At 73.4% G+C, this 112230-nt stretch carries 93 protein-coding genes; 60 read left to right on the forward strand and 33 right to left on the reverse strand.

Translation table 11 applies throughout. The annotated features are described in order from the left end of the window. Positions 1-47: 47 nt before the first annotated feature. From Dsi01nite_RS03105 to Dsi01nite_RS03125, 5 genes are all read right to left on the reverse strand, one after another. Positions 48-932 (reverse strand): alpha/beta fold hydrolase, encoded by an 885-nt coding sequence (locus tag Dsi01nite_RS03105; protein WP_203844456.1) that lies wholly within the window; start codon positions 930-932, stop codon positions 48-50. Between the two features lie 66 nt (positions 933-998). After that, a complete protein-coding gene (locus tag Dsi01nite_RS03110; protein ID WP_203844457.1) occupies positions 999-1391 on the reverse strand; it encodes a nuclear transport factor 2 family protein in 393 nt (130 codons plus the stop codon). A 112-nt stretch (positions 1392-1503) separates the two neighbouring features. After that, positions 1504-2538 (reverse strand): sugar ABC transporter substrate-binding protein, encoded by a 1035-nt coding sequence (locus Dsi01nite_RS03115; RefSeq protein WP_203844458.1) that lies wholly within the window; start codon positions 2536-2538, stop codon positions 1504-1506. A 27-nt stretch (positions 2539-2565) separates the two neighbouring features. Then, positions 2566-3621, reverse strand: coding sequence for an ABC transporter permease (locus Dsi01nite_RS03120; protein ID WP_203844459.1), 1056 nt, complete (start codon positions 3619-3621; stop codon positions 2566-2568). 5 nt (positions 3622-3626) lie between these two features. Then, positions 3627-5150: a sugar ABC transporter ATP-binding protein gene (locus Dsi01nite_RS03125; RefSeq protein WP_203844460.1), complete on the reverse strand. Its 1524-nt coding sequence runs from the start codon at positions 5148-5150 to the stop codon at positions 3627-3629. 181 nt (positions 5151-5331) lie between these two features. On the opposite strand from Dsi01nite_RS03125, the gene Dsi01nite_RS03130 reads away from it, so the two are divergent. From Dsi01nite_RS03130 to Dsi01nite_RS03160, 7 genes are read left to right on the forward strand one after another with little or no spacing between them, the layout of a single operon-like run. Then, positions 5332-5865: a flavin reductase family protein gene (locus tag Dsi01nite_RS03130; RefSeq protein ID WP_239135647.1), complete on the forward strand. Its 534-nt coding sequence runs from the start codon at positions 5332-5334 to the stop codon at positions 5863-5865. A 46-nt stretch (positions 5866-5911) separates the two neighbouring features. Further along, positions 5912-6757, forward strand: coding sequence for an alpha/beta fold hydrolase (locus Dsi01nite_RS03135; RefSeq protein WP_203844461.1), 846 nt, complete (start codon positions 5912-5914; stop codon positions 6755-6757). Next, entirely contained in the window at positions 6754-8106 is a 1353-nt protein-coding gene (locus Dsi01nite_RS03140) for an LLM class flavin-dependent oxidoreductase (RefSeq protein ID WP_203844462.1), read from the forward strand. The genes Dsi01nite_RS03135 and Dsi01nite_RS03140 overlap by 4 nt, the downstream gene beginning before the upstream one ends. Positions 8107-8108: 2 nt before the next feature. Beyond that, positions 8109-9011 carry an NAD(P)-dependent oxidoreductase gene (locus tag Dsi01nite_RS03145; protein ID WP_203844463.1) on the forward strand — a complete coding sequence of 301 codons (903 nt, stop codon included), beginning with the start codon at positions 8109-8111 and terminating at the stop codon, positions 9009-9011. Between the two features lie 24 nt (positions 9012-9035). After that, entirely contained in the window at positions 9036-9998 is a 963-nt protein-coding gene (locus Dsi01nite_RS03150) for an LLM class flavin-dependent oxidoreductase (protein ID WP_203844464.1), read from the forward strand. Further along, on the forward strand, positions 9995-10801 hold the full coding sequence (locus Dsi01nite_RS03155; protein ID WP_203844465.1) for an alpha/beta fold hydrolase: 807 nt from the start codon (positions 9995-9997) through the stop codon (positions 10799-10801). Before Dsi01nite_RS03150 ends, Dsi01nite_RS03155 begins: the two co-directional genes overlap by 4 nt. Continuing rightward, on the forward strand, positions 10798-11721 hold the full coding sequence (locus Dsi01nite_RS03160; protein ID WP_203844466.1) for a quinone oxidoreductase family protein: 924 nt from the start codon (positions 10798-10800) through the stop codon (positions 11719-11721). The genes Dsi01nite_RS03155 and Dsi01nite_RS03160 overlap by 4 nt, the downstream gene beginning before the upstream one ends. On the opposite strand, the gene Dsi01nite_RS03165 is transcribed toward Dsi01nite_RS03160, so the two are convergent. Beyond that, positions 11718-11996 (reverse strand): NifU family protein, encoded by a 279-nt coding sequence (locus Dsi01nite_RS03165; protein WP_203844467.1) that lies wholly within the window; start codon positions 11994-11996, stop codon positions 11718-11720. The genes Dsi01nite_RS03160 and Dsi01nite_RS03165 overlap by 4 nt on opposite strands. Beyond that, a complete protein-coding gene (locus Dsi01nite_RS03170; protein ID WP_203844468.1) occupies positions 11989-12462 on the reverse strand; it encodes an amidohydrolase family protein in 474 nt (157 codons plus the stop codon). The genes Dsi01nite_RS03165 and Dsi01nite_RS03170 overlap by 8 nt, the downstream gene beginning before the upstream one ends. A 214-nt stretch (positions 12463-12676) precedes the next feature. Between Dsi01nite_RS03170 and Dsi01nite_RS03175 the strand changes: the two genes are divergently transcribed. The 6 genes from Dsi01nite_RS03175 (at position 12677) to Dsi01nite_RS03200 (ending at position 19252) form a co-directional block, all read left to right on the forward strand. Further along, positions 12677-13147 (forward strand): hypothetical protein, encoded by a 471-nt coding sequence (locus tag Dsi01nite_RS03175; protein WP_203844469.1) that lies wholly within the window; start codon positions 12677-12679, stop codon positions 13145-13147. A 125-nt stretch (positions 13148-13272) separates the two neighbouring features. Then, the gene (locus Dsi01nite_RS03180; RefSeq protein WP_203844470.1) at positions 13273-14271 is read left to right on the forward strand and encodes a LysR family transcriptional regulator; all 999 of its coding nucleotides are present in this window, start codon (positions 13273-13275) and stop codon (positions 14269-14271) included. Positions 14272-14354: 83 nt separating this feature from the next. Next, entirely contained in the window at positions 14355-15314 is a 960-nt protein-coding gene (locus Dsi01nite_RS03185; protein WP_203844471.1) for an MBL fold metallo-hydrolase, read from the forward strand. After that, entirely contained in the window at positions 15311-17047 is a 1737-nt protein-coding gene (locus Dsi01nite_RS03190) for an FAD-dependent monooxygenase (protein ID WP_203844472.1), read from the forward strand. The genes Dsi01nite_RS03185 and Dsi01nite_RS03190 overlap by 4 nt, the downstream gene beginning before the upstream one ends. Beyond that, positions 17007-18383, forward strand: coding sequence for an FAD-binding oxidoreductase (locus Dsi01nite_RS03195; protein WP_203844473.1), 1377 nt, complete (start codon positions 17007-17009; stop codon positions 18381-18383). The genes Dsi01nite_RS03190 and Dsi01nite_RS03195 overlap by 41 nt, the downstream gene beginning before the upstream one ends. Continuing rightward, the gene (locus Dsi01nite_RS03200) at positions 18371-19252 is read left to right on the forward strand and encodes an NmrA family NAD(P)-binding protein (RefSeq protein WP_203844474.1); all 882 of its coding nucleotides are present in this window, start codon (positions 18371-18373) and stop codon (positions 19250-19252) included. Before Dsi01nite_RS03195 ends, Dsi01nite_RS03200 begins: the two co-directional genes overlap by 13 nt. A gap of 47 nt (positions 19253-19299) precedes the next feature. Here the strand turns inward: Dsi01nite_RS03200 and Dsi01nite_RS03205 are convergent, their stop codons facing one another. The 3 genes from Dsi01nite_RS03205 to Dsi01nite_RS03215 form a co-directional block, all read right to left on the reverse strand. Continuing rightward, positions 19300-20118 (reverse strand): alpha/beta fold hydrolase, encoded by an 819-nt coding sequence (locus Dsi01nite_RS03205; protein WP_203844475.1) that lies wholly within the window; start codon positions 20116-20118, stop codon positions 19300-19302. Beyond that, positions 20115-21290, reverse strand: coding sequence for an acyl-CoA dehydrogenase family protein (locus Dsi01nite_RS03210; RefSeq protein WP_203844476.1), 1176 nt, complete (start codon positions 21288-21290; stop codon positions 20115-20117). Before Dsi01nite_RS03210 ends, Dsi01nite_RS03205 begins: the two co-directional genes overlap by 4 nt. An 82-nt stretch (positions 21291-21372) precedes the next feature. Further along, a complete protein-coding gene (locus tag Dsi01nite_RS03215) occupies positions 21373-21843 on the reverse strand; it encodes a hypothetical protein (RefSeq protein WP_203844477.1) in 471 nt (156 codons plus the stop codon). 185 nt (positions 21844-22028) lie between these two features. On the opposite strand from Dsi01nite_RS03215, the gene Dsi01nite_RS03220 reads away from it, so the two are divergent. Continuing rightward, positions 22029-22625: a hypothetical protein gene (locus Dsi01nite_RS03220; protein ID WP_203844478.1), complete on the forward strand. Its 597-nt coding sequence runs from the start codon at positions 22029-22031 to the stop codon at positions 22623-22625. Positions 22626-22652: 27 nt separating this feature from the next. Here Dsi01nite_RS03220 and Dsi01nite_RS03225 read toward each other — a convergent pair whose 3' ends face one another. The 6 genes from Dsi01nite_RS03225 to Dsi01nite_RS03250 form a co-directional block, all read right to left on the reverse strand. Beyond that, entirely contained in the window at positions 22653-23537 is an 885-nt protein-coding gene (locus Dsi01nite_RS03225; protein WP_203844479.1) for a PaaX family transcriptional regulator, read from the reverse strand. A 72-nt stretch (positions 23538-23609) separates the two neighbouring features. Beyond that, a complete protein-coding gene (locus Dsi01nite_RS03230; protein WP_203844480.1) occupies positions 23610-24350 on the reverse strand; it encodes an IclR family transcriptional regulator in 741 nt (246 codons plus the stop codon). A gap of 29 nt (positions 24351-24379) precedes the next feature. Continuing rightward, entirely contained in the window at positions 24380-25246 is an 867-nt protein-coding gene (locus Dsi01nite_RS03235) for an alpha/beta fold hydrolase (RefSeq protein ID WP_203844481.1), read from the reverse strand. Continuing rightward, a complete protein-coding gene (locus Dsi01nite_RS03240) occupies positions 25243-26184 on the reverse strand; it encodes a DODA-type extradiol aromatic ring-opening family dioxygenase (RefSeq protein WP_203844482.1) in 942 nt (313 codons plus the stop codon). Before Dsi01nite_RS03240 ends, Dsi01nite_RS03235 begins: the two co-directional genes overlap by 4 nt. After that, positions 26169-27413: a peptidase dimerization domain-containing protein gene (locus tag Dsi01nite_RS03245; protein WP_203844483.1), complete on the reverse strand. Its 1245-nt coding sequence runs from the start codon at positions 27411-27413 to the stop codon at positions 26169-26171. Before Dsi01nite_RS03245 ends, Dsi01nite_RS03240 begins: the two co-directional genes overlap by 16 nt. Beyond that, positions 27410-28645, reverse strand: coding sequence for a Rieske 2Fe-2S domain-containing protein (locus Dsi01nite_RS03250; protein WP_203844484.1), 1236 nt, complete (start codon positions 28643-28645; stop codon positions 27410-27412). Before Dsi01nite_RS03250 ends, Dsi01nite_RS03245 begins: the two co-directional genes overlap by 4 nt. 221 nt (positions 28646-28866) lie before the next feature. Between Dsi01nite_RS03250 and Dsi01nite_RS03255 the strand changes: the two genes are divergently transcribed. From Dsi01nite_RS03255 to Dsi01nite_RS03280, 6 genes are all read left to right on the forward strand, one after another. Beyond that, positions 28867-30084, forward strand: coding sequence for an MFS transporter (locus Dsi01nite_RS03255; protein WP_203844485.1), 1218 nt, complete (start codon positions 28867-28869; stop codon positions 30082-30084). A 2-nt stretch (positions 30085-30086) separates the two neighbouring features. Then, positions 30087-31064, forward strand: a complete 978-nt coding sequence (locus tag Dsi01nite_RS03260; protein WP_203844486.1) for an LLM class flavin-dependent oxidoreductase — start codon at positions 30087-30089, stop codon at positions 31062-31064. An 86-nt stretch (positions 31065-31150) separates the two neighbouring features. Beyond that, positions 31151-33784, forward strand: coding sequence for a glycine-rich protein (locus tag Dsi01nite_RS03265; protein WP_203844487.1), 2634 nt, complete (start codon positions 31151-31153; stop codon positions 33782-33784). A 59-nt stretch (positions 33785-33843) separates the two neighbouring features. Then, positions 33844-34221, forward strand: coding sequence for a DUF5655 domain-containing protein (locus tag Dsi01nite_RS03270; RefSeq protein WP_203844488.1), 378 nt, complete (start codon positions 33844-33846; stop codon positions 34219-34221). 82 nt (positions 34222-34303) lie between these two features. Continuing rightward, the gene (locus Dsi01nite_RS03275; RefSeq protein ID WP_203844489.1) at positions 34304-35170 is read left to right on the forward strand and encodes a hypothetical protein; all 867 of its coding nucleotides are present in this window, start codon (positions 34304-34306) and stop codon (positions 35168-35170) included. A gap of 113 nt (positions 35171-35283) precedes the next feature. After that, positions 35284-35568 carry a hypothetical protein gene (locus Dsi01nite_RS03280; RefSeq protein ID WP_203844547.1) on the forward strand — a complete coding sequence of 95 codons (285 nt, stop codon included), beginning with the start codon at positions 35284-35286 and terminating at the stop codon, positions 35566-35568. A gap of 43 nt (positions 35569-35611) precedes the next feature. Here Dsi01nite_RS03280 and Dsi01nite_RS03285 read toward each other — a convergent pair whose 3' ends face one another. Beyond that, a complete protein-coding gene (locus Dsi01nite_RS03285; RefSeq protein ID WP_203844490.1) occupies positions 35612-36295 on the reverse strand; it encodes a TetR/AcrR family transcriptional regulator in 684 nt (227 codons plus the stop codon). Between the two features lie 120 nt (positions 36296-36415). Between Dsi01nite_RS03285 and Dsi01nite_RS03290 the strand changes: the two genes are divergently transcribed. The 5 genes from Dsi01nite_RS03290 (at position 36416) to Dsi01nite_RS03310 (ending at position 43877) form a co-directional block, all read left to right on the forward strand. Beyond that, positions 36416-37855: an MFS transporter gene (locus Dsi01nite_RS03290; RefSeq protein WP_203844491.1), complete on the forward strand. Its 1440-nt coding sequence runs from the start codon at positions 36416-36418 to the stop codon at positions 37853-37855. 214 nt (positions 37856-38069) lie between these two features. Next, the gene (locus Dsi01nite_RS03295; protein ID WP_203844492.1) at positions 38070-40622 is read left to right on the forward strand and encodes a cytochrome P450; all 2553 of its coding nucleotides are present in this window, start codon (positions 38070-38072) and stop codon (positions 40620-40622) included. Positions 40623-40645: 23 nt separating this feature from the next. Beyond that, positions 40646-41695, forward strand: coding sequence for a polyprenyl synthetase family protein (locus tag Dsi01nite_RS03300; RefSeq protein WP_203844493.1), 1050 nt, complete (start codon positions 40646-40648; stop codon positions 41693-41695). 62 nt (positions 41696-41757) lie between these two features. After that, positions 41758-43116: a cytochrome P450 gene (locus Dsi01nite_RS03305; protein ID WP_203844494.1), complete on the forward strand. Its 1359-nt coding sequence runs from the start codon at positions 41758-41760 to the stop codon at positions 43114-43116. 11 nt (positions 43117-43127) lie between these two features. Beyond that, positions 43128-43877 carry an IclR family transcriptional regulator gene (locus Dsi01nite_RS03310; RefSeq protein ID WP_203844495.1) on the forward strand — a complete coding sequence of 250 codons (750 nt, stop codon included), beginning with the start codon at positions 43128-43130 and terminating at the stop codon, positions 43875-43877. Here the strand turns inward: Dsi01nite_RS03310 and ispG are convergent. Continuing rightward, complete coding sequence (ispG, locus tag Dsi01nite_RS03315) at positions 43864-45039, reverse strand: flavodoxin-dependent (E)-4-hydroxy-3-methylbut-2-enyl-diphosphate synthase (RefSeq protein WP_203844496.1); 1176 nt, start codon at positions 45037-45039, stop codon at positions 43864-43866. The two genes, Dsi01nite_RS03310 and ispG, sit on opposite strands and share 14 nt — an antisense overlap. Positions 45040-45043: 4 nt before the next feature. Continuing rightward, positions 45044-46825, reverse strand: a complete 1782-nt coding sequence (locus Dsi01nite_RS03320) for a 1-deoxy-D-xylulose-5-phosphate synthase (RefSeq protein ID WP_203844497.1) — start codon at positions 46823-46825, stop codon at positions 45044-45046. Positions 46826-47226: 401 nt separating this feature from the next. On the opposite strand from Dsi01nite_RS03320, the gene ispH reads away from it, so the two are divergent. After that, on the forward strand, positions 47227-48177 hold the full coding sequence (gene ispH, locus Dsi01nite_RS03325) for a 4-hydroxy-3-methylbut-2-enyl diphosphate reductase (protein WP_373318718.1): 951 nt from the start codon (positions 47227-47229) through the stop codon (positions 48175-48177). Here the strand turns inward: ispH and Dsi01nite_RS03330 are convergent. Then, on the reverse strand, positions 48172-49275 hold the full coding sequence (locus Dsi01nite_RS03330; RefSeq protein ID WP_203844499.1) for a Gfo/Idh/MocA family protein: 1104 nt from the start codon (positions 49273-49275) through the stop codon (positions 48172-48174). The two genes, ispH and Dsi01nite_RS03330, sit on opposite strands and share 6 nt — an antisense overlap. Positions 49276-49375: 100 nt before the next feature. On the opposite strand from Dsi01nite_RS03330, the gene Dsi01nite_RS03335 reads away from it, so the two are divergent. The 8 genes from Dsi01nite_RS03335 (at position 49376) to Dsi01nite_RS03370 (ending at position 58755) form a co-directional block, all read left to right on the forward strand. Further along, entirely contained in the window at positions 49376-50971 is a 1596-nt protein-coding gene (locus Dsi01nite_RS03335; protein ID WP_203844500.1) for an ABC transporter substrate-binding protein, read from the forward strand. Beyond that, positions 50971-52299 carry an NtaA/DmoA family FMN-dependent monooxygenase gene (locus Dsi01nite_RS03340; RefSeq protein ID WP_203844501.1) on the forward strand — a complete coding sequence of 443 codons (1329 nt, stop codon included), beginning with the start codon at positions 50971-50973 and terminating at the stop codon, positions 52297-52299. The genes Dsi01nite_RS03335 and Dsi01nite_RS03340 overlap by 1 nt, the downstream gene beginning before the upstream one ends. Next, entirely contained in the window at positions 52296-53267 is a 972-nt protein-coding gene (locus tag Dsi01nite_RS03345) for an ABC transporter permease (protein ID WP_203844502.1), read from the forward strand. Before Dsi01nite_RS03340 ends, Dsi01nite_RS03345 begins: the two co-directional genes overlap by 4 nt. Beyond that, entirely contained in the window at positions 53255-54079 is an 825-nt protein-coding gene (locus Dsi01nite_RS03350; RefSeq protein ID WP_203844503.1) for an ABC transporter permease, read from the forward strand. The genes Dsi01nite_RS03345 and Dsi01nite_RS03350 overlap by 13 nt, the downstream gene beginning before the upstream one ends. Beyond that, entirely contained in the window at positions 54072-55802 is a 1731-nt protein-coding gene (locus tag Dsi01nite_RS03355) for a dipeptide ABC transporter ATP-binding protein (RefSeq protein ID WP_239135648.1), read from the forward strand. The genes Dsi01nite_RS03350 and Dsi01nite_RS03355 overlap by 8 nt, the downstream gene beginning before the upstream one ends. Next, positions 55802-56167: a hypothetical protein gene (locus tag Dsi01nite_RS03360; protein WP_203844504.1), complete on the forward strand. Its 366-nt coding sequence runs from the start codon at positions 55802-55804 to the stop codon at positions 56165-56167. Before Dsi01nite_RS03355 ends, Dsi01nite_RS03360 begins: the two co-directional genes overlap by 1 nt. Before the next feature lie 76 nt (positions 56168-56243). Next, positions 56244-56585 (forward strand): CATRA system-associated protein, encoded by a 342-nt coding sequence (locus Dsi01nite_RS03365; protein ID WP_203844505.1) that lies wholly within the window; start codon positions 56244-56246, stop codon positions 56583-56585. After that, positions 56563-58755 carry a CATRA conflict system CASPASE/TPR repeat-associated protein gene (locus Dsi01nite_RS03370; RefSeq protein WP_203844506.1) on the forward strand — a complete coding sequence of 731 codons (2193 nt, stop codon included), beginning with the start codon at positions 56563-56565 and terminating at the stop codon, positions 58753-58755. The genes Dsi01nite_RS03365 and Dsi01nite_RS03370 overlap by 23 nt, the downstream gene beginning before the upstream one ends. 274 nt (positions 58756-59029) lie before the next feature. Here the strand turns inward: Dsi01nite_RS03370 and Dsi01nite_RS03375 are convergent, their stop codons facing one another. The 4 genes from Dsi01nite_RS03375 to Dsi01nite_RS03390 all read right to left on the reverse strand — a co-directional run bounded on the left by Dsi01nite_RS03375 (position 59030) and on the right by Dsi01nite_RS03390 (position 66419). Next, on the reverse strand, positions 59030-59647 hold the full coding sequence (locus Dsi01nite_RS03375; RefSeq protein WP_203844507.1) for a hypothetical protein: 618 nt from the start codon (positions 59645-59647) through the stop codon (positions 59030-59032). Between the two features lie 66 nt (positions 59648-59713). Beyond that, positions 59714-61312 carry an FAD-dependent monooxygenase gene (locus tag Dsi01nite_RS03380; RefSeq protein WP_203844508.1) on the reverse strand — a complete coding sequence of 533 codons (1599 nt, stop codon included), beginning with the start codon at positions 61310-61312 and terminating at the stop codon, positions 59714-59716. 113 nt (positions 61313-61425) lie between these two features. Continuing rightward, positions 61426-64203 (reverse strand): helix-turn-helix transcriptional regulator, encoded by a 2778-nt coding sequence (locus Dsi01nite_RS03385; RefSeq protein ID WP_239135649.1) that lies wholly within the window; start codon positions 64201-64203, stop codon positions 61426-61428. A gap of 245 nt (positions 64204-64448) precedes the next feature. Next, positions 64449-66419: an anthranilate synthase family protein gene (locus Dsi01nite_RS03390; protein WP_203844509.1), complete on the reverse strand. Its 1971-nt coding sequence runs from the start codon at positions 66417-66419 to the stop codon at positions 64449-64451. A gap of 210 nt (positions 66420-66629) precedes the next feature. Between Dsi01nite_RS03390 and Dsi01nite_RS03395 the strand changes: the two genes are divergently transcribed. The 7 genes from Dsi01nite_RS03395 (at position 66630) to Dsi01nite_RS03425 (ending at position 73384) form a co-directional block, all read left to right on the forward strand. After that, positions 66630-67436 carry a 2-amino-3,7-dideoxy-D-threo-hept-6-ulosonate synthase gene (locus Dsi01nite_RS03395; RefSeq protein ID WP_203844510.1) on the forward strand — a complete coding sequence of 269 codons (807 nt, stop codon included), beginning with the start codon at positions 66630-66632 and terminating at the stop codon, positions 67434-67436. Next, entirely contained in the window at positions 67433-68536 is a 1104-nt protein-coding gene (locus Dsi01nite_RS03400; RefSeq protein ID WP_203844511.1) for a 3-dehydroquinate synthase II family protein, read from the forward strand. Before Dsi01nite_RS03395 ends, Dsi01nite_RS03400 begins: the two co-directional genes overlap by 4 nt. Then, the gene (locus Dsi01nite_RS03405) at positions 68533-69303 is read left to right on the forward strand and encodes an amidohydrolase family protein (protein ID WP_203844512.1); all 771 of its coding nucleotides are present in this window, start codon (positions 68533-68535) and stop codon (positions 69301-69303) included. The genes Dsi01nite_RS03400 and Dsi01nite_RS03405 overlap by 4 nt, the downstream gene beginning before the upstream one ends. Beyond that, positions 69300-70592, forward strand: a complete 1293-nt coding sequence (locus Dsi01nite_RS03410; protein WP_203844513.1) for a phenylacetate--CoA ligase family protein — start codon at positions 69300-69302, stop codon at positions 70590-70592. The genes Dsi01nite_RS03405 and Dsi01nite_RS03410 overlap by 4 nt, the downstream gene beginning before the upstream one ends. Before the next feature lie 14 nt (positions 70593-70606). Continuing rightward, a complete protein-coding gene (locus tag Dsi01nite_RS58230; RefSeq protein ID WP_275423326.1) occupies positions 70607-71767 on the forward strand; it encodes an FAD-dependent monooxygenase in 1161 nt (386 codons plus the stop codon). Further along, positions 71764-72636, forward strand: a complete 873-nt coding sequence (locus Dsi01nite_RS03420) for a 2,3-dihydro-2,3-dihydroxybenzoate dehydrogenase (protein WP_239135650.1) — start codon at positions 71764-71766, stop codon at positions 72634-72636. The genes Dsi01nite_RS58230 and Dsi01nite_RS03420 overlap by 4 nt, the downstream gene beginning before the upstream one ends. A gap of 85 nt (positions 72637-72721) precedes the next feature. Continuing rightward, entirely contained in the window at positions 72722-73384 is a 663-nt protein-coding gene (locus Dsi01nite_RS03425) for an isochorismatase family protein (RefSeq protein ID WP_203844514.1), read from the forward strand. Here Dsi01nite_RS03425 and Dsi01nite_RS03430 read toward each other — a convergent pair. Next, entirely contained in the window at positions 73365-73853 is a 489-nt protein-coding gene (locus tag Dsi01nite_RS03430) for a response regulator transcription factor (RefSeq protein ID WP_203844515.1), read from the reverse strand. The two genes, Dsi01nite_RS03425 and Dsi01nite_RS03430, sit on opposite strands and share 20 nt — an antisense overlap. Before the next feature lie 63 nt (positions 73854-73916). Further along, positions 73917-74624 carry a Crp/Fnr family transcriptional regulator gene (locus tag Dsi01nite_RS03435; protein ID WP_203844516.1) on the reverse strand — a complete coding sequence of 236 codons (708 nt, stop codon included), beginning with the start codon at positions 74622-74624 and terminating at the stop codon, positions 73917-73919. Between the two features lie 226 nt (positions 74625-74850). On the opposite strand from Dsi01nite_RS03435, the gene Dsi01nite_RS03440 reads away from it, so the two are divergent. Beyond that, a complete protein-coding gene (locus tag Dsi01nite_RS03440; RefSeq protein ID WP_203844517.1) occupies positions 74851-76608 on the forward strand; it encodes a phage tail protein in 1758 nt (585 codons plus the stop codon). A gap of 52 nt (positions 76609-76660) precedes the next feature. Here Dsi01nite_RS03440 and Dsi01nite_RS03445 read toward each other — a convergent pair whose 3' ends face one another. Then, positions 76661-78088, reverse strand: a complete 1428-nt coding sequence (locus Dsi01nite_RS03445) for a glycosyl hydrolase (RefSeq protein ID WP_239135651.1) — start codon at positions 78086-78088, stop codon at positions 76661-76663. 270 nt (positions 78089-78358) lie between these two features. On the opposite strand from Dsi01nite_RS03445, the gene Dsi01nite_RS03450 reads away from it, so the two are divergent. Further along, positions 78359-79366, forward strand: a complete 1008-nt coding sequence (locus tag Dsi01nite_RS03450) for a LacI family DNA-binding transcriptional regulator (protein ID WP_239135654.1) — start codon at positions 78359-78361, stop codon at positions 79364-79366. 356 nt (positions 79367-79722) lie between these two features. On the opposite strand, the gene Dsi01nite_RS03455 is transcribed toward Dsi01nite_RS03450, so the two are convergent. Then, complete coding sequence (locus tag Dsi01nite_RS03455; protein WP_203844519.1) at positions 79723-80739, reverse strand: LacI family DNA-binding transcriptional regulator; 1017 nt, start codon at positions 80737-80739, stop codon at positions 79723-79725. 229 nt (positions 80740-80968) lie between these two features. On the opposite strand from Dsi01nite_RS03455, the gene Dsi01nite_RS03460 reads away from it, so the two are divergent. The 9 genes from Dsi01nite_RS03460 to fxsT all read left to right on the forward strand — a co-directional run bounded on the left by Dsi01nite_RS03460 (position 80969) and on the right by fxsT (position 95644). Continuing rightward, positions 80969-82273, forward strand: coding sequence for an ABC transporter substrate-binding protein (locus tag Dsi01nite_RS03460; protein ID WP_239135652.1), 1305 nt, complete (start codon positions 80969-80971; stop codon positions 82271-82273). A 105-nt stretch (positions 82274-82378) separates the two neighbouring features. Then, entirely contained in the window at positions 82379-83299 is a 921-nt protein-coding gene (locus Dsi01nite_RS03465; RefSeq protein WP_203844521.1) for a carbohydrate ABC transporter permease, read from the forward strand. After that, the gene (locus Dsi01nite_RS03470) at positions 83296-84117 is read left to right on the forward strand and encodes a carbohydrate ABC transporter permease (protein WP_203844522.1); all 822 of its coding nucleotides are present in this window, start codon (positions 83296-83298) and stop codon (positions 84115-84117) included. The genes Dsi01nite_RS03465 and Dsi01nite_RS03470 overlap by 4 nt, the downstream gene beginning before the upstream one ends. Positions 84118-84128: 11 nt before the next feature. Further along, positions 84129-86483, forward strand: a complete 2355-nt coding sequence (locus Dsi01nite_RS03475; RefSeq protein WP_203844523.1) for a glycoside hydrolase family 2 protein — start codon at positions 84129-84131, stop codon at positions 86481-86483. Next, a complete protein-coding gene (locus tag Dsi01nite_RS03480) occupies positions 86480-87352 on the forward strand; it encodes an ROK family protein (protein ID WP_239135653.1) in 873 nt (290 codons plus the stop codon). Before Dsi01nite_RS03475 ends, Dsi01nite_RS03480 begins: the two co-directional genes overlap by 4 nt. 177 nt (positions 87353-87529) lie before the next feature. Next, on the forward strand, positions 87530-87856 hold the full coding sequence (locus Dsi01nite_RS03485; RefSeq protein WP_203844524.1) for a CU044_2847 family protein: 327 nt from the start codon (positions 87530-87532) through the stop codon (positions 87854-87856). Continuing rightward, entirely contained in the window at positions 87853-90255 is a 2403-nt protein-coding gene (locus Dsi01nite_RS03490; protein WP_203844525.1) for a VMAP-C domain-containing protein, read from the forward strand. The genes Dsi01nite_RS03485 and Dsi01nite_RS03490 overlap by 4 nt, the downstream gene beginning before the upstream one ends. Beyond that, positions 90252-91274 carry an AAA family ATPase gene (locus Dsi01nite_RS03495; protein ID WP_203844526.1) on the forward strand — a complete coding sequence of 341 codons (1023 nt, stop codon included), beginning with the start codon at positions 90252-90254 and terminating at the stop codon, positions 91272-91274. The genes Dsi01nite_RS03490 and Dsi01nite_RS03495 overlap by 4 nt, the downstream gene beginning before the upstream one ends. Next, positions 91274-95644, forward strand: coding sequence for an FxSxx-COOH system tetratricopeptide repeat protein (gene fxsT / locus Dsi01nite_RS03500; protein ID WP_203844527.1), 4371 nt, complete (start codon positions 91274-91276; stop codon positions 95642-95644). Before Dsi01nite_RS03495 ends, fxsT begins: the two co-directional genes overlap by 1 nt. Before the next feature lie 52 nt (positions 95645-95696). On the opposite strand, the gene Dsi01nite_RS03505 is transcribed toward fxsT, so the two are convergent. The 3 genes from Dsi01nite_RS03505 to Dsi01nite_RS03515 are packed head-to-tail and all read right to left on the reverse strand — an operon-like array spanning position 95697 to position 98386. Next, on the reverse strand, positions 95697-97010 hold the full coding sequence (locus Dsi01nite_RS03505) for an aKG-HExxH-type peptide beta-hydroxylase (protein WP_203844528.1): 1314 nt from the start codon (positions 97008-97010) through the stop codon (positions 95697-95699). 3 nt (positions 97011-97013) lie between these two features. After that, positions 97014-98210, reverse strand: a complete 1197-nt coding sequence (locus Dsi01nite_RS03510; RefSeq protein WP_308442006.1) for an FxsB family cyclophane-forming radical SAM/SPASM peptide maturase — start codon at positions 98208-98210, stop codon at positions 97014-97016. Continuing rightward, positions 98207-98386, reverse strand: a complete 180-nt coding sequence (locus tag Dsi01nite_RS03515) for an FxSxx-COOH-like cyclophane-containing RiPP peptide (protein ID WP_203844530.1) — start codon at positions 98384-98386, stop codon at positions 98207-98209. The genes Dsi01nite_RS03510 and Dsi01nite_RS03515 overlap by 4 nt, the downstream gene beginning before the upstream one ends. A 367-nt stretch (positions 98387-98753) precedes the next feature. Here Dsi01nite_RS03515 and Dsi01nite_RS03520 point away from each other — a divergent pair, with 367 nt between their 5' ends. From Dsi01nite_RS03520 to Dsi01nite_RS03530, 3 genes are all read left to right on the forward strand, one after another. Further along, positions 98754-100214, forward strand: a complete 1461-nt coding sequence (locus Dsi01nite_RS03520) for a M1 family metallopeptidase (protein WP_203844531.1) — start codon at positions 98754-98756, stop codon at positions 100212-100214. 102 nt (positions 100215-100316) lie between these two features. Beyond that, positions 100317-102110: a substrate-binding domain-containing protein gene (locus Dsi01nite_RS03525; RefSeq protein ID WP_203844532.1), complete on the forward strand. Its 1794-nt coding sequence runs from the start codon at positions 100317-100319 to the stop codon at positions 102108-102110. Between the two features lie 56 nt (positions 102111-102166). After that, the gene (locus Dsi01nite_RS03530) at positions 102167-102685 is read left to right on the forward strand and encodes a PASTA domain-containing protein (RefSeq protein WP_203844533.1); all 519 of its coding nucleotides are present in this window, start codon (positions 102167-102169) and stop codon (positions 102683-102685) included. Between the two features lie 10 nt (positions 102686-102695). Here Dsi01nite_RS03530 and Dsi01nite_RS03535 read toward each other — a convergent pair whose 3' ends face one another. Then, a complete protein-coding gene (locus tag Dsi01nite_RS03535; protein WP_203844534.1) occupies positions 102696-103187 on the reverse strand; it encodes a YcxB family protein in 492 nt (163 codons plus the stop codon). 206 nt (positions 103188-103393) lie between these two features. Between Dsi01nite_RS03535 and Dsi01nite_RS03540 the strand changes: the two genes are divergently transcribed. The 4 genes from Dsi01nite_RS03540 (at position 103394) to Dsi01nite_RS03555 (ending at position 108400) form a co-directional block, all read left to right on the forward strand. Next, positions 103394-104476 carry a glycoside hydrolase family 26 protein gene (locus Dsi01nite_RS03540; RefSeq protein ID WP_203844535.1) on the forward strand — a complete coding sequence of 361 codons (1083 nt, stop codon included), beginning with the start codon at positions 103394-103396 and terminating at the stop codon, positions 104474-104476. Positions 104477-104556: 80 nt separating this feature from the next. Further along, entirely contained in the window at positions 104557-106029 is a 1473-nt protein-coding gene (locus tag Dsi01nite_RS03545; RefSeq protein ID WP_203844536.1) for a hypothetical protein, read from the forward strand. A gap of 40 nt (positions 106030-106069) precedes the next feature. Further along, positions 106070-107233: a PucR family transcriptional regulator gene (locus Dsi01nite_RS03550; RefSeq protein ID WP_203844537.1), complete on the forward strand. Its 1164-nt coding sequence runs from the start codon at positions 106070-106072 to the stop codon at positions 107231-107233. 123 nt (positions 107234-107356) lie between these two features. After that, on the forward strand, positions 107357-108400 hold the full coding sequence (locus Dsi01nite_RS03555; RefSeq protein WP_203844538.1) for a TerC family protein: 1044 nt from the start codon (positions 107357-107359) through the stop codon (positions 108398-108400). Here Dsi01nite_RS03555 and Dsi01nite_RS03560 read toward each other — a convergent pair. Beyond that, positions 108301-108894, reverse strand: coding sequence for a GNAT family N-acetyltransferase (locus Dsi01nite_RS03560; protein ID WP_203844539.1), 594 nt, complete (start codon positions 108892-108894; stop codon positions 108301-108303). The two genes, Dsi01nite_RS03555 and Dsi01nite_RS03560, sit on opposite strands and share 100 nt — an antisense overlap. A gap of 114 nt (positions 108895-109008) precedes the next feature. On the opposite strand from Dsi01nite_RS03560, the gene Dsi01nite_RS03565 reads away from it, so the two are divergent. Next, positions 109009-112230 (forward strand): DUF4132 domain-containing protein (locus Dsi01nite_RS03565; protein WP_203844540.1); only part of this gene is annotated, 3222 nt, incomplete at its 3' end.

Below are 112230 nucleotides of genomic sequence, written 5' to 3' on the forward strand. Positions count from 1 at the left end.
CCGATCCAGCCGGCGGACCCGCTTGGCCGGGTGCGCCGACTCCCCGGTCATCGCCGCCCCGCATCGTGGTCGAAGTCGTCGTGGTCGCAGTCGAGGAATCCCGACACGATCCGGTGGAACTGGGCCGGCCGCTCCTCCTGCAGGTGGTGGGCGGCGCGGTCCATCACGTGCACATTGCCGCGCGGGACCATCCTCGCCAGCATCAGCGGGTAGTCCGGCGTGAGGAACGCGTCGTGCATCCCCCAGCAGAACAGCACCGGAGCCTGGATCCGGCCGAGCTCCGCGGTCAGGTCCTGCCATTCGCCGCGCGGCTCGTCGCTGGCACCGGCCAGCTCGCGCTCCCGAGGGTCGAGGCTCTGCTCATACCGCATCGTGACGGTCCCGTCCGGCACCGCGTCGGGGTCGAACCATTCCAGGCTCGCGATGAGGTGCCGCATCTTGTCCCAGGTCGGTCCGCCCTCACCGTAGTAGGCGTTGCGGGCGTTGCGGCCGCGACGGCCACGCTCCGGCAGCGGCGCGGTCGGTCCGTAGAAGACCGGCATGGAGCCGGTGACGACGAGCGAGCGGACCCGCTCGGGATAGTTCGCCGCCAGGCACAGCGCGATCGTGCCGCCCCACGAGTTGCACACGAAGTCGGCGCGCGCGATATCCAGAGCGTCCAGAAGCGCGACCGTCTTCGTCGCGTGGTGGTCCCACATCGGCCCGGTGATCCGGCTCATGTCGGAGCGGCCGTACTGCAGCAGGTCCACCAGCAGGCAACGGCGCTGCGCGGCGAACAGCGGGGCGACGGGCCCGAAGTCGCTCCAGGCGGTGCAGCCAGGGCCGCCCCCGTGCAGGAACACCGTCGGCGTGCCGTCGCCCAGGTCGTGGTAGTGGAATCGGGTCCCGTCGGCGTCGACGAAGCGACCGGGTGGCGCGGGCTGACTGTCCATGCCGTCATGGTGGCGAGGTGGGCCGGGCCGGGACACGAACTCGGTCCGGTGGCCGGACCCCCCGGTTCACTCGAAGAAGGCGTCCCAGGCGGCCTCGTCGTAGGCCATGTGCTGGCAGCTGACGAGGCGGCCGCCGGCGACCTCGAAGACCACCGCCTGGGCCACGTCGAGCGTCCGGCCGTCCGGCCGGCTCGCCCGCGCGCGGGTGAGCGCGACGGCGTGCCGGTCGCTGCCCAGGAAGTCGACCGGGTGGGCCGCGTAGTCGCCGGCGGTCCAGGTCATGATCTGCTGGAAGTTGGCCAGCACCGCGTCGAGGCCCACGGTCTCGCCCGACGCCGGGCCGTGCCCGCCGACCCGCCAGACGATGTCGGCGGCGAACAGCGCCCGGATCGTGGCCAGGTCGCCGGACTCGAAGGCCGCGAAGGCCCGCCGGACGAGGTCCGCGTTCGGATGTTCCATCGGCGCAGCGTGCCGGGCACCGGCCGGACCGGCACGCCGGTCGGTCCGCCCAGCGGACCGCGGCGCGCGCCGGCCGGGGGCGGGCGCGCGCCGGGTGCCGGCCGGTCGGCGGCTACAGGGCGTCGGTCTTGAGGTAGGTCTTGCCGTCGCGGGTCTCGAACTTCACGTCGAGGGGCTGGGCGATCTGCTGGTCCCACGGCACCCACTTGTCGACGTTGGACTTGTCGATGCGCGGCATGGTGACGTGGATTTCCTTGGCGGGCGCCGGTTGGCCGTCGACGGCCTGCTGCGCGAGCTGGACCATCATCTTCGCGTAGGCGACCGGCACGACGCTCCAGGTCGCGAGGAGCTTGCCGCCCTTGACGAACTCGACCTCGACCGGGTTGGCGTTGAGGCTGACGACCTTCGGGTTGAAGCTGCCGCCGAGGGCGCTCACCGCCCCGACGGCGGCGAGGGTGTTCCAGGCGAAGAGCCCGTGGACCGAGCCGCCGTGGCGCTGCTTGAACTGCTCGGCGAAACCGCGGGCCTCCGCGTCGGTGTTCTGCGTCATGAACTTGGTGTCGAGCACCTGCATCCCGGCGGCCTTGGCGCCGTCGTCGAAGCCCTGCTTGCGGGTGATCAGGAGGTCGGCGATCTGCTCGCCCTGGATGGCGACCGCCGGGCCGCCGCCGTTCTCGGCGAGATACTTCGCCGCGGCCTGCGACGCCTCGAAGTTGTCGGTGACGAGGTTGACGAAGTACTCGCCGCTGTTGCTCTTGCCCTCCTGCACGATGATCGGGATCTTCTTGTCCCGGGCGCGCTGGAAGGCCGGCTGCAGGCCGTTGGTGTCGATCGGCGCGACCAGCAGGACGTTGACGCCGCGCTGGATGAGGCTGTCGATGTCGGAGAGCTGCTGGTTGGGGTTGAAGTTGGCGTCGGCGACGTAGACCTCGCCGCCGCGGTCCTTCACGTGCTTCTCGACGGTCTTGATCATCGCTTCGAAGGTGGGTTCGCGGGCGATGGCCACGGAGTATCCGACGATGAGCTTCTTCGCGCCGGCGCCGCTGGAGGCGGTGCCGGACGGACTGACGGGTTCCGCGGCGCAGCCGGCGGCACCGGCCGCGAGGGCCAGGCCGATGGCGAGCAGGGTTCGGCGACTGGTTCGCACGTGGGCTCCTCTGGGGGTGGTCCGGGATCAGGTGGTGGTGGTGCGGCTGCGGCGTTTGCGCAGCAGATCGGCGAGCACCGCGAGGACCAGCACGACGCCGGTGGCGACGCCCTCCCAGAACGGTGAGATGCCGGCGGAGCCGAGGCCGTTGTCGAGCACGCCGAGGAACAGCGTGCCGAGCAGCGTGCCGAGCATCGTGCCGACGCCGCCCATGAAGCTCGTGCCGCCGAGCAGCACGGCGGCGGCCACGGTCAGCTCGATGCCGACGGCCGCGCTCGGCGACGCCGCGCTGAGCCGGATCGACAGCATCACCCCGGCCACGGCCGACATCGCCGCCGTGATCGCGTAGACGGAGGCGCGGACCGCGCTCACGTTGATGCCCGCGAGCCGGGCCGCCTCCGGGTTGCCGCCGACGGCGTAGATCATGCGGCCGTATCCGGTGTACCGCAGCACCAGCGTCCCGACGAGGAAGACGCCCAGCGCGACGAGGACCTGCGCGGGCACGCCGAACACGGAGGCCTCGCCCATCCGCCGGATGGTCTCGTCGCCGTAGAGGCTGATCGTGTTGCCGCGGTCGGTGAGCAGCTTGCCGAGGTTGGTGAAGACGTAGGAGGTGCCGATCGTGACGACGAAGAAGTTGAGGCCCAGCCCCGCGATCAGCCCGCCGTTGACGAGCAGGCCGAGCGCCGTGCCGAGGACGACGACGACGGGCACCGCGAGCCACGGCGACAACCCGGCGTCGGTGACGAGCCGGCCGAACAGCATGGTCGTCAGCACGACGGTGCCGCCGACGGACAGGTCGACGCCGCCGGTCAGCAGCACGAAGGTCATGCCGACGGCGAGCACGAGCAGCACCGCGTTGGTCTCCAGGACGAGCAGCAGGTTGCTCATCGTGCCGAAGTACGGCTGGGTGACGCGCAGGACGACGACGAGCAGCAGCAGGACGGAGCCGACGCCGGCGTAGGAGGCGATCGCCTGCCGCAGCCGGGCCAGCTGTTTGCCGGTCGGCCGGGGCAGCCGGTTGTTCTCGCCCGGGTCGCTGGCCTGGTGGGACCGTGGTGCGTCGGTGTGGTGGACGGTCATCTGGGTCAGGTCACCTTTCCCCCGGCGGACAGCAACGCGATCCGCTCTTCGGTGGCGCGGGAGCGGGGCAGTTCACCGGCGACGGCACCGTCGTGCAGGACCAGCACCCGGTCGCACAGGCCGATCAGTTCGAGCAGGTCGGAGGAGGCGATGAGCACCCCGATCCCGCCGGTGACGAGCTCGCCGATGAAGGTGTAGATCTCGTGCTTGGCGCCGACGTCGACGCCGCGGGTCGGCTCGTCGAGCAGCAGGATCCGCGGGTGCCGGGCCACCGCCTTGGCCAGCAGCACCTTCTGCTGGTTGCCGCCGGAGAGGTGACTTACCGGCGCCTCGATGTCCCGGCAGCGGATCTTGAACCGGTTGACCGCCCGGTTGGCCCGCAGGTCGCGGAGGTGCCGGTCGGTGCGCCCGAACGTGGAGAGCCAGACGATCGCCAGGTTGTCGGCGATGCCGGCGTCCAGGTGCAGGCCCTGGGCACGCCGGTCCTCGGGCACGAACCCGATGCCGGCCCGCATCGCCGACCTCGGCGAGCCGGACTCGACCTCGGTGCCCGCGACCGTGACGAACCCCTGCTCCCGGGGCCGGACGCCGGCGATGGACTCCAGCAGCTCGGAGCGGCCGGCGCCGACCAGGCCGGCGAGGCCGACCACCTCACCGGCGTGCACGGTGAGGTCGACCGGCGCCGGGGTGCGGTCGTTGACCAGGCTCGACACGACCAGTGCCGGCCGGCCGACGCGGACCTTCGGTTTGGCGTAGAGGTCGCGCAGGGACCGGCCCACCATGGCCGAGCTGATCCGCTCGTCGTCCAGCTCGTCGCGGCCGAGCTCGGCCACCAGGCGGCCGTCGCGCAGGACGACGGCCCGGTGCGCGAGCCGGCGGATCTCCCGCAGCCGGTGGGTGATGAAGACGGTCGCCACGCCCTCGTCGGCGAGCGCGGTGACGATGGTGAACAGCCGCTCCGGGTTCGGCAGCCGGGTGGTCGCCTCGTCCAGGATCAGCACCCGCGGGCGGGTGGCGATCGCCTTGGCGACCTCGACGAGCTCCCGGTCGCCCTGGCGCAGCGCGCTGAACGGGGTCAGCGGGTCCAGGTCGAGGCCGACCCTGCGCAGGTGCGGGGTGGCCGCCGCGACCGCGTCGCGGCGCCGGGCGAGGGCGGCCGGCCGGGTGAAGCGCGGCAGCACGACGTTCTCCGCGACGCTCATCGCCGGCACGCAGGTGAGCTCCTGGGTGACCATGGCGATGCCGGCCCGCAGCGCGTCGCGGGGGCTGCCGAAGCGCGCCGGCCGGCCGCCGACGGTCAGCCGGCCGGTGTCGGGGCGCACGGCCCCGGCCAGGATCCGGGCGAGGGTCGACTTGCCCGAGCCGTTCTCGCCCGCGAGGGCGACGATCTCCCCGGGGACGACGGTGAGGTCGGCCCCGTCCAGGGCGCGTACCGCGCCGAACTGCTTGCCGATGCCGGCGGCCACGACGACCGGGGCCGGCGCCACCAGCGGCAGCAGCACGGTCTCCCCGTCGGAGCTCTGGTCCATATGCTGCCTTCCGAGCCGGTTGTGTCTTTGCGTGACGCTCGTCACGAGAACGTGCGTCGTTCGTACCATGCCACCGCCGCTGACTCAAGGACTCGTGACGGTCGTCAGAGAATCGTTGTGTACCGGGGGCGGGGCTGTTAGCGTCTCACTATGTCCTGACGGCCGTCACGAAAGCATCAAGATGACTGACTTGATCGGCGTAGTCCCCGACCGGGCCGCCCCGGATGCCGCCGCGGTGCTGCGCATCGAACAGTTCAAGCGCGTGATGGGCCGCTACCCGACCGGCGTCGTGGTCCTCGCGACCACCGTCGACGGCGAGCCGCACGGCATGGCGGTGAACTCGTTCACGTCGCTCTCGCTCGACCCGATGCTGGTGCTCTTCTGCGTCGACCGGGCCTCCACGACCTGGCCGCACGTGCGCCGGGCGGGCCGCTTCGCGGTCAGCGTCCTCGGTGCCGGGCAGCAGGAGGTGTGCCGCACCTTCGCCCGCCGGGGCGCCGACCGGTTCAACGGGGTCGGCTGGAGCGCCAACCACTCCGGCCAGCCGGTGCTGCACGAGGCCGTCGCCTGGCTCGACTGCGTCACCACCGCCATCCACCCCGGCGGCGACCACCTCATCGTGGTCGCCGAGGTGCTCCGGGCCGAGGACCGCGACGGCGGCGCGCCGCTCGTCTTCCACCGGGGCCGCCTCAGCGCCCTCACGGAAGCCGCCTGACATCGGTCCGCCGGGCCATCCGCTCAGCCACCCCGCAAGGAGAGCCATGTCCACCACGACCACCCCGGTGCCGCCCCGCTGGCACACCGAGCCCCGGACCGTCGACGTGCACGGTGTCCCGGTCGCCTACCGGCGGGCCGGGACCGGGCCGCCGACGCTGTTTCTGCACGGGCACTGGCTCACCCGGCGCTGGCTGCCGTTCCACGAGCAGCTCAGCGAGCGGGCCGACGTCATCGCGCCGGAGCTGCCGGGATTCGGCGCCACGCCGGCCGCCCCGTGGATCCGCGACCGCACCGACCTGGTGCTGTTCCTGCGCGACCTGCTCGACGCCCTCGGCACGGACAGGGTCCACGTCGCCGGCTACGGCCTCGGCGGCTGGATCGCCGCCGACCTCGCCTGCCACTTCCCGGAGCGGGTGGCCCGGCTGAGCCTGCTCGCCCCGTTCGGCCTGCGGGTGCCCGAGCAGCCGATCGCCGACATCTTCGCCATGAACCCGGCCGACTACGCCGATCGCTACTTCAACGCCGCGGCCGACGGCTTCGACGACTGTGTCCCCGGCGTCGGCACCGCCGACCTCGGCGGCGTCGAGGAGTTCGCGCACCGCTACGGCGAGCTCGGCGCGGCCGGGGCGCTGATCTGGACCCGCCGCTACGACCTGGCCCTCGAGTGGCGGCTGCCCTGGCTGCGGGAGCGGGGACTGCCGGCCCGGGTGGTGACCGGCGAGCTGGACCGGATCGTGCCGGCCGGCCATCCGCGGCGGTGGGCCGAACTGCTCGGCGCCGACCTCGTCACGGTCGCCGGCATCGGCCACGCGCTGCTCCTGCAGGCGCCGAAGGCCACCGCCGACGCCGTCATCCCCGCCCCTGCCCCCGTCGAGGAGCACCAGTCGTGAACCGTCTCGAGTTCTACATGTTCCACTTGATGCCCTACCCGTTCATCCCGCCCGGCGAGGACCTGGAGTCGACCTGGGTCACGCTGCCCAACACGCACTTCGACGCCCGCACCGCCCACAAGCTCTACCTGGAGTACATGGACCAGCTCGTCTCCTGCGAGCGGCTGGGCTACGACGGCATCATCGTCAACGAGCACCACCAGAACGCCTTCGGCACCATCGCGGCGCCGAACGTCTGGGCCGCCTATCTCGCCGCCCGGACCAGCCGCATCCGCATCGGCATCGTCGGCAACGCGCTCCCGCTCCACCTCAACCCGCTGCGGGTCGCGGAGGAGATCGCGATGGTCGACATCATCTCCGGCGGGCGGATCATCTCCGGGCACGTGCGCGGCATGGGTGCGGAGTACCACTCGTCCGGCCAGAACCCGACGGTGTCCAAGGCCCGGTTCTGGGAGGCGCACGACCTGATCCTCAAGGCGTGGACCAGCGACGGCCCGTTCACCTGGCAGGGCGAGCACTACGACATCGAGCACGCCAACATCTGGCCCAAGCCGCTGCAGCGGCCGCACCCGCCGATCTGGCTGCCGGGCACCGGGTCGGCCGACACGATCGACGAGGCCGCGAGGCGGCGCATCCCCTACATGCAGACGACGACGTCGAACCACGTGACGAAGAAGTCGTTCGAGACCTACCGGCGGGTGTGCGAGGAGAAGTACGGCTACGAGGCCGCGCCCACGCAGCTGGCCCGGGTCGTGCCGACCTACGTGGCGGAGACCGACGCCCAGGCCCGCCGCGAGTTCATGCCGCACGTCATGTGGTTCTTCCGGACCGGGCTGCGCATCCCCATGCACCACCTGATGCCCCCCGGCTACAACACCGCGGAGTCCTTCCTGCGCGGGATGAAGGGCCGGATGGCGGCCGGCGTGAAGGACTTCTGGAACCTCAGCTACGACGAGCTGATCGACCTCGGGTACATCATCGTCGGCTCACCGCAGACCGTCGCGGAGAAGTACGCGGAGCAGCAGGAACAGTACGGTCTGGGTGCGATGATCAGTGCCGGGGGCCACCTCGGTTCGATGCCGCACTGGATGGTCATGAAGAACATGCAGATCATGGCCGAGGAGGTCATGCCGCACTTCCGCGAGCAGGGCCGGCCGGTGTGGGCCGACACCCGGCCCGCCGGCGCGACGACGGTGTCCGAGCACGCCGCCACGGTCGGCCGGCCCCCGATCGAGCCGGTGCTGCGCCTGGACAACGGCAAGGACCTGCCGGCGCGCACCGGCCACATCCCGGAGGTCCTCGCCGAGACCCTCGGACAGGCCCTCGGACCATCCCTTGGACAGGACTGACCATGCTCGTATGGCTCCCGCCGGACCTCGCGCCGGCCGACCTCGGCCCGCTGCCGGAGACCGTCCGGCCGGCCGGCTTCGGCACCGGCGACCCGGCCGGGGTCGAGGTCGTCGTGCTGGCCCCGCCGCAGCGCGGCGACTTCGCCGCCCGGCTGCCCGAGCTGACCGGGCTGCGCCTGGTGCAGACCCTCAACGCCGGGATCGACTGGGTGCCGGCGCTGCCGGCGGGAGTCACGCTGTGCAACTCCGGCGACGTGCACAGCGGGCCCGTCGCCGAGTGGATCGTCGGGGTGATCCTCGCGATGCGCCGGCGGCTGGTCGACTTCGCCCGCCGCAGCGACTGGGACGGCGCCGCGAACACCGCCTTCTCCGCCGCCGCGGGCACCGACGACCTGGCGGACGCGACCGTCCTCGTGGTCGGCTACGGCTCGATCGGCCGCGCCCTGCACGCGCGGCTGACCCCCTTCGGCGCGCACGTCGTCGGGGTCCGGCGCGGCGGCCCGGACACCCTCGCCGACCTGCCCGCGCTGCTGCCGGCGGCGGACGTCGTCGTGCTGCTCGTCCCGCAGACGGCACAGACCACGGGCCTCGTCGACGCCGCCTTCCTCGCCCGGATGCGACCCGGGGCGCTGCTGGTCAACGCCGCCCGCGGTGGTCTCGTCGACACCGCGGCGCTGCTGGCCGCGGTCCGGGCCGGTCACGTCCGGGCCGCGCTCGACGTCACCGACCCCGAGCCGCTCCCGGCCGGTCATCCGCTCTGGGCCGAGCCCGGGGTGCTCGTCACCCCGCACACCGCCGGCTCGGTCAGCCGCTGGCGGCAGCGGGCGGCTCGGCTGGTCGGCGCGCAGCTGCGCCGCTACGCGGCCGGCGAACCGTTGGATCACCGGCGCGAGGCCGGCTACTAACGCTCTCGATCGAAGGACACGCACATGGAGATAGGCGTCTACGTCCCCAGCGGGGTGCCGGGAGTCACCGGCCGCACGGTGCTCGACTGGGCGAGGCAGGCCGACCGCGGCCCGTTCTCCTCCGTCGCGGTCGCCGACCGGTTGCGGTACGGCAACCTCGAACAGCTCACCACCCTCGCCGCGGTCGCCGCGGTGACCGAGCGGGTCCGGATCGTGGCCGGCATCGCCCTGGCGCCGCTGCGTCCGGGCGTGCTCTGGGCGAAGGAGGTCGCGACCGTCGCCGCCTACGCGCCGGGCCGGCTCACGCTCGGCGTCGGCATCGGCGGGCGGGCCCAGGACTACGAGTGCGCGGGCGTGCCGTGGTCGCGGCGCGGCACCATCCTCGACGAGCACCTGGAGACCCTCGACGGCCTGCGCGGGCACACCGACGAGCAGCAGCTCGGCCCGGCGCTCGGCGCCGTTGAGATCCTCGTCGGCGGGGCGTCGGCGCCGGCCCTGCGGCGGCTGACCCGGCACGGCGACGGCTACCTCGGCGGCGGGCTCACCCCAGAGATCTTCGGCGCCGAGGCGTTCGCGTGCACGCTCGCCTGGCGGGCGGCCGGCCGGCCCGGCCGCCCCCGGCTGGTCGCGTCGTGCTGGTATGCGTCGAGCACCGACGTCGAGGACGCCGCCAGCGACTTCCTGCGCTCCTACCTGTGGCAGGGTGGCCCGCCCGCGTTCGTCAACAGCGGCATCGCGCGCGGCGACGACGGGATCCGTGCGGCCGTCGAGCAGTACCGCGACCAGGGCGCCGACGAGCTGATCTTCTTCCCGTGCGGCAGCGACGTCGCCGAGCTGGACTGGCTGGCCGAGCGGGTGCCCGGCCTGCCCGACCCGCCCCGCGGCGAGCCGCGCCCGCCGGCCGTGCCGCCGGCCTTCGACCCGGCCGCGACCGTGCCCGGCACCAACGGCGTCGTCGTCGGCGCCGGCGCGCCGGCGCGCGCATGACGTCCTACGGGTACTGCCCGACCGTCCACGGGCAGCTGCACTACGCGGAGAGCGGCGCGGGCCCGGCGGTGCTGCTGCTGCACCAGACGCCCCGCTCCCACGACGAGTACCGCGACGTGCTGCCGATCCTCGCCGGCGCCGGGTTCCGCGCCATCGCCATGGACACCCGCGGCTTCGGCCGCTCGGCGGCACCGCCGGCGGCGGCGACGATCGAGGACTACGCCGACGGCGTCACGGCCCTGCTCGACGCCCTCGGCCTCGACCGCGTGCACCTGGTCGGTCACCACACCGGCGGCGTCGTCGCCGTCGAGGTGGCCGCCCGGTGGCCGGACCGGGTCGACCGGCTGGTGCTGTCCTCCACGCCCTACCTGGACGCGGAGGCCCGGGCCGCGCGGGCCGGCCGGCCCCCGATCGACGACGGGCCGCTGAGTCCCGACGGCGCCCACCTGGCGCAGCTGTGGCAGCGCCGGCAGGCGTTCTACCCCGCCGGGCGGCCCGACCTGCTGGCGAGGTTCGTGCGCGACGCGCTCGCGGCCTCCTCGCTCGAGGACGGCCACCGGGCCGTCTCCCGGTACCGCATGGAGGAGCGCCTCCCCGCGGTGCGCGCCCGGACGCTGCTCATCGGGGCCGACGCCGACCCGTACGCGTTCGTGGACCTGGAGCGGATGCGCGCCGCCCTGCCGGCCGCCGCGTGCGTCGTGCTCGCCGGCGGCGGCGTGCCGCTGCCCGACCAGATGCCGGCCGAGTTCGCCGCGGCGGTGCTCGGCTTCCTGCCCACCCCCAACGCTGAGGAGCTCGCATGAAGGCCGTCCGGCTGCACGCGTTCGGCGCCGACCCGGTGCTCGACGAGGTCGCCGACCCCGATCCCGCGGCGGGGGAGACGCTGGTGCGCATCACCGCCGCGGCCGCCGGGCACCTCGACCGCACCATCATCGCCGGTGACTTCCTCGACCCGCCGCCGCTGCCCTACGTGCCCGGCGTCGAGGGTGCCGGCGTGGTCGTGTCGTCGGGGCGGCACCCGGCCGGCACCGCGGTCTGGGTGCGTGGCGGCGGGCTCGGCGTGAGCCGCGCCGGGACCTGGGCCGAGCTCGTGGCCGTGCCCGACGACGCCGTGCACCCGATGCCGGACGGCTGCGACCCGAGGCTGGCCGCCTGCTTCTTCACCGCCGTCACCACCGCCCACGTGGCCCTGACCGACGTGGCCGGGCTGCGGGCCGGTGAGCGGGTCGCCGTCACCGGCGCCGCCGGCTCGGTCGGCGCCGTCGTCGTGCAGCTGGCCGCGGCCGCCGGTGCCGCCTCCATCACCGGGCTGGTGAGCGACGCCGGCCGCGCCGCTCAGGTGCCCCCGCCGGGCCGGGCGGTGATCGGCACCGACCCCGGCGACGTCGACCTGCTCATCGACACGATGGGCGGCCCGGACCTGCCGGCGATCCTGCGGCACGTGGTGCCCGGCGGCCGGGCGGTGCTCGTCGGCTACGTGTCCGGCACCCGGCTGGAGCTGGACCTGTCCCAGGACCTCATCCAGCGCGACGTCACGCTGCTGCCGGTGAACATGCTCCGGCGGCAGGTCAGCGCCCGCGCGGCGGCCCGGGGGCTGCTGGAGCGCCTCAGCCGCGGCGACCTGCGCCTGCCGGTCACCGAGTTCCCCCTCGCCGACGTTGCGCCGGCCATGCGGGCCCTCGCCGCGGGCGAGATCCACGGCCGCCTGGTCCTGCTGCCCTAGGCACCTTCCGGCCCGAGCAGCGCGGCCATCCGCCGGGCGGCGTGCGGGGAGACCCGCACGCCCTCGGCCCGCATCTCCCGCACGCCGGGCACGGCCGACAGCAGCGGCGCGACGAGCGCGCCGAAGGTGGTCGGCCGGAACGCGCACCCGGTGCACATCCCGGTGAACCGCACCGTCACCCCGTCCTCGCCGGCGGCGGTGACCTCGACCGCGCCCGCGTGCGCCGCGAGGCGCCGGTTCACCGCCGCCACCGCGCCGGCCAGTGCGTCAGTCACCGTAGAGCTCCCGCCGTTTCGCCGCGATGTCGATGCCCAGGTAGAACTTGAACGACCTGGCGCCGAGGTCCTCGGCCTGCTCGCGCATGCTGTCCAGCGCGAAGTCGACGCCGCGGTGCATCGGGTCGACACCGCCGCAGAACAGCACCCGGTCGGGATAGGCGGCGGCGAAGTCGTAGTTGCGCCGGACCGGCGCCCAGAAGTCGACGAACCAGTCGAACACCGGGACGGTCTGGGCCATCGCCATGTCGACCGGCGACCGGACGAACACCAGGTCGTACATCTCCTCGACGCCGGTGCGCCCGGCCCAGTCGGTGGTGACACCGTGCAGCGGCCGCAGCGCGTCGCCGACGCCGACGACCAGGTCGCGGGCGTGCCGGGCGTTGACCGGGCCGGGGGCCAGGTCGTCGTCGCTCATCGCGTGCAGGTGCACCACCGAGTCGAAGACGAAAAGGTCGTCGATCACCGCGGTCGTCCTCCGCCGCCGGTGAGCCCGGCGGCCAGGAGAAGTCGCCGGCGGCTCAACGCTTTCGGTGGCTGCTGCACGAGGTCCTCGCATTCATCGGGACATGGACATGGTTCACGGTATGGACCGAACGGCTCGGCCCGGGTGCGGGCCGCCGCGCACGATGACGGCACGCCCGGCGAGCCGCCGGGTCATCGCCATCGCAGGAGGTTCCATGCGCAAAGCGTTCGTCGCGGCAGCCGTCGCGGCACTCGGGTCCGCACTGCTGCCCGCGACCGCGGCACACGCCTCGACCCACGTCACCTACTACGAGACGGCGGGAAGCGTCATCTTCGTGCCGGCGTGCACGCCGACGCCGGCCGACCCGACCTGCGACCCGCGCGGCGCGGGCAGCTGGTTCAGCTCGACCGGACCGCTGAGCCTCACCCAGGGCGGCGCCGCGGTGGGTTCGGTGAGCACGTACTGCCTCACCACCCGCAAGGTCGGTGCCGACTACTACGGCACCTGCACCGACGTCCTGTACACCCCGGCCGGCACCTTCGAGGCGACCGGCGAGATCAACGAGAGCGCGCTGGAACGGTTCGTGCCGCAGCAGCTGCCGCTCACCAACGGCCACACCGGAACCCTTACCGTGCAACAGGTCACCTACCCCGACGTCTTCGTCCTGACCGTCGACGCGAACTGACGTCCACGCCGCGGCCGCCGGCATCCTCATCGTCGGCCGGGTCGCGGACAGCGGTCCAATACCTGCGACCGCGGGCGGTGATAGGCCACCGGTTATCACCGCCCGCGGCCGCGCCGGGAGACCCGATGGTTGAACCGAACATCCGGCTGCTGCGGTACTTCCTCGCGGTGGCCGAGGAGCTCAACGTCGGCCGCGCCGCGCGCCGGCTCTACGTGTCCCAGCCGGCGCTCAGCCAGCAGCTGCGCCGGCTGGAGCACGACCTCGGCGTGGAGCTGTTCCACCGCTCCAGCCGCGGGATGCGCCTGACGGAGTCGGGCGCCGTGCTGCTGCCGGTCGCCGAGGAGGTGGTGCGCGCCGCCGACCGCCTCATCGCCACCGCGGGCGCCCGGCCGGGCCGGCGGGGGCTCGTCGTCGGCTTCGTCGGCAACGGTCTCGGGCACCTCAACGCGGCCGTCCGCGACGACTACGCCCGCCGGATGCCGCGCGTGGACCTGCTGCTGCGTCAGGTCGAGGTGCAGGACCAGCTGGAGTCCCTGCGCTCCGGCCAGGTCGACGTCGCGCTGGCCCGGCTGCCGGTGCGGGAGACCGACCTCACCGTGGTGCCGTTCTTCGCCGAGCCGCGCCTGGTGTGCCTGCCCGCGGCCCACCGGCTCGCCGGGCGGTGCCACGTCGACGTGGACGCCCTGGCCGGCGAGGTCTTCCTGGCGGTGCCGGAGCGCTCGCCGCGGCACTGGCGGGAGTTCTGGCTGGCGCAGCCGCGCCCGGGCGGCGCCCCGGTGCGGCTGGGACCGTCGTTCGGCACCGCGGAGGAGGCCCTGCAGCTCGTCGCCGCGGGCCACGGCGTGCTGCTGGTGGCGGCCACGTTCCGGGACGGGTACTCGCGTGAGGAGCTGCGGTTCGTGCCGGTGCGTGGCCTGGCGCCGTCGCGGGTGGCCCTGGCCTGGCGAGGTGAGCAGCCGCCGCCCGGTGGACGGGAGCTGCTCACCACCTTGCGGTCGGTCGCCGCCCGCACGGAGCGCGGCGGCGCCGCGGCGTTCGCGGCACTCGGCTGCGAGCACGGCGACGGTGCGGCCGAGCACCGCGACGGCTCACCGGGTGCGGCGACCGGGGCCCGGTCCGCCTGATGGACCGGTGCGCTCAGCGGCACCGGGGCGGCGGCGCGATGCTGCCGGGGCCGCCACAGAGCCAAGCAGCAGAGGAGGTCGACATGAGCAGGCAGTTCGCGTCATCGGCGGATCTCACCGACAAGACCGAGACGCTCGAGGTCGTCGGCGAGGGTGTCTACGCCCTCACGGCCGAGGGGGATCCGAACGTCGGCGCGGTCGAGGGCGAGGACTTCGTCGTCTGCTTCGAGGCCCGGGCCACGCCGGTCGCCGCGGCGGCCTGGCTGGCGAAGCTGCGCACGTACACCGACAAGCCGGTGCGCTACCTGGTCCTGTCGCACTACCACGCCGTGCGGGTGCTCGGCGCGGCCGCGTTCGACGCGCGGGACATCGTCGCGCACGAGATGACCCGCACGCTCATCGACGAGCGCGGCCGGCAGGACTGGGAGTCGGAGCAGGGCCGCATGCCGCGGCTGTTCCGCGAGCCCGGGTCGATCCCCGGGCTGACCCATCCGACGGTCACGTTCTCGGACCGGTTCACGATCCCGCTCGGCGGGACCCGGGGCGATCTGATCCTGCAGTACTGCGGCCGTGGCCACACGGCCGGCGACATCGTCGCCTGGCTGCCGGGGCAACGGGTGCTGTTCGCGGGTGACCTGGTGGAGGCGCGGGCCGCCCTGTACACCGGTGACGCCTTCCACGCCGACTGGTCGACCGCGACGCTGGACCGGGTCGCCGCCCTCGGCGCCGAGACGCTCATCGGCGGCCGGGGCGCGGTGGCGGTCGGCCGGGACGCCGTGGCCGCCGCGATCGGGCAGACCCGGCACTTCCTCACGGTGATGCGCGAGACGGTCGGTGGCGTGCACGCCACCGGCGGAACGGTCCAGGAGGCGTTCGGCCGGGCGCATGCGGCGCTCGTGCCGCAGTACGGCGGCTGGCCCATCTTCGAGCACTGCCTGCCGTTCAACGTGCAGCGGCTCTGGGACGAGCTGTCCGGCATCGACTGGCCGGAGATCTGGACCGCCGAGCGGGACCGCGAGGTGTGGGCCGGGATGCAGCCATGAGCGGGCATGAGGCACCGGTGCTGGTCGTCGGCGCGGGTCCGGTCGGGATGGTCGCGGCGTTGCTCCTCGCTCGCCACGGCGTGCCGTCGGTGGTCGTGGAGGCCAGTGCGGAACGCGACCCGACCGGCTCGAAGTCCATCTGCGTCCAGCGTGACGTCCTGGACATCTACGACCGGGTCGGCGTCGCCGACGAGCTCGTCGCCGAGGGCGTCTACTGGCAGGTCGCCCGCACCTACTACGCCGAGCAGGAGCTGTTCGCCACGACGTTCCCGGCGGCCGGGCAGAGCGCCTACCCGCCCTGGATCAACCTCGGGCAGCAGCGCATCGAGGAGCTCCTCGCCGCCCGCGTCGCCGGCGAGCCGCTGGTCGACCTCCGCTTCGGTCACCACGTCGTGGCGCTGCGGCAGGACGCCGAAGGGGTCACGGTCCGCTGCACCACGCCGACCGGCCCGGTCGACCTCACCGGCACGCACCTCGTCGCCGCCGACGGCGCCGCCAGCACCGTGCGCAACATGCTCTGGCTCGACTTCCCCGGCCAGTCCTTCGGCGACCGCTTCCTCATCGCCGACATCCGGGCGGAGCTGCCGTTCCCGGCCGAGCGCCGGTTCCACTTCGACCCGCCCTGGAACCCCGGCCGGCAGGTGCTGCTGCACCCGCAGCCGGACTCCGTCTGGCGCATCGACTGGCAGGTCCCGGAGGACTACGACCTGGCCGCCGACACCGCCTCGGGGCGGCTCGACGAGCGGATCCGCCGGATCGTGGGCGGCGCGCCGTACGAGGTCCAGTGGCTGTCGGTGTACCGGTTCCATCAGCGGCTGGCCAGCCGGATGCTGGTCGGCCGGGTGCTGCTCGCCGGGGACGCCGCGCACCTCATGTCGCCGTTCGGCGCGCGCGGGCTCAACTCCGGTGTGCAGGACGCGGAGAACGCCGCCTGGAAGATCGCGTTCGACCGCCGCGGCGACGGCGGGCCGGCGCTGCTGCCGAGCTACGAGCACGAACGGCTGGCCGCCGCCCGGGAGAACCTGCGCGTCACCGGCGACACCATGCGGTTCCTGGTGCCGCAGGACGAGGCGGAGGCGCGGCGGCGGCGCGAGATCCTCCAGAGTGCCCTGCGCGACCCGGCGGCCCGCCGGCTGGTGAACTCCGGCAAGCTCGCCGAGCCCTACTGGTACGTCGACTCACCGCTGACGTCCGGCCCGCCACCGGCGGACTTCCCGGTGGCCCCCGGGGTGCCACGCCCACCGGTGGCCGGCGTGCTCTGCCCGGACGGGCCGCTCACCGGCGCCGGGGAGCCGTCGCGGGTGCGGCGGCTGTTCGGCTCGGGGTTCGTGCTGCTGCGCGGAGCCGCCGCGGCGGGTGCGCCGGACACAACGCCCAACACAACGCCGGACACAGGGCCGGGCACACGGCCGGACACAGGGCCGGACACAGGGCCGGGCACACGGCCGGACACAGGGCCGGACACACGGCCGGACAGAGCCCCTGGCGCAGCGCCGGGCGCGGGCCCGGACCTGCCCGTGCACACCGTCACCGGTCCCGTCGCGGAGGCGCTCGACGCGCGCCCGGACCGGGTGTTCCTGATCCGTCCGGACGGCTACCTGGCGGCCGTGCTCGACGCGCCCACACCGACCGACCTCCGCGCCGCGCTGCACAGGGCGAGCGGCCGCACCGACGACAGCGAAGGGGACCACCGTGGACCTGACCGGGTTCCGCGGCACACTGCTGCGGCCTGAAGATCCGGGGTACGACCCGGCACGGCACGTGTTCAACCGGCGGTTCGACCGCCGCCCGGCGCTGCTCGCGCGCCCGCGCGACACGGCGGACGTGGCGGTCGCCGTCCGGGCGGCACGGGCCGCCGGCGCCCGCCTCGCCGTGCGGGGCGGCGGGCACAACTTCGCCGGCTACGCGGCCCAGGACGGCGGCCTCGTGCTCGACACGCGCGGCCTGCGCGACCTGCACGTCGACCGGGAGGCCGGCGTGTTCACCGTGGGCGCCGGGCTGACCTGGGGCGAGGCCGACACGTTCTCGCACCGCTACGGCCTGGCCACCGCGGGCGGCTCGATGTCGAAGGTCGGGGTCGCCGGGTTCACGCTCGGCACCGGCCTGGGCTGGCTCGCCCGCGCCTACGGGCTGGCCGGGGACAACCTGGTCGGCGCCACCGTGGTCACCGCCGACGGGACCGTCATGGAAGCCGACGCCGAGCGGGAGCCGGACCTGTACTGGGCGCTGCGCGGCGGCACGCCGAACTTCGGCGTGGTGACCAGCCTGCGGTTCCGGCTCCACCCGGTGCACACCGTGCTCGGCGGCACGCTGGTGTTCGGCATCGACGACGCCGCCCGGGTGATCCGCGCCGTGCGGGACGCGACCGTCGCCGCCCCGGCCGCGCTGAGCTGGGCGGCCGTGCTCGTCACCGCGCCGCCGGCCGAACCGTGGCCGGCCGGGGTGCGGGGCCGGCCGGTGCTGCTGCTGCCCGTCGCCTGGTGCGGGGCGCCCGGCGAGGGGGAGCGGGTGCTGGCCGGCGTCCGGGCCGCCGCCGGCCCGGCACTGCTCGACCTCGTCACCGCGATGCCGTATCCCGCGTTCCAGCGGCAGGCCGACGAGTCCGCGCCCGACGGGGCCCGCTGGGACGTGCGCTCCGAATGGCTGTCCACAGTGGACGACGAGGCGGTCGACGCGCTCGTCGACGGCGCCCGCGCCGGCCGGGCCCCGCTGTCGGAGGTGCTCATCCGCCCGCTCGGCGGGGCACTCACCGACGGGCCCGACACGCCGTTCTCGTTCCGTCACGCGGGCTGGCTGCTGGAGGTGCTGACCGGGTGGTGGCCCGGCGACCCGGACGAGGACGGGCACCTCGACTGGATGGAGCGGACCTGGCGCAGCCTCTGCCGGGTCTCCGCCGGCGGCCCGTGCGTGAGCCACCTCGGCGTCGGCGAACCGCCGGAGCGCACCCGGGCCGCGTTCAGCCCGGCCGTGCACGCCCGCCTGGTGGCGGTGAAGCACCGGTTCGACCCGGACGGGTTCTTCCAGGCGGCCCCGCAGCTCGGCGATGAGGAGCGGCCATGCTCGTCGTGACCGGCCCGACCGGCAACGTCGGCGCCGAGCTCGTCCGGCTGCTCCTGGCCGAAGGCGTCGCGTTCCGGGCCGCCGCGCACGACCCCGACGGTGCCCGGCGCGAGCACGGCCGGCCGGACCTGCCGGTCGTGCGCCTGGACTACGACGACCGCGGCACCTGGCCGGCCGTGCTCGACGGCGTCGACACGCTGTTCCTGCTGTTCCCGGTGCCGTCGCCGGGGGCGGTGCGCACCCGGATGCTGCCGTTCGTCGACGCCGCCGTGGCCGCCGGCTGCCGGCACATCGTCTACCTCTCGGTGTTCGGCGGCGACTCGGCGAAGATCATCCCGCACTACCCGGTCGAGCGGCACATCGAGCGCTCCGGCGTCGCGTACACGATCCTGCGGTGCAGTTTCTTCATGCAGAACCTGTGCCGCCGGCTGTCGACGCACGGCGTCGACATCATGGACCGGGACGAGGTGTTCGTGCCGGCCGGCCGGGGCCGCATCACGTTCCTCGACGCCCGCGACGCCGCCCTGGTCGCGCTGCGGGCGATCCGGGCGCCCGCCGAGCACCACAACACCGCCTACGCGCTGACCGGGCCCGAGCGGCTCGACTTCTACGAGGTCGCCGAGGTGCTGTCGGAGCGGTTCAACCGCACGGTGCGCTACCGCCGGCCGTCGGTGCCGCGGTTCTGGTGGCGGTTGCGCCGGCGGGGCGTCACGTTCGACACGATCGCGTTCATGACGGCGGTGTACACGCTCACCCGGCTGGGCCGCAACGAGCCGGTCACCGGGGACCTGGCCCGGCTGCTGGACGGCTCGCCGCGGGCCCTGCCGCAGTTCGTGACCGACTACCGGCCGCGGTTCGAGCAGCGGGCCTGGACCTGACACCTGAACCGGGACCGGGCCGGCGCACCGGCCCGGTCCCGGCGGTGTCAGCCCTCGGCGAGGAAGTCGAGCACGAGCCGGTTCCAGCGCTCCGCCGCCTCGATCTGCGGGCAGTGCCCGCAGCCGTCGACGACCTCCAGCCGGGCGTCCGGGATCCGGGTCGCGACCGCCGCCGCGAAGCCCGGCTCCTTCAGCCGGTCCTGCGCGCCGGCGACGACGAGCACCGGCACGGTGATCCGCTCGTAGGGCGTCGGGTCGCCGGCCGGCGGTGGGGGAGCGTCCGGCCGGCGCAGCGCCAGCGACGCGAACGCCTCGAACGCGCCGGGCTGCGCGGACATCTCGTGCAGGGCACCGACGTAGGCGTCGTCGTCGGCGAAACGGGGGTCGGCGAACACCATCCGGACCTGTTCGCGCATGCCGTCGAGGGTGCCGTCGTAAGCCATCAGCCGCTGCCGGACGGCGGCGCCGAGCGGCGGCCCCCCGGCGCTGGTGAGCACCGCCCGGCGGACCGGCAGCACCGGCGTCGCGGCGGTGAGGTCCCGCAGCAGCACGGCACCGCCCATCGACAGGCCGACCACGTCGGCCCGCCGCACCCCGAGCTCCTCCAGCAGCCGGGCCAGGTGCTGCAGCATCCGGCCGGTGCGGTCGGCGAAGTCGACGAGCTTCGCGGAGCGGCCGAAGCCGAGCCAGTCGGGCGCGATCACCCGGTGCCGGCCGGCGAGGGCGCCGATGTTGTGCGCCCACGCGGTCTCGGCGGCCTCGCCGTGCGCGCCGCCGTGCAGCAGGACGACCGCCGGGGCGTCGGCCGGCCCGGCGGTCAGCACGTGCGTGTCGATCCCGTCGACCCGCACCAGGTCACCCCTCATCGGACTGCCGCCTGTGGCAAAGCCGGCAGTGCCGCCGCGATGCCGAGCCGCAGCACGTCGCGGGTGAAGTCGCAGGCGTAGCCGACCCAGGCGTCGCCGAGCAGCCCCGAGACCGGCGAGTCGGCGGCCACCCCGGCACCGCCGAAGATCTCCATCGCCCGCTGCGCGTTGGCGATCGCGGCGTCGACGGCCACCGTCTTCGCCGCCGCGGCGCCGTATGCCATCGCGTCCGCCGGGTCGTCGTCGACGGTCCTCGCGGCGTCGTGCACGACGAGACGGGCCGTGCGCAGGTCCACGTACATGTCGGCGAGTTTCAGCGCGACCGGCCCGTGCTCGATGAGCGGGCGGCCCCAGCTGATCCGCCGGCGGGCGTAGGTCACGGCCTGTTCGTAGGCGGTGCGGGCCAGCCCGACGAAGCACGCGGCGAGCCCGATGGGCATCTCCGGCAGCCCGGCGAGCAGCCCGGCCGCGCGGTGCTCGGCGCCGACGAGGGCGTCGGGGCCGACCCGCACGTCGTCCAGGAGGACCTCCGCGTGATGGGCGCCCGGCCAGCCGATGAGCTCGGTGCGTGGGCCGCAGGACAGCCCGGGCGTGCCCGCGGGCACGAGGAACATCGACAGGCCCTGGGCGGGCGCGGCGGCCGGGTCGGTCCGGGCCAGGACCAGGTAGCTGTCGGCGACGCCGGCGTTGGTGACGAAGCCGCACTTCGCGCCGTTGAGCAGGTATCCGCCGCCGTCCTGGCGCACCGCGCTGGTGCGGATGCCGACCGCCGGGCCGGGCGACGGGCAGAACAGGTCCGACCCGGCGACGTCGGCCTCGTTCAACGCCCCCGCCAGCAGCGGCGGCGGTCCGGTGCCGACGAGGGCCCGCTGGGCGGGGTTGCCGGTCCGGGCCAGCAGGGCCGCCAGCCCGGCCGGCAGGTTGACCGCGTTGGCCGCGAACGCGACGTCGGCGGCGCCGAGCTCCTCCAGGACCAGGACGAGGTCCAGGCAGGTGCCGCCGGTGTCGAGCGGCGGGTCCGGTGGCAGCAGGATGGAGGTGAGGCCCAGTGCGCCGGCCGCGGCGTGCGCGCGCCGGAAGTCCTCCGGCGTGCGGCCGACCGGCAGGTGCTGCCGGGCGAACCGGCGCGCGGTGTCCCGCAGCAGCGCCCGTTCGGTGGTGTCCGTTGACATGTGGTCGTCGTACCGGATGGGCCGCCCGGTGCGCTGCCACCCCGGTCCGGTGACCGGACCGGGGTGCCTGAGGGTCGGATGATCACCAGCGCCGCAGGGTGAGCTTGAAGACCTTCGGGTAGACGACCTGCTGCACCGTGAGCGTGCCGCGGTGCACGTTGAGCGTCTGGGGTTCGAACCGTTCCAGCCCGCTCTCGTTGATCTCGCCGGTCGCCACGACGACGCCCTGCGCGGTGTACAGCGTGTCGGTGCAGAAGCCGTAGTAGTCGGCGCCGTACTTGAACGTGGTGAGGCAGCTGGTCGTGACGGTGCCGATCCCGGTGCCGCCCTGCGTGGCGGACAGGGCGCCGGTGGAGATGAAGACGCTGCCGGGCCCGCGCGGGTCGCAGGTCGGGTTGCCGGGCCCGGGAATGCACGCCGGGATGAACGTGACGTCACCGTCGGCGACGGTCTCGTAGTACACGGTGGTGGACCCGCCGGTCGCGTGTGCGGCCTGACCGGTCACGAGCAGTGCTGCCACGACGGTCGACAGCAGGAGCAGGAACCTTCGCATCGAGCCTCCAGGGAGTGGTCGGAGCGGTCGGTGCTGCGCAGCCGGCACAGCATGGCGCGCTCGCCGCCGGGTGGCGACGCGGACGGTTCAGTCAGCGGACCACGAAGCGTCGCGATGTTGGCACGCGCTGCTACGGTCCCGGCACTGCACACCCGGTGCCGTCCTGGACGATGAAGGAGGTGCGTATGCGACGGTGGACCATCCGTTCGCTGCTCGCCGTGCTGGTGGCCACCGCGGCCCTGTTCGGTTCGGCGGCCCCGGTGGCCGCGGGATCGGGCCCGCCGCCGGCCGACGAGGTGGAGCCGGCGTGGTTCGGCGGCGGCCCGATCACGCTGTACGTGCTGCTGCCGGGCGATCCGAACGGCCCGCCGCCGGCGCCCGATCCCGCGTTGCCCGCCGCGGACGTGTTCCTGATCGCGCCGGTGGACGCGGCGCACCCGCAGGACCCGGGCGTGGTCATCCCGTCGCCGCCGGCGCCGTTCCCGATCGTCGTGCCGGTGCACGACACCGTGGTGGCGACGTCGCGGCCGTACGCGTGGCGGGCCAACTGCTTCGGCGTCCAGGTGCTGCCGGGCCCGGCGGCGACGGCGCGGACGGTGCTCACCCGGCCGGATCCGAACGGGGGCGCGACGCTGGCCTATGCGTTGCGGTTCGGGGCCCGGACCGTGCCGCTGACGAGCGCCGCCGTCATCGCCGTGGGCGCCCGCCTCGGCCTGCTGACCCTGGACCGCTCGTGGCCGGGCTACGGGGGCACGTGCTGGACGGGGCGGCCACGCCGGTAAGGGGGATGGGGATGCGGGGCGGGGAGGTCAGCTCGCGGTCACGCCGCAGGTCTCGCGGACGTGTCGCAGCGCCCGCTCCTGGAGCAGCCCGTGCAGCTCCAGGAACAGGGTCCGGGCCTCCTCGCCCTCCCACTTGTGGGGGATCACCTCGGTCGGCAGCCCGGGATCGAGGTACGGGAACCGGCGCCACCGGTGCAGGGTGGTCGTGTAGTCGGTGAAGGCGGCGGCGTCGTCGAGCTGGTTGGCGCGCCGCCACCGGCGCAGCACCGGGCGGCTCAGCGCGAGGAACTCCCCGTAGAGGCGGCGCAGCTCGTCGAGGTCCCAGGAGCGCGCGACCATGTTGGTCACGGTGTCGAAGCCGTGGTAGACGGAGACGAAGACGTCGACGTGCCCGGCCAGGCCGATGGCCGTGATGGTGGACTCGAGCTCGGGCCGCAGCCGGGCCGGCGCGATCCACAGGCCGCTGCCGAGGTTGCCGAACCCGAGCCAGATCAGGCGGGTCCGCAGCACGTGCCGCTGGCTGCGCATGGCCTCCGGCACGGAGAACGACACGATGACCCAGCCGTCCGCCAGCGTCGCCGCCGTCGTCGTGGCGAAGATGCGCCGGTCCGCCTCGTCGAGCAGCTGCAGCGACGTCTCGGTGAGGGCGTAGCCGCGCTGGCTGTCGTGGCGGACCCGCTCGATGAGCCCGCTGTCGATCATGCGGGCGACGGCGGCCCGGGTGCCGGCCTCGTCGACGCCGAGCGCGCCCATGAACGTGATCAGGTCGGTGCCGCGGATCCAGCCGCCGATCTGCCGGACGTACGCGCCGAACACGTCGAGGATGAGCGCCTTCGGCCGGCGTGCGGTGTCGTCGACGAGCGGGAACCCGGCCCGGCTGATGGCTTGCCCGGCGCGGCCTGTGCTCGGCATGCGGCTCCTGACGTGCTGGAATGCGGATCGGTTGGGGATCGACGGGTGATGCCGGGTCGATCGTAGCGAGGGTCAGCCGGTCAGCGCCGTGGTGACCCGTTCCCCGGCGGTGCGGATCGCCGAGATCAGTTTCGGCACGTTGGCCCGGTGGGTCGGCGCCGTGACGGCGAGGGCGGCGACGATCGAGCGTTGCGGCCCGAACAGTGGCACGGCGACGGACAGGTAGCCGAGGCGGGTCTCCTCGAACTCGGTGAAGTAGCCGTCGCGCCGGACCCGGGCCAGCTGGGCGGTGAGGTGCCCGGGCTGGGTGACCGTGTAGGGCGTGGCGGCGGTCAGGCCGCCGCGGACGACGTCGATCGTGAGCGACTGCGGCGAGTGCGCGAGGATCACCTTGCCGGTGGAGGTGCTGTGCAGCGGCAGGTGCCCGCCGACCCGCGACGGCCGGCTCACCCGCCGGCTGCCGAGCTTCTCCAGGTACAGCACGGTGAGGCCGGAGCGCACGGCGAGGTGGACGCTCTCGCCGGTGGCGAGGAAGACGTCCTCGATGTGCGGCCGGGCCGCCTCGGCCAGGATGCGGTGGCGGGGGACCCGCTGGCCGATCTCGAACAGTCGCAGGCCCAGACGGTAGTCCGTGCCGGAGCGTTCGAGCAGTCCCCAGCCGGTGAGCTCCTGGCAGATCCGGTAGACCGTGGCCTTGGCCAGGCCGGACCGGCGCACGAGCTCACCGAGGGACAAGCCGTCGTCTTCGGTGCCGAAGACGTCGACGATGCGTTGTGCCTTGCCGAGCAGCGAGATCGCGCTGTCAACGGTCATGCGGTGATTATATGTTTCCGTGACCGCCGTCACGCAATAGCGAACTCCTGGAGGAAGGCGAGGCTCAGCGCGTTGTAGGCCTCGGCCCGCTCGTGCTGCGGCCAGTGCCCGCACTCCTTGAAGATCTTCAGGCGGGCGCCGGGGATCGCCGCGGCCAGCGCCGCACCCTCCGGGACCGCGCCGAACGGGTTCTGCGTGCTCCACACCACCAGCGTCGGCGCCTGGACCCGGCCCAGCTGCTCGGGCGTGAGCAGGTTCCGCTCGCGGATCTGCGGCTCCTGCAGGCACAGCAGGTGCGGCAGGCCCTTGACGAAGTCCGGCTGGTGGTAGATGGCGTGCCGGACCTCGACCAGCTCGTCGCTGACGTCCGCGGCCGGATCGAACATCAGCAGCTCGAGCCGCTTGCGGGTGAGCGCGATGTCGTCGGTGAGCACCGCCTCCGTGGTGCTGTTCCGGATCCGTGCCATGACGGCCGGGTCGGCCTTGGTGCCGCCGGGGCACAGCAGCTGCAGCGAGCCGACCCGCTGCGGGGCGTCGGCCGCGAGCCGAGCCGCGACCCAGCCGCCGAGCGACTCGCCGACGAGGTGGGCCCGCGGGGCGCCGATCGCGTCGAGGTACGCCACGAGGTGGTCACGGTACGTGGGGATCTCGTAGCGGTAGCCGGGCTTGTCGGTGTAGCCGTGCCCCACCATGTCGATGGCGTGGCAGCGGTAGCCGGCGTCGGCGTGCGCGCGCAGGTTGCGCACGAACGCCTCCAGGTGCCCGCTGGTGCCGTGCAGGAACACCACCGGCTCGCCGTCGGCCGGTCCGCACTGCAGGGACCGGGTCATGATGCCGTCGGCGTCGACCGAGGTCAGGCTGAACTCGGTGCCGGCGAGCGTGGTCCAGATCGTCATGGGGAGTCCTCCGGGGCAATGATGGTGGCGACGGCCATGCCGGTCAGCCACTCGGGCATCTCTTCGTAGGCCAGGACGGTGCCCGGCACGAACCGCAGCGCCGCGGCCATGATCAGCCAGCTGCGGATCTCCTGGCCGCCGTTGCCGGCGAGCAGTTCGAGGTCGGCCGTGCTCAGCTCGGCCAGCGTCGCCAGCTCGCCGGCACGCACGCGGCGGAGCAGGTCGTGGTCGAACGTCGGCGTGATGCACGGCTGCGCGGCGCGGATGATCTGCCGGCGGCGCGGGTCGAAGCGCTGCCAGTCGCCGCGGCCGTCGAGCCACGCCTCGACCATGAAGCGCTCGTCTTCGCCGTGCGGGTCGCGCCAGTCCGGCCACGGCAGGCGGTGCGACAGGCCGCCGGAGCCGACCACGGCGACGCGCCGGTCGACCGGGAAGGTGGCGACCGCCTCGGCGACGGCCGTGCCGAGCGCCGCGCAGCGCGCCAGGGTCGGCAGCGGCGGCGCGAACATGTTGACGACGAGCGGCACGATCGGCAGGTCACCGGTCAGGTACTGGATGGCGTGCGACTGCCCGTGGTCGATCTGCAGGCGGGCCGAGTACGCCAGGTCGAAGTGCTGCCGTTCGACGAGGTCCTCCGCCAGGTGGCGGGCCAGCGCCACGTCGACCCGCTGCGGCCCGGCCGGCGTGCCCGACTCGCCGGACGCGTGCACCTCGCCCACACCAAGGGTGAAGGGCGGGATCAGGTCGAGCCAGAAGCCGCGGAAGTGGTTGGACCCGACGACGACGACCGTGTCGGCGCCGCTGTCCTGGATGGCCTGGCGGGCGTCGGCGAGCGCCGTGCGGAACCGGGTCGCGCGATCCGGATGCACCGCCTGGTCCCAGTGGGTGTTCATGAGCGTCGAGTGCGACGCACCGACGCCGATCACGATCTCAGCCACATGCGCTCCTGTTCTGCGCACAGCGCCGCCGCGACCCGGACGAGCAGGCGGGCGAGGCGTGCGGTCTCGGTGAGGCTGACGGTGTTCATGCCCAGCGCGAAGTCGGTGGTCCCGGGCACCTTCGCCATGCCGACCCGGGCGGTCGGGATGCCGCGGGCGCGCAGGATGTTGGCGTCGGTGGCCCCGGACAGCCCGACCGGCCAGGTGTGCGCCCGGCCGTGCTCGGCCTGCCAGGCGTCCACCGCCGCCTCGACGACCGGCGCGCCGGGGTCCGTGCGCGTGCCGGGAATCGACAGGACCATCTCCACGGTGGCGTCCGGGTCGACCGCGCGGACCGCCGCCGCCAGCTCCCGGTGGGCGGCGGAGGGCGTGGTCCGCGGCGACAGCCGCAGGTCCACCCGGATGCGGCAGGCCGCCGGGGTGACCGCGGCCAGCCGCCGCCAGCCCCCGTCGATCGCCGCGACGATGCCCTGCGGCGCCACCTGGCCGTCGGTGTGGCGGGCCGTGTACCGCGGGAACCAGCGTTCGAGCGCGTCGACGACGGCGGCCGCGGCGGCGATGGCGTTGCGGTACGGCAGGAGGTGGCGGCTGCCGGCGTACGTGTGCGTGCCGTGGGTGACGACGTCGAACCAGGCCAGGCCGACCTCCTCGTGCAGGACGCCGGTGCCGGGCTTGGCGATGACCGCGTGGTCGGCGTGGACGCCCCGCTCCAGCAGGAACGAGCAGCCGGCGCCCTGGCCGGTGTTGGCCCGGGCCGAGCCGGGCAGCGCGTTGCCGGGCATCCCGCCGGCGCCGAACGCGACGATGACCGTGCCCGGCAACGGCGGCCCCGCCGCGAGGGCCACGCCGGCGGCCAGCACCGCGGCGGCGTGTCCCTTCGGGTTGCCCGCGCCCAGGCCGGTCACCAGGTCGCCGTCGACCACGGCACGCGGGCGGTGGTCGGGCCGCAGCACCGGCCCGATCCACGGCAGGTCGTGCTCCGGCTCGCCGGTGGTCAGCGTGTCGATCGGCGCGTACAGCAGCAGGGCCGGGCCGTCCCCGGACCCGCGCAGCACGGCGTAGGCGTTGGCCTGCTCGGCGTCGATGTCCTGCAGCCGGCCGTCCAGCCCGTGCTCGCGCAGCAGCCCCACGACGCGGTCGGCGAGCGGGCGCTCCCGACCGGTCGGGCTGGCCGTGTCCACGAGGGCCGTCACGGCCGTGCGGACCAGCGCCTCGTCGACCCGGATCACGGCCGGACCCGGTGGACCTGGGTGCGGCGGAACCGGGCCAGTGCGTGGCTGCGCGGCCCGGCCACCGCCGGCCTCCCGGTCGGCTCCATCTTGCCGGCCACGACGTCCTCGCACAGCCGCCGCCACTCGGTGAGCGACACGTCCGGCCGGTAGAGGCGCTCCGGCGGCGCGTCGGTCACGTCGACCATCCAGGCGTCCTGGGCGGAGAAGTCGCCGTGGAACAGCCAGCGGATCGCGGCCAGGTACTTGCACCAGAACCAGGCCGCCGCGCCGGTGCCGCCGAAGTTCACCATGACCCCGACGTACCGGTGCCGCCGCTCGTCGACCGGCACGTAGAACTCGTAGTGGATGAACCGCGGATAGGCGATCCGCAGCACCCCCGGCATCGCGATCGAGGCGAAGCCCGGGAAGTCCTGCGCCGCGATCACCGGGTCGACCCGGCTCGTGCCGCCGGTGTTGCCGACGTTGGACACGTGGGTGCCTTCGGCGGGTGGACGGTTCACCTTCCACCACCGGTGGCTCGTCCACCGCCCGAGGCCCGGGAAGTCCGCGTGCCAGTGCTGCGCGTCCTGCACCCGGTAGATCCACCGGCCGCGGCGCACGATGTGGGTCTCGTTCCAGACCGGCATCGACTTGAACAGCCGCCACAGCGACGTGCGGTGCAGGTACTTGGCGTGGCCCTCGTCGTAGCCGTTCTCGGCGGCGAAGCGCCAGTTGCCGTCCCGCCGCTGCATCCGCCCGCCGAGGACGAACGACGTGCCGACCAGCTCCTCCGGCAGCTGCGCGTCGATCGGCGGGGCCGGCTCGTCGGCCGCCGGGACGTACACCCAGACCATGCCGAGCCGTTCGGCCACCGCATACGTGCCGACGGTCACCTTGCCGCAGATCGGCGACGCCGGCCCGTCGGTGATGACCGCGGCCAGCCGGCCGGTCGGCAGGTCGAACGTCCAGCCGTGGTACGGGCAGGACAGCGTGCCGGGGAACTGCTGGTTGCCCAGCGACAGCGGGACGCCCCGGTGCGGGCAACGGTCGTGCAGCGCGTAGACGGTCCCGGCGTCCCGGACGAGCGCGATCTTCTCCCCGCACAGCATCACGGCGACCGGACGGCCGCGGATCTCGCTGGACCAGCCGACCGGATACCAGTAGCCCCGGAATCCCGCGGCCGCGGCCTGGTAGTTGGGCCAGGTCGACCAGTCGCGCCGGCCGACGCCCCGCGCCGGAGCCGCGGTCATGACGCGGCGCCGATGACGTGGTGGCAGGGTCGCATGTTCATGGGGGCATCGTGTGTGCCCGCCCCCGCCCGTGAGAACGATCCCGGTCCGCCTGGTGGACCGTACCCCCGGGCCCGGGACCGGTCCGCTGGCCGGACCGCCTGCCTGGTGCCGGTCCGGCCCGGCCACCAGGATGTGCCGACCGCGGCTGCGGCTGGGTCTACGAAGCGAGGCGATCCGTGATGAGCACCGCCGGCCTCACCGAACCACATCACCTGCCGGCCGTCCCGCCGCAGGCCGGTGCCCTCCAGGGCGTCCTGCTGCTGGCCGGGAGCTGCCTGCCCGTCCTCGGCGGGGTGCTCATCGCACCGGTGCTGCCACGGATGCAGGACCATTTCGCCTCGGTCGGCGGCGCCGCCGTGCTGGTGCCCGTCGCGCTGACGATCCCGTCGCTCTGCATCGCGCTGCTCGCGCCGGTCGCCGGCGCCGTCGCCGACCGGATCGGCCGCCGGCCGCTGCTCATCGGGGCACTGCTGGCCTACGCCGTGTTCGGCACCGCGCCGCTGTGGCTGACGTCGCTGCCCGCGATCGTGGCCAGCCGGGCGCTGGTCGGCGTCACCGAGGCGGCCATCATGACCTGCTGCACGACGCTGCTGGGCGACTACTACGACGGGGCCCGGCGCAACCGGTACCTCGGGCTCCAGGTCATGGTCACCTCCCTGGCGGCGTCGGTGTTCTTCGTCCTCGGCGGCGTCCTCGGCGGGTCGGGGTGGCGCACACCGTTCTGGCTGTACCTGGCGAGCCTGCTGCTGGCACCGCTGATGGCGGTCGCGCTGATCCGGCCGGCCCGGGCGGCGACCGGGTCCGGCGACGACGCCGCCCCGGCCGGGACTCCGTGGCGGCCGCTGTTGGTGCCGTGCGCGCTCACGCTCGCCGGCGCCGTGCTCTTCTACGTGATGCCGGTCGAGGGCAGCTACCTCCTCGACGCGCTCGGCGTCGAGGACACCGCGGTGATCGGTGCCGTCACCGGCGCCGCCGCCCTCGCTACCGCCATCGGCGGCGCCCTGTCGGGGCGGGTGTCGACCGGCCGGGCCGGCCGCCTGCTGCCGGTGGAGCTCCTCGTCGTCGCGGCCGGCCTGGCCGTCATCTGGCTCGGGCGGTCGAGCCTCCCGGTCACCGTCGCCGGCCTCGTCGTGGCGAGCGTCGGCGCCGGGTTCCTGCTGCCGACCCTGCTCATCTGGACGATGAGCCTGCTGCGGTTCGAGCACCGGGGACGCGGCACGGGACTGTGGACCTCCACCTTCTTCCTCGGCCAGTTCCTCTGCCCGCTGATCGTGCTCGGCCTGAGCGCCGGCACCGGCAGCCTGTTCGGCGCCGTCGGCGTGCTGGCGCTGTTCGCGGTCCTGATGGCCGTCCCGGCGCGCCTGGTCGCGCGGCGCATCCAGGGTCAGGCGGTCTGAGCATGGACATCGGTGTGGTGCTGCCGAGCGGCATTCCCGGGGTCGACGGCCGCGTGGTCGTGGAGTGGGCGCGCCGGGCCGACGCCGGCCCGTTCTCCTCGGTCGCGGTCCCCGACCGGCTGCGGTACGACAACCTCGACCTGATGATGACCCTGGCGGCGGCCGCCGCGGTCACCCGTCGCGTCCGGATCATGAGCAACGTCCTGCTCACCCCGCTGCGGCCTTCGCCATGGCTGGCCAAGCAGGTCGGCACCCTGACCGCGCTCGCCCCGGACCGGGTCACGCTGGGCGTCGGCGTGGGGGCGCGCCGGCAGGACTACGAGACCGCCGGCGTGCCGTGGCAGCGGCGCGGCGCGCTGCTCGACGAGCAGCTGGCGGCGCTCACCTCCCGGCCGGCGCACGACGACGAGCAGCTGGTCGGGCCGGCGCCGAGGGGCGCAGTGGAGATCCTCATCGGCGGTGCGTCGCAGCGGGCCCTCGACCGCCTGGTCGCGCACGGCGACGGCTACGTCGCCGGTGGGATCCGGCCCGAGTTCTTCTCCGCCGAGGCGGCCGCCTCGGTCGCCGCGTGGCGGCGGGCCGGCCGGTCCGGTCGCCCCCGGCTGGTCGCCGGCGGCTGGTTCAGCTCCAGCGAGGACCTCGACGACGACGCGAGCCGGTGGCTGGCGTCGTACTTCCGCCAGGGCGGTCCGCCGGGCTTCGTCAACTCCGGCATCTGCCGGGGCACCGCCGGTGTCACGGAACAGATCCGGCGCTTCCGCGCGGCCGGCGCGGACGAGGTCATCCTCTTCCCCTGCACCGCGGACCTCGCCGAGCTCGACTGGCTGGCGGAGCTGGTGTCAGGGCTGGCCGACATGCCGGTCGGCGAACCCGCCTTCCCGGCGGCCGGGCCGCCCTTCGACCCGCACGCCGTGGTGCCCGGCACCGCCGGGGTCCGGGTGTACGGCGCAGCGGAGGGGCCGCCCGCAGACTCCCGCTAATGCCCTTTTTACGGCAAATATCCGCATACAGGAGTTTATGCCGTTTAGGGTGAGTCAGCCTGCTTGACATACGGGGGATGAGCAGCTTGACACACACCTTGAGGATCCGGCGGCTGGTGGCCACCACCGTGCTGGGCGCGCTGGCGGTGCCGCTGTGCGTGTTCGGGCCGGGAGCTACGTCCGCGACGGCGTCGACCACGTGCACACCGGTGACCTACACCGACTGCGCCCGCTTCGGCTACACCGGCGCCGACGAGACGTTCACCGTCCCGGCCGGCGTCACCGGTCTCCGAGTGAAGCTCTGGGGCGCCGGCGGCGCGAACGGCGACGGGGCCAAGGGCGGCGGTGGCGGCTTCACCACGGGGACCCTCACCGTCACACCCGGGCAGGTCCTCAAGATCACGGTCGGCCAGGCCGGCCAGCAGCACTCCGTCGTCGGGACCTACGGCGGGGGCGGCCGCGGCGGCATCTCGGGCGGCGGCCTGACCGAGAGCGTCAGCGACGGCGGCAGCGGCGGCGGGATGTCGGCGGTCTGGGGCACCTCCTACGGGGTGGATCCGAAGTTCATCGCCGGTGGCGGCGGTGCCGGCGCGATCGACACGACCCGCGACGCGGGCGGCGGTGGCGGCACCACCGGCGGGGCCGGCGTGAACGTCGCCTCCGGCGGCGGCGCGACCCAGTCCGTGGCCGGCAGCCCCGGCAACAACGGCTGCGGCGAGGCCGACTGGGGCGGGATGTACTCCGGCGGGGCCGGCGGCGACGGCTACAAGGGTGGCGGCGGCGGTGGCGGCGGCTACTTCGGCGGTGGCGGCGGCGACTGCGTGCCCAGCCCCCTGAGCGCCGCGCTGTCGGGCGCCGGTGGCGGCGGGTCCGGATACAAGGCCGTCACCGGAGTCTCGGCGGCGTCCACCGTCCAGGCGGTCGACGAGAACTCCGCCGGGGCGGGTGACGGGTTCCACACGGCCGGCATCGGCGACGCCGAGGGCAACGGCATGGTCGTGATCCAGTGGACCGCCCCACCGACCGCGTCCCCGCTGACCTCGTCCGGACCTTACGGCCTGCCGCAGACCGCGACCGCGACCATCCCGTTCGACGGCTCGGTGAGACTGCTGGACGGCGCCAGCCAGCCGGCGACCACCGTGACGCTGGTGCCCGCCGAGGGCACGTACACCCTCGCCGTGGGCACGGGCGTCATCACCTTCACCCCCGCGAACGGCTTCACCGGTGTCGCGGCACCGGTCACGTACAAGCTGACGGCCGACTCGCTGTCGGCGACGTCGACCTACACCCCGACCGTCGGACCGCCCCCGGGGCCGACGGCGGCGCCGCTGACGAGCGCCGGCGTGGGCACCGCGCCCCAGACCGCGACCGTGGCGAGCTGCGAGGGCTGCACGGTGACGCTGCTGAGCGCCGGCGGCCAGCCGGCCACCACGGTGACCGTGGCCCAGCAGGGCAGCTACACCCGCACCGGATCCGTCCTCACGTTCACGCCGGTCAAGGGATTCGCCGGGGTCGCCACGCCGGCCGGGTACCGGATCACCGACAGCGAGAGCCGCACCGCCACCTCCACGTACACGCCGACGGTCACCAAGCCCGCGCCGCCGCACGCGGTGGCGAAGACGAGCACCGGCCTGGGGACGGCCGCGCAGTCGGCCGCCGTCGACGTGCCCGACGGCGTGACCGTGACCCTGCTCGACGGCGCGGATCCGGTGTCCACGGTGACGCGGTCCGGCGAGGGCACCTACGGCTGGAGCGGCACCGACCAGCGGCTCACGTTCAGCCCGGTGGCCGGGTTCGTCGGCGTCGCCGGATCGGTCGCCTACCGCGTGACCGACGCGTACCAGCAGCACGACGACTCCACGTACACGGCGACCGTCACGAAGCCGCCGCCGCCGGCCGCGCCGGACCGCACCACGTCCGGTGTCGGTGTCACGCCGCAGACGGCGACGCTGCCGGTGCCGGCGAGCGGCAGCATCGCGCTGATCGACGCGAACGGCAACCCGACCACGTCGCTGTTCATCGAGGCCAAGGGCACCTACACGCTGACCCTCGCCCCGGCCACGACGGCCACTGCGGCCACCGCGGCCACTGCGGCCACCGCGTCCGTCACGGCCACCGCGTCCGCCGCCGGCACGGTGCCGAATCCGTCGCCACAGGCGGGCAGCGCGCTCGTGACGTTCACGCCGGTGCTCGGCTTCCACGGCCAGCTGCCGCCGGTCCCGTACATGGTGACCGACGCCTACGGGCAGACCGCGAACGCGACCTACACGCCGCTGGTGACGATCCCCGGGCCGCCGGAGACGCCGTCGCGCAACACCACCGGACCGGTGGACGAGACGCAGACGGCACAGCTCGCGGTGCCCAGCGGCGGGTCGATCACGCTGCTCGACGCGCGCGGCCGGCCGGCGACGCTGGTGCGGATCCCGGGGCAGGGCACCTACATCCTGCAGCCGGCGAACGGGAAGATCAGCTTCGTGGCCGTGAACGGCTTCACCGGCCAGGCGAAGGCGGTCCGGTACCGGGTGATCGACGCCTACGGGCAGACCGCGGAGTCGACCTACGCCGCCAACGTGGTGCCGTCGACGCTCGCGGTGACCGGCCTCGGGCTGGTCAACCTGATCCTGGTGGGCGCCTCGATGATCTCGACCGGCGCGGCCCTGGTCGGCCTGGGTTCCCGGCGGCGCGGCACCGCGGTGCCGATCGCGGTGGCCAGCCGGTAGCGCGGCCGCGCCCGGTGACGCTGTAACCGCGACCGGGCCGGGCCGATACCATCGGCCGCATGGACGACGATGAGTGGACAGTGGCGCGGCACCTGGCGGGCAGGCCCGCCGGGACCGTCGCGCTCTACCATCGGTTCATCGAGCTGGCCGAGGCGTGCGGGCCGTTCACCTACGCCATCGCGAAGACCGCGATCACGCTGAAGGGGACCCGGCGGGGATTCGCCGGCGCGAGCCCGGGCGCCAGGTGGCTGGAGGGGTACCTCGACCTGCGGCGGCCCCTCGAGGACCCGCGGATCCGCCGGGCCACGCCGTACACGAAGCGCCTGTTCGTCAACCGCTACCGCGTCGTCTCGCTCGGCGAGCTCGACGACGACTTCGCCGGCTGGCTGGCCGAGGCCTACCAGGTCGGCCAGGGCGGGCACCTCGCGAACCCGTGATCGTGGATATGCTCGTCCAAGCATCCGTACTCGGCGGGCGGGTGCGCACGGCATCGAACGACCCGAACGAAGGAGTCGTGGCGTGGCCCTGTCCGGCGATGCCCCGTCCAGCCGAACCCGCTGGCTGGACGCCGTCGACGTGCTCGCCGTCATCGTGGTGGTGATCCTGGCGGCCCGTCAGTTGCGCCCGCTCGTCGAGGCGGGGGCCTTCCTCGCGCGGACAGGCGACCCGCTGTCCGTCGTGCCGTGGGAGGCGTGGCCCCGCGCGGGCGCCTGGCTCGCGATCAGCGTCGCGGTCCTGTCCGGGTGGCGGACCGTCGCGGCGCTGGGCGCCTGGGCGGGCGTGCTGTTCGAGATCGTCGTCGCCCTCCCGCACGACGCCGTCCCGCTGGACCTGCGGCTGTGGCCACCGGCGCTGGCGACCGTGGCGGCGGTGCTGGTGAGCGGCTCTGCCGCGGCCGCACATGGCACCGCCTGGCGGCACGACCGGCTCGGCCACGGCGGGCACCGGCTGCTCGCGGCGGCGGCCGCGGTCACCGCACTGTCGGCGGCGGCGATCCCGCTGCTCGGCGACTATTACGAGCCGCTGCCCGGGACCACCGGCGACCCGGGGTGGCACGTCAGCTTCGTCGTCTCGTCGAATCTCGCCCGGGCCGTCGCCGGCGTGACGTTCGCGGCGATCGCGGCGCTCGCCCTGGCGGCCGGCACGGTGGCCGACCGGGCCGTGCGATCCAGGGTGCACACGCTGATGGCGGCCGGCGCGGCCGGGTTCGTCGCGATCCAGCTCGGGTTTCCGCGGCCGTTCGGCGCGCTGGACTACCCGGTGCTGGCGCACCCCGCCCAGGCGGCGGTGTTCCTCCTGGTGCCCGGCCTCGTGCTCGGTGCCGGGCGGTGGTGGATCAGGTCCGCCGAGCGGCCGCATTTGCGCGAAGCGGCCGGCGGCGCCTGACCGCACGGGACAGCGTGTCCAGGCCGGTTCGTCAATACCCCTTCCATACTCGCCACCACCGACCGCTCGGCGACGGTCGGCGATGGCACGCATCCATGGGAGGAGACCACCACGTGAACACCGTCCTCCGGGCACGGGTTCTGGGCACCGCCGTCTTGACCGCCCTGCCCCTCGCTCTACTGCCGGCCCTGCCGGTGCACGCCGGGCCCGGCTCCGGCACCGTCGAGAGTGACGCCGCACTCGCCGCCCGCTGGCGTGTCAGCCCGGTGTTCTCCCTCGACGGCGACGGTGTGCGCGCGAAGGGCATCCTGTCCGGCGGCAACGACTCCACGCTCATGCTGTTTCAGGACTGGGCCGACGTGATCCGCCTGTACAACGCGTATCCACGGACCGCCTGAGACCGGCCGGGGTGCGGCGGGAGCGCCGCATCCCGGACCCGGGTCAGCGCCGGCGCAGGCCGTCCATCAGGAGGGTGAGCAGGCGCTCGAGGCGGTTGGCGTCGGCCGGGCCGCGGTCGGTGGCCCAGGCGATGCCGGTGGCCTGGATGAGCAGGTCGGTGGCGTTGACGTCGGTGCGCACCGCGCCGGTGCGCTGCGCCTCCGTGAGCAGGCGGGTGGCCGCGGTCTGGATCACGCCGCACGAGTGGTGCAGCGGGCCGGTCGGTTCGCGCAGCGAGGCGAGGACCGAGGCGGGCAGGACCTGGAACGATTTCGTGTAGGCCACGAACTCGCGCAGCCAGGTGCCCAGCGCCTCGGCCGGGTCGGTGGTGGGGTCCGGCTCGTGCGCGGCCAGCTGCTCGAAGCGCTCGCGCACGACCGCCTCGATCAGCGCCTCCCGGGTGGGGAAGTGGCGGTAGAGGGTCGCGTTGCCGACGCCGGCGCGCTGGGCGATGCCGTCCAGCGAGGCCTCGGCGCCGTGCTCGTGGAAGGCCTCGGTCGCGGCGGCGACGAGGCGTTCGTAGTTGCGGCGGGCGTCGGCGCGGGCACCCCGCCGCACCAGCGCGGGTGCCGGCGTCGCCGTGGGCGCAGCGGCGGCAGGCGGCGGGGCGGTGGGCTGGCGCGGGGGTGCCGGTGCCGGCGGGGTGGCGGTGGCCGTGCCCGCGGCGGGGCTGCGCCGGGCGGCCATCAGCGCCATCCTGCTTGCAAAACGGGGACCATCCCCCTATCGTAACATCGCATAAACGGGGATAGTCCCCGGTAGTGCCTGGGCTGATCTCGGCCGGCGCTTGCGCACGTGAGGATCTTCATGTCTGCTTCCACGGCCACGTCCAGCCCGGCTGCGCCGAAGCACGGCGCCGGACGGCTCGGCAAACACCCGGGAGTCATCCTCGCCCTGCTCGTGACCTGCTACCTGATGATCATCGTGGACAACAACGTGGTAACCATCGCGCTGCCGCAGATCCAGGACAGCCTGCACATGTCCGCGACCGGCCTGTCGTGGGTGCTGAGCTCCTACACGCTGACGTTCGGCGGGCTGCTGCTGCTCGGCGGCCGGGCCGGTGACGTGTTCGGCCGCCGCCGCGTCTTCGTGACCGGGGTGGTCCTGTTCACCGTCAGCTCGCTGCTGGGCGGCCTGGCCACCACGGCGTGGTGGTTGCTGGCCGCCCGCGCCGTGCAGGGCCTCGGTGCCGCGCTGGCGTCCCCGGGTGCGATGGCGTTGCTGATGACCAACTTCAAGGAAGGCCCGGCCCGCAACCGGGCCCTGGCGGTGTATTCCACGCTCGCGGGCCTCGGCATGGCGATCGGCATGATCCTCGGCGGCCTGCTGACCGAGTGGACCTCGTGGCGCTGGGTGCTGTTCATCAACGTGCCGTTCGGTGTCGTCGTCGCCGTCCTGACGCCGATCTACATCGCCGACCCGGAGCGCCACCCCGGCCGGGTCGACATCGCCGGCGCGCTGACCGGCACCGCCGCCACGGCCGCGCTGGTGTACGGGTTCATCCGCGCCTCCGAGGTCGGCTGGGGTGACCCGCTGACGCTGTCCGCCTTCGCCGCGGCCGTCGTGCTCCTCGCCGTGTTCCTGGTGGTGCAGCGGCTGGTCCCGCACCCGACGGTGCCGCTGCAGCTCTTCGCCGACCGCAACCGGGCCGCCGGCTACGCCACCGTGCTGCTGACCATGGCGTGCCTGTTCGGTGTGCTGTTCTTCATCTCCCAGTTCCTGCAGGACATCCTGCACTACTCGGCGCTGCAGGCCGGTCTGGCCTTCCTGCCCATGGCGGCCGGCATGTTTGGCATGTCCCGATGCACGCCCTGGCTGCTGCCCCGGGTCGGGGCCTTGCGGCTGATTTTGATCGGGCTGGCGGTGGTGGCCGGCGGTGCTGGGTGGCTGTCGCGGCTCGGCGAGCACACCGCCTACGCGCCCGGCCTGCTGGTGCCGATGCTCATGCTCGGCGTCGGCATCGGCACGTTCCTGATGCCGCTGACCGCCCTCATCCTCGGCGGGGTGGCGCCCCGCGACGCGGGCGCGGCCGCCGGGGTCATGCAGACGATGCAGCAGGTGGGCGGGTCGCTCGGCCTGGCGATCCTGGTGACGGTGTACGGCACGACGCTGCGCCACGGTGCCGCGTCCACCCCGGCGCTGACCGCGCACGCAATGGGCAACGCATTCGTCGCGGCCACCGTCAGCGTGGTCCTGGCCTTCATCCTCGTCGCCGTCGCGATCCGTCCCTCGCGGCGTGCGGCCTGACCGATCCGGCATTCCCGGACGCGAACACAGCAGCCGTGCCGTGGTGTACCCGCGGCACGGCTCGCTGTCCGGACGCCCACGTCGGTGTCGTCAATAATCTATTCAACCGATCGGAATAGTTGACAATAGAAGAGGTGCCTGGCACATTTGTCCGTGTCGATCCAGGTGGCCAGTGGGTCGGTATCCCGGATTGTGGACACCCTCAGGAGGGCCCATGGAACACGGCGTCCAGACCGGTCAGGTGCGGGAGTTCTACCTGCCCGAGCTGCCGAGACTGCTGCCCGTCGCGTACCACCCCGACGCCGCCCGCATCGAGTTCACGTCCAACGGGTGGATCCGGCGGTGGCTCGGCGACACCTTCGCCGCCGAGGCCGACCTGGCATTCTTCCTGCGCCAGCGCAACGGCATCTACGGGCCGCTGACCGTGCCGGCGGCGGAGCGCCAACGGGCGCAGGACATCGCCGACTGGTACCAGTACGTCACCGTCATCGACAGCTTCGTGTCAGACCGCTCGGCGCTCGGCGCCAGCGACACCGCGGCCCGCGAGGTCTTCGCCGCCCTCATGGCCGAGTTTCGCGGCGCCGCGCCGCCGGCCGCCGACGGCGGGAGGTACGGCGCGGCCGGCCGGGACCTGTGGCGGCGCATCAGCCCCGGCCTGAGCCGGGCCCAGGTGCGGCGCTTCGGCGACAGCCTGGAAGCGTTCCTGCGCGGCTGCGCCACCGAGATCAAGGCCAAGCTCACCGGCGAGGTGCCGGACTACGAGGCCTGCCTGGCCGTGCGGCTGGACAGCTTCGGCTGCGACTTCATCGAGCTGATGACGGAGTACGGCGCGGCCGTCGACATGACGGAGTTCATCGGCGAGCTGGCCGACGTGCACCTCCACTGCCGGCGGCAGATGATCATCGTCAACGACCTGCTGTCGTGGCGCAAGGAACACGCCCAGGACGACAAGATGACGGTCGTCCGGGTCCTCATCGAGCGCGAAGGGTACGACCTGCAGCCGGCCGTGGACCGCCTGTGCGGCCTCGTCGAGCACCACGAGCGGGCCTACATCGCCGCCCGCGACGAGGTCCTCGCGGGTCCGCTGGGCGGGCGCGAGGACATCCGCGCCTACCTGCGCGGCCTGGACCACCTCATCGGCGGCAGCCAGGAGTTCGAGTACCTCACGCCCCGCTACTACGGCGACGGTTCGGTCTGGGATGGCAGCACCCACGGCTGGCTCGACCTCGACGCCCCGGTGGCCCGGTTCCGGGAGACCCCCAGGAGCCCGGCCACCGAATCCACTGTGGACATCGGGAACGACGCGGCGCGCTGCCCGGTGCCGCACGGACCGCCGGCGAGCCGGGAGAAGCGGGCGAACCAGGAGCCGCGCAAGCCCGCGGACCGGCCGCAGCGGACCTTCGCCGTGGCGCCCGGTGCGGTGCCGGTGCTCGGGCACGCCCTGCAGCTCTGGCGCCGGCCGCTGGGGTTCCTCAAGCAGCTGCCCGCCCTCGGCGACCTGGTCGAGATCCGGCTCGGCTCGCGGCCGGCCTACCTGGCCTGCCATCCCGACGTCGTCATGCAGGTCCTGCTCGACTCGCGGACCTTCGACAAGGGCGGCCCGCTGTTCGAGAAGGCCCGCCTGCTCGTCGGCAACGGCCTGGTGAGCTCGGAGTGGGAGGACCACCGCCACCAGCGCCGGATGCTGCAGCCCGCGTTCCACCACGCGCGGATGCGCGGGTACGTGTCGCTGATGGCGGAGGAGATCGACGCGGTGACGGACGCCTGGCACGAGGGTGAGGCCTTCGACGTCAGCGACGCCATGCACGCACTGACCCTGCGGATCACCGCGCGCACGATGTTCGGCACCACCGTCGGCGACCGGGCGATCCCCGAGGTGGCCTACTGCATGCCCATCATCATGCGCGGGGTGTACCAGCGGATGGTCGCCCCGGTCGGGTGGCACGAGAAGGTGCCGACACCGGGCAACCGCCGCTTCGACGCGGTCCGGGCCCGCATGCACGACGTGATCCGGGAGACCATCGAGGACACCCGGCGGTCCGCCGTCGACCGCGGCGACCTGCTGTCGATCCTGGTCAACGCCCGCGACGATGAGACCGGGGGGAAGCTGACCGACGAGGAGATCTACGACCAGGTCATGACCCTGCTGATCGGTGGGACGGAGACCACCGGCAACACCATGGCGTGGGTCTTCCACATCCTCGGCCAGCACCCGGAGGTAGAGCGCCGCCTGCACGCCGAGATCGACGACGTGCTCGGCGGGCGGGCGCCCGGCTTCGACGACCTGCCCCGGCTGACCTTCACCTGGCAGGTGCTGCAGGAGACGCTGCGGATGTACCCGCCGGCCTGGCTGCTCACCCGCACCACCACCAAGGAGACCGAGCTGGCCGGGCGGCGGATCGCACCCGGGTCGATCGTCATGTACAGCCCCTACGCGCAGGGGCACAACCCGGCGCTGTTCCCCGACCCGGAGGTCTTCGACCCGGACCGGTGGCTGCCGGAACGCGCCAAGGGCCTGCCGCGCGGCGCGATGGTCCCGTTCAGCATGGGCAACCGCAAGTGCATCGGCGACACGTTCGGCCAGGCCGAGACCACGCTGACCCTGGCGACGATCGCAACCGGATGGCGGCTGCGCCCCCAGGCGGGTGCCGGGCCGCAGACCGCGGTGCCGAAGGCGTCGCTGGGCACCGGGCGCCTGCTCATGCTGCCCCGCCGCCGCGACCGCAGTCCGGTGTCCGCCCCGCCGGTCCTGACCGACGTGCGCTGAGCACACCACGAGAGGGGACAGCGATGAACCAGCCCAACCCCGTGCTGACGGCGCCGGCACTCCGCGGCTCGGACCCCCTGGAACGCTGCCGGGACCTGGTGACACCGGCGCTGCGCGGCACCGTCGACCGGCTGCACCCCGACCTGGCCCGGCTGGCCGCGTACAGCTTCGGCTGGACCGAAGCCGCGGGCGGCGGTGGCAGCGGCAAGAGCGTCCGCCCGGCCCTCGCGCTGCTGTCGGCCGAGGCGGTCGGCGGCACGGCGGAAGCGGCCGTCCCCGGTGCTGTGGCGGTCGAACTGGTGCACGTCTTCTCCCTGGTGCACGACGACATCATGGACGGCGACGAGCGGCGGCGGCACCGCCCTACGCTGTGGAAGGCGTTCGGCGTCGGGCCGGCCCTGCTCGTCGGCGACGCGTTGCTGGCCCTGGCCGCCGACGTGCTGGCCCGCACGCCCGACGCGGTCGCCCTCGCCGCCGCCGGGCAGCTGTCCGGCATGCTGGTCGACCTGTCCAACGGCCAGGCCGAGGACCTCGCCTTCGAAGGCCGCCCATGGACCGGGCCGCAGGCGGTCACCCTGGCCGACTACCAGCGGCTGGCGCTGCTGAAGACCGGGGCCCTGCTCGGCTGCGCCACCGGCCTCGGCGCGCTGCTCGGCGGCGCGCCCGCCGAGGTGGTCACGACCATGACGCAGTTCGGCCGGCAGCTGGGGGTGGCGTTCCAGGCGGTCGACGACCTGCTGGGCATCTGGGGCGACCCGGCGGCCACCGGCAAGCCCGTCTTCAGCGACCTCCGGGCGCGCAAGAAGACGCTGCCGGTCGTCGCGGCGCTCGGAGCGCTCGGCCCGGCGGCCACCGAGCTGGCCGCGCTGCTGGGCACGCCGCACACCGACGAGCGGGCGCTGCGCCGGGCCGCGGACCTGATCGACGCGGCCGGCGGCCGGGCCCTCGCCGCCGAGCACGCCCGGCGGCACCTCGACGGCGCGCGGCGGAGCATCGACGCGGCCGCGGTGGACCCGACCGCCGCGGCGCAGCTGCACCAGATGGTGGCGTTCATCGTCGACCGCGCCCACTGACGGACCGCCGGCGGCCCAGGCCGCCCCACTGACCGACCGCTCACGGCCCACGGAGGTTTCCGATGACCGCCACGCTCCAGCCCACGCCCACCCGCATCCCGGGGCGGCTGCCGCTGCTCGGGCACATGCACCGGCTGCTGGCCGACCCGCGCGGCTTCTTCCGGTCGCTGCACGGCACCGGCGACGACGTCGTCGTCATCCGCCTCGGCCCGAGCCCGGCGTACGTGATCAACGACCGGACGCTGGTGCACCAGATCCTCACCAGGGACGTCCGCAAGCTGGACAAGGGTCTGGCGTATGAGAAGTCCGCCCCGTTCCTGGGTGACGGGCTGCTCAACTCGACCGAGCCGACGCACATGGCGCACCGGCGCCTGATGCAACCGGCGTTCCACCACACGCAGATCGCCCGCTACGTGGAACAGATGCGGGAGGCGGCCGCGGCCCGGGTCAACGGCTGGCACGACGGCCGGCGGATCGAGATGGACCAGGAGATCCACGCGTTCGCGGTGGCGGTGGTGTGCCGGGCGCTGTTCTCCTCCGGCCTGGGCGACTCGGTCGCCGTCGACGTGGAGGAGTCGTTGCCGGTCCTGCTCAAGGGCGTCACCCGGCGCATCGCGCTGCCCGTGGGGTGGCTGGAGAAGCTGCCGACCCCGGGCAACCGGCGGTTCGACGCGGCCCGGCAGCGGCTGGCCGGCTCCCTCGGCGGCGTCATCGAGGAGTACCGCCGGCGCGGGGTCGACCACGGCGACCTGATGGCGATCCTGCTGGAGGCGCGGGCCGAGGACGGCGGGCCGGGCCTGACCGACCAGCAGGTGCACGACGAGGCGATGGCCCTGTTCCTGGGCGGCGTGGAGACCGCCCGGGACGTGCTGAGCTGGGCCTTCCACCTCATCGGTGGGCACCCGGAGGTGCAGCGCGGGATCGCTGCCGAGGTCGACGCGGTGCTGGCGGACCGCCCGCTGGGCTACGAGACGCTGGGCGAGCTGAAGTACGTGCGGCAGGTCATCACCGAGACGCTGCGGCTGTACCCGCCGGCGTGGCTGCTGACCCGCCGCACGGTCACCGAGCTCGAACTCGGCGGGCACGTGATCCCGCCCGGCAGCAACGTGCTGTTCTCGGTGCACGCGATCCAGCGCGACCCGGCCGTGTACCCCGAGCCGGACACGTTCGACCCGCAGCGCTGGCGCGATCCGGGCACACCGGCCCTGCTGCGCACCGCCTTCCTGCCGTTCGGCGCGGGCAACCGCAGCTGCATCGGCGAGCCGTTCGCCTGGGCCGAGATGGTCGTCTTCATCGCCACCGTCGCGCGCCGCTGGAGCGTGCACGGCGTGCCCGGGCACCCGATCCGGCCGGCGCGTTCACCGATGCTGCAGCCGCGGGACCTGCCGCTGATCGTGTGGTCCCGCCCCGGCGCCAGATGATGAGCGTCGCCGTGACGCCCCCGCTGTCAGGCCTCAGCGGAGCCGGGCGGGCGATCGAGCGTTCGTATCTCGTGCTGGGCAACCTCCCGGCCGACGGCGGCTCGATCGGGGTGTCGGAGGTGGCGCGGCGCACCGGCCTGCCGAAGTCCACCGCGTTTCGCATCCTGTCGCTCCTGACCAGCCTGCGGCTGGCCGACCGGCGGGACAACGGCTACCGGCTCGGGCACCGGATCATCGAGCTGGCCGGGCAGTCGGGCCGGCCGCGCGCCTCCGTGCTGCGCGACCGGCTCCTGCCGCACCTGCTCGACCTGTTCGCGCTCACCGGGCACGCCGTGTACCTGGGCGTGCCGCACGACGAGGGCGTGCTGTGCCTGGAGGACCTGCACGGGCACCAGGCGGTGCCACTGCCGGTGCGGCTGGGGCGGATCACGCCCGCGCACCGCACCGCGATGGGCCGCATCCTGCTCGCCTTCGACCCGGACGTGCCGGCCGGCGCGGACGCACCCGCCGGGCTGGACGCGGACCTCGACCGGCTCCGCGCGGGCGGTCTCGCCGTGGACACCGGCGCATTCCGGGGGGCCTTCCGGGCCGGCGTCGACTGCGTCGCGGCTCCGGTCTGGGCGCCGGGCCGGCGTATCGCCGCCGCGCTCATGGTGGCCGGCCCGGCCGGCCGGGCCGACGTCGCGCGGGTGTCCCGGCAGGTGCGGGAGGCTGCGGCCGCCGCCTCCCACACGCTGCGCACGGACGTCACGCGACGCTGACCGTCGGGCCCGCGCCCTTCGCTCCGGACGCTTCGGATGACAGGTCGACGCCCAGGTCCTCGGCGATCTGGACGGCGTGCGCGACGAGGGTCTCCACGATCTGCGCCTCCGGCACGGTGGCCACGACCTTCCCCTGGACGAAGATCTGCCCCTTGCCGTTGCCGGACGCGACGCCCAGGTCGGCCTCCCGCGCCTCGCCGGGGCCGTTGACGACGCAGCCCATCACGGCCACCCGCAGCGGCACCGGGAACCCTTCGAGGGCCGCGGTCACCCGCTCGGCGAGGGTGTACACGTCGACCTGCGCCCGGCCGCAGGACGGGCAGGAGACGATCTCCAGCCCCCGCTGCCGCAACCCCAGGGACTCCAGGATCTGGGTGCCGACCTTGATCTCCTCGACCGGCGGGGCGGACAGCGACACCCGGATGGTGTCGCCGATGCCGCCGGCGAGGAGCACTCCGAAGGCCACCGCCGACTTGATCGTGCCCTGGAACGCCGGCCCGGCCTCGGTCACGCCCAGATGCAACGGATACGGGCACGCCTCGGCCAGCAGCCGGTACGCCCGGACCATGACGACCGGGTCGTTGTGCTTGACGGAGAGCTTGATGTCGTGGAAGCCGTGCTCCTCGAACAGCGAGCACTCCCACAGCGCGGACTCGACGAGCGCCTCCGGCGTCGCCCGGCCGTGCTTGCGCAGGAGCCGCGGATCCAGGGAACCGGCGTTGACGCCGATCCGGATGGGGATGCCCGCCGCCGATGCCGCCTGCGCGATCTGCCCCACCTTGTCGTCGAACTGCTTGATGTTGCCCGGGTTGACCCGCACGGCGGCGCAGCCGGCGTCGATCGCGGCGAACACGTACCGGGGCTGGAAGTGGATGTCGGCGATCACCGGGATCCGTGACTTGCGGGCGATCGCCGGCAGTGCGTCGGCGTCGTCCTGCGACGGCACGGCGACCCGGACGATCTGACAGCCGGCCGCGGTCAGTTCGGCGATCTGCTGCAGGGTGGCGTTCACGTCCGCGGTCGGTGTGGTCGTCATCGACTGCACGGAGACCGGGGCGCCGCCGCCGACGGGCACCGGGCCGACCATCACCTGCCGGGACCGTCGCGGTGCGGCCAGTGGGGCCATCGGTGGGCGGGGCAGCCCGAGCGCTGTCACCGTCATGTCGTCACACTCCCTGCCAGGTGAAGGTTGCGGTGTACGTGTCGGCGACCGCTGCGGCCAGCTGGTCGGCGTCCAGGCCGATGTCGGTGAGCACCTCGGCGCGTGCGGCGTGGGCCAGGAAGCGCCGGGGGATGCCGAAGTTGCGCAGCGGGGTGTGCACGCCGGCGTCGCGCAGTTCCTGCGCCAGCACCGAGCCGACCCCGCCGCAGCGGCTGTTGTCCTCCACGGTGACCACGAGGTGGTACCGGGCGGCGAGGGCCACGACCGCCGGGTCCAGCGGCGTCACCCAGCGCGGGTCGAGGACCGTCGCGTCGATGCCCCGCCCGGCGAGCAGCTCGGCGGTGCGCACCGCGACCGGTGCCATCGCACCCACGCCCAGGATCAGCACGTCCGGGTCGGTGCCGCGGGTCAGGACGTCGGCGGTGCCGCAGCGGCCGACGGCGGGGATGTCCGCCGGGACGGTGCCCTTCGGGAACCGCAGCGCGGTGGGCGCGTCGGTGACGTCCAGGGCCTCCCGCAGCTCGGCCCGCAGGGTCGCCGCGTCGCGGGGCGCCGCGACCCGCAGGCCGGGCATGAGCTGCAGCAGCGACAGGTCCCACATGCCGTGGTGGCTCGGGCCGTCGTTGCCGGTGATGCCGGCCCGGTCCAGCACCAGCGTCATCGGCGTGCGGTGCAGCGCCGCGTCCATGAGCACCTGGTCGAAGGCGCGGTTGAGGAAGGTGGCGTAGATGGCGACGACCGGGTGCAGCCCGCCGAGGCTGAGCCCGACCGCGGAGGTCACCGCGTGCTGCTCGGCGATGCCGACGTCGAAGACCCGGCCGGGGTGCGCGGCCGCGAACGCGTCCAGGCCCACCGGCTGCAGCATCGCGGCGGTGACGGCGACCACGTCGGCACGGTCGGCGCCCACCTGGACCATCTCCTCGGCGAACACGGACGTCCAGCTCCGCCCGCCCGCCCCGGCCAGGGGCCGACCGGTGGCCGGGTCGATGACGCCGACGCTGTGGAACTGGTCCGCCTCGTCCTGCTCCGCCGCCGGATATCCGGCGCCCTTGCGGGTGACGCAGTGCACGACGACCGGCTCCGGCAGGTCGCGGGCCTGCCGCAGGACCTGCTGGACGGCGTCCAGGTCGTGCCCGTCGACCGGCCCGAGGTAGCGCAGGCCCAGCTGCTCGAACGCCGCGGCGCCGCCGGTGGATCCGGCGCGCAGCGCGGTCAGGTGCTCGGCCAGGCCGCCGACGGTGGGCGCGTAGGAGCGGCCGTTGTCGTTGAGCACCACCACGACGTTCGGCGACCGGGCCGCGGCGATGTTGTTCAGCGCCTCCCAGGACATGCCGCCGGTCAGCGCGCCGTCGCCGACGACCGCGACGACGTGCCGGTCGACCTCGCCGCGCAGCCGGTACGCCTTGGCGAGGCCGTCGGCGTAGCTCAACGCGGTCGAGGCGTGGGAGTTCTCGATGATGTCGTGCGGTGATTCGGCCCGGGACGGGTAGCCGGACAGCCCGTCCTTGCGGCGCAACCCGTCCAGCTGCCCGGCCCGGCCGGTGAGGATCTTGTGGACGTACGCCTGGTGGCCGGTGTCGAACAGGATCCGGTCCCGCGGTGAGTCGAAGACCCGGTGGACGCCGAGCGTCAGCTCGACCACGCCCAGGTTCGGCCCGAGGTGCCCGCCGGTGCGGCTCACCCGGTCGATGAGCAGCCGGCGGATCTCGGCGGCGAGCTCCCGCAGGGCGTCGCGACCCAACGTCCGCAGGTCGTGCGGCTCTCGGATGGAGTCCAGTACTGCCATGGTGCTCCTTCGCCCGGATGTTCGGCGGCGGGCGTGCCGCCCACCCTGTGGTCTACGGCGTCGGGCGCGGCCGCGACCAGACGTGCGTGCCGTCGGGCGGAACGCGGGCCTCGGGCGGGACCCCGCCCCGCTCCTACGATCACCGGGTCGAACAAGGGAGGCGACTCATGCCGGCTCAAGTCATCACCGGTGCGGTGCCGCGACGCGACGGGCTCGCCGCCGGTGACGTGCTCGTCCCCGACGGGGACGACAACCCGTTGCTGACGGCCGAACTGCGGCACCGGGGCCTGCGGGTGCACACCGGCACCTGGGCGTCCTTCGGGCTGCCGGCGCCGCCGGCGCCGGCCGTCGCCGTGTACACAGTGGACGGTCCGGACGGCACCGGCACGGTCGGCGCGGTGCTGGCCGGCTGGCACGCCGCGGCCGGGGCGCGCACTGTGCTGCTACCGCAGCCGCAGTCGTTCTGCGCCGGGGTCGAGCGGGCCATCGAGATCGTCGAGGAGGCGCTGGCCCGGTTCCCGCACCCGGTCTACGTCCGCAAGCAGATTGTGCACAACCTGCACGTGGTGCGCGACCTCGCGGACCGGGGCGCCGTCTTCGTCGACGAACTGGACGAGGTACCCGCAGGGGCGACTGTGGTGTTCTCCGCCCACGGCGTCGCGCCGTCCGTACACCAGGAAGCCGCCGGACGCCGGTTGCGGGTGATCGACGCGACCTGCCCCCTGGTCACCAAGGTGCACAGCGAGGTGCGCCGCTTTGCCCGGCGGGACCACCAGATCGTGCTCATCGGGCATGCCGGGCACGAGGAGGCCGAAGGCACCCTCGGCGAGGCGCCGGAACGCACCCGGCTCGTGCAGACCGCGGCGGACGTCGCGGCGCTGCCGGACATCGACGGACCCGTCGCCTACGTGACCCAGACCACCCTGGCCGTCGACGAGGTGACCGCGGTGGTCGCCGCGCTGCGCGAACGGTTCCCGCAGATCACCGGGCCCGGCAGCGATGACGTCTGCTACGCCACCACCAACCGGCAGCGGGCGGTCCTCGCGGTCGCGGGGGAGTCCGATCTGGTGTACGTGGTCGGTTCGCGGAACTCGTCGAACTCGGTGCGCCTGGTGGAGCTCGTCGAGCGGGCCGGGAAGTCGGCCCGGCTCATCGAGGACGTCACCGGTGTCCGGCTGGCCGAGCTGGCCGGCGCCACGACGGTCGGGCTGACCGCGGGCGCGTCGGCGTCGCCGACCCTGGTCGCGCGGATCGTGCGCAGCCTGCGCCGGCTCGGGCCGGTCGAGGTGGTCGAGCGCCGGGTCGCCACGGAGACCATCACCTTCAACCTGCCCCGCGAGCTGGCCTCATAGCGCCACCCTCCGGACCCGCTCGACCAGGTCGTGGTAGCGCTCGGCGGTGCGGAAGTCGGGGTGGGCCGGGCGGCCCTCCCCGATCGCCCGGGCGATCTCCCGGTAGAGCGCGGCGACGTTGGCGGGCGGTCCGGCCGGGACGCCGGCGGGGACCGTGCGGTACCCGTCCGGCACTGGCAACGGCTCGGCCCGGCCGTCCCCGGTGGCGAGGAGCACGGTCCAGTCCGCGATCTGCATCGACCCGCCGGGCTGGGCCGGGGTGACGGTGAGCGAGCCGGCGCTGCCGAGGATCCGCAGCTGGAATCCGGCCGCGCCGCTGGGACTGCCGCCTTGCACGGCCACCGACAGCACCCCGCCGCCGGCCAGGACACCGCCGATGACGACCTGGTTGGCGCGGCCCACCGCGACGGGTTCGCCGGTCTCGGCGACGGTCGCGAGGGGCGTGGTGTTGGCGACGACCGCGGTGAGCTCGCGCGGCTCGCCGACCAGGTCGGCGAGGGTGGCGAGGAGGTGCGCGCCGGAGACGCTCAGCAGGTCCACGCCGGCGGCGGGGTCGGCCGCCCAGGCCTGCGCCCGCGGGATGCGGTCGCCGCCGAGGGCGCCCGGCGCGGCGAAGACGGCGGCGGCGGACCAGATCCCGCCGATCCGGCCGCCCGCGACGAGGTCCCGCACGAAGCGCGCCGAGGGGGAATGCAGGCCCTGCAGGCCGACGGCGTGCACCACGCCCGATCCGGCCGCCAGGTCCGCCAGCTCCCGCGCCTCGGCGGCGTCGACGGCGAGGGGCCACTCGCAGTAGACGTGCTTGCCTGCCGCGAGGGCGGCCCGGATCACCGCGCGGTGCGCGGGCACCCGCACCGCGACCGTGACGAGGTCGACGTCGGGGTGGCGGGCCAGCTCGCCGGCGTCACCGAAGGCCAGGGGCACGCCGTGGGCGTCGGCGGTCCGGCGGGCACTGTCCAGTGTGGACGCCGCGACGGCGGTCAGCTCGAACTCGGGGAGCGCGGCGAGGGCGGGCAGGTGCGCGCGGAGCGCCCAGCCGCCCGAGAGGCTCGCGCCGACCAGCCCGACCCGGATCGATGAGTTGCTAAACGGGGTCACTCCCCCTATGGTACGTGAAACGGGGAGCATCCCCGAATAGTTGTGGCTAAAACCATATCTAACCGATCGATGTTATCGACAAATCGGGGGAGCGCTTTCGATGAGACACCTGGTGCCGTCGGCGGCCGCCGTGGCATTCCTGATCGCGGGCTGCGGCGCCGGCGACGCGGCGGGTTCGTCGGCCCAGGCGGGCGGCACCCTCACCGTCGCGGTGACCTCCGACCCGCAGTGCCTCGACCCGCAGCAGGCCGGCAGCAGCGACGCGATCACCGTGAACCGGCAGTTCGTCGACTCCCTGACCGACCACGACCCGGACACCGGCAAGCTCGGCGGCTGGCTCGCCACCTCCTGGGAGGCCGACCCGAAGGCCACCAGCTTCACCTTCCACCTGCGGGAGGGCGCCACGTTCAGCGACGGGACCCCGGTCGACGCCCAGGCCGTCAAGGACAACTTCGACGGGCTCGTCAAGCTCGGCGCCAAGGCCGTGCAGGCCGCCACGTATCTGTCCGGCTATCGCGAGAGCGTCGTGGTCGACCCGCGCACGGTCCGGGTCGAGTTCGCCAAGCCCAACGCGCAGTTCCTCGAGGCCACCTCGACCACCAGCCTCGGCCTGGTCGCGAAGTCCAGCCTGGCCCAGCCGGCCGCCGACCGCTGCGCCAACGGCGTCGTCGGCTCCGGGCCGTTCCTGCTCGAGCAGTACACCCGCAACCAGCAGGTCGTGCAGCGCCGCCGGGACGGCTATGCCTGGAGCCCGGCGCGGATCACGAACCGCGGCGCCGCGTACCTCGACCGCCTGGTCTTCAAGATCGTGCCGGAGGCGAACGTCCGGGTCGGGCTGCTCGAGTCCGGGCAGGCCGACGCCGTGCTCGGGGTCGGCCCGCAGGACACCGACCGGGTCAAGCGGGCCGGGCTGGTCATCTCGGCCCGGCCCAACCCGGGCCTGGTCTACGGGATCAACGTCAACCGGTCCCGCCCCCTGGTCGCCGACGGCGCGGTGCCCCGCGCGATCCAGCGCGCGGTCGACCGCCGCCAGGTCGTCGACACCATCCTGAGCCCGGACTACCACCCGGCCACCAGCGTGCTGTCCGCCCCCACCCTGGGCTACGTCGACCTCGGCGGGAAGCTGTCCGCCGACCCGGCCGCCGCCACCGAGATCCTCACCACCGCCGGGTGGGTGCCCGGCGCGGACGGCATGCGGGTCCGCAACGGCCAGCGGCTCAGCCTGGTGGTGCGCTACTACACCCCGGACTCCGGCCTGGCCCAGTCCAGCCTGGAGCTGATCCAGCAGCAGCTGAAGAAGATCGGCGTGGACGTCGTGCTGAAGCCGACCCCGGTGGCCCAGGCGATCCAGACGTTCAAGGACGGCGACTACGACCTGATCTGGGGCAACGCCTCGGCCGCGGACCCCGACATCCTGCGCAACTACTTCACCGTCCAGGGCCTCAACGCCGTCCGGCTGACCGCCGGGCCGTTGCAGGACGCCCTCTACGCCCAGGCCGGCGAGGGTGACCCGGCCCGCCGGGCGCAACAGGTGGCCCTGGCACAGCAGCTGCTGCTCGACGACGGCTGGGCGATCCCCGTATACGAGCCGACCACCGTCGTCGGGCTGTCGGCGAAGGTCCGCGGGGTGCGCTTCGACGCCGCGTCGCGCCTGCAGTTCATCGACGTCCAACGCGCGGGAAAGGGTGGCAAGTGATGCCGGCGACCAGGGAACTGCACCTCAACGTCAACCTGCTCGGCGGCCTCGGCGAGCACCCCGGCGCGTGGCGCTGGCCGGGCACCGACCCGCTGTCGTTCCTGCACGTCGACCGTTACGTCGAGGCCGCCGTCGTGGCCGAGCGCGGCACCCTGGACGCGGTGTTCCTGGCCGACTCGCCGGGCATCGTGCAGGACATCCACACCCTGCCCCCGTACAACGGCCTCGAACCGACGCTGGTGCTGACCGCCATCGCGCGGGCCACCGAGCGGATCGGGCTGATCGGCACCGCCTCCACCAGCTACAACGAGCCCTACAACGTGGCCCGCCGGTTCATGACCCTGGACCTGATCAGTCACGGCCGGGTCGCCTGGAACGCGGTCACCACCTACAACTCGGCGTCGGCGCGCAACTTCGGCGGCACCGAACCGACCCGCGAGCAGCGCTACTCCCGTGGCAACGAGTTCGTCGACGTGGTCCGGGCCCTGTGGACCAGCTGGCAGCCGGGGGCCCTGATCGCCGACGAGGTCACCGGCCAGTTCGCCGACCCGGACCGGATCCGCCCGATCGAGCACGTCGGCGAGCACTTCACGGTGCGCGGCGCACTCACCCTGCCACCGTCGGAGCAGGGCTACCCGGTCATCTACCAGGCGGGCGGCGGGGTCGAGGGCCGCGACCTCGCCGGGCGCACCGCCGACGCGGTCTTCTCCGCCGCCGTCGACGAGCAGGACGCCCGGACCAACGCCGCGGCCATCCGCCGGGCCGCGCTCGGCTACGGCCGCGCCCCCGACTCGATCATCATCCTGCCCGGGCTGCGCACCTCGGTCGCCAGCACCGAACGCGAGGCCGTCCAGCGGCGCGAGGCGCTGCGCGACCTCGCCGACCAGACCGGCGTCCTCAAGGGCCTGGCCACCAAGCTGCGGGTCGACGCCGGCGCGCTGCACCTGGACCACCCGGTGCCGCCGCAGCTGCTGACCGAGGTGCACGGCCCGGCCGGGCCCGGCGAGGACACGCTGCTGCGGCAGGCCCGGCAGGGCAGCACGGTCCGCGAGCTGCTGCGCGCCTTCGGTCCCGGGCACCTCGTCGCCGTCGGCACGCCGGAGCACGTGGCCGACACCATCGAACGGTGGTTCTCCTCGGGCGCGGCGGACGGGTTCAACCTGATGCCCGACACGCTGCACGACGGGCTGCCCGACTTCGTCGACCACGTGATCCCGATCCTGCGCCGCCGCGGGCTGTTCCGGACCGGGTACCGGGGCACCACCCTGCGGGAGCACTACGGGCTGCCGGTGCCGGTGCCGGCCCGGCCGGTGGCACTGGCCGGATGACACGCTACGTCGCGCAGCGGGCGGTCCGGGCGCTGTTCGTACTGTGGGCCGCCTTCACCGTGTCGTTCGCGATGCTGTACCTGCTGCCGGGCGACCCGGTCTCGGTCATGCTGGGCGGCTCGGCCGGCACCTACACCCCGGCACAGATCGACGACCTGCGCAGCCAGTACGGCCTGGACCGCTCCGTGCCCGGGCAGTACGTGACGCAGCTGTGGCACGCGCTGCACGGCGACTTCGGCACGTCGATCCGCACCGGTGCCCCGGTCGCCCCGATGCTCGCCCAGGCGCTGCCGCAGACGGCGCTGCTGGCCCTCACCGCGTTCGTCCTGGCCGTGGTGGGCGGGCTCGGCATCGCGCTGGCGGCCACGTCCAGCCGGCGCCCCGCCGTGCGGCAGGTCCTGCTGTCGCTGCCCGGCATCGGCACCTCCGTGCCGACGTTCTGGGTCGGGTTGCTCCTGGTCGACTTCGTCTCGTTCCGGTGGCGGCTGCTGCCCGCGCTGGGCAACGACGGCTGGCAGAGCCTGGTCCTGCCGGCGGTCACCCTGGCCCTGCCGTGCGGCTCGGTGCTCGCCCAGGTGTTCGCCAAGAGCCTGCGCGACACGCTGCGGGAGCCGTACCTGGACACCGCCCGGGCCAAGGGGGCCGGCCGGGCCCGGGTCCACCTGCGGCACGCGGCCCGCAACGCCGCGCTGCCAGCCGTGACCCTGAGCGGCATCATCGTCGGCAACCTGCTCGCCGGGGCGGTGGTCGTGGAGACCGTGTTCTCCCGCGAGGGCGTCGGCCGGATCACCGCGGAGGCGGTCCTTGGCCAGGACATCCCCGTCGTGCAGGGCGCCGTGGTGCTCGGCGCGGTCGGGTTCGTCCTGGTCAACCTGGCCGTCGACGCCGCGTATCCGGTCCTGGACCCGCGGATCACCACCGGCCGGCCCGTCCCCCGGAAGGAGGCCGACCCGCGATGGTCGATCTGACCGCTCCGGCCCTCGCCCCGCTGCGCCGCTTCGACCTGGTGCTCTGCGGCCTGTGGCTGGCCGTGGTGGCCGGCTGGGCGGTGCTGCCCGGGGTGTTCAGCCGGCAGGACCCCCTGGCCGGGGTCGCCGCGGAGCGCCTGCAGCCACCCTCGTTGCGGCACCTGCTCGGCACCGACCACCTCGGCCGTGACCTGTTCGCCCGGGTGGTGCACGGCGCCGCGCTGTCGCTGCAGGCGGCCCTGATCGCGGTCGGTGTCGCCCTCGTCGTGGGCTCGGCCGTGGGCCTGGCCGCCGGCTCACTGGGCCGCTGGGCCGACGCGCTGATCATGCGGGTCGTCGACGTCATGCTCGCCATCCCCGCCCTGCTGACCGCCCTCGCCCTGATCACCGCGCTCGGCTTCGGCACGGTGCAGGTCGCGGTCGCCGTCGGCATCGCCACCGCCGCGACCTTCGCCCGGGTGATGCGGGCCGAGGTGCTGCGGGTCCGCGCCGCGCCCTACATCGGCGCGGCCCGCTGCGCCGGCAGCCGCGGCTGGTGGATCGCCCTGCGGCACGTCCTGCCCAACACGGCCGGGCCGGTCCTGGTCCTCGCGGCCCTCGAGTTCGGCGCGGCGATCCTGTTCATCTCCACCCTCAGCTTCCTCGGCCTCGGCGCCGCCCCACCGGCCCCCGAATGGGGCGCCCTGGTGTCGGGCGGGCGCAACTTCCTCAACACCGCGTGGTGGCTGACCACGCTGCCCAGCCTCACCGTGGCCGGCATCGTCCTGGCCGCCAACCGCATCGCGCGGGAGCTGGAGCACCGCCGTGACTGACCTGCTTTCCGTGCGTGGACTGCGGGTCAGCTACCGCACCGGCCGCCATACCGTCCCGGCGGTCGCCGGCGTCGACCTGACCGTGCGGCGCGGCGAGGTCGTCGCGGTCGTTGGCGAGTCCGGCTCCGGCAAGAGCACCCTGGCGCACGCGGTCATCGGCCTGCTGCCGGAGCACGCCCGGACCGAGGCGGGCACGGTCCTGTTCGCCGGCACCGACCTGCTGACCGGCACCGACCGGCACCTGCGGGCAGTGCGCGGCCGGGGCATCGGGTTCATCCCGCAGGACCCCGTCGGCTCGCTGAACCCGGTGTTGCCGGTCGGTGCCCAGGTCGCCGAGGTGCTGCACATCCACCGCCGGGCCACCAGCCGGCGTGACGCCCTCGACCAGGCGGTCGACCTCCTCGATCGGGCCGGGCTGCCGGACCCGCGGCGGTGCGCCCGCCAGTATCCGCACCAGCTCTCCGGCGGCATGTGCCAGCGGGTGCTCATCGCCATCGCCCTCGCCGGCCGGCCGCAGCTGCTGATCGCCGACGAACCGACCAGCGCCCTGGACGTGACCGTCCAGCGCCAGATCCTCGACCACCTCGAGGTCCTTGCCCGGGACACTGGCACCGCCGTCCTGCTGATCACCCACGACCTCGCCGTCGCCGCCGACCGGGCCCAGCAGATCGTGGTGCTGTCGCAGGGCCGGGTGGTGGAGCGGGGGCCGGCCAGGGCGCTGCTGGCCGGCCCGGCGCACCCCTACACCCGGCGGCTGGTCGCCGACGCGCCCCGCCTGACCGACCACCGCCTGGAGTCCGGCGCTGCCCGGCCCGCCGCCGGGACACCGCTGCTCAGCGTGCGTGGGCTCAGGAAGGTGTACCGCGGCACGCCCGCCGTCGACGGCATCGACTTCGACGTGGCCCGCGGCGAGACCCTCGCCCTGGTCGGGGAGTCCGGCTCCGGCAAGTCCACCACGGCCCGGCTCCTCGTCGGGCTGGACCCGCCGACCGCCGGCGCCGTCCGCTTCGACGGCGCCGACGTCGCGGCTCTGGACCGCGCCGGCCGGCGCGACCTGCACCGGCGGATCCAGATCGTGGAGCAGAACCCCTACGCCGCCATGGACCCACGCTTCACCGTCCGGCAGGTCGTGGAGGAGCCGCTGCGCGCCTTCCGCACCGGCGACCGGGTCGCCCGGCAGGCCCGCGTCGCGGAGCTGCTGGACCAGGTGGCGCTGGCCGCGTCGGTGGCCGCCCGCCGCCCGGCGGAGCTGTCCGGCGGCCAGCGCCAGCGGGTGGCCCTGGCCCGGGCTCTGGCCCTGGGCCCGCAGCTGCTGATCTGCGACGAGCCGGTGTCTGCCCTGGACGTCACCGTGCAGGCGCAGATCCTGCGGTTGCTGGCCCGGCTGCAGGCCGAGCTCGGGCTGTCCATGCTGTTCATCACCCACGACCTGGCGGTGGTCCGCCGGATCGCCGACCGGGTGGCGGTGATGTGGGCGGGCCGGCTGGTGGAGACCGGCGCCGCCGACGACGTCCTGACCGGCCCCGGCCATCCGTACACCCGCAGCCTCCTGGCGGCGGTGCCCGGCGTGGACCGTGCGGAGGAGGCGCCGGTGCCCGGCGCGGACCGGGCGGAGGAGGCGCCGGTGCCCGGCGTGGACCGGGCGGAGGCGGTGCTGAACGGCGGCGTGTCCGGTGTGGACGGACAGGCTCACCATGGCCGGTCGGACACCCGGAGCCGGTGATGCGCCCGGCGGCTGCCGCCGTCCGGGGACGTGCGCCGGCCGACACGTGGCCGGTCGGCTGGCCGCTGATCCGGGCGATGGCGGCGACCCACCTGGACGGCGGCCGCGATGTGGTCCTGCCGCGGTACTTCGCCGTCGTCGAGGAGATCGCGGGGTTCGAGTGGCTCGCCCGCGAGAGCGACGACCCGTGGATCCGGCACCACCACCACCGGCTCGTCGAGCTCGGCGGCGATCCGGTCGTGCCCGCCGCCATGGACGACAACCTGATGACGCTCGTCCGCCACCGCCCGGGGACCGTGGTGGTGCCGAGCGCGGCGGGAGCCGTGCAGGAGACCTACGAACTCCTGGCCGCCGCCCTGCGGTGATCCACGACCGTCAGCCGGAACGGGTCGTGGATTCGGCGGAGGGCGGGTCCGCCGGGTGCTCGTTACAGTGCCCACCATGGACCTTGTCGACGGGTGGGACGACGAGACCGTCCAGGACGCCGTCGACGCCCTGCAGGACATGGTGCTCTGGGAGATGTCGCCGCAGCGGTGGGAGCACGTCAACGAGCTCATGGGGCTGATCGACGTGGCGTTCCGCGCCCGTGACGTCGGGGCGCTCCGCGCGGCGGTCCTCGAGCTGGAGGCCGGCGGCGTGATCCGGCTCGGGCGGATCGGCAGCAAGGTCGAGACCAAGATCCCGCCGCCGGTCTTCGAGCGGCGCAACACGCTGGTGCACACGCTGACGTCCGAGCACCGAGACCCGCCGGAGGACGGTCGTGACAGCAGCCGGCCTGGTTGAGCCCGAGTTCGTCGTCCACCTCTTCGCCCCCACCGACGGGCCGGACGCCGGCGCGGCGCTGGCGGGTGTGCGCGCGCTGTGGGAGAACTGCCGCGCCCAGCTCGGCATGACCCAGCCGATCGTGGAGGTCCAGCTGCGCGCCGACCTGCCCGCCGACCTCACGGAGGGGCCCGACGGTGCCGTCGCCGGCCGGCAGGACCCGACCGTGCAGTTCCAGGCGATCGCCCGCCGCGAGCACGACGTCCTCAACGTCTCCTTCGCCATCGCGGCGCCCGACGCCGTGCCGCGTTCCCGGACCCGGCTGGGCTCGGCGCTGCCGCCCGGCTGGCACGAGTTCCACCGCTGGTGGCGCACGCTCGGCGCGGGCACGGGGCTGCTCGGCGGTGCCGTCGTGCTGCTCGCCAAGAGCGAGGACCCGGCGGGGGTCGACCTCCGCACGGCGGTGCCCGCCCAGGAGGACGACGGGGACGGCTGGTGGGAGGCGGGTTTCGCGCTGCACGGCTTCGCCGGCTGGGAGACGACGCCGGCCGGCACGCACGGCACCCGGCGCCTGGTGCTGCTGGCCGGGCTGGACGAGGACGCGGAGCTCAGCCGGTTCGCGTGGAGCGACGGCGGCACCGCCCTGCCGCCGCTGGGCCGCTACCTCATGCACGCGGCGAAGCTGCGCTACCAGGCCCGGGTGCTCGGCGACGGCGGGCAGCTGGCCCGGCTCCGGCGGCGGGTCACCGGCCGCCTCGACGAGCTGACCGCCCGGCTGCGCGAGCCCGGTGGGCCGGGCCGGGCCGCGGCCGCCGACCTCGCCGGCGACCGGGCCGACCTGGCCGCCACCCTGCAGTCCCTGCGGGTGATGCGGCGCACCGTGGACATCGCGCGGGGCAACATGGCCGGGATCCTCGACGGGCCGCTGCCGGCCGACGCCCCGCTCGGCGACTGGCTGGCCCAGCAGCTCGTGGACGACACCGACCTGCTCGAGGCGGCCTGGGAACGCGCGGAGCGGGTCGCGGCCATGCTCGGCGCGGCGGGCCCGGCGCCCGAGCCGCAGCCCGCGCCGGCGGCGGATCCGGCGCCGTCCCCGCCGCCTCCGGCGGAGGTCGAGCACCGCGTCGGTTTCGACGTCGACGTCGTCAACTACAGCGGCCGCTCGACGCCGCGGCAGTTCGAGGTGCAGCGCAGGGTCGGCGGCATGATCGAGCGGATCCTCGCCCGCGTCGGCGTGCCCGTGCACGAGACCGACCGGCAACCGGCCGGCGACGGCATGATGGTCGTGCTGCCCGCGAGCGTGCCGGCCGACGTGGCGCTCCCGGCGCTCCTGCACGGCTGGCGGGCGCAGGTGGTGGCGGACAACGCCGAGCACCCGCACGACCGGATCCGGCTGCGGCTGTCCGTGGGCTCCGGGCCGTTCACCCGGTCCGCGATCGGGTTCAGCGGCCAGGCGATCATCGAGGTCGGCCGGCTGCTCGACTGCCAGGCGCTGCGGCAGGCGGTGCTCGACCACCCGGACGCGGACCTGGTCGCGATCGTCGCCGACCGCACCTACCGGGACGTGGTCGGCGAGGGGTACCCGGGACTGCGGCCCGAGGCGTTCGAACCGGCCGAGATCACGATCAAGACGTACCAGGGCCGGGCCTGGCTGTGGACCGGCGGCGCCCCGGCCGGACCGCCCCGGCCGGACCGGCACCCGGTCGCCGCGAGCCGCGACGTGTTCGTCATCCACGGTCCGGGACCGCAGCCGCGCAAGGACATGTTCGAGCTGCTGCGCGCGCTCGACCTGCGCCCGCTCGGCTGGGAGGACATGGTGACCCGGACCGGCCGGCCGGCCCCCCGGCACGACGAGATCCTCGCGACGGCCTTCGCGGCCGGGCCGGGCGTGCTCGTCGTCATGGCCCCCGGCGAAGAGGCGGACGTGCTGATCCGGGCCGGCCGGGCGCTGGCGCTCAAACCGGACCACACGATCCCCGTCCAGGTCGGCGCGGTCGCCGCCACCGAACTGGACCGGCGGCAGCCCGTCCGGCTCACCCGCGACACGGCCGACGCCAGCGTCGTCTTCCAGCACGAGGTCGCCCAGCGGCTGCGGGCCGTCGGCTATCCGGTCGACACCAGCGGCGCCGACTGGTCCGACGCGGAGCGGTTCCGCGGGCTGCTGCGGCACCCACCCGACCCTCGGCGGTGACGCGACCGGCGCGGTCCGCCGAGGGGTGTCCGGGCCGACTCGGCACGTCCGGCCGATGCAGTCCGGCTAGACAGTTGCGACGCTCGATGCAGGTCAAGCCGCGGAGGGTCGCGTCGCCGCCGGTCAGCTGCGGCTTGTCCGCCGGGACCGCATCTCGGGCGCCGCTGGTGCTCAGGGCGTTCCACCAGAAGGGGGGCCGGTGGCGGCGCAGGAATGCGCCGCCACCTGTGTGTCCGCTCGGCAATGGCGTGAACGCGCGATACCGGCTGTCGCCCTATCGCGCCGTCACGGCGTCGCGGATGAGGTCCGTGAGGTGGCTGGCGACCCGGGAGGCGACCACGTTGCCCTCGTGCACCACCATCAGGTCCTCCACCACGCACGCGGGCGGGGTGTGGTCCAGGGTCGCGGCCAGCTTGGGGTTGCGGGCCACCCAGGTCAGCAGCTCGCGCACGATCGCGTCCTCGGCGGCCTGGGCCGTGGCGGGTGCGGTCTCGGCGAACCTGCGCAGCACCCGCTCCCGGTGCTGCCAGAACGACCACACCTTGGCCTCGTCGAGCAGCTGGGACACGGCGTCCTTGCGCTGGTAGCGCAGCGCGAGCTGGATGGAGTGGCTGCGGCCGTCCTTGATGAGGGCGCCGATCATGCGGTGCCGGGCGTGGGCGCCGGTCACCTCGTAGAAGGTGCTGCGGCAGCCGCGGGGCTCGGCGGCGTCGACGATGCTGCGCCAGCTCAGGGGCTCACCGGGCCGGTGCTCCACGAGCCGGGCCACCGAGCGGAAGTAGACGCTCTTGGTGTGCCAGTGGTTGCGCTTGATCGAGGGGTTGTCGGCGAGGCCGTGAAACCAGCGGCCGACGACGGTGTTGCCCAGTTCTGCGGTGAATGCTCGTGACATCGCTCGACTCCTGCCGTTCGTCAAGGGCGAGCGTTCCCGCCGGGGGGTGTGCGGGGCATCACGTGTTCACGTGGTCTTGTGGCCGCTGACCAGATCCAGCACGTCGTGCCAGCGCTCGGGTGCGACGTCGTCACGCCAGGCGATGCACTGGTCGGGGCGCAGCAGGACCAGCCGGCGGTCCCAGCAGGCGCGGACGGACGCGTCGGTGAGCGGCAGGTGCAGCATCGGGATGCCGCGGCTGCGGGCCGCCGTCACGAGGTCCCGGCCGGCGGCGTCGTCGGTCAGGTCGACCAGGGTGAACTGCTTGCCGAAGCAGTCGAAGAGCTGGCTGCCGTCGGTGAGCCGCACCGCCGGCGCCCGGCCGCCCGGCCAGGTGCTCGGGGTGATCGTCGGGCCGTGCAGGTTCGACGGGCCGCTCCGCTCGTGCCAGATGACCGACGAGGACGTGTACCGGCCACCGAACCGGAAGCCGAGGCCGTCGAGGAGCCGCGTCTCCTGCTGCAGGATCCCGGCCAGGAACTCCCGCGGCGCGCCGGCGTCCACGAGCCGGCTGAACCGGCGCAGCGTCTCCAGCTGCCGGGCCAGCAGTTCCCGGTCCATGAGGGCGCGCGGCCGGCGCTCCAGCTCGTAGCTGTCCAGCAGCAGGCTGCCGGCCCAGCCGTTCAGGGTGGCGGCGAGTTTCCAGCCCAGGTCGACCGCGTCGCCGATGCCGGTGGCGACGGTGTTGCCGATCGGATGGAACCGGTGGGCCGCCTCGCCGAGCAGGAACACCGAGCCGCGGCGGTAGGTCTCGGCCACCGCGAGGGCGTCGTCCCATTGGGTCACCCCGAGCAGCTCGGAGGTGCCCAGGCACCCGCCGATCCTGCGGTGCAGCAGCGCGATCGGGTCGGCGGTCACCGGTTCGTCGGGTGTCATCCGGAAGTGCCCGACCCAGGTGTCGCGCTCCTCCCGCGACACCAGCGCGACGCCGCCGACGATGACGGTCGACAGGCCGGGACCGTGCGACCAGAGACTCAGGTCCCGGTTGCGGAAGGACACCGAGCAGTACTGCGCGGGCGGCTGCAGCTCGTCCATGGAGACCTCGATGCAGCGCCGCACCGTGCTCTGCGCGCCGTCGCACCCCGCGATGTAGTCGGCCTTGATGACGCTGCCCGTGCCGGTGCGCACGTCCATGACGGTGGCCGACGTGCCCTCGCTGTCGACGCGCAGGTCGGTGAAGGTCCAGCCCTCACGGAGGTCGACGAGCTTCTCGTCGTGCAGGGCGTCGCGGAGGTGGCGGGCCAGGTGCGTCTCGGAGATCTGCTGGTGCTGCTCGACCGGCGCGCTGCCGTCGTTGACGGTCGCGTAGCGGCCGCGGAGCTGGTTGATGGACGGGTACTGCGCCACGAGCACCGGCGGCTGGTCGAGTCCCTGGCTCCACACGACGTTGGTGGCCGAGTCGGGGTCGACCCCGTTCCTGCGGATCTTCGTGGCGAGGCCGAGCCGGCGTAACAGCTCCATGCTGCGGCCGTCGAGGAACCCTACGTCAGGGCGTCGTGGCAGGCCGGTGCCGCGTTCCACGACGATGCTCGCCACGCCGTGGTGCGCCAGTTCGAGCGCGAGGATCGCGCCGACCGTGCCCGCGCCCACCACCAGCACCGGTGTCCGCAGCGTTGAGGTGGTCATCCGGCTTCCCCCTGTCGTCAGCGCGCGTGACGCACGCATCACGCAATGCTGCGACGGGGGAGCGGGTTTCGGCATCACGTACTCACGCGGTACCGGCCGCCGGTGTCACGGCCTCAGGGTGTCGGCTGCCGCTCGGCGACGAGGCGGGCGAGGTCGACCCGGCTCGCGATGCCGAGCTTGCTGAAGATCTTGCGCAGGTGACTGTCGACCGTGTGGATGGACACGAACAGGGCGTCCGCGACCTCACGGTTGCGCTTGCCCTTCGCCACGAGCAGCGCGACCTTGCGCTCGGCCTCGGTCAGCTGCCGCAGGCAGGCCGGGCCGGCGTCCACCGCCGGGGACGGAACCGGGCGCTGACCGAGGAGCGCCTCGAGCCGGGGCACGGCACGGCGCGCGCCGGCCGCCGTGACGATCCCGAGGGCCTCGCCGGCGTACGCGCGGCCGGTCGTGACGTCGCCGGCGGCGACCGCGAGGTTCGCGGCGTCCTCCAGCGCCGCCGCCAGCCCCAGGACGCGGGGGGTGCGGCGGAACGCGTCGACGGCCCGCCGCAGGCGCTCCGGGTCCGCGCGGAACAGGCCGTCGGCGTGGGCCGCGGCGGCGGCGAGGGAGAGGACGGCCGGGTTGTGCTCGGCGAGCCGCCGCGCGCTGGCCACGACGACCGCGGCGCGGGCCCGGTCCTGCGCCCGCAGCGCGATGCGGACGAGCTCGGCCGCGGCGGCCGGGTCCTGCGTGATGAGCGCGGGCCGCTCGGGCATCGCGTCGTGGATGCCGGCCAGGGCGTCCATCGCGGCCTCGGGGCCCACGGTCTCGTCCAGCAGCACCGCCTCGGCCCACGCGACGTCCTCGGGCGCGGCGGTGATCCCGGTCGCGGTGAGGCGGCGCATGTGCGTGCGGTAGTCCGTCGCCTGGGCCGGATCGCCCCGCACGACACTGAGCCTGATCAGCGCCCCCAGCAGCGGGACGGCCAGCTGGTGGGTGGTCAGCCGCTCGGCGGCGGCGACGCCCGCGTCGGCCTCGGTGATCGCGTCGTCGATCTGCCCGCGCGCGGCGAGCAGCGCGGTCTGGTAGTAGTGCCACAGCGGCTCGGACCAGGCCGTCCCGAGCCGCTCGGACTCCTCCCGGCCGCGCAGGTAGGTCCGCTCGGCGTCGTCGAACCGGTCGACGGCGGCCAGGGCGTTGCCCAGCCAGATCCTCGGGTGCCGGTGGACCGCGGAGCCGCCGACCCGGTCCGCCGTCCGGGTCGCCTGGTGCGCGAACGCGAGGGACTCCTCGAGCCGCCCTTCGGCCTGCGCCACCAGGCTGCGGGCGGTGAGCCCGAAGACCGTCGCGCCGAACGCGCCGGAGATCTCGCCGGCGGTTGCCGCGCTGGCCCCGGAGCGGTCCGCCTCCCGGAGGTCGCCGACGTAGAAGAGGGCGTGCGCGCGGATCGCGAACAGTTTCGCGGTGAGCCCGTGGTCGATGCCGGTGATCTCCAGCGCCTGGTCGGCGTAGTCGACCGCGGTCGCGTTCTTCCCGGCGTGCTTGAACGCCTCGGCCAGGCCGAGCAGCAGCGTGCCCTCCGTGGCGGGGTCGAGGCCGGCCCGCAGCGCGGTCCGGCCCAGGTTGTGCGCCTGCTCGAGCCGGCCGGCCGAGGCGAGCAGCCGGACGGCGTCGGCGATCAGCGTGCCGCGCTCCGGGTCCTCCACGCCGATCAGGTCCAGGGCGTGGACGATCAGGTCCGCCGCGGTGCCGGGCGCCAGGCCGGACACCTCCCTCGCCGCCGTGTGCAGGATCGTCACCGCCTCGCGGGCACCCTCCCCGCCGCTCTTGAGCAGGTGCTCGGCCACCTCGACCGGCGGGCGCCGCTCCGCCCGGCTGATCATGGCCGCCTCCCGGTGCAGGAGCGCGCGGACCGACTCGTTGAGCGTGCCGTAGACGGCCAGCCTGACCAGGTCGTGGGCGAAGCAGAGCGCGTCGTCGTCGTGGGTGAGCAGCCGGGCCGCCGTGGCCTCCTCCACCAGGGGCACCAGCTGGGCCGGTGGGCGGTCGAGCAGCCCGGCGACGGCGCTGATCCGGAACGGGCGGCCGAACACCGACCCCGTGCGCACCAGCCGCTGGGCGTCCTCGGACAGCCCGTTGAGGATCTGCTCGACGATGGTGATGAAGCTCGACGGCAGCTCGTCGCCGGTCACGGTGGCGACGCCCCGGCTGAACACCATCTGGCCGTTCATGCGCAGCGCGGTCATGAGCTGTTCCACCTGCAGCGGCACCCCGCCGCACCCGCCCGCCAGGGCGAGCACCGTGTTGTCGACCTTGGCGGCGACCGCCTGCTCGCAGAGCCGGGCCACCGCGGGCTCGTCGATCGCCCGGATGGACAGCCGCTCGGCCCCGTTGCGCAGCAGCCACGACAGCACCTGCTGCCCGGGGGTGTTGGTCGAGCCGGGCCGGTGCGCGAAGACCCACCGGACCGCGCTGGACGCGAGCGCCGGGACCAGCTCCCGGACGGCGAGCGCGCTGAGCTCGTCCATCCATTGGGCGTCGTCAATTGAAATGATCATGGGCCGGTGTGCCGCGAATTCCTCGAGCGCCTCGCGGAGCCGGTCCAGCGTGCGGTACTGACTTTCCTGTGTGTCAGTGAGCCAGGTGAATGTGTCGGTGGCCGGCTGGCAGTTTCGCAGCGCCGAGGCGAGCGTGACCAGCGGCGCGGCCCGGTCGAGACTGAACGCGGTCCGCGCGGCGACCTCCAGCTTCGCCTCGTGCGCGAGCGCCGTCACCACCTCGACCAGATGGGTCTTGCCGATGCCCGCGGAGCCGTCGATCACCAGGACGCCGCCGGTGCCGGCCGCGGTGTCGCCGACCATCCGGCGCAGCACGGCCAGCTCCCGGTCGCGTCCGAACGTTGCCTTGCTCACTGGGCGGTTCCTGTTTCTGGCTCCGCCGGGCGCCGCCCGTCGCGGGCTGCCGATGCTGCATTCAAGCCTGTTTCGGCGGTTGGCCGCGTCGTTGTCGATCCGGGTCGGAAAACGGTTTGCAGCTCACTCACCTCGATCTTATCCAGGTCGGTCAGCGACGATTGTTGTGGACGGGGACGGTCGAGGTGAACAGCCTTTCGGCCTACCACGGCCGCGACGTCCGTCGGTGCGCGGTCCCGGACCGTTCACGGCTGCCGACCGGTCACCCGGCGGTCACCGGCGGATGGTGGCCGCGCGTCGTTCGACTCGGACAGCACCGCCGCCAACATCCGGCCGAGGATGTCCAACCCGTTCTCCGTCAGCACCGACTCGACGTGGAACTGCACGGACCGCATGCCGTGCCCTTCCAGCGCGTGGACCGCGCCGGTGCGCGGGTCGCGGGACACCCGCACCGGCCGCGAGGTGACCGGGCAGCGCAGCCGGTCCGCCGCGCTCGTGGCGGTGAACGTGTTGTAGAAACCGACCCGTTCGGCGCGCCCGAACACCGGCACCTCGCGCCGGACGCCCTGGGCCGGCACCGGCAGCCGGCGGATCGGCAGGCCGAGCGCGTCGCACACCACCTGGTGGCCCAGGCAGACGGCGAGGAACGGCACGTCACCGGCCAGCAGGTCGCGGGCCGTGTCCCGCAGCGCGGCGATCCTCGGGTCGGTGCGGTCCCTGGGATCGCCCGGACCGGGCCCGAGCAGCACGACGTCCGGCGGGCCGCCGGCCCACGTGAGCATCGACTGGACCGGCCGCAGCTCGACGGCGACGCCGAGGGTCCGGGCCATCGTGGCGAGCATCGCGGTGAAGTCGTCCTCGGCGTCGAGGATCAGCAGGCGCCGCCCCCGCAGCCCGTCGTGCCACGGCCGCGCCGGTGGGTCCGGCGACCCGCGCCAGAAGCGCGACAGGCCCTCGTTGCGGGCGCTGAGCATCCGGGCCGTCCGGCCGCTGCGCAGCGACCAGCGGAACGCCGGGGTCCGGACGGCGGGCCCGCGGGCGGCGACCTCATGACCGAACGCCCGCAGCAGCGACGCCGCCTTCGTCCACGTCTCCGCCGCCTCGGCCGCCGGGTCCGAGTGCCGGACCAGCGTCGCGCCGACCCGGACCGACAGCCGGCGGTCGGCGCGGACGTCCGCGGTGCGGATCAGCAGGGCGGCGTCCAGCGTGCGCCGGCCGGCCCGCTGCCCGAACAGCGCGACCGCCCCGCCGTAGTAGCCGCGGCCGGTGCCTTCGTGCTCGGCGACGACGCGGGCCGCGGCGGTCACCGGGCTGCCGGTCACGGTCGGCGCCGGCATGGTCCGGCCCAGCAGCTGCCGGGGATCGAGCCGGGTGGCGCCCTCGATCAGGTACTCGGTGTGCGTGAGGCGGGACATCGGCCGCAGCCGCGGCCCGCGCAGCCGGGCGGCGCCGTCGCAGATGTCCGCCATCATCTTGAGCTCCTCGTCGACGACCATGAACAGCTCGTCGGTCTCCTTGCCGTCGGCGAGGAACCGGCGCAGGCCGCCGGGCGTCGGCCCGCCGGCCGGGTGCCGGTACGTGCCGCTGACGGGGTTCATGGTCGCGACGCCGCCGTCGAGGCCGACCTGGCACTCGGGTGACGCGCCGAGCAGGGTCCGGCCCTCCCAGTGCACCAGGAACGTCCAGTAGCTGCCCTGCTCCGAACGCAGCAGCCGGCGGAACGCGGCGAGCGCCTGACGGTCGGCGGCGCCGCCGAGCCGGCTGTGGAAGGTCCGGCTGAGCACGAAGTTGGAGCCGGTGCCGCGCCCGATCTCCCGGGCGAGCACGGCGCGCACCGCGGCCTCGTAGGCGCCGTCGTCCAGGTCGAACCCGCCGGGTCCGAGCCGCGCGGGGTCCCGTGGCAGCAGCCGCACGGCCCGGTCGAGCCGCACCGTGGCGTGCCGCCGCACCTGGATCGCGACCAGCGGCGCGCCGTCGTCGACGCAGGTCAGCCCGCGGGCGCCGATCTGCCGGTACGGCACGACCGCGAGCACGTCGGGCCGGGTGGCGGCGGCCAGCGGCGGCAGCGGCACCTCGGCCAGGGACCCGGCGGTCACCGGCGCACCCACGAGGACCTCGAGCGTGCCGGGGCTGATGCCGGGCCGGTGGATCAGGGCGTACGCCGCCGCCCGCGCCCCGATCACCGCGGTGAGCAGTGCGTCGCCTGGACTCGTCATGGCGCCGATGGTGTCGGCGCCGGAGCGGCCCCGGCCACTACCCGCACGGGTAGGCCACCACGGGCAGGCCACCTGACCTGCGGCGGCGCCGGCACTACCCATGTTGTCGGGCTGACCGGGCCCGGCCGCCCACCTAGCGTCGGAGCGGTCCAGCCGGAACTCACGAACGGAGCACGCGATGCACGGGACGCGAATGCGGGGTGGGCGGCCATGTCGGTGAACGACGGGCTGGCCCGCCGGATGCGGCTGCAACGGCTGCATCGCCACGACGACGGCCGGCTGCTGGTCGTGCCGTTGGACCACCCGGTCAGCAACGGCCCGATCGTCCGCGACGGGCAGCTCGACCGGCTGGTCGGCCAGATCCACCACGGCGGCGCGGACGCGGTCGTGCTGCACAAGGGCGCGCTGCGCACCGTGCAGCCCCGCTGGTTCCGGGACATGTCGCTGATCGTGCACCTGAGCGCCGGCACGGCGCTGGCGCCCGACCCCGACGCCAGGCACCTCGTGTGCACGGTGGAGGAGGCGCTGCGCCTCGGCGCGCACGGCGTCAGCGTCCACGTCAACGCCGGGTCGCGCGGCGAGGGGCGGCAGATCGCGGATCTGGCCGCCGTCGCCGAGGCGTGCGACCGGTGGGGCATGCCGCTGCTGGCCATGGTCTACGCCCGCGGACCCGGGGTCGACGGCCGGGCGCCCGCGGTCGTGGCGCACCTCGCCGCCCTCGCCGCGGAGCTGGGTGCCGACCTGGTCAAGACCGTGCTGCCCGGGGCGCCCCAGGCGATCGCGGCGGTCACCGCCGCCTGCCCGATCCCGGTGCTGGCCGCCGGGGGTGCCCTGGCCGACGGGCCGGACGAGGCCCTGCGGCGGCTCGACGACGCCATGCAGTGCGGCGCGCTCGGGGTGGCGGCCGGGCGGCTCGTGTTCACCGCCGCCGATCCCGCGGCCATGGTGCGCCGCCTCACCTCCCTGGTCCACGACCGGGCACAGGCGCCCCTGCAACGAGCCGGAGACCCGCGATGAAACAGTGCTGGATCGACGTCCGGACCGCCGGCGCCCTCCGTGCCGCGCTGTGTGAGGAATCCGTCCACCTCGGTCTCCACGCCGTGGTCGCATCGGACCCGGCGCACCTGGCACCACTGCCCCCGACGATCCGTCGTGTGCTGCTGTGTACTGACGGACCGCTGCCCGACGACATCGGCGCGGCCGACCTCGTGGTCGTGGACCACCGCCGGCGGGCCGATGCCGGGCGGCTGCGCGAGCGGTTCCCCGACCGCCGGTTCGGCACCTACGTCGAGGTCGGCGACCCGGAGACGCTGCAGGAGGCCTGCGACGCGGTGCGCCGCGAGGAGTGCACGGTGCTGTGGTTCCGCGACCCGACCAACATTCCGCTGGAGATCGTCCTCGCCGCGGCGGCGGACGCCGACGGCCTCATCGTCACCGTCGTCGCCGACGTCGACGAGGCGAAGGTCCACACCGGCGTGCTGGAGCACGGCCCGGGCGGCGTCATGTTCGCGCCGTCGGCGCCGGGGGAGGCCGGCCGGCTCCGGGACGCCGTCGGGGAGCAGTCCCCGGACCTGCCGCTGGTCGTCCTGACCGTCAGCGGGGTCAGCCACGCCGGCATGGGGGAACGGGCCTGCGTCGACACCTGCACGTACCTGCGCCAGGACGAGGGCATCCTGGTCGGCTCCCGGGCGAAGGGCATGGTCCTGTGCGTCAGCGAGACCCATCCGCTGCCGTACATGCCGACCAGGCCGTTCCGGGTCAACGCCGGCGCGATCATGTCCTACACCCTGACCGACCACCGGCGCACCCGGTACCTGAGCGAGCTGGGCGCGGGCTCCACCGTGCTCGCGGTGAGCGCGGACGGCCGGACCCGCCGGGTCACCGTCGGGCGGGTCAAGATCGAGACCCGGCCGCTGCTGTCCATCGACGCCCGCACGCCGGCGGGGGAGCAGGTCAACCTCATCGTCCAGGACGACTGGCACGTGCGGATCCTCGGACCCGGCGGGGCCGTGCTCAACTCGACGCACCTGCGGGCCGGCGACCAGATCCTCGGGCACCTGCCGTCAGCGGAGCGCCACGTGGGCTACCCGATCGACGAACTGTGCTACGAGCAATGAGCGCCGTCGCGGTCCTGGACTTCCACGCCCGGCTCGGGCCGGCGCCCGGCGCGACCGCCACGCTGCTGGCGGCGATGGACGGCGCCGGCATCGGCCGCGCGGCGGTCTGCGCCGGCGGCCTGGTCGGGCTGGACCAGCTGTCGAGGCTGGTCGTCGACGGCGGGCGGGCCGAGGCCGGGGCGGACAACGAGGCCGTCCACCGCGCCTGCGCCGGCTCCGGCGGCCGGCTGCTGCCGTTCTTCTTCGCCGATCCGGCCAGGGACGTGGACGCGTACGCGGCGGCGGCGACCCGGTTCCGGGGGCTGGAGCTCTCGCCGGCCGTGCACGGCTTCCGGTTCGACGACCCGGCCGTGGCGACCCTCGCCGAGATCGCCACGACCGTGCGGCACCCGGTGTACGTCGTCTGCCTCGGCCGGGACGGGACCCGCACCGCCGACCTCCTCGCCCTCGCCCGGCGGTTCCCGGCGGTCACCTTCGTCCACGGCCACTGTGGGTTCACCGGCCTGGACGCCGACGGCCTGACCCTCATCGCCGCACAGCCCAACATCGTCGTGGAGACCTCCGGGTGCTTCACCGCCATCGCCCGTCTCGCCGTGGCGCGGCTGGGCCCCGGGCGGGTCGTCTTCGGCACCGAGTTCCCGCTCCAGGACCCCCGGGTCGAGCTGGCGAAACTCGCCGCGCTCGGGCTCGGACCCGACCACCTCGCCATGGTGGCGGGCGGGAACGCGGCGCGGCTCCTCGGTCTCCTGGAAGGGGTCGGGGCATGACCACCAGGCCGGAGCTCGGGGACTGGGGCAGCCTCGACGAGCTCACCCAGCTGCAGGACGGCCACCTGGAGGCGGCGCTCACGGCCGCCGCGCGGTCACCGTTCTACCGGGCCCGGCACGGCGCCTCCCCACCCCGCGACCGGGACGCGCTGCACCGCACGGCGCTGACGACGAAACAGGACCTGCGCGACGCGTACCCGTTCGGGCTCCTCGCGGTGCCGCGGTCGGAACTGGCGACGTATCACGAGTCCAGCGGCACCAGCGGCGAGGCGACCGCCTCCTACTACACCGAGGAGGACTGGCTCGACCTGACGGAACGGTACGCGCGCAAGCACGTCGGCATCGGCCCCGACGACACGTTCATGGTGCGCACACCCTACGCGCTCATGATCACCGGTCATCTCGCGCACGCCGCCGCCCGCAGCCGCGGCGCCACGGTCGTCCCCGCGGACAACCGGTCCCTGGCGACGCCGTTCGCCCGGGTCGTGCGGATCCTGCGGGACCTCGACGTGACGCTGACCTGGTCGCTGCCGGCCGACACCCTGCTGTGGGCCGCGGCCGCCCGGGCCGCCGGCTACCTGCCCGACCGGGACTTCCCCGCGCTGCGCGCCCTCTTCGTCGGCGGCGAACCGCTCAGCCGGGCGCGGCGGGCCCGGATCGGCGAGCTCTGGGCGGCGGACGTCGTCGAGGAGTACGGGGCGACCGAGACCGGCAGCCTCGCCGGCGAGTGCCCGCTCGGGCGGCTGCACCTGTGGGCCGACCGCGCGATCTTCGAGGTGCACGACCCGAGCACCGGCGTCACGGGGACGCACGGACGCGGGCAGCTGGTCGTGACGCCGCTGTTCCGGCAGGCGATGCCGCTGCTGCGGTACAACATCGAGGACGAGGTCGAGGTGTCGCACGAGCCGTGCCCATGCGGCTGGCACCTCCCGACCGTCCGCGTGCTCGGGCGCAGCGCGCTCACCGGCGGCACCCGGCTGACCCAGCTCGACGTCGAGGACCTGGTCTTCGGCCTGCCCGCCGAGTTCGGCGTCATGTTCTGGCGGGCCAGGGCGGCCGGTGACCGGATCGAGATCGAGATCGAGGTCGCGGAGCGGCACCGGCGGCCGGCCGCCGCGGCACTGACCGCGTCGGTGCGGCGGGTGCTCGGCGTGGACGCGGCGGTGGTCCCGACCCCGCCCGGCGGCCTGGTGCCGCTGCCGCTGCTCACCGCGCCGGCCGACGTGATGAAGCCCCGCGGGTTCTTCGCCGCCGGCGAGGACTGGGACAAGGCGCTGCAGTACCACTGAGAAGGGAGAAGACGATGACGCACCATGCGACGGTCGTCGTGGGGGCCGGCATCGCCGGGCTGACGACCGCTCTGGCACTGGCCCACGAAGGCCTGCCGGCCACCGTCCTCGAACGGGCCGGCGCGCCCCGCGACGCGGGCGGCGGCATCCAGTTGCCGCCCAACGCCGTGCGGGTCCTGCAGCAGCTCGGCCTGGGCCGCGCCCTCGCCGAGCACGCCGTGCGGCCGGTCGGCGTCGAGGTCCGCCGCTGGTCCGACGGCCACCTGCTCGGCTGGACGCGGCTCGGCGCGACCGCGTCGTTCCGCTACGACGCCGCCTACTACACGCTCACCCGGGCGGCCCTGCACCGGCTGCTGCGCACCGCCGTGACCGAGGCGTGCGGGGCGGGCACGGTCCGATACGGCCGCGGCTGCGAACGGCTCGCGGAGTCCGCGTCCGGCGTGACGATGCGGCTGTCGGACGGCACGTATCTCGACGCCGGCACCGTCATCGGCGCCGACGGCCTGCACTCGGTCGTGCGGCGCCGGTTCGCCGACGACGCGCTGCGCCACTCGGGCTACCAGGTGCACCGCACGGTGCTGCCGGGCGGCCGGGGCGGCCCGGCCGGGTTCCGGCGCGGACCGGCACGGGTGGTCGTCTGGCTCGGCCCCGACCGGCACTGCGTCAGCTACCCCGTCGACCGGGACCACAGCATGAACGTCGTGGCGGTGCTCCGGGCGCCCTACGCCACCGGGCCGGGTGACCTGCCGGGGGCGTTCCGCGGCTGGCACCGCGACGTCCTGCGGCTGCTCGAGGCGGCGGCCGGGGCGGGGCTACGAACCTGGGGGCTCTACGACCGGCCGCCGCTGCCGCGGTGGCACTCGGCGCGGGTCGCGGTGATCGGCGACGCGGCGCACCCGATGCTGCCGTTCCTGGCCCAGGGCGCCGCCCTCGCGGTCGAGGACGCCGCGACGATCGCCGGGGTGCTGGGCCGCGGCGGCGACCTCGCCTCCTACGAGGCGATGCGCCGCCACCGGGTCTTCCGCGTGGTGGGGGCGGTCGACGCGGCGCGCACGACGCACCACCTCGCCGACGGCGCCCGGCAGCGGGAACGGGACCTGCGCCTCGCCGCCGAGCCCGCCGACGCGCGGGACTGGCTCTTCGACCACCGGATCCCGGCCGGGGCGACCCGGTGAACGGCGATCCGATGGCCGGCGACCCGGTGAACGGCGGCCCGATGGCCGGCGATCCGGTGAACGGTGGCCCGATGGATGCCGGCCCGGTGAACGGCGGCCTGGCCGGGCGGACGGCGCTGGTCACCGGCGCGGCGCGGGGCATCGGCGCGGCCGTGACCCGGGCCCTGGCCGCACAGGGCGCGCGGGTCGTCGGGGTCGACCTCGACCTGCCGGGGGTGGACCGGCTGGCCGGGGACCTGCGGCGCCGTGGGCACGACGTGCACGGCCGGGCCCTCGACGTGCGGGACACCGCCGCCGTGGAGGACCTCGTCGGCGCCGTCGAGGACACCCTGGGCCCGATCGACGTGCTCGTGAACGTGGCGGGGATCCTCCGTACCGGAGCCGTCCTTGATCTTGTCGACGGCGCGTGGCAGGAACTGCTCGACGTCAATCTCGGCGGGGTGGTGCGGTGCAGCCGGGCCGTCGCCGGACCGATGGCGGCGCGGGGGCGGGGCGCGATCGTGACCGTCGCGTCCAACGCGGCCGGCGTGCCCCGGATGCGGATGGCGGCCTACGCCGCGAGCAAGGCCGCCGCCGCGCACTTCACCCGGTGCCTCGGCCTGGAGCTGGCCGGCCGCGGCGTGCGGTGCAACGTGGTCTCGCCCGGCTCCACCGACACCCCGATGCTGCGGATGCTGGGCGACTCGCCGGGCGCCGTCGAGGCGGCGGTGCGCGGCCGGCCCGAACTGTTCAAGACCGGGATCCCGCTCGGGCGCGTCGCGGCACCGGACGACGTCGCCGCCGCCGTGCTGTTCCTCGCGTCGGACCACGCCCGGCACATCACCATGCAGGACCTCTACGTCGACGGCGGCGCGGCGCTGCACGTCTGACCCCTCCGCAGACCCCTCCGCAGACCTCTCCGCAGACCTCTCCGCAGACCTCTCCGCAGACCTCTCCGCAGAACGGAGCACGGCAATGCCGATCCCGTCCATCGCCGGTTACCCCATGCCGACGCGGGCCCAGCTGGGCGAGCAGACACTGCGCTGGCGACCCGACCCGCGCCGGGCCGTCCTGCTCGTGCACGACATGCAGCGGTACTTCGTGGACCGCTTCCCGGCCGGCGCGGCGCCCACCGTCGACCTCGTCGCCAACACCGTCCGGGCCCGGCAGCTCGCCCGGCGGCACGGTCTCCCCGTCCTCTACACGGCGCAGCCGGGCCGGATGTCGCGCGCCGACCGGGGCCTGCTGCACGACCTGTGGGGGCCGGGGATGTCGGACGACCCCGCCGAGCACGCCATCATCGCCGACCTGACGCCCGGTGCTGGCGAGCCCGTCGTCACCAAGTACCGCTACAGCGCCTTCCACCGCACGGACCTGGCGGAGCACCTCACCCGGCTCGGCCGGGACCAGCTCGTCGTGTGCGGCGTGTTCGCCCACATCGGTTGCCTCCTGACCGCCTGCGACGCGTACTCGCGCGACATCGAGGTGTTCCTCGTCGCCGACGCGGTCGCGGACTTCAGCCTGCGGGACCACCTGATGGCCCTCGAATACGCCGCGCGGCGGTGCGCGGTCACGCTGACCACGCAGGAGCTCGCCGCGTACGTCGGGGCCGGCCGGATCATCTCGGGTCCGCGGTGAGGGGCCCGTCCGAGCGTTCCTGCCGGTGCGCCAGGAACGCCAGCTCGACCCTGGAGACGATGCCGAGCTTCCGGAAGATCCGCCGCAGGTGGTAGTTGACGGTGTACGGCGACCGGCCGATCCGGCTGGCGATCTGCCGGTTGGTCAACGCCCGCCCGACCATCTGGGCGATCCGCCGCTCCTGCTCGCTGAGCAGGTCCCAGCCGCCGGCGCGGTCCTCGTGCGGGGGCGCCGGCGCCGCCGCCCGCAGCGTCGCGCGGACCTCCCGCGACGCGAACCGCAGCTCGTCGCCCGCCCGGACCAGCAGGCCGCGGGCCGCTGCCTCCTGGATCGCGGGGAGGAGGGCCGTCGCCGGGCAACGCATGAGCCGGACCAGGTCCAGCAGGTGGAAGTCGGGGTCCAGGGTCGCCGCGGACCGCAGCAACCGCAGGGTCGAAGGGTGCAGCCCGAGCAACTCAGCAGTGTCCATGCCGCTGATGGTGGGGCCTTTCGCGCGCGGGGACCGGCTGAAAGTAGGGGGTTGACCGCATCTTCACGCTCCGCCGGGCTGCGCGATCCGGCGCAGCTCGGCGATGTCCCGGATCGTCATCCTCCGGTAGCCGGTGCTCAGCAGCCCCCGGCCGCGCAGCTCGTGGATCGCCTTGTGGACGGTGGCCTGGGAGACGGCGATCATCGTGGCCAGCTCCGGCTGGCTGAGCGGCACGCCGATCTCCACCCCACCCTGCGCGGCCGGGCGTCCGCAGACCTCCGCGATCTCGACCAGCAACCGGGCGAGCCGCACGTCGGCGGGGTACACGGCGAAGTCGATGCGGCGGCGGTTCGCCCAGCGCAGCTGCCCGGCCACGGTCGCGGTGACCCGCAGCGCGGCGGCCGGGTGCCGGCGCAGGAAGTCCTCGAACGTGACCCGCGGGATCACGCCGGCGATCACCCGCCCGCAGGCGGTCACGGTCGCGGTGCGCGGCACCGGCGTCAGCGCGCCGATCTCCCCGACGAGGTCGCCCGGCAGCCGGATGTTCAGCAGGTTCTCGATCCCGTCGACCGACGTCGTGACCTTCGCGAACCCGCTGACGATCAGCTCGACGTGGGTGTCGTCGCCGCCCTCACGGATCATGACCTGTCCCGGCCGGAGCGCCCGCTGGACGCTCAACCGCAGCAGCTCCCGGGCGACCGCCGGGGGCAGCCCTCCGAGGAACGTCTCCTGCGCCCAGGTGGGGAACGGCCGCTGCCTGCCCTGCTGCATGGATGCCCCTCGCCGAGCTCCGTCCGGTCCCCGCCCTGACCACCGCGGCCCCCCGCCAACCTGCCGGCAAGAGCAGGCTACCCATTGCTACGTCCGCGTGGGTGGGTGAATGCGGTGACCTGGTTCGATTCGGCACGATTGCGGCCGGGTAGCGGGTCGTCGGGCCGAATGTCCACTATGGACGTCGGGGTGATCGTCCGCGGCGTTCGCCCCTACGATCCGATCCGTGCCTTCGCTCAGAAGCCTCACCTCATCGGCCGTCGCCCTCGTCGCCGTGGCCGGCGGTCTCCTCGTCGCCACCGCCGGCCCGGCCGGCGCCGCGACCACCGTCCAGATCCCGTCGGTGCGCGCCGCGTACACCGACGCCTTCCAGCCGCTCACGTCCCACGTCGACGACCAGCTCGGGCAGCCCGTCGGCCTCTGGCGGGACGGCACCGGCCAGTACCACCTGTCCCGCGCCTACTACACGTTCGACCTGTCGGCGTACGCCGGGCTGAGCGTCACGTCGGCGGCCGTGCGGATCCCCGAGTTCTTCGTCGCCGACTGCGCCCGGGCCTCCGGCGTCGCGCTCTACCGGGCCGCGCCGTTCACCGCGCCGACCTGGTCCCGGCCGCCGGCGCGGCAGGCCCTCCTGGACGCCACCGCCGAGGACGCGGCGGGCTGCCCCGGCGCCGAACGGTGGGACGTCACCGCCGAGCTCACCGCGGCGCTCGCCGAGCACCGGCCGGCGCTGACGGTCGAGCTGCGCCTGACCGGGCTCCGTGAGCTCGACCCGGGCAACCACCGCCTGTTCACCCCGACCGCGGCCATCGACCTGACCTACAACCGTCCGCCGTCCACGCCGGTGCCGCTCGTGGTCGACACCTCCGTGTGCGGCAGCGGCACGCCGATACTGTCCACCAACGCGACGCCGTTCGTCAGCGCCTACGCCACCGACCCCGACGACGACCCGATCACGACCACCCTCGCGGTCTGGCCGCAGAGCGACCCGGCGCGGCGGACCGAGTTCCCCGGCCCGTTCGGCACCGTGCCGGCCGGGGTGCTCACCGACGACGGCACCTACCTGCTGTCGGCGCGGGCGGTCGACCCGTCCGGCGCCGCGTCCGAGTGGGCCGTGCCGTGCGCGTGGTACTTCGACAGCCACCCGCCGGCGAACGCCCCCACCGTCACCGCGACCGGCGGCCAGCCGGGCCGGGTCGGGGCCGCGACCTCGTTCACGTTCTCCGCGAACGGCGACGCGGACGTGGTCGGCTTCCGGTGGGGCTTCGACGCGGTGTCCGGCCCGGTGCTGCCGGCCGACGCGCCCGGCGGCAGCGCCACGGTGCAGTGGACGCCGGCGGCGCCCGGGACCCAGCACCTCGTCGTGGTCGGCGTCGACCGGGTCGGCAACACCTCGCCCGCGGCGACCCTCGACTACCAGGTCGCGAGCGACGCGCCGACGATCGAGGACCTCGACCCCGACGCGCCGTTCAACCAGAACCGCACCATCGTGTTCCACCCGGTGGCCGCGAACGTCGTCGACTACGTCTACAAGTTCAAGAACAACGTCGAGCACGTCGTGCCCGCCGGCCCCGACGGCACCGCGAGCGTGGTGCTGCTGGTGAACAAGTCCGGCGGCGGCTCCGACCTGACCGTCTACAGCCGCAGCGCCGACGGCTCCCGGTCCGCGTCGGGCTCGGCACTGTTCAACCCGCGCAGCGCGCCGACGGTGTCGTCGCAGCAGTACCCGATCGGCGGCCCGGTCGGCGCTCCCGCCGGCACCCCCGGGGTGTTCGTCGTGACGTCGGCCGTGCCGGGCGTGCTGTCGTACACCTATCGGATCGACGGCGGGCCGAAGGTCGTCGCACCCACCGACGCGGACGGCAACCTCGTCATCACCTACACACCGGCCACGTCGGGGTCGCACGTCATCACCATCGGCTTCGGCGTGATGGCCGACAACATCACCGTCGACGGCGGCCCGTACACCTTCATCGCCGGCTGACGTCGCCAGGGCCGCCCCGGTGCTTTCCGGGGCGGCCCTGGCTCGTCGGTGATCAGCTGCCGCGGACCTCGAACTCCCACAGGGACACGCCGTACTGGGTGGCGCGCAGCGGGGCGTACAGCTTCACGTAGCGGGCGGTCGTCGCGGTGAAGTTCACCGTGTCGGTGCCGCCGTTGCCGTTGTAGTCACTGTGGACGGTCGTCCAGGTGCTGTTGTTCGTGGACGTCTGGATCTGGTACTGCGCCGCGTACGCCGCCTCCCAGCGCAGGGTGACGCCGGTGACGGAGCGGTTGGCGCCCAGGTCGACGTAGATCCACTGCTGGTCGGCCCAGGCGCTGCTCCAGCGGGTGCCGGTGTTGCCGTCCACCGCCCGGGCCGCGGTGTTCGTGCTGTTCTCCTGGCTGGAGGCGTACACGGGGCGGTTCAACGCCAGGTTCCCACTCGGTGGGTTGCTGGTCGGCGGGGTGCCGATGCTGAACTCGCCGCGGTTGAGCACGCGAGGGTGGAAGTAGGTGGCCTGGACGCCGGCGTTGGTGTTGTAGGCGGGGTCGGTGAGCCACTCGGCCCAGACCATGAACCACGTCCAGCGCGGCTGCGAGGTGAGGATCGACGGGCTCGGGGTGCGGCCCACCTCGGCCAGGGAGATCGGCTTGCCGCCGGCCAGGTTGAGCATCGTGGAGTAGTCCGAGGCGCTCGGCTCCATCTTCACCCACACGTCGAGGCTGGCCACGTCGAACGTGTTGGCCGCGGGCAGGTACTGGCCGGCCGAGCCCATGTCGACGTCCTTGACGTTCCAGACCCACACCATGTTGTTCAGGCCCTTGGTGTTGACCAGGTAGTCGTAGGTGATCTCGTACAGGCGGCGGCTGCCGTTCGCGCCGGGCCGCCCGCCCCACCAGGACCAGCCGTCGTTCATCTCGTGGATCGGCCGCCACAGCGGCTCGACCCCGGCGTTCTTGAGCTGCTGCAGGAACGGCACGACCTCGTCGAGGCGGGCCTTCCAGGCGTTGTTCAGCGCGCTGCCGTTGGTGATGAGCTGGCTCCACTGGGCATCGGTCAGCGAACCGAGGATGCCTGCCTCGTCCCACCCGCAGGTGCGGCCCACGGTGGGCGGGCACATGTGCCAGGTGAGGGCGACCACGGAGCCGGAGCGCCACTGGTTGATCGCCTCGTTGATCATCGTCTGGCGGGCGTTGACGTCGGCGGAGGCGAAGAGGAAGTCACCGCCCCACAGGCCCGGGGTCTGGCCGGTGATCTGCTGGGCGACCCGGGTGTACTTCGTCGGGTCGCTGTTCGGCTCGCGGTTGTGCTGTCCGGACAGCGTGTACTGGCCGGAGATCCGGTTCAGGTACGCCAGCAGGGGGCTGCCGGGCTGCGCGGCCTGGGCGGTCGGGAGCACCACCGCGACGGCGACGGTGGCGATGACGGCGGCCATGGACACGAGCCACAGCAGCGGGCGGCGCCAGTGGCGGACAGGCATGCCGCACTCCTTTCAAGGGTTCACGGGTGGTCGGGCACCGGGCACTCCGGGCGGCCCGAGGTGAGATAGACCATCGTGGACTTAACCAGTAAAGTCAACGCCCAGCAGGATTCCAACCCTGAAACCTGGGCTACTTTTGGCGATTAGCTGAACCGTGACATGCGCTCAATGTCGACCGGCCCGGGAGATACGATGTGGGCGGCCGCACCGCCGTGCGGCACCGGGATCCGACTGGCCGGAGGGCTGGAGGCAGTGGACCGCCGACCCACCATGGCGGACATCGCCAACCGCGCAGGCGTGTCCCGCATGGCGGTGTCCTACGCGCTCAACGGCCGCGCCGGCGTCTCCGACGAGCTGCGCGAGCGGATCGTGCGCATCGCCCGCGAGCTCGGCTTCAGCGCCAGCGCCCCGGCCCGCGAGCTGCGCGGCGCCGTGGTCCAGGCGATCGGGCTGACCATGCGCCGGCCGTCCTCGACCGCGTTCAACGTCGAGGTGTTCCGCCGGGAGCTGATCAGCGGCATCCAGTCCGAGCTGATGCGGCACCGCTTCGGCCTCGCGCTGCAGTCCGTCGCCGACGCCGAGGACGAGCTGGCGGTGTACCGCCGCTGGAGCAGCGAACGCCGGGTCGCCGGCGTCCTCGTCTGCGACCTGGAGGTCGGCGACCCACGCCCCGCGGCCCTGGAGGAGCTGGACCTGCCGGCGGTGATCATCGGCGGCCCGCCGCCGGGGACGACCCGGCTGGCGAGCATCTGGTCCGACGACGGCCGGGCGATCGCCGAGGCGGTCGCCTACCTCGCCGCCCTCGGGCACCGCCGGACCGTGCACGTCGGCGGGCCGCCGCAGCTGCTGCACAGCGCCGTGCGCTCGGCCGCGTACGGGACGGCCTGCGCCGCGGCGGGGATCGAACCCGTGGTCGTGCCGGCGGACTACACCGGCGAGATGGGCGCCCAGGTGACCCGGCGGCTGCTGAGCGCCGCACCACCACCCACCGCCGTCATCTACGACAACGACGTCATGGCGGTCGCCGGGCTCGGTGTGGCGATGGAGATGGGCATCCGCGTGCCGGACGACCTGTCGATCGTGGCCGGTGACGACTCGGCGCTCTGCCAGGTGGTCCGCCCGCCGCTCACCGTCCTCAAGCGCGACATCGCGGGCTACGGCGCACACGCGGCCGGCCTGTTGCTGGACGTGGTCGACGGCGGCGCGCCCGGAGCGGTCCTCGACCACGCCGCCGAGCTCGTCGTGCGCTCGAGCACCGCTCCGGCGCCACGTCATTGAACTGGCAATATGATGGTGCGTGGCGAGGCGGTTACGCGAAACGCCGCGATTTTTGGTGAGGTGCTACGGTCCAAGAGGACGGAACGCCGTGACCGGGGAGCCGCGGTTTCCTGGTGATCGAAGCGTGCCGGGTCCAAGCCGTTGATCGATTCGTGGTGCCCTGTCAGCGGCGCGCGGGGTCGGGTGCTGCCGCGCGGGTTGAGATGGGCCAGCACGCTGGTGACGGGCTCGTCGGCGATCGCCGACGAACACGCCCGGGGCCCGGTGCCCTGTCAGTGGCGGGCGGGGCCGGGTGCTGCCGCCCGGGTTGAGGGCGATCGCCGCGAGGGCGCGCGGGGCCGGGGCGTGGTGCCCTGTCAGCGGCGGGCGGGGCCGGTGCTGCCGCGCGGGTTGAGGTGGGCCAGCTCGTCCTGGACGCTGGTGACCGGCTCGCCGGCGATCGCCGCGAGCAGGAGCCGGGCGGCGTGCGTGCCATAGGCGGCGATGTCGCGGCTGAGCGCGGTCAGCGGTGGGTGGACCAGGCGGCAGATCGGTGAGTCGTCCCACGCGATGATCGACAGGTCGGCCGGCACCGACAGGCCCATCTGCTGCGCCACCGACAGCCCCGCGATCGCCATGATGTCGTTGTCGTAGAGCAGCGCCGTGGGCCGGGTGGGGGAGCTGAGCAGCCGCCGGGTGGCCCGCGCGCCGCCCTCGCCGGTGTAGTCGGTGGCGATGGTGACCGCGTCGGTCAGCCCGAGCCGGGCGCTGACCGCGGCGAACGCCTCGGTGCGGACCGCGGTGTGGGCGAGGTCGGACAGGCCGCTGACCCTGGCGATGCGGCGGTGGCCGAGCGCGGCGAGGTACTCCACCGCCTCCACCAGCGACACGCCGTCGTCGGACCAGATGCAGGCCAGGTCGCCGCTGGCGGTGGGCGGGCCGACCACGACGGCGGGCAGCTGCAGCTCGCGCAGCGCGTCGATGCGGGCGTCATCCGTGCGCACGTCGCACAGCAGCACGCCGTCCACGCTGCGGTCGCTCCACCAGCGCCGGTAGACGGCGATCTCGTCGGCGTGGTCGGGCACCATCTGCAGCAGCAGGCCGTAGGAGTGGATGGACAGCTCGGCCTCGAGGCCGCTGATCAGCTCCATGAAGAACGGCTCGACCCCGAGGGTCTTGGGCGGCCGGTGCAGGGTCAGCCCGACCACCTTGGCGGCGCCGCCGGCCAGGGCGCGCGCGGCGGTGTTGGGCCGGTACCCCATGGCGTTGGCGATCGCGACGATCCGCGCGCGGGTGGTCTCGCCGACGCCGGGCTGGCCGTTCAGGGCGTAGGACACGGCGCCCTTGGAGACCCCGGCCTCCCGGGCGATGTCAGCGATGGTCGGTCTCTTCACGGATCGGATCACCTTCGAATCGGGGGGCGCTTTCGCGATTCAGTGAGCGTAACGCGGCTGGCGTGCTTGTCCAGAGCGGGCCGTTGACAGCCCTGAAACCTGGTCGTAAAGTCTGGGCACTTTCACGGTTCAGTGAACCGAAACCCCGAGGCATCACGGCGCGGACGCGGCAACCAGCACGGGTGCCGCGGCGGATCCGCGTACCCATTTCGAGACGGAGATGATCGATGTGAAGCGACGAGCTTTCGCCGCGGTGGTGCTCGCCGGCGCACTGCTGGTGGCCGGCTGCGGCAGCGACGGTGCCGGGTCCGGCGCGGACGCCACCGCCCCGACCGACCCGGCGAACCTGACCGGCGACATCACGGTGCTGACCAACCGCACCGACCTGGTCACCGACGGGTCCATGGACAAGTACGCCGCCGAGTTCAAGAAGGTGTACCCCAAGGTCAACGTCAAGTTCCAGGGGATCACCGACTACGAGGGCGAAGTCAAGATCCGCATGAACAGCGACGAGTACGGTGACGTGCTGCTCATCCCGCAGGTGGTAGCGAAGGCCGACTACCCGAAGTTCTTCGCGCCCCTCGGCGAGCAGGCGGAGCTGTCCAGGACCTACTCGTTCACCGACTACGGCTCGGTGTCCGGCAAGGTCTACGGCATCGCCAGCTTCGGCGCCGCCAACGGGTTCGTCTACAACAAGGACGTCTGGAAGCAGGCCGGAGTCACCGCCTGGCCGACCACCCCGGAGCAGTTCGTCGACAGCCTGCGCAAGATCAAGGCCGCCGGCGTCACCCCGTACTACACGAACTACAAGGACGGGTGGCCGCTGAGCTCCTGGTCCAACGTGGTCGGCTCGGTCGGCTGCGACCCCAAGGCCAACGACAAGCTGGCGACCACCGAGCCGTGGGCCGCCGGCACCGACCTGACCGTCGGCGACAGCCTGCTCTACACCATCGTCAAGGAGAAGCTGGCCGAGGCCGACCCGACCACCACCAACTGGGAGGACTCGAAGGGCCAGATCGCCACCGGCAGGATCGGGACGATGTGGCTCGGCTCCTGGGCCGTGTCGCAGATGCAGGACGCGGCGAAGAAGGCCGGCAAGGACCCGTCGGTGATCGGTTACATGCCGTTCCCGGCCCAGTCCGGCGGCAAGTACTGCTCGGTCGTCTCGCCGGACAAGTTGTACGGGATCAACATCCACTCCAAGAACAAGCCGGCCGCCCGCGCCTGGCTCGACTGGGTCCTGCACAAGTCCGGCTACGCCGAGACCGCGCAGGCCGTCTCCACGATCAAGGGCGCCCCCGCGCCGGCCGCGCTGTCCGGCTACACCGAGGCCGGCGTCACCTACATCGAGCTGTCCCAGGCCGACGCGGTCAAGGTGACGGCGATCGACAACGCCTCCGAGATCGGCCTCACCAAGGCCGACTACCGGCAGAAGCTGATCGACATCGCCCGCGGCGCGGCGAAGGGCGACCTCCCCGCCTATCTCACGGACCTGAACAAGAAGTGGACGGCCGCGGCGAAGACCGTCGGCTGACCCCGCGTGCGCTGGACCGCCACCGCAGAAGCGGTCCAGCGCACGTCCCCAAAGTCCCCACTAAACACGTCCCCAAAGTCCCCACTAAAGCAGCGAGAGGCCAGCATGACCCAGACCGCCACCACCAGCCGGGCCGCACCGGCCCCGCCGAAGGGCGCCAAGCCGAAAGCGCACCGGTGGACGCCGTGGGTCTACCTGGCCGCGCCCCTCGCCCTGCTCGTCGCGTTCACGTACATCCCCGTGGCGAGCATGCTGTCCTACAGCCTCACCGACTGGGACGGCGTCAGCCCCGACTCGACGTTCGTCGGGCTGGACAACTACGCGCAGCTGTTCACCCGGCCGGAGCTGTTCGGGGTGTTCTCCGTCAGCCTGTACTACCTCGCCGCGTCGGTCCTGCAGATCGGCCTGGCGCTGTACTTCGCCACCGTCCTGAGCTTCAACGTGCGCTTCCGCAACCTGTTCAAGGGCATCCTGTTCTTCCCGTACCTCATCAACGGCGTCGCGATCGCGTTCGTCTTCCTCTACTTCTTCCAGCGGGGCGGCACCCTCGACACGGTGCTGCGCTTCGCCGGCGTGGACTCGCAGTTCCTCTGGCTCGGCGACCCCGACCTGGTCAACGTGTCCCTCGCCGGGGTGTCGGTGTGGCGGTTCATGGGACTGAACTTCGTGCTGTTCCTCGGCGCGATCCAGTCGATCCAGCCGCAGCTGTACGAGGCCGCCGAGCTCGACGGCGCCAACCGGTGGCACGTGTTCCGCCACCTCATCGTCCCCGGCATCACACCGATCATCAGCCTCAGCGTGATCCTCGCGATCGCCGGATCGCTGTCGGTGTTCGAGATCCCGTTCGTCATCACCGGCGGCGCCGGGGAGAGCAAGACCTTCGTGATCCAGACGATCAAGCTGGCGTTCCAGTTCAACAAGACCGGCCTCGCCTCGGCCGCCGCCGTCGTGCTGCTCGCCGTCGTGCTGCTGGTGACCTGGATCCAGCGCCGCCTGGTCCCGGACGAGAGGAACGATCTCGTTTGAGCACCGTCGCCAGGACGTTGAAGTACGCGTCGCTGATCCTCGCCTGCCTCGTGGTGCTGCTGCCGGTGACCGCGATCGTGCTCACCTCGCTCAAGACTCCGGAGGAGCTGAGCACCGGCGGAGCCCTGGCCCTGCCGGAGCACTGGCTGAACCTCGCCAACTACGGCACCGCGTTCACCAACGGGCGGATGCTGACGGCGTTCCTCAACACCGCGGTCATCCTCGTCTTCTCGCTCACCGGGACCGTGGTCATCGGGGCGATGACCGCCTACGCGATCGACCGGTTCCAGTTCCGGTTCAAGCGGCTCGTCCTCGGGCTGTTCCTGTTCGCCACGCTCGTGCCCGGCGTCACCACGCAGGTCGCCACCTACCAGGTCGTCAACGGGCTGGGCCTGTACGACACCCGGTGGGCGCCGGTGGTGCTCTACCTCGGCACGGACATCGTGTCGATCTACGTCTTCCTGCAGTTCATCCGCAGCATCCCGGTGTCCCTGGACGAGAACGCCCGCATCGACGGGGCCGGACCGACCCGGATCTTCTGGCGGATCATCTTCCCGCTGCTCAAGCCGGCCACCGCCACCGTGGTGATCATCAAGGGCATCACCATCTACAACGACTTCTACATCCCGTTCCTGTACATGCCGTCACAGGACCTCGGGGTCATCTCGACGTCCCTCTTCCGGTTCAAGGGCCCGTTCGGCGCCCACTGGGAGGTGATGTCGGCCGGCGCGGTGCTCGTCATCGTCCCGACGCTGGTGCTGTTCCTGCTGCTGCAACGGTTCATCTACAACGGCTTCACCGCAGGTGCGGTCAAGTGAAGGAGCGCTACGTGAGCACGTACCACCCGCTGCACGACGGTTGGACCCTGACCGGCGGGGAGCAGGAAGGCGTGCCGGCGACCGTCCCCGGCTGCGTGCACACCGACCTGCTCGCCGCGGGGATCATCGACGACCCGTACCTCGACGACAACGAGCTGCGGCAGACCTGGATCGGGCGCACGGACTGGGTGTACCGGACCACGTTCGGCCGGCCCTCCGGCGGGTCCGACCGGGTCGACCTGGTGTGCGCCGGGCTGGACACGGTCGCCACGGTCACCGTCAACGGGGTCGGGGCGCTGCGCTCGGCGAACATGCACCGCGGCTACCGCGTCGACGTCACCGGGCTGCTGCACGACGGCGACAACACCCTCGAGGTCCGCTTCGACGCGCCGTACGGCTACGCCGAGGCGCAGCGCGACGCGCTCGGCGCGCGGCCCGGCCCGTACACCGAACCGTTCCAGTTCATCCGGAAGATGGCGTGCAACTTCGGCTGGGACTGGGGACCGACGCTCGTCACCGCCGGGATCTGGCAGGACATCGGCCTGCACGCCTGGTCGGGCGCCCGGCTCGCGGAGGTCCGGCCACTGACCACTGTGGACGGGACCGCGGGCCGGGTCGAGATCCCGGTCCGGGTGGAGCACACCGGGAACGCCGCGGTGACAGTCACCGCCGAGATCGCCGGGGTAGCTGCCGAGCTGCGGCTGGCGCCCGGCACCACCGAGGGCATCCTGGTCCTCGACGTGCCGGACGTCGAGCTGTGGTGGCCGACCGGGCACGGTGCGCAGCCCTTGTACCAGCTGACGGTGCGGGCCGGCGCCGACACGTGGACGCGAAGGATCGGGTTCCGCACCGTCGAGCTGGACACCGACGCGTTCCGGCTCTCCGTCAACGGCCGGCCCGTGTTCGTCAAGGGCTTCAACTGGATCCCCGACGACTGCTTCCCGGCCCGGGTCACCGCCGACCGGCTCCGGGAGCGGTTCGGCCAGGCCGTGGACACCGGGGCGAACCTGCTGCGGGTGTGGGGCGGCGGCCGGTACGAGTCGGAGGACTTCTACGACCTCGCCGACGAGCTGGGGGTCCTGGTCTGGCAGGACTTCCCGTTCGCCTGCGCCGCCTACCCGGAGGAGGAGCCGTTCCGCTCCGAGGTCGAGGCGGAGGCCAGGGAGCAGGTGACCCGGCTGGCCCCGCATCCCAGCCTGGTCCTGTGGTGCGGCAACAACGAGAACCTCTGGGGCCACCAGGAGTGGGGCTGGCCCGAGGCCCTGGAAGGGCGCAGCTGGGGTGCCGGCTTCTACTACGAGGTGCTGCCGCGGGTCGTCGCGGAGCTGGACCCGACCCGCCCGTACTGGCCCGGCACCCCCTACTCCGGCGCCCCGGACCGCGACGTGATGGACGACAGCACCGGCACCGTCCACATCTGGGACGTGTGGAACACCGAGGACTACACCCACTACGACAGCTACTCGCCGCGGTTCGTCGCCGAGTTCGGATTCCAGGGGCCGCCGGTGTGGGCGACGCTGCGGGCCGCGGTCTCCGACGAGCCGCTCACCGCCGACTCACCCGGGGTGCGTCACCACCAGAAGGCGGTCGACGGCAACGAGAAGCTGCTGCGCGGGCTCGGCCGGCACCTGCCGCCCCCGGCGGACGTCGACGACTGGCACTACTTCACGTCGCTCAACCAGGCCCGCGCGGTCGCCTACGGCCTGGAGCGGTTCCGGTCGCTGATGCCGTACTGCATGGGCGCGATCGTGTGGCAGCTCAACGACTGCTGGCCCGTCACGTCGTGGGCCGCGGTCGACGGCGCCGGCCGCCGCAAGCCGCTCTGGTATGCGATCCGCCGCGCCTACGCGCCCCGGCTCCTCACCGTCGCGGACGGCGTGGTGACGGCCGTCAACGACACGGACGAGCCGTGGACCGGCGACCTGACCGTCACCCGGCGCGCGGTCACCGGGGACCTTCTCGCGAAGGAGAGCGTGCCGGTCAGCGTGGCACCCCGGGACGCGGGCCGGGTGGTGCTGCCGGCCGGGCTGGCGGGCGGTGACCTGCTCGTCGCCGAACTCGACGGGGCACGGGCGATCCGGATGTCCGCCGAGGACCCCGACATGGCCTACCCGCCGGCGGACTTCGACGCCGCGGTGGAACCGGTCGCCGGCGGCTACCTGGTGCACGTGACGGCCCGCACGCTGGTGCGGGAGCTGGCGATCCATCCGGACCGGCTCGACCCGGCCGCCACCGTCGACGACCAGCTCGTCACGCTGCTGCCCGGCGACACGGTGACCTTCACCGTCACCACGGACCGGCCGCTCGACCCGGCCGCGCTGACCGGCCACCCGGTGCTGCGCTGCGTGAACGAGGTCAGGTCGTGAGCGCGGTGTTCGCGGTGGACATCGGTGGCACGAAGTTCGCCGGCGCCGTCGTGCGCGCCGACCGGACCATCGCCGACCGGGCGGAGGTCCCGGTCGGCGCCGACCCAACGGCGACTCTCGCCGCGCTCGTCGCCCGCTTCGACCTGACCGGCGTCACCGGGGTCGGGGTCGGCTCGGCCGGCCCGGTCCACCTCGACCTGGGCGCGGTCAGCCCGGTCAACATCCCGGCGTGGCGGCGGTTCCCGATCACCGCCGTGCTCGCCGACCTGACCGGCGGCCGCCCGGTCGCCCTGGCCGGCGACGCGCAGTGCATGGCCCTGGGCGAGCACTGGCACGCCGACATCCCGACGCTGCTCGGCGTCGTCGTGTCCACCGGCGTCGGCGGCGGCCTGGTCCTCGACGGCGCGCCGTACCTGGGCCGGACCGGCAACGCCGGCCACATCGGGCACATCGCCGTCGGCCGCGACGACGAACCGTGCCCCTGCGGCGCGTTCGGCTGCGTGGAGCGTCTCGCCAGCGGCCCCGGCATGGTCCGGTGGGCCGCCGGGCTCGGCTGGACCGGCACCGACGCCCGGGCCCTCGCCGCCGACGCCGCCCGCGGTGTCCCGGTGGCGCGGCAGGCGTTCGCCCGCGGCGCCGACGCCCTCGCCGCCGCGATCGTGAACACCGCGACCCTCTTCGACCTGCACACCGCCGTCGTCGGCGGCGGGGTGGCCGCCGCCGGCCCGGTCCTGTTCGACCCGCTCCGCGCGGCGGTGGCACGGCGGTCCGGGATCGGGTTCCTGCACGACCTGACCGTCCTGCCGACCGCCCTGGGCCGCGACGCCGGCCTGTACGGCGCCGCCGCGCTCGCCCTCGCCCGGGCCTGAGGCCCCGTCCCGCATCGGGCCTCCACCTCGTCCGGAGGAAAGTGGTCCTGCCGCCCCGCCATTCGTATGCAAACCAACTGTCGTGATGTCGATCGATACCCTTTTGAGGGATACGCATCGTAGACGGCTGAAATACAATGCGCTCGCCGGTCTGGCATTCGGGGAGGGGTTCCGTCAATGCGTCAGGTGCTACCGCTCAGCCTTTCCACGGGTGGCGTGGTCTACGTGGAGGTCGATGACGAGCGCGCCGTCGTGCGGGCAGGGACCGGTCCGGCCGAGGCCCTGACGAGGGCCGCGGCGTCAGTGACCAGCGTTTTCAATGTCATCCGGGACACGGCCGACGATGCGCTCAGCACGCTGCAGGGCATGGTGTCCGCGCCCAGCCGGGTGGAGCTCGAGTTCGGTGTCTCCATCACGGGAGAGGCGAGCGCCGTGGTCACCAAGGCGGGCGCGGGTGCCAATCTGAAGGTCACGGTGGTTTGGGAGAAGGACGGCGGTTCTTGACCAACACGGCAGTGGTCGCGGGACGCAGCGCACCGCGTTGGCAGGTGCGTATCGCCTCCACCGACGGCACCGTTCTAGGATCGGGGGTGCTGGTGTCGGGACGGCACATCCTCACGTGTGCGCACGTGCTGCATCGCAGCACGGTCCGGCCCGAGGCCGCGTTCCAGGTCGACTTCCCACGCTCGACGAGCGGGACGGTGCTGCGCGCGCAGGTGCCGGAGGACGGCTGGCTGCCGCAGCTGACGACAGGCCAGCGCGACATCGCCGTCCTCGAGCTCGACGACGACCTGCCCGCTGACGTCGCACCCGCACGGCTGGGGAGGGGCGAGTCCTGCATCGGCAACGTCGCCAGGGTCTACGGCCATCCCACCCGCATCGTCGAGGGCGTCTGGACCCACGGGACGATCGCGGACACCAGCGGGCCGCACGGTGAGTGGATGCAGCTCGTCGGGGACCGGGAACGCATCGAACAGGGCTTCAGCGGCGGCGGGGTGATCGACAGCCTCTCGGGTCGCGTGGTCGGGATCGTCGTGGCGGCGTATGAGCCCCTCGACCGGCCGGCCGCGTGGATGATCCCGATGGAGGTCGTGGCGCGGTACTGGCTGCGGCTGGACACGCTGCTCAACGACAATTCGAAGGTCCCCGGGCTGGGCGAGGAGACCGTCGCCGGATTCGTGGACATGTTCACCAACTTCCGGTCACTGGTCGAGGACGACCGGCGCAAGTGGGTGGTCGACCGGCTGCCCGACGCCGTCCGTCTCCGGCTGCCGGAGCGCACACCGGGCGCCGAGACGGTGGTGCGGGCGTGTCGCGAACCGCACCACCTGCGGATCCTGGCGGACCTGGTCGAGTTCAACGAGGGGCCGTCGCCGTGGTCGCAACGACTGGAGCGGTTGCTGAAACAGCACGGCGTCGTCGCCGCGAAGGTCTCCGACGCGCCGGACCGCCTGTCCGCGGAGGACGAGATCCGGTTGCACAACGCGCTGCTGGCCCTCGGCAAGTTCCAGAACACGAGCTCCCGGCAGGACTACTTCCGGCTGTTCGTCGAGCGGCACGGCGACCTGCCGCTGGAGCCCACGGAGAACGCCCGGGCCGATGCCCTGGCGCTGATTCGGGTGTGTCTGCCGATCCCTGGCGCACTGCGGCAGTTCCTCGACGTGTTCCCCCACGTCGACCGGCAGGAGGCCGGGTTCGACGAGCTCCTGCTGCTGGTCGAGTCGCTCTTCCTGGAGCGGCTGCTCACCGATGCCGAGCGCGAGGAGCTTGTCCGGCTGCTCGCAGGCGTGCCGGCCGAGGTGCTGGCGGACGGCTACCGGCGGGCGGCACCTCCGGCGGACCCGCACGACGGTCCCGGCGTCGTGCGCCCCGACCGGATCATCGCAGCGGTCGAGCGGTGCGCCCAGGTCCCCGGCAAACCGCCACGGATCTTCTCGTTCGTCGAGTGTGTCGCCGCCCGGCAGTCCCAGGGCGCCGAGGCGCTGCAGCGCTGGAGCGAGCGGACCGCGGCCCGGCTTCGCCTGTACCACTACGAGCTCCAGCCGATCCGCGACTCGATGGCGTCGCTGCCGGAGATCGTCCTGGAGTCGGCGCTCGTGATCCAGCTCGCCCCGGACGCCATGGACGCGGACCTGTTCCTGCTTGCCGCGACGCTGCACCGTGGCCGCGAGTCGGAGCAGGTCATCGAGTCGCGGGACGAGCCGGAGACGCTCGGCGCCGTCATCCGCCGGGTCGACGCGCTGTTCGGTGAGGTGTTCCGGTTGCTCGACTTCGACCTCAGCCGGTTCGTCGTGGAGATCATCGTGCCCCGCTCGCTCGTCGGTGAGCCCGTCGACCGGTGGTCGACGACCGATGCGATGGCGGCACCGATCGGCAGCCGGTTCCCGGTGGTCCTCCGCAGCTACGAGAGGGTCCACAGCAACGTGCTGCGCCCGCAGTGGCGACAGAAGTCGCGGCTTGCGAAGCGGCAGCACGAGCCGGACGTGCGGGCGATGCACTATGTCGCGGCGGCCGGCGACGCCGCGGTCGCACGGCAGGTCCGCACCACGCTGATGTCCGAGGAGAAACTCGTCCTCGCCATCGGCGGCCCGCTGGGCTCGCAACGCGAACTGAGTCCGCCGGACGCCTACGCGGGGGCGTTGTCGGCCGGGATCGCCTATATGGTGTGGGTGCGCGACGGCACGCTCGCCGATCGGTTCCGCGACGCCATCAGCGAGGTGCTGCGCACGATGCTCGTGCGCGAGCTGCCCGCCGTGGTGGCCGACTGGCGGATGCGTGCCGATGAGACCGACCCGACCGACCTGGGTTGGCAGATCAGTCTTCTCGTGTGCGACGAGGACCGGATCCCGATGCAGTTCGCCTCGCGCGAGCTTCGCTCACCGACGATGAAGGGGCAGCCGTGACCGAGACCGAGACCGCGCATGCGGGCTGGCATGTCTACCATGGCCGCGGCGAGCGTCACGACGGCATCGAGAAGCTGCCGCCGGCACCGTCGTGGCGCCAGTTCGACGGCGACATCCTCACCGATGACGCCCCCGACTCGACGGTCGTCGACCCGCGGCCCGGCGCCGAGTCCCGCGCGAAGGCATACGTGCCGGAGGACGTCGTCGCGCAGCGTGCGAACGCCGCCATCTACCTTCGCCGGCCGCTGCTGGTGACCGGACGGCCCGGAACCGGCAAGTCGACCCTCGCGCACAGCATCGCCTGGGAGCTGCGCCTCGGCCCGGTGTTGTACTGGCCGATCACCAGCCGGTCGCAGCTGCAGGACAGCCTCTACCGGTACGACGCCGTCGGACGGCTGCAGGGGGCCAACCTGCACCGGCTGGAGCACCGCAGCCTGCCGACCAGCTCGATCGGCAGTTTCATCACGTTGGGACCGCTCGGCACCGCACTCGTCGCGCGCCGGCGCCCGCGGGTGCTGCTGATCGACGAGTTCGACAAGAGCGACATCGACCTGCCGAACGACCTGCTGAACGTCCTGGAGGAAGGGCAGTTCACGATCCCGGAGCTGGTGCGGGAGAGCGGTGACGACCCGCAGCCGGTGCGCCTGGCGACCGAAGAGGGCTCGAGCGTGCTGGTGCAGGGTGGCACCGTGCGGTGCAACGCGTTTCCGATCATCATCATCACCAGCAACGGTGAACGCACGTTCCCGAATGCGCTCCTGCGCCGTTGTGTCGAGGTGAGGATCAGCGAGCCGACCGAGGACAAGCTCGCGGAGATCGTCCGCTCGCAGATCGGCCCGGACGCGCTCAACGGCAACGACGAACTGTTCGCGACCTTCCTGCGGCAGCGCGACGCGGGCGCCCCGTTGCCGACCGACCACCTGCTCAACGCGATGTACCTGGCCAACTCCGATCCCGGCTCGGATGGCCGCGCGGCCGCCCTCGGGCTCCTGGAGCAACGCCGTTCCGGGGACATGTAGTGCTTGACGCCGTCGTCGAACGCATCATCAGCGAGGCCCGCCGGGCAGGCCTGCGGCCGTCGTCCGAGGACGTCGCCGACACGCTCTGGCTTGCCGTGCAGATGGCGCGAGCGGCGGGTGTGTCACCCGCCGGTGACGACGGTCAGGAACGTTCGACTACAGATCCGGCCGATCCCGACGATGTTGCCCGTGACGGCATCAAGCCCGGCCGGCCGGGTATGGAGCCGCGACCGGACACCGATGATCTGGACAGGGACGACCGGCTGACGCGCGGCTCCGTTGCTCGGGGCGACGCCTCGACGGCGCAGGAAGCTGTGGCGGAGCAGATGGAGATACGCCGGGCGGCGGGGTCACCGGACGAGACACCCGGCGAGGGTGTCCCGATCCGCGCGCCGGCCGCGCCGGAGCTGGCGGCGAGGTTCCGCATGGCCCGCTCGATGCGTCCGCTGAAACGGCGGGTGGCGGCGCGGGCGGAGGGTGAGCTGGACGCCTCCGCCACGGCGCATCAGGCGGCCGAGACCGACCTGTTCTTGCCGGTCTTCGCGCCGAGGCTGGAGCGCTGGCTCGATGCCGTGGTCGTCGTGGACGACTCGGCCTCGATGGCGGTGTCGACCCAGACCGTGGCCGAGCTGGTGACGGTGCTGGCGGACCTGGGCGGCTTCCGTGACGTGCGGGTGTGGCACGTGGACACCGACGCCGCCGCCGGGTCGTTGCGGTTGCGCGCCAACCACGCCAGCGCGTTGTGGCACGACCCCATGGAGCTGGTCGACCCCACCGGCCGACGGATCGTGCTGGTGGTCTCGGACTGTCTCGGCCGGGCCTGGCGGGACGGCCGGATGGGTTCGATGTTGCAGCAGTGGGCGGTCGCCGGGCCGATCGCAGTCGTGCAGCCCCTACCGCAGCGGTTGTGGCCGAACTGCGCCCCGGGTCTGCGGTCGGTGACGGTGCGGGTCAACGCGGCCGGCGCCGCCAACAGCACACTGCAGGTGCGCCTGGACGACGAGTTCTTCGACCGGGACGACACGCCCGCGGACCAGCTCGGAGCGGCTGTGCCCGTCATCGAGCTCGGCGAGCGGTGGCTGGCGTCGTGGTCGAGCCTGGTCGCCGGCGGCACCGGGCAAGGGCTCAGCTGCAAGGCGCTCTTCACCGGCCTCATGAACAGCGCTCCGGACGAGGCGTCGGAGGAGGCGCCGCCGACCGACCCCACCGAGATAGTCCGCCGCTTCGAGGCCACCGCGTCCAAACCGGCCTTCCGCCTCGCCGCCCTGCTCGCCGCGGCCGCGCCGCTGGATCTTCCGGTCATGCGCCTCGTGCAACGGGCGAAGCTGCCGACCGCGCCGCCGACCGCGTTGCGAGAGGTATTTCTCGGGACGCTCCTGCATCAGGTGGTGGACCCGGCAGCACCGACTGTGATTGACCCGGACGAGGTCACCTATGATTTCCTCCCCGGGGTCCGGCACGAACTGTTGGGCCGACTGACGAGACAGGACGCCCTCAGCGTACTTGTTGAGGTTTCGAGATATTTGGCCGCGCATCTCGGCGCGAACCTGGACTTCTTGGCCTGGCTTTCTCCTGATTCCCCAGTTCAGAACCTTGATCAACGTGCTCGTGCGTTTGCTGCCGTGACTATTGACGTCCTGCGGTCCGTGGGTGGGAGCTACCGCGATAAGGCCGACCGCCTGCAAGAACAGCTCGAGGAACGGCAGCGCGTCGAAAGCCCCGAGCCTGCTGCAGCCAGGCAACGCAGTGTGATAGAAAATGAGGGTGCAAGCGATCCCGGCCGGTATGGTAGGACAGCGATGACCGACTTTTCGACGCAGTCGTCGGTCTATGTGCCGACCCGTGAGTCAGGCCGCGTTCCGGCCGGCTGGAAAACGGCTCCACCCAAGAATCCGCACTTCGTCGGCCGGGACGAGATGCTCGATCAATTGCGTAGCCTGTTGATCAATCGCAGTCAGACGGCCGTGTTGTTGCCAAGGGCGCTGTATGGCCTCGGTGGTGTCGGAAAAACACAGCTTGCGACCGAGTATGTGCACCGGTTCCGCGACGATTACGACCTCGTCTGGTGGATCGCCGCCGAGGACCCGGCCGAGATCCGCCGCTCGCTGGTGGAGCTCGCCGCCGAGCTGCAGGTGACGACGACGACGGACACGGCCGAGACGATCCGGCGGGTCCAGGAGCGGCTCGCTGATCGCTCGCCGTATGAGCACTGGTTGCTGGTCTTCGACAATGTGGGCGAGCCGGCCGTCGTGTCGAGCCTCGTCCCCGAGTCCCGTGGTGGGCACGTGTTGATCACCACTCGGGACCGGGACTGGGCCGAGCAGGGCAGGGCGGTCGAGGTCGGAAAGTTCGACCGGAGCGAGAGCATCGCGCTGCTGCGCGAGCGCAGCCGCATCTCGGAGAACGACGCCAACGAGATCGCGGAGCGGCTGGGCGACCTGCCGATCTCGCTCGCCCAGGCGGCCGCGTGGCACACCGAGACCGGAGAACCGGTCAGCGAGTATCTCCGCCGGTTCACGGCCGAGGTGGATCGCCGCCAGGACGAGATCGAGACGCTCGGCTACCCCAAGCACGCCGCCGCGGCCATGAGTATCGCGTTCGACCAGCTGCGCACCAGCTCGGCGACCGCGGCGCAGCTGCTGCAGCTCGCCTCGTACTTCGGCCCCGAGTGGATCTCGCTGGAGATGCTGCACCGCGGACGCCTCGCCACCCCGCTGTCCCGGCGGCTGGGCAGCACGCTGCGCAACCAGTCGCCGTTGCAGCGCTGCATCAAGGACATCGCCCGGCTCGAGCTGGCGCGGTATGACACGCGCAACGACCGGTTCCAGATCCACCGACTCGTCCAGAAGATGGTCCAGAGCGAGATGCAGCCAGATGAGCGTGACGAGGTCCGCAACACGGTGCAGCTGATGCTCGCCCACGCCAATCCCGGCAACCCCGACCTCATCGTGGAGACCGAGCGGCGCAAGCACGCCCAGCTGTCGGCTCACATCATCGCCTCCGACGTCATCGAGTCGGACGAGGACGAGGCGCGCCAGGTCGTCGTCGACCAGATCCGGTACCTGTACCGGGTGGGTGACTTCGAGAGCAGCCGTCAGCTGGCGGACAAGGTCGTCGAGCGGTGGAAGGACCGCTGGCCGGATGACGACGAGCTGACCCTGATCGCTCGCCGGCACCTGGCCAACGCGATCCGGCAGCTCGGCAGCCCGGCCGAGGCACTGGTGATGGACGAGGCGGTGCTGGCCCAGTTCCAGCGCAGTTTCGGGCCGGACCATGAGCACACCATGGCGACGGTCAACGGCGTCGCCGCCGACCTTCGCGCGGTCGGCCTGTTCGCCCGGGCACGTGAGCTCGACGAGGACAACTACCTGCGGTATCAGCGGGTGCTCGGGGCGGAGGACTTCTCGACGCTGCGTGCCGGCGCGAACTTCGCCGTCGACCTCCGGATGGTCGGGGCGTATGCGCAGGCGCTGGTCCTCGACGAAGAGATCCTCGCGATCCGGCGGCGGGTGTATGGCCCCGACGAGCAGGAGACCCTGCTGGTCGCCGGCAACGTGACACGTGACCTCTACGCGCTCGGCCGGTATTCGGAGGCGTTGCGCCGCCAGCGTGACGTGCTGCCGGTGCACGAGCGGGTGCTGCGGCCCGACCACGCCGACGTGCTGGGTGCGCGCCGGACGATCGCCATCAGCCTGCGCAAGCTCGGCCGGACCGCGGAGGCGCTGGACGAGGCGAGAAGCCTCCGGCTGGCGCACCGCAACCGGCTGGGCGAGAGCAACCCGCAGACGCTGCTGATCACCCAGAGTCTGGTCAACGCGTTGCGTGACAACGGTTCGGTGTCCGAGGCCGTGCGGGACGGTGAAGAGGTCTACAAGCGTTACCAGGAGCTGTATCCGGACCACCCCTTCACCGACGTCTGCGCGGCGAACCTCGCGATCGCCTTCCGCCAGGCCGGCCGGGTCAACGAGGCCCGGGAGCTCAACGAGATGGCGCTCGGCCGGCTCAGGGCGGCGTTCCGCCCCGACCACCCGTATGCGCTGTGCTGCGCCACGAACCTCGCGAACGACCTGGCGGCCTCCGGGCGGCACGACGCGGCGCTGACGCTCTCGCGCGAGACGTATGAGCTGTCCCGCGAGGTTCGTAGGCCTGACTCGCCGGATCTTCCGGCGAACCCCTACGACCTCGCCTGCATGAACAACTACGCCGTCGATCTGATCACGACCGGAAACGACGCCGAGGGTCACACGTTGCAGCGCCAGGCACTCGACCTGATGAGCAGGCATCCCGACCTCGGTGAGGGCCACCCTGACACGAAGTCGGTCCGTGACGGCCGACGGCTCGACTGCGACATCGAGCCGCCGCCGACGTAACCGCGCCGCGTCCGGTCTTCCCTGACGCACCACCAGGGCAGACCGGACGGCATTACCCGAGGACCCTGCGGGCGCGCAGGCGTTGGCCGCGGTCCACCCAGGCCTGACGTTTCCGGGCGATGCCCGCGTCCGCCTGGTCGGCAAGCCCCGCCGGCACAGGGACCGCTTCGAGGTCGGTGATGGCGCGGTCCAGCCCGGCGGCAAACCGTTGGCCGGCCGGGGTGAGCAGGTCGTCGGCTCCGACGAGCGACTGGGCGGCGGCGCGGATCTCGGCCCGGGTGCCGGCGAACAGGCGTGCCGCGTCGGCGTGCACCGCGGGGTCACCGGCGAAGGCGCGCCACGCGTCGGCGACGCCCAGGAACGCATAGATGCCCTGCAGCAGCGCGCCGATCGGCCGCGGATCCTCCCGCCACGGTGCGAAGAAGCGGGCGTCGTCCGACGGGTGGTGCAGCGCGGTCATCTCGGTGAGCGCGGCGAGCTTGGAATGCTGAAACTCGTGGATCAACGTCACGGCGCAGTCGGCCGGTGAGGTCGCGAAATCCAGACCGATCGCGCCGACGGCGTCATGCGCGGTGCCGCTGCGTGCTGCCCGCGGCTCGGGCCTGGCCAGTGGGATGAGGGTCCGCAGCTCCGCCGCCAGCTCCGTGGCGCGGTCCGGCAGCCGGTCCGTGACGAGTCGCCAGGCGGAGCCGAGCATCCGCTCCCAACGCCGGTGGTCGAGCGCGGCGAGGTGCCCCGCGGCGGCGATGTGGAAGAGCTGCCGTGCCTCCTCGACGTCGTCGAACGCCACATCCAGGGTCGGCCCGCCACCCGACCCCGGGCCCGGCCCTGTATCCGGCCCAGCGCCGACCCGGATCCGGCGCACCGGCTGCCATCCCGGCACCTCCGTCAGCGCCCGGCCGCCGACGAGCGCCGTCCCGCCGCCGACCTCGACCAGCACGGGCCCGGCCGCCGGAAAACGGCCCAGGGTCGGCAGGGACAGCCAGCCACCGGAGGGCGCTATCGTCAGCCGGACCCCCAGACCCGAGCGGAGCGCGGCGACGACCGTCAGCGCCGCGACATACCGGTGGGCCGCGGCGAGGGCGGCGGGGTCCGTGCCGTGCTGGGCCAGCTGGCGGGCGATCCGCATCGTTCCGGCGCCGACCAGCGGCTCGTTCATCAGGTCGGCGATCACGTGCGGCGCGGCGGCCTCGACGTCGTGCAGGTCCCGCACCGCGGACGGGGGGAGCTCCCTGCTGACGAGCGTCAGCAGCAGGCGCCGGCGGCTGCGCTGACCGTCGAAGAGGCGACGGACGGCGGCTTCGCCGCCATAGCCGGTCGCCAGGGCGTCGAGCATCGGGTCGGGCACGGTGAAGGGCGTGGGCATGGCTCAGACGACCTCGAGCCGTCGCAGGTCGGCCGCGACGCGGGCCGTGATGTGGTCGATGAGGTGGATCATGTCGGCGCAGTAGACGGTGGGGTTGAGGAAGCCGGTGCCGGGACGGTACCGATGTGCGTAGTGGCCCGCGCCGCAGATGTCGCGGATGCGGCAGTCGCGGCAGGTCGCACACAGCGCTCGGACGCCGATCTGCCGGGCGATGACGCCCGGGTGGGCGAGCGCGTCGTCGAAGGTGTTCGCCTGGACGGTCAGGCCGGTGGCCGCCGCGGACTCATACGCCGACTTCAGCGCGTCGGTCTGTTCGATGGCGCCGTCGGACTCCACCACGATCACGGCCGAAGGGCTGAGACCGACCTGCTCCGAGCGGCTAGTGCCGCCGAGGTACAGGTTGATGATCTCGTCGAAGATCCGGATCGACGTCTCCCGCACCGGCGCCTCATACCACCGGTCGAAGATCCTTGCCAGCCACGACCCGTAGGCAAGCGGTCCCGGGTGGTGCGGTGGCACCGACCAGTTCGCGTGTGGCAACAGGAAGTCGATCTTCTCCGGGCGGTATGCGATCAGGCCTTCGTAGCAGGCGACCGGGTCGGTGTCCGGGTCGACCGTGCACAGCAGCCCGGCGAACAGCGACCGGTCCGCCGGGCCGCTCAGCCGCCGCAGCGTCCGTTCGACGTCCGCCGAGCTCCCTCGTCCGTCCGCGTAGCGGCGATGGCGGTCGTTTCCTTCCGGCGGGCCGTCGAGGCTCACGCCGATCCGGACGCCGAAGGCCCGCATGACGGCAAGCATGGGTTCGCGCAGCCGCACACCGTTGGTCTGCATACCGAAGTGCACGGCACAGGACCGTGGAACGGCGGTCCGAATGTCGGTGAGCAGTTCCGACAGTTGCTCCTCGCCGGCGAGGGTCGGCTCACCCCCGTGCAGGACAACGGTGATATCGGTGAGCGCGTGGGCGGTCACATGCTCGGCGATTCGGGCCGCGGTGGCTTGCCATACGGTGCGGGACATTGACTGCGGTCGTCGCGACCAGGTCTGGTCGGCAAGCGTGTAGACATAGCAGTAGTCGCAGGCAAGATTGCAGCGTTGATGCACCTTGAGGATGAACTCACGCAAGGCTGTCGGGCGCCAGCCGGCACCGGTCAGAGTGGCCAGGTCGACATTACCGTGCGGCCATTCCTGACCATGGCTCACTCGGCGAAGCTTCCAAACGCGGACAGGTTTTCCGGCGGTCGCAGCGCCTCCAGGTGGTAGCGGCGCAGTGCGTTGCCCAGGACGGTGTCCTCATTCATCGCCAATTGTGCCAATGGCATTTCCGTCACGTCGGGCAACTCGTGTCCGCCGGTCGCTCGATCGGGAACACTGCTCATCCGAGGGCCTCCAGTACGGTGAACTCGGCAGTATCGGCCGGGATTCGGCAGCGCTGCCGTTCCGCATTGTGTCAACGCGATGTCATGGGCGGCGCGCTCGCCCCCCGTGGCGTCGTAGCCTGCCGGTGCCCGGCCTGCTCGTTACCACGATACGTTGACGACGGCCGTTTTACATAGCCGACCCATGATGGGCGGCGATGAATTTGCGGATCATGAAAACGATCGTTCAGTCCGGCCGCCTGTTGCTTCTGGACGGATTCGGGCCGGGCTCCCGGGGTCCGGCCGCGGCCGAACGGTCACCGAACCTCCACAGGACCGTCACCGTTCGGGGACAGCGGGCGCCGGAGGGCGCCATTACGATCTTGCGGTGCGCCGACCCCTCCTGTTCGTGGTGCCGCTGGTTGCCCTCATCGCCGGCTGCTCACCCGACCCGTCCCCGACCGCCGACCCGAGCCCCAGTGTCACCGCCAGCCCCAGCCCCGCCGGTCCCGACTACACCGCCTGGGCCGCGGGCCGCTCGACGCCGGTCGCCGATCCGCTGTACCCCGCCTACGGTCACGCCGACGTGGACGTCCTGCACTACGGCCTCGACCTGTCGTGGGTGCCCGAGACGAAGGTGCTGACCGGGCAGGCGACGTTGCGGCTGCGGGCCGCGAGCGACCTGACCGCGGTGAAGCTCGACTTCTCGCAGGCGTACACCCTCGACGGGGTCACCCTCAACGGCGCCGCCGTCACCGCCACGATCGCCGACAACGACCTGTCGGTGCCTGGGACCGTCGCCAAGGACGCGTTCGCGACGCTCGTCGTGAAGTATCACGGGACACCGACCACGGTGCCGATGCCGTCGCACCGCACGGACAGCGAGCCGCTCGGCCTCACGGTCGCCAAGGACGGCGGGCTGTGGACGATGCAGGAGCCGTACGGCGCGTCCACCTGGTACCCGTCCAACGACCAGCCGTCGGACAAGGCGCTCTACGACATCGCGGTCACGGTCCCCGAGGGATGGGCCGCGGTGGCCACCGGTGTCGCGAAGCCGCAGGAGGGCAACACGTTCCGGTACGTCGCCGCCGACCCGGTCGCGACCTACCTGACCACGCTCGCCGTCGGCAGGTACCAGAAGGAGACGGCGGAGGGGCCGCGCGGCGTCCCGCTCACCTACTGGTTCCGCCAGGGCACCGACGACAAGCTGCTGCCGGTGATCAGGAAGTCACCGCAGTTGCTGGGTTGGCTGGAGCAGCGGTTCGGGGCGTACCCGTTCGCCAGCGGCGGCGTGGTCATGGTGCCGTCGGGCTCGGCGATGGAGACCGCGCAGATGATCACCATGGGCACGCCGGACTACGGCACCACGAAGCCGGCCGAGATCGCGAGGTACTTCGAGGACGACCTGCTGCACGAGTACGCCCACCACTGGTTCGGCAACACCGTCGGCCCGACCGGCTGGAAGGACCTGTGGCTCAACGAGGGCTGGGCCACGTACGTGCAGCACCTCTACTCCAACGAGCGGGACAAGATCACCGCGAAGCAGTGGGAGGACTGGGCCCGGGGCGTCGACAGCCGGCTGCGCGCCAAGCTCGGCCCGCCCGGCAACCCGAAGGCGGAGAACTTCGCGGAGAGCAACGTGTACATGTGCCCGGCGCTGATGCTGCACCAGATCCACAAGCAGTTGGGTGACGACGCGTTCTTCGCCCTCGCCCGCGAGTGGGCGCAGCAGCACCGCAACACCACGCAGGACCGGGCGTCGTTCATCGCGTTCGTCAACAAGCAGACCGGCAAGGACTTCACCGCGCTCATCAACACCTGGCTCGACTCGCCCACCACCCCGAAGTAGGCAGGCCCGGACGCACAGCACCGGGGTGCTGTGCGTCCGGCCGCAGCGCCGTGTTCACCTCCGCTTCAAACCGGCGACGATCATGACCGGTGAGCTGGCCGGATGCGAAGAATGTTGGTCGTCGTGCTGCTGGCGGGTGCGCTGATGGGCTGGCCCGGCACCGCTGGCGCCGCCGTGGCGCACGTCCGGGTCACCGGCGGGGTCAGCTACGGCGCGACCCTGGCGGTGGGCCAGTTCGCCGCCGACGTCCAACGGCAGGGGATGCAGGTCGACGTCTACCCCAGCGGCGGGCTGTCGGCCGGGTGGGCCTTCAGCGGGTACGAAACCGACTTCGCGGTGACCAGGAGACAGCTGGACTTCCGGTCGGACAGCCGCCCCTACGCCTACGTTCCGCTGTTCGGCGGCGGCACCGCGCTGCCGTACCGGCTCACCATCGGTGACCACCAGGTGCGTGACCTGCGGCTGTCCGGGTCGACCATCGCCAGGATCTTCACGAACCAGATCACCGACTGGAGCGACCCGGCGATCACCGCGGACAACAACGGCCGGCGGTTCCCGCCGCTGCCGATCATCCCGGTGGTGCACGCGGACAACACCGACGAGAGCGTCCAGCTCAGCGCCTACCTGGCCGACCGGTTCCCGCAGATCTGGGGCCCGTTCAACAACGGTTCGGCCACGGCGACGGGGAACTTCCCGCAGCAGGGTGCGGCGGTGGCGCTCTGGCCCGGCCAGCTGCGCGACTTCCTGTCCCAGGCGGCGAACAACGGCGCGATCGCCTACGACGGGTATGCGTCCGCGTTGGAGGCGAACCTGCCGGTCGCGAAGGTCCGCAACGAGGCCGGCTACTTCACGCTGCCGACGGACTTCAACGTGTCGGTGGCGCTGCAGCGGGCGCGGTTCGACACCGACCCCGGTTCGGCGAGTCATCTGATGCAACGCCTCGAGGACGTGTACACCAACCCGGACCGGCGCGCGTACCCGCTGTCGTCGTACACCTACGCCGTCCTGCCGACCGGCACCGTCCCGTATGACCGGCAGACGACGACGCAGCAACGGCAGACCCTCGCGGACTTCGTCGACCACGCGATCTGCCGCGGCCAGGCATCGCTGGGCGTGCAGGGCTACGCGCCACTGCCGACGAACCTGGTTCAGGCCGGCTACGCCCAGCTGCGGCGGCTCGCGGCGGCCGACCCGGCGGTGTCCGTGCCGGTCGGGCACCCGGAGCGCTGCGGCAACCCGGCGTACTCGGCGGCCGGGCCGGACGTCAACCGGCTCGTGGAGGTGGGGCCGATGCCGTCGCGGTGCGATCAGGACGGGTCCGGGCCGTGCCTGGTGGGGCCGTTCCCGCCGCCCGCCGTGCCGCTGAGCATCGGCAACGACACCGAGCCGTACCCCGGTGCCGCGAGCCTGCGCGTCGCCGGCGGCACCGCCGTGCACCTGACCCAGGTCGACCCCGCCTCGGCCGCGGGGCACCCCGCGCAGGCGACGGATCCGACCGGTCACCGGCACGCGTGGGTCTTCGCCGGAAGCCTCGGCGGCGTCGCGGTCGACGACAGCCGCCCGGGCATGCCGGGATGGACCCTGGTCGGGCAGGCCACCGACTTCGTGAACGGAGCGACGGCGGTGCCGGCCCGCAACCTCGGCTGGACGCCCGCGCTGGTCGGGCCGGGCAGCGACGCCGAAGGGTCCCCCACCGCCGGGCCGCCGGTCACGCCGGCCCTCGGGCAGGCGTCGAGCACCGGGCTCGCCGAACCGGGCACGGTCCTGGCCGCCGCGCCGCCCGGCAGCGGCCTCGGCGTGCAGCGGGTCGCCGCGGACCTGGCGCTGTGGATGCCGGACACCTCGGCGAAGGGCACCTACACCGCGACCCTGACCCTGACGCTGATCAGCGCCTGACGGCGCCGAACGGGCCCCGGATTGCCGTGCCGGCAGTGCCGGGGCAGAATCCGGCGATGTCCTCCACTGCGCAGCCGCCCGTCCCCACGCCGCCGTCGGGGCGGGTGCGGACCCGGGTCCTTGTGGGTGTGGCGGCCGGCGTCGCCGTCGTGGCGGTCGCGGCCGGCATCGTGACCGCGGGGCGGGGTGGCGGCGACGGCGGGCCGGACCGGGGTGGGGCCGCCGGGACGGCGGCGGCGTCCACAGCGGCTGCGACTGGTCGTACCCCTGCGGCGGCGAACAGCTCGTCCAGCGCTTCGGGGGCGATATCGCCCGGCACCTCACCCGCGACCTCGCCCGCCACGACGGCACCGGCGACCGTCGTGGTGCCGGCGCTGGTGGGCAAGAACGCGGCAGCGGCCCGCATCGAGCTGGAGCAGCTGGGCTTCCGCGACGTCCGGTTCGGCTCGCAGGAGGCCGGGGAGCCCGACGTGGTCCTGCCGCAGAACTGGACGGTGACGCGGCAGTCGGCCGCCGCCGGCACACGGCTGGCCACGACCACCCAGATCGTGCTGACCTGCGCCAGAAGGGTCTGAACCGGGCAGCTCAGGCCGGGGCTTTGTCGCGCTCGATCAGGAACGCGCGCAGGGTTTCCTGCTGGTCGGCGGACATGAACTGCTGCGGGATCACCGTGTAGGGGACCCGGCCGGTGAACAGCACCCAGAAGCCGCGGGACTCGGTGACCTTGGTGACCTCGTCCCAGTCCAGATGGCCGCTCTCGTCGCCGCTGCGCATCGTCACGGTGTCGTCGTTGATGTCGTAGCCGCCGTCGACGGCCAGGCCGTTCAGGCGGCGGCGGGCGTTGTACCGGGCCCAGACGGGGAACAGCATCGACGCCACGCCGACCACCAGGATCGTGGTCCAGAACGGGCTGGCGTCGAAGTCCTTGCCGCCGATCGGCACCCACAGCCCCAGCAGCCCCACGGCGATCAGCCCGAAGCCGATGTACCGGTACTTGCGCAGGTAGACGTCACTGAGCACGGTGGCGACGCGGGCCGCGTACGCCGGGTCCGCCGGAATGTCGAATCGGATGTGCACGCGGCCAGGATAGCGACCGTCCGGCAACCGACCGGCACGGCGGGCCTCGCGGATGTCCCCCGAATGGCTGTCCACTGTGGACTCCGGGAGCGTGGGGCGGACACCCCAACGGCAACCGGCGGCGAACCGGGGGCGCTCCGGGAGCCCCGGAATCTTATGGAGGTCAGGCCGCCGGGCCTGGCACCACGACTCCGGGGAGATTCGACTTGACGTTCGCCGCGCTGAACTCCGACCGTATCCGTCGCGCCGTCCGCCGGCTCCTGCCGGTCGGCGTCCTCGCCGCCGCTGCCCTCGTGGGTGCGACGACAGGCGGAACGGCCGCGTCGGCGGCTGGGGCCCCCTGCACGGTGGACGCCAAGCTCGTGCCGTCCTGCGGGGTGCTGTGGGGCGCCGCCGCCGGTGGCTTCTCCGACGTGCCCCGCGACGAGGCGCTCAAGACGTTCGAGCGCAAGACGGGCCGGACCGCGGCGATCTACCACACCTACCACAAGGGCAACGAGCTGTTCCCGACCAAGGACGAGGTCGCGATGACCGCGGACCCGGCCAGGCCCCGCACCCTGATGCTGAACTGGAAGGTCTCCTACGGCACCACCTGGGCGAAGGTCGCCGCCGGCGCTCAGGACGCCCGGATCGACCGCGAGGCCGCCTACCTGAAGGCGAACTTCACCAAGCCGTTCTTCCTGGTCCTGCACCACGAGCCGGAGAACGACGTCAACCCCAAGGCGGGTTCGGGCATGACCGCCAAGGACTTCGCCGCCATGTACCGGCACACCATCCTGCGGCTGCGCGCGGCCGGCGTGACCAACGCCGTGTCGACGATCGCGTACATGAACTACGAGAAGTGGAACAACTCGCCGTGGTGGGCCGACCTGTACCCGGGCGACGACGTGATCGACTGGATCGGCGTGGACTCGTACCTGAACGCGCAGCCCAAGGGCTTCCACAGCGGTGACTTCACCTCGCTGATGAACCGCACCACCGGCAACCAGACCTCGAAGTACCCCGGCTTCTACACCTGGGCCACCACGAAGCACCCGGGCAAGCCCGTCATGGTCGCCGAGTGGGGCGTGTACGACTCGTCCGCCAAGGTCGCCGGCGTCAACAAGGCCAACACGTTCGACACCGTGCTGAAGAACCTCGCCGCCATGCCCGCGATCAAGGGCCTCGTGTACTTCGAGACCGCCCGCGACCAGTCCGGCCACGACATCCGCGTCGACGACACCCCGCAGGCGCTCACCGCGTTCCAGCGCGTCGCCGCCGACCCGCGCTTCAACGTGACCCTCAAGTAACAAGCCACCCCCCGGTGCCGAAGGCCGTCCAGGACCCCCGTCCTGGGCGGCCTTCGCGGTGTCCGTGCACACTGTCCGCCATGAGCGACGCGCCGCAGGTCCCCACCGGGATCGTCATCCCCACCGTCGACGGTTCACCGAGCACGTCGGCGCTGGGCCGGGCGGTCGTCGCCGACGCGCTGCGGTCCGTGGCGCCGTCGTGGGCCGCCGAGGCCGGGACCACCACGAACTGGCGGCGCGACTACCTGCGCCACTTCCACCGGCTGGTCGAGGCCGGGCTGCCGTCCCGCGAGGCGGCGCTGACCGTCGCCGCCGACGGGCTCGGTGCGTTGCGTTCGCGGATGCGGTACCGGATGAGCCCCGACCTGGGCGAGCAGCCCCTGGATGCCGCGTTCGACGCCCCCGCCGGTGCGCCGCTACGGACGGTCACCGTCGCCGGGGCGGGTGAGGTGCGGCGGGAGCTCGTCGTGCCGTACCGCGGCGAACGGCTGCACGGCGCGAGCCTGGACCGCCAGCTGGACCGATGGGTGGAGGGCGGCGTCATCGAGGCCTCATGCGCGGCGGCGCTGCGCACCGTCGCCGCGAACCCGTCGTGGCTGGCGTTGCCGGACCGGCCGGTCGTGGTCCTCGGCGCCGGCGCGGAGATGGGCCCGCTGACGGCGCTGCTGCGCTGGGGTGCCGACGTCGTGGCCGTCGACCTGCCGCGGCCCGCGATCTGGCAGCGGCTCCTGGAGACCGCGCACCGCTCCGGCGGCCGGTTGCACGTGCCGGTCTCCTCCCCGGATGACACCGAGCTTTCGCGGCACGCCGGTGCGGACCTGTTGCACGACCTGCGCCGGGTCGCCGACTGGCTCGGCGAGGTCGGCGGCGCGCCGGTGCTGGGCAACTACGTGTACGCCGACGGCCCCCTCAACGTGCGGGTCGCGGTGGCCGTCGACGCGCTCACCGTGCGGCTGCGTGAGACCCGCCCGGACCTGGCCCTGGCCTTCCTGGCCACGCCGACCGACGTGTTCGCCGTCCCCGACGACGCGGTCGAGGAGTCCGCCCGGCGCTACGCGGGCGCGAAGGGCGTCGGCCGGCTCCGCGGCCCGCTGCGGGTCCTCAGCGGCGGCCGGCTCCTCGCCCCGAACTACCCCGCCGGCCGGTACCCCGGCATCAACGACAGCCTCGTGCCGCAGCAGGGCCCAAACTATGCCCTCGCGAAGCGGTTGCAACGGTGGCGGGCGGCGCACGAGCGGGCCGCCGGGGCCACGGTGTCGCTGACCGTCGCGCCGGCGACCCGGACCCGCAGCGTGCTCAAGAACCGGCTCCTGGCCGCCGCGTACGCGGGCGCGCACCGCTTCGGCATCGAGATCTTCGAACCGGCGACCAGCAACACCCTCATGGCCGCGCTGCTCGTGCACGACCTGCACGTGCCGCGCCCCGGGGACACCCACCCGTGGCAGGACGAGGCGGACGCGGCGGCGCACGGCGGACTGTGGCGGCAGCCGTACGCGCCGCGCAGCGCCCTCGGCCTCGCCGTCCTCTTCGGCTTCGGGGTGGCTCGCGGCTGACGGCCTTGTAGCCTGGCCTTTTCGACCCTAGGGGGTGGCGATGGCGCTCGACCGAATCGCCGCCGCCGCGTCGAGTGACGCCGGTGGGGTCGACCCGGCGCTGCTCGGTGACTTCCTGCCCGCGGTCGTCGCGGCGACCGCCGGCGGCCGGCGGCTGCGGAAACGGGAGCTGGAGGCGTGCGCCGCGTCCGGCCGGCTGGCGGCGGTGCGGGGGGTGGCGCTGCGCGCGCTGGTCGACCTGTACCTGTCGGCGGCGTGGCGGCTGTGGCGGGACGTGCCCGAGGTGGCCGCCGGGGACGCCGAACGGGTCCGGGGGGCCGCCCTCGCGGTGCTGCGGGCCGCCGATGACGGCGTCGCCGCCCTGGTGGAGGGGTTCCAGCTGGCCCGCGCCGACGTGATCCGGCTCCAGGAGTCGGTCAAGCACGACGTGATGGAGGCGCTCCTCGCCGGTGGGCAGCAGGCGATCGAGGCGACCGGGCCCGCCGCCGACATCGGGCTGACGCTGTCCGGGCCGGTCGCCGTGCTCGTCGTCCGCCGGCCCGCGGGCTTCGGCGGGCCCGACACCGCCGCGGCCCCGGGACGGCTCGAACGGGCGCTGCAGGGCCGCCACGGCGACGCCCAGCCGCTGACCCTCATCCGGTCGGGCGACCTCGTCTGCGTGTTCGCCGCGCCCGACGCCGCCGCGGTGCAGTCGGTGCGCGACGTCGTCACCCGTGAGCTGGACGAGCAGACCCGCTCGGCGCGCGACGGCCGCTCGTGGCGCGGCGCCGTCAGCAGCCCCAGGATCGGCGCGGCGGCGGTGCGCACCAGCCACGACGAGGCGCGGTACGCCCTCGACCTCGCCGACCGCCTCGCCCTGGAACAGCCCGTCGTCGACGCGCGGGACCTCACCATCTACCGGGTGCTGCTGCAGGACCTGCCCGCCGTCCACGACCTGGTCCGCAGCACCCTCACGCCGCTCACCCGGGCCCGCGGCGGCGCCGGTCACCTCATCGAGACCCTCGACGCGTACTACGCGACGGGCTGCGTGGCGACCGAGACCGCGGCCCGGCTGAACCTGTCGGTGCGGGCCGTCACGTACCGGCTGGCGCGCGTGGCAGAGTTGATCGGAAGAGATCCCGCGGACCCCGCCGAGCGGCTCACCCTGCATGCGGCGGTGACGGCCGCGAGGCTGCTCGACTGGCCCGCGACCGCGTTCGACTGACGGTCCCTTCTTGCCGGTCGTCGGCAACGTACACCCGGCGGATTGTCCATCGGCGGACGCTGCGGGCCACGGGGGTCACCGGCGAGGCTTGACCCAGACGTCCTGCGATCTGGAGGAGGCTTCATGCTCGACGTACCGATCTGGCTGTGGGCGACGTTCGGCATCGGTGTCGTCGTCATGCTCGCCGTCGACCTGTTCGCGCACCGCAAGGAACACGTCATCGGGTTCCGGGAGGCGGCCAAGTGGAGCGCGGTCTGGGTGGCGCTGTCGCTGGCCTTCGCGGGCCTGGTCTGGGCGACCCTCGGCGCTGACGCCGGCGTCGAGTTCACGACCGCGTGGCTGCTGGAGAAGAGCCTGTCGGTCGACAACCTGTTCGTGTTCGCGCTGATCTTCGGGTACTTCGCGGTGCCCAAGCAGTACCAGCACCGGGCGTTGTTCTACGGCGTCATCGGCGCCCTGATCTTCCGCGCCATCTTCATCGCGGCCGGTGTGGCGATCATCAGCAAGTTCACCGTCGTGCTGTTCGTCTTCGCGGCGATCCTGCTGTGGAGCGCGTACAAGCTGATCAAGGACAACGAGGACGACTACGACCCGAGCACGAACGCCGCGGTCCGGCTGGTCCGCAAGATCGTGCCGGTGCAGGACGAGTACGTGGGCGCCAAGTTCTTCGTGCGCAAGGCCGCGAAGTGGGTCGCGACGCCGATGCTCGTCGTGGTGGTCGCGATCGAGGCCGCCGACCTGGTCTTCGCCGTCGACAGCGTGCCGGCCGTCCTGGCGGTCAGCGACGACACGTTCATCGTGTACTCGTCCAACGCGTTCGCGATCCTCGGCCTGCGGGCGCTGTACTTCCTGCTCGCGGGGATGCTGGACAAGTTCCGGTACCTGTCGAAGGGCCTCGCGATCATCCTCGCCTTCATCGGCGTGAAGCTGATCCTGCAGGCCGCGCACAAGACGATCAGCACCGCGGTGCCGGAGATCCCGTCGCTGGTCAGCCTGGCGGTGGTCGTGGTCGTCCTGGCCGGGTCGGTGATCCTGAGCCTGCGCGCGGGGCCGCCGGACGAGGCGGATCAGGTCGAGGCGCTTGCTGACTCACCTGCTGACTCTGACTCGCCTGCTGACTCGCTTGCTGACTCGCCCGCCAGGAGCGACCAGATCTCGAGGTCGTGACGGACGCCCCGGTACGGGGCGGCCTCCCGCAGCACGCCGTCCCGGTGCATACCGAGGCGGCGTGCGACGGCGCTGCTGGCCGTGTTGTCCGGCCGGCAGCGCCACTCGACGCGGTGGATGCCGCGGGTGTGCACCGCCCAGTCGATGAGCCGCCGCACCGCCGTGGTGATCAGGCCCTTGCCCTGCCCGGCCGGCTCCAGCCAGCAGCCGATCTCGCAGGTGCCGGCCTCCGCGTTGAACGCGACGAACATCGTGCCGCCGACGAGCGTGCCGTCGAGCCAGATGCCGAACAGGCGGCCGGCGTCGCGGGCGGCGAGGTCCGCGTATCGCTGCAGGGTCGCCGTGGCGGTCTCGAGGTCGGTGCTGACGCCGGCCCACGGGATCCACGGGTCGACGGTCGCCCGCGCCCGGTCCATGTGCTCGAGGAACTCCGCCGCCTGCCACGGCTCCAGGGGGCGCAGTTCCGCTCCGCTGGCGATGGGAACAGTGAACATGATCGCCACGCTACAGCCGACCGGTTTTTGTCGGGGGGTCTGGTTATCGTGACGGCGTCGGGCTCGATTGTTGGTTCTCGGGCGGCGGCGTCGGGCTCATGACGGGGGACTGTGGTGGAGGACGTGTTCGAGGTGCCGGCGGCGTGGTCGCGGCACGTCGTGCCGCGGCGCGGGGTGCCCGGGCCGGCCCTGTCCGTGGCCACGGCCGTCGACGCCGACCTCGCCGAGGATCTCGTCCGCGCCGCGCGGCGGCTGCCGGCGGTCCTCGGTCACGTCGAGACCCCCGCCGAGATCGCCGCCGCCGGCCGGGCGTTCCTCGCCGCCGCCGACCCTGCGTTCGTCGCCGCAGACCAGGCGTTCCTCGTCGCCGCCGGCCGGGCGTTCGTCGCCGATCCGGCGGCCGGCGGGGCGGTGCCGGCGCTGGGCGTGGCCGCCGTCCTGGCCGCGCTGCCCCGGCACGCTGGGCGCACCCCGCAGGCGGCGTATGACTCCCTCGTCGACGGGTGGGTGACCGGCGCCGGCGTGCGGCACGCGGCCCGGATCGTCGCCGAGGTCGCCGGGGTGTATGCCGGGGCCGACCGCACCGGCGCGACCGCGTTCGTCACCTGGAGCGATCCGGACCGTCCCCGGCAGGCGTTCCTGCGCGACATCTGGACCCGGCTCGTCCCGCGGCTGCGGGCGCACCTGGCGGCCGCCGGCGACGACGAGCACCGCGCGGTCGTGGACGACCTGGCCGCCCTGCGGGCGGACCCGCGCCCGCTGCGGCGGATCACGGCGTCGCTGCTCGCCCCGACCGTGACCGCCTGGGTCGACGAGGACTGCGCGGCGTTCGCCGACGCCGGCGACGAGACCTTCTGCCGGCTGCTGCTGCCCGCGGCGGGCACCCGCGACCAGCTCGAGGTCCTCCTGCGGGCGATGGATCCACACTGGTTGTTCTGGGACGAGCCGACGATCCTCACCCTGGCCGCGACCGTCGGTCCGGACCTCGAGCCGGTCCTGGTGCAGGTGCTGCGCACGGCCGCGCCGACCGCCGACGCGGTCACATGGATGGCGGGGATCCTGGCCGCGTTCCCGACCGACGCCGCGTTCGACGCGCTGACCGCACGCTCCGGCTGGCGGCAGGTGCAGCCGGCCCTCGCCGCGGCGATCCGCCGATTCCCGCGGCGGGCGCTGCGCCGCCTCGCCGAAGGCCCCCCACACCAGACGGTCGACGTGCTCCTCGCCGCGCACGTCCGCACCGACCCGGCCAGAGCCGAGGAGCTCCTGCCGGAGCTCGGCGAGCCGGCGGCGGCCCGGGTCCGGGCGCTCCTGCACGCCGACACCGGCCCCGTCGCGGCGCCCGGGGCGGTCCCGGCGGTCCTCGCGACCCCGCCGTGGACGGTCCGCCGGCCCGCCGCCCCCGTCGTCGAGGGTCTGGTGTGCGCCGATCCGCCTGCCCGCCCCGGCGGGGGCGATGGCCCGATCGTCGCGGGCCTGGTGCGCGCCGATCCGCCTGCCCGCGCCGGCCGGGGTGACGGCCCGTGGGCGGCGGCGAGTGCCGACGCCCTCCTCGACCAGGTCGGTCCCGACGTGGCCGGCTGGATAGCCGGCTGGCTCGCCCGCTCCGAGCAGGCGCGGCCGGTCGCCCAGGAATGGCTTCGGCGGCACCCGGGCCCCGCCGCCCGCGCCCTCATCCCGGCGGCGCTGGCCCGTCCCGCCGCGGCCCGCCGCGACGCCGAGCGGGCCCTGCGCTTCATCGTCCGATGTGGACACGCCGATGTCGTCCTCGCCACCGCGGAGCGCTACGGCGCGGCCGCCCTCGACGGCGTCCGGGCCCTGCTCGACACCGACCCGCTGCACCTCCTGCCGGCCCGGATCCCGGCCGTGCCCGGCTGGGCCGACGCCGCCCTGCTGCCGCGCGTCCGCCTCCGCGACGGTGCCGCGCTGCCCGTCGCCGCCGCCGGGCATCTCGTCACGATCCTGGCCATGTCGACGCTCGACGAGCCCTACGCCGGCGTCACCGCCGTCCGGGCGGCGTGCGACCCGGCGAGCCTCGCCGAGTTCGGCTGGGCGCTCCACCAGAGCTGGCAGGCGGCGGGCCGGCCCACCGCGCAACGCTGGGCGTTCACCGCGCTCGGCCTCCTCGGCGACGACACGACCGCGGCGCGGCTCGCCCCGCTCGTGCGCGACTGGCCGGCCCCCGCCGAGGCCCGCCTGGCCGTCGACGTCCTCGCCGCGATCGGCTCACCCGCCGCGCTGCGCCACCTGCAGCGCGTCGCCGTCCAGTCCCGCGGCAAGCTGAAGGAGCACGCGGTGCGCCGCGCCGCCGAGGCCGCGGCCGCCGCCGGGCTCAGCGCCGACGAGCACGCCGACCACCTCGTGCCCGACCTCGGCCTCACCGCCGACGGCACCCTCACCCTGGACTACGGCACCCGCCGGTTCACCGCCGGGTTCGACGAGCACCTGCGCCCCTATGTCCTCGACGCCACCGGCCGCCGCCTCCGCGACCTGCCGAAACCCGGCGCCTCCGACGACCAGGCGGCGTTCGCCCGCTTCGCCGCCCTGCGCAAGGAGGTGCGCACGATCGCCGCCGAGCAGTCCCGCCGGTTCGAGACCGCGATGGTGGATCAGCGCCGCTGGTCCGGCGCCGCGTTCCGCCGTGGCGTCGTCGGGCATCCGCTGCTGTGGCAGCTGGCGCGCCGGCTCGTATGGGCGACGTTCGACGGCCCCGGCCCCGGCGCGGCGGTCGTCGCCGGGTTCCGCGTCGCCGAGGACCGCACCCTCGCCGGCGCCGCCGACGAGCCGCTGACCCTCACCGACGACGCCGTGGTCGGGGTCGCGCACCCGGTCCAGCTGGGCGCCGCGCTGCCGGTGTGGGTCCGCCTGTTCGCCGACTACGAGATCCTGCAACCGTTCCCGCAGCTCGCCCGCGACATCCACGTCCCGGTCCACGCCCAAGCCCCGCACGCCCAAGCCCCGCACGCCCAAGCCCCGCACGCCCAAGCCCCGCACGCCGATGCCCCGCACCGCGGTGCCGTGCCTGAACTCGGCGCCGTGCCCGAACTCGGCGGCGGGGTGATCGGGCGGACGACCGACGGCCGGCGGCTGTTCCTGCTGGACCGGCGCGGCTGGATGCGTGCCGCCGCGGGCGACGGCGGCCGGATCCGGGAGTTCGTCAGGCCACTGCCGGGCGGCGGTCGGATCGTGCTCGAACTGGACCCCGGGGTGATGGCCGGTTGGCCCGACGGCAGCGGCACGCAGACCGTGACCGCCGTCCGCGTCGAGCCGGAGACCACTGGCTCGTCCGCGGTGCCTGGCTCGTCCGCGGTGCCTGGCTCGTCCGCGGTGCCTGGCTCG

The sequence above is a fragment of the Dactylosporangium siamense genome, from assembly GCF_016862795.1.
In the GTDB taxonomy this organism is placed as follows: Bacteria; Actinomycetota; Actinomycetes; order Mycobacteriales; family Micromonosporaceae; genus Dactylosporangium; species Dactylosporangium siamense.

Excerpts from the sequence above, each read along its gene's own strand:
- Dsi01nite_RS03105 (WP_203844456.1), bottom strand. The coding sequence starts at position 932 with ATGGACAGTCAGCCCGCGCCACCCGGTCGCTTCGTCGACGCCGACGGG.
- Dsi01nite_RS03110 (WP_203844457.1), bottom strand. The coding sequence starts at position 1,391 with ATGGAACATCCGAACGCGGACCTCGTCCGGCGGGCCTTCGCGGCCTTC.
- Dsi01nite_RS03120 (WP_203844459.1), bottom strand. The coding sequence starts at position 3,621 with ATGACCGTCCACCACACCGACGCACCACGGTCCCACCAGGCCAGCGAC.
- Dsi01nite_RS03125 (WP_203844460.1), bottom strand. The coding sequence starts at position 5,150 with ATGGACCAGAGCTCCGACGGGGAGACCGTGCTGCTGCCGCTGGTGGCG.
- Dsi01nite_RS03130 (WP_239135647.1), top strand. The coding sequence starts at position 5,332 with ATGACTGACTTGATCGGCGTAGTCCCCGACCGGGCCGCCCCGGATGCC.
- Dsi01nite_RS03135 (WP_203844461.1), top strand. The coding sequence starts at position 5,912 with ATGTCCACCACGACCACCCCGGTGCCGCCCCGCTGGCACACCGAGCCC.
- Dsi01nite_RS03145 (WP_203844463.1), top strand. The coding sequence starts at position 8,109 with ATGCTCGTATGGCTCCCGCCGGACCTCGCGCCGGCCGACCTCGGCCCG.
- Dsi01nite_RS03150 (WP_203844464.1), top strand. The coding sequence starts at position 9,036 with ATGGAGATAGGCGTCTACGTCCCCAGCGGGGTGCCGGGAGTCACCGGC.
- Dsi01nite_RS03155 (WP_203844465.1), top strand. The coding sequence starts at position 9,995 with ATGACGTCCTACGGGTACTGCCCGACCGTCCACGGGCAGCTGCACTAC.
- Dsi01nite_RS03160 (WP_203844466.1), top strand. The coding sequence starts at position 10,798 with ATGAAGGCCGTCCGGCTGCACGCGTTCGGCGCCGACCCGGTGCTCGAC.
- Dsi01nite_RS03175 (WP_203844469.1), top strand. The coding sequence starts at position 12,677 with ATGCGCAAAGCGTTCGTCGCGGCAGCCGTCGCGGCACTCGGGTCCGCA.
- Dsi01nite_RS03180 (WP_203844470.1), top strand. The coding sequence starts at position 13,273 with ATGGTTGAACCGAACATCCGGCTGCTGCGGTACTTCCTCGCGGTGGCC.
- Dsi01nite_RS03185 (WP_203844471.1), top strand. The coding sequence starts at position 14,355 with ATGAGCAGGCAGTTCGCGTCATCGGCGGATCTCACCGACAAGACCGAG.
- Dsi01nite_RS03190 (WP_203844472.1), top strand. The coding sequence starts at position 15,311 with ATGAGCGGGCATGAGGCACCGGTGCTGGTCGTCGGCGCGGGTCCGGTC.
- Dsi01nite_RS03200 (WP_203844474.1), top strand. The coding sequence starts at position 18,371 with ATGCTCGTCGTGACCGGCCCGACCGGCAACGTCGGCGCCGAGCTCGTC.
- Dsi01nite_RS03205 (WP_203844475.1), bottom strand. The coding sequence starts at position 20,118 with ATGAGGGGTGACCTGGTGCGGGTCGACGGGATCGACACGCACGTGCTG.
- Dsi01nite_RS03210 (WP_203844476.1), bottom strand. The coding sequence starts at position 21,290 with ATGTCAACGGACACCACCGAACGGGCGCTGCTGCGGGACACCGCGCGC.
- Dsi01nite_RS03215 (WP_203844477.1), bottom strand. The coding sequence starts at position 21,843 with ATGCGAAGGTTCCTGCTCCTGCTGTCGACCGTCGTGGCAGCACTGCTC.
- Dsi01nite_RS03220 (WP_203844478.1), top strand. The coding sequence starts at position 22,029 with ATGCGACGGTGGACCATCCGTTCGCTGCTCGCCGTGCTGGTGGCCACC.
- Dsi01nite_RS03225 (WP_203844479.1), bottom strand. The coding sequence starts at position 23,537 with ATGCCGAGCACAGGCCGCGCCGGGCAAGCCATCAGCCGGGCCGGGTTC.
- Dsi01nite_RS03230 (WP_203844480.1), bottom strand. The coding sequence starts at position 24,350 with ATGACCGTTGACAGCGCGATCTCGCTGCTCGGCAAGGCACAACGCATC.
- Dsi01nite_RS03235 (WP_203844481.1), bottom strand. The coding sequence starts at position 25,246 with ATGACGATCTGGACCACGCTCGCCGGCACCGAGTTCAGCCTGACCTCG.
- Dsi01nite_RS03250 (WP_203844484.1), bottom strand. The coding sequence starts at position 28,645 with ATGACCGCGGCTCCGGCGCGGGGCGTCGGCCGGCGCGACTGGTCGACC.
- Dsi01nite_RS03255 (WP_203844485.1), top strand. The coding sequence starts at position 28,867 with ATGAGCACCGCCGGCCTCACCGAACCACATCACCTGCCGGCCGTCCCG.
- Dsi01nite_RS03260 (WP_203844486.1), top strand. The coding sequence starts at position 30,087 with ATGGACATCGGTGTGGTGCTGCCGAGCGGCATTCCCGGGGTCGACGGC.
- Dsi01nite_RS03270 (WP_203844488.1), top strand. The coding sequence starts at position 33,844 with ATGGACGACGATGAGTGGACAGTGGCGCGGCACCTGGCGGGCAGGCCC.
- Dsi01nite_RS03285 (WP_203844490.1), bottom strand. The coding sequence starts at position 36,295 with ATGGCCGCCCGGCGCAGCCCCGCCGCGGGCACGGCCACCGCCACCCCG.
- Dsi01nite_RS03290 (WP_203844491.1), top strand. The coding sequence starts at position 36,416 with ATGTCTGCTTCCACGGCCACGTCCAGCCCGGCTGCGCCGAAGCACGGC.
- Dsi01nite_RS03295 (WP_203844492.1), top strand. The coding sequence starts at position 38,070 with ATGGAACACGGCGTCCAGACCGGTCAGGTGCGGGAGTTCTACCTGCCC.
- Dsi01nite_RS03300 (WP_203844493.1), top strand. The coding sequence starts at position 40,646 with ATGAACCAGCCCAACCCCGTGCTGACGGCGCCGGCACTCCGCGGCTCG.
- Dsi01nite_RS03305 (WP_203844494.1), top strand. The coding sequence starts at position 41,758 with ATGACCGCCACGCTCCAGCCCACGCCCACCCGCATCCCGGGGCGGCTG.
- ispG (WP_203844496.1), bottom strand. The coding sequence starts at position 45,039 with ATGACGGTGACAGCGCTCGGGCTGCCCCGCCCACCGATGGCCCCACTG.
- Dsi01nite_RS03320 (WP_203844497.1), bottom strand. The coding sequence starts at position 46,825 with ATGGCAGTACTGGACTCCATCCGAGAGCCGCACGACCTGCGGACGTTG.
- Dsi01nite_RS03335 (WP_203844500.1), top strand. The coding sequence starts at position 49,376 with ATGAGACACCTGGTGCCGTCGGCGGCCGCCGTGGCATTCCTGATCGCG.
- Dsi01nite_RS03340 (WP_203844501.1), top strand. The coding sequence starts at position 50,971 with ATGCCGGCGACCAGGGAACTGCACCTCAACGTCAACCTGCTCGGCGGC.
- Dsi01nite_RS03345 (WP_203844502.1), top strand. The coding sequence starts at position 52,296 with ATGACACGCTACGTCGCGCAGCGGGCGGTCCGGGCGCTGTTCGTACTG.
- Dsi01nite_RS03350 (WP_203844503.1), top strand. The coding sequence starts at position 53,255 with ATGGTCGATCTGACCGCTCCGGCCCTCGCCCCGCTGCGCCGCTTCGAC.
- Dsi01nite_RS03360 (WP_203844504.1), top strand. The coding sequence starts at position 55,802 with ATGCGCCCGGCGGCTGCCGCCGTCCGGGGACGTGCGCCGGCCGACACG.
- Dsi01nite_RS03365 (WP_203844505.1), top strand. The coding sequence starts at position 56,244 with ATGGACCTTGTCGACGGGTGGGACGACGAGACCGTCCAGGACGCCGTC.
- Dsi01nite_RS03375 (WP_203844507.1), bottom strand. The coding sequence starts at position 59,647 with ATGTCACGAGCATTCACCGCAGAACTGGGCAACACCGTCGTCGGCCGC.
- Dsi01nite_RS03380 (WP_203844508.1), bottom strand. The coding sequence starts at position 61,312 with ATGACCACCTCAACGCTGCGGACACCGGTGCTGGTGGTGGGCGCGGGC.
- Dsi01nite_RS03390 (WP_203844509.1), bottom strand. The coding sequence starts at position 66,419 with ATGACGAGTCCAGGCGACGCACTGCTCACCGCGGTGATCGGGGCGCGG.
- Dsi01nite_RS03395 (WP_203844510.1), top strand. The coding sequence starts at position 66,630 with ATGTCGGTGAACGACGGGCTGGCCCGCCGGATGCGGCTGCAACGGCTG.
- Dsi01nite_RS03400 (WP_203844511.1), top strand. The coding sequence starts at position 67,433 with ATGAAACAGTGCTGGATCGACGTCCGGACCGCCGGCGCCCTCCGTGCC.
- Dsi01nite_RS03405 (WP_203844512.1), top strand. The coding sequence starts at position 68,533 with ATGAGCGCCGTCGCGGTCCTGGACTTCCACGCCCGGCTCGGGCCGGCG.
- Dsi01nite_RS03410 (WP_203844513.1), top strand. The coding sequence starts at position 69,300 with ATGACCACCAGGCCGGAGCTCGGGGACTGGGGCAGCCTCGACGAGCTC.
- Dsi01nite_RS58230 (WP_275423326.1), top strand. The coding sequence starts at position 70,607 with ATGACGCACCATGCGACGGTCGTCGTGGGGGCCGGCATCGCCGGGCTG.
- Dsi01nite_RS03425 (WP_203844514.1), top strand. The coding sequence starts at position 72,722 with ATGCCGATCCCGTCCATCGCCGGTTACCCCATGCCGACGCGGGCCCAG.
- Dsi01nite_RS03430 (WP_203844515.1), bottom strand. The coding sequence starts at position 73,853 with ATGGACACTGCTGAGTTGCTCGGGCTGCACCCTTCGACCCTGCGGTTG.
- Dsi01nite_RS03435 (WP_203844516.1), bottom strand. The coding sequence starts at position 74,624 with ATGCAGCAGGGCAGGCAGCGGCCGTTCCCCACCTGGGCGCAGGAGACG.
- Dsi01nite_RS03445 (WP_239135651.1), bottom strand. The coding sequence starts at position 78,088 with ATGCCTGTCCGCCACTGGCGCCGCCCGCTGCTGTGGCTCGTGTCCATG.
- Dsi01nite_RS03450 (WP_239135654.1), top strand. The coding sequence starts at position 78,359 with ATGGCGGACATCGCCAACCGCGCAGGCGTGTCCCGCATGGCGGTGTCC.
- Dsi01nite_RS03465 (WP_203844521.1), top strand. The coding sequence starts at position 82,379 with ATGACCCAGACCGCCACCACCAGCCGGGCCGCACCGGCCCCGCCGAAG.
- Dsi01nite_RS03485 (WP_203844524.1), top strand. The coding sequence starts at position 87,530 with ATGCGTCAGGTGCTACCGCTCAGCCTTTCCACGGGTGGCGTGGTCTAC.
- Dsi01nite_RS03505 (WP_203844528.1), bottom strand. The coding sequence starts at position 97,010 with ATGCCCACGCCCTTCACCGTGCCCGACCCGATGCTCGACGCCCTGGCG.
- Dsi01nite_RS03515 (WP_203844530.1), bottom strand. The coding sequence starts at position 98,386 with ATGAGCAGTGTTCCCGATCGAGCGACCGGCGGACACGAGTTGCCCGAC.
- Dsi01nite_RS03525 (WP_203844532.1), top strand. The coding sequence starts at position 100,317 with ATGCGAAGAATGTTGGTCGTCGTGCTGCTGGCGGGTGCGCTGATGGGC.
- Dsi01nite_RS03530 (WP_203844533.1), top strand. The coding sequence starts at position 102,167 with ATGTCCTCCACTGCGCAGCCGCCCGTCCCCACGCCGCCGTCGGGGCGG.
- Dsi01nite_RS03545 (WP_203844536.1), top strand. The coding sequence starts at position 104,557 with ATGAGCGACGCGCCGCAGGTCCCCACCGGGATCGTCATCCCCACCGTC.
- Dsi01nite_RS03550 (WP_203844537.1), top strand. The coding sequence starts at position 106,070 with ATGGCGCTCGACCGAATCGCCGCCGCCGCGTCGAGTGACGCCGGTGGG.
- Dsi01nite_RS03555 (WP_203844538.1), top strand. The coding sequence starts at position 107,357 with ATGCTCGACGTACCGATCTGGCTGTGGGCGACGTTCGGCATCGGTGTC.
- Dsi01nite_RS03560 (WP_203844539.1), bottom strand. The coding sequence starts at position 108,894 with ATGTTCACTGTTCCCATCGCCAGCGGAGCGGAACTGCGCCCCCTGGAG.